Origin of the sequence: Streptomyces sp. M41 (genome assembly GCF_043673425.1) — a bacterium.
In the GTDB taxonomy this organism is placed as follows: domain Bacteria; phylum Actinomycetota; class Actinomycetes; order Streptomycetales; family Streptomycetaceae; genus Streptomyces.
Window position 1 is genome coordinate 225843 of the sequence record NZ_JBIMKE010000004.1, and the last position, 114349, is coordinate 340191.

A 114349-nucleotide genomic window follows, 5' to 3' on the forward strand; every position below is an offset into this window, starting at 1 on the left:
CGCCCTCGTCGGCCCAGTAGATGTGGTGCCGGGCGTCGGTGAGCCCGTTGGAGGGCTCCACGCTCATGAGGTGGTGCAGGGGCCCCGGCCGCCAGCCGGTCTCCTCCTCCAGCTCCCTGGCCGCCGCGTGGACGATGTCCTCGCCGTCCTCGACGACGCCCGCCGCGAGTTCCCACCCCCAGCTGTCGGTGATGAAACGGTGGCGCCACAGGAGGAGGACCTCATTGGCCTCGTTGACCACCGTGGCCACGGCGACCGGCCGCAGCCGTATGAGGAAGTGGTCCAGGTGCCGCCCGTCCGGCAGTTCCACGTCTGCCAGGTTGACGGTGAACCAGCGGTTTTCATATACAGTTTGTTCGTTCTGTTTCGTCCACTGCACGGTTCTGCCACCTTCCGTCGAGTAAGTGGCAATATCGCAGCAGGGACTATGAAGGTGTCGCTGTACGAGTACCAGCCTGCACCGGCCTAAAGCGGTACGCGCAGTGCTCCGTCGATGAGTTCGGCGGCCTCGGCGGTGCCGGCGCAGCCGCTGCGCACCAGGTGTTCGCGTACCGCGCGGAGTCTGTCGCGCAGGCGCTGGGACTCCATGCCGCGGGCCTGTTCGGCCATCTGCACCGCGGTGGCCACCGCCTTGTCGGCGTTGCCCTGGCGCAGTTCGATGGTGCTGAGCATGGCCAGCCGGTGCACCCGTCCCCGGTCGTGGGCGGGATTGTCGACGGCGGCAGCGGCGTGCTCCCCCGCGGCGGCCAGCTCCCCGAGACTGAGCAGCGCCTCCGCCACCTGCACATTGACGAGCCCGGGCTGGACATAGCCCGTCTCGTCGGGTTCGTACCCGCGGCGGATGCGATCGGCGGCCTGTTCGGCACGCCGGATACAGGACAGCGCGCTGGTGCCGTCGCCGAGGTGGGCGTACGCCTTCGCCTGCATCGCGTACAGGTCGGAGGCGAGCGCCGGGGTGATGTGCTTGCCGGCGGCCCTGAGCGCGGCTTCCGCGAAGGCGACGGCCTGCCGGAACTCCCGCATGAACAGCGACTGGTTGACCAGCAGCGCGATCACATAGGCGCCGAGTCCCCGGTCGCCGCTCGCCTTGGCGAGCCTGAGCGCCTGGTGGAAGTAGCGCTGGGCGAGCCCGTGCGCGTCCGAGTCGTAGGCGCAGATCCCGGCGACGGCCACCAGTCCGCCCGTGGCGCGGTGCAGTTGGCGTCCGGTGGCGTCGGTGTAGCTGCCGCGCAGCAGCGGCGCGGCCTCGGCGTTGAGGAAGCCGACGATCCGGGTGCGGGTCGCTATGCCGCCGGCCTTGCGGTACATCTGCTCGTAGTGGGTGCGCGCGGCCCGCAGCATGTCGAGGTCGGCCGGGGTGACCCGGTGCCGCCCGCCGCGCGAGACGTCGACGTCCTCGGGCGGGTTCTCCCACTCCCAGACGGGCATCACGGCGGGCGTGCCGGTGACCGCGGGCGCGCCCAGGATGTGCGGACGCTGCTGCTCGTCGGAGCGCCACAGGGCGGTGGCCCGCTCCACGAACCCGGACAGCGAGGTGGTGTGCGCGGCGGCCGGATCGCCGGGGACGCCGAGGCCGATGTCGTCCAGGGTCACGGTGCGGTGCAGTCGGCAGGCGAGCACCTCGCAGATCAGGTCGGGCACCTGGCCGCGCGGGCGCTGGCCCTTCAACCACCGTGCGACGGCGGTGTGTTCGTATCTCAGCGCGAGCCCGCGTGCCCGCCCTGCCTGGTTCACGTGTGCGGCCAGCCCCGCGTGCGAGATCCCGGCCTCGTCCAGGATCGCGTCGAGCAAGGTGTTGGGCTGCATGGATGCCCCCCGGGTGGCTCGGTGCCGTCAGAGTAGTGCGAACCGCTTCACACGGGGTGTGAACGGAGTGCCCGAATCCGCAGTGTGCGCGCACTGTTGCGGAGAGTTTCGAACCGGTTGACTGAAATGCCTCGCAAGAGGCCGGCCGGGCCGCCGGCTCCCCCTCGTACAGTGCGGCGGCCCGCACCCGCGCCGTCCGCCCAGCTGCCTGCCCGACACTCCGTGGCTGGGCGGACGGCCGCCGGCGCCCCGGAGTGACCAGGGCCTGTTGCGCTAAAGGAGGTTGGTCGGCTGCGGGTCGGACGGAGTGGCTGCTCGCGCGGTTCCCCGCGCCCCGGGGGAACCGCAGTCCACCTTCGTTCGGCCGTTTTGCAGGACCAGGAGCGCCATGTCGTCCGACGGTCTGCCCTTCGTGTGGCGCAGGACGGCCATGAAGAGGGTGCGCAGGATCGTCTGCGGGGTGACCGGGTGATGGCGTACGGCTTCGGCGAGGGCCGACTGGAGCGAAAAGAACCGGCCGCGCGCGTCCCTCCCGTCCTCGACACCGTCCGTGTACAGGACGAGGGAGTCGCCGGGGAGCAGGGAGCCGCAGGGCAGCGGAGTCAGCTCGGGCGGGAGGGGGAACGGGCCGAGGGGCGGGAGGGGGTCGGTGCGGGCGAGGGGTTCGACGGTCGTGCCGCTCAGCAGATACGGCCAGGGGTGACCGCAGTTGAGGGCGGAGATCTCGCCGTCCCGGCCGATTTCCAGCAGCAGGACGGTCACGAACTCCTCCGAGGCAGGGGAGTCGCGCGACCGCTCACGCAGATGCCGGGCCAGAGCACGGTCCAGTCTGCGCAGCACCCCGTCCAGGCCGGGTTCGTCATGGACGGCCTCGCGGAAGCTGCCGAGGACCGCGGCGACCGTGCCGATGGCGGCGATGCCATGGCCGCGGACGTCGCCCATCACCGCCCGTACGCCGTGTTCGGTGGCGATGACCTCGTACAGATCACCACCGACACGGGCGCTGCGATCCGCGGAGAGCTGGGCGGCGGCGACATGCAGCCCGTCGACGCGCGTGGGCAGCGGCCGCAGCAGCGCGCTCTGCGCGGCACCGGCGACCTCGCGGACCTGCCGGAGCTCACGCAGCAGGGCCTGACGGACATGCACGATGAGCCCCGTGCCCACCGCGAAGAAGACGGCACTGGTGACGACCCGGGCGCCGAGGCCGTCCTCCTGGGCGAGCGGGCAGGCCAGCTTGTAGGTGATCGCCATCGCGCCCCAGGCGGTGGGCAACCCCCACGCGAGCAGCTTGCGGGGAACCCGACCCTTGATGCGGAACATGCCGATGGCCCCCCAATAGGCCCTGACAACGCAGACGGACCGGCCCCGAAAGGCCGGTCCGATTCTGTCGGCAGTTGGTCCGGAAGTACCGGATCACCCTGAGAAGTCACTCTATCGAGTGAGGTGACCCGGTCCGCCCGCCCGGGAGCGAACTACCCCCTCAGCACCGCTCCCGTACGCTCGCCGGCCAGGGCGACCGCGGCATCCCGGGCGGCCGAGGCCTCCTCGACGGTCAGCGTGCGGTCACCCGCGCGGAACCGCAGCGCATAGGCGAGCGACTTCTTCCCGTCGCCGAGCTGCTCCTCGTTCTCGTACACGTCGAACAGCCGGATGCCCTCCAGCAGTTCACCCGCCCCGTCCCGCAGCGCGGCCTCGACATCGGCGGCGGGTACCGGCTTGTCGACGACGAGGGCGACGTCCTGCGTGGCCACCGGGAACGTGGAGATGCTCGGCGCCTGCGGCGCACCGTCCCCGACCTGCTCCAGGGCGTCCAGGTCCAGCTCCATCGCACAGGTGCGCGCGGGCAGGCCGAGCGCCTTGAGCACCCGCGGGTGCAGCTCACCGGCGTGACCGATGACCTGCTCGGCGCCGTCGACGGTGATCGCCAGCGCGGCGCACCGGCCGGGGTGCCACGGGCCGTACTGCCCGGCCCGCACAATCAGCGCGGCTCCCGCCTCACCGGCGACGACCCGTGCCGCCTCGACCGCGTCGGCCCATCCGGCCGGACGGCCACCGCCCCACCAGCCGGCCTGCTCACGCGCACCGGCGAGCACGACGGCGACGTGCCGCGGCTGCTGCGGCAGCACGGCGTCCAGCGCGGTCAGCTCCTCGTCGGTCGGACGCCGGTCGACGGGCAGGTGCCCGGCGGCGCCCCGCTCCTCGCGCGGCTGGAAGACCAGGCCGGTCTCGAACAGCGCCAGGTCGTGCGAGCCGCGCCCGTCGTTGCGCCGCAGCGCGCCGAGCAGACCGGGCAGCAGCGAGGTGCGCAGCGCGGGCTCCTCGTCGTTGAGCGGGTTGACCAGCTTGACGACGCGGCGGGCCGGGTCGTCGGCCGCCAGCCCGAGCTGGTCGAAGACCTGCTCGCTCACGAAGGGGTAGTTCGGAGCCTCGACGTAACCGGCTCCGGCCAGCGCACGGCCGACCCGGCGGTGCAGGCGCTGACGGTGGGTCAGGCCACGGCCGGACGGCGGCTTGGGCAGCGTGGAGGGCAGGTTCTCGTAGCCCTCGAGGCGAATGACCTCTTCGGCCAGGTCGTTCGGCTCGAGGAGGTCCGGGCGCCAGGACGGCACGGTGACGATCAGCTCGTCCTGCCCGTACACGTCGCAGCCGATCTCCTGAAGACGGCGTACGACGGTCTCGCGGCCGTACTCGACGCCCGCGACCTTGTCCGGGTGGTCGGCCGGCGCGGTGATGGTGTGCGGCGCGGACGGCGCGACGACCTCGGTGACACCGGCCTCGGCGGTGCCGCCCGCGAGCAGCACCAGCAGGTCGACTGTGCGCTGGGCCGCCGCGGCGGCTGCCGCCGGGTCGACGCCGCGCTCGAAGCGACGGGACGCCTCGGAGGACAGCTTGTGCCGGCGGGCGGTGCGGGCGATGGCGACCTGGTCGAAGTGGGCGGCCTCGATGACGACCTCGGTGGAGGCGTTCTCCAGGTCGATGGGGGTCCCCCCGGCCGAGTCCATTCGAGGCTGGGGGAGGTCCGCGATCTCCGTGTTGGCGCCGCCCATGACGCCGGCGAGGCCGATGGGGCCGCGCTCGTCGGTGATGACGAGATCCTCGGCGTGCAGCTTGCGTTCGACTCCGTCGAGGGTGACGAGCTTCTCGCCCTCCTCGGCCCGGCGCACACCGATGGTGCCCTGGACCAGGTTCCGGTCGTAGGCGTGCAGCGGCTGGCCGAGCTCCATCATCACGTAGTTGGTGATGTCGACGGCGAGCGAGATCGGACGCATGCCGACCTTCTGGAGGCGGCGCTGGAGCCAGATCGGGGAGCGGGCCTCGGGGCTGAGCCCGGTCACGGTCCGGGCGGTGAAGCGGTCGCAGCCGATCGGGTCGGAGACCTGCACGGGGTAGCCGTAGGCGTTCGGCCCGGGCACGTCGATGAGGGCCGGGTCGCGCAGCGGCAGGCCGTAGGCGATGGCGGTCTCGCGGGCGACGCCGCGGATGGACAGACAGTCGCCGCGGTTGGCGGTGACGGCGATGTCCAGGACCTCGTCGACCAGCTCCAGGAGCTCGATGGCGTCCTTGCCGACCTCGGTCTCCGGCGGCAGCACGATGATGCCGTGGGTGCCGTCGTCGCCCATGCCCAGCTCGCCGCTGGAGCAGATCATGCCGTGGGACGTCCTGCCGTAGGTCTTGCGGGCGCTGATCGCGAAGCCGCCGGGCAGCACGGCGCCCGGGAGTACGACCACGACCTTGTCGCCGACCTGGAAGTTACGGGCGCCGCAGATGAGCTCCTGGGGCTCGCCGGTACCGTTGGCCTGGCCGACGTCGACGGTGCAGAAGCGGATCGGCTTCTTGAACTCCGTCAGCTCCTCGATGGTCAGCACCTGGCCGACGACGAGCGGGCCCTTGAGGCCGTCGCCGAGCTGCTCGACGGTCTCGACCTCCAGACCGGCGGAAATGAGCTTGGCCTGGACGTCGCGGCCGGTCTCCGTCGCCGGCAGGTCGACGTACTCCCGCAGCCAAGAAAGCGGGACCCGCATCAGATCTCCATCCCGAACGGCCGGGTGAACCGGACGTCACCCTCGACCATGTCTCGCATGTCTTCGACGTTGTGGCGGAACATCAGCATCCGCTCGATGCCGAACCCGAAGGCGAAGCCGCTGTACTTCTCCGGGTCGACGCCGCAGGCGGTCAGCACCCGCGGGTTGACCATGCCGCAGCCGCCGAGCTCGATCCAGCCCTCGGAGGAGCAGGTACGGCAGGGCCGGTCGGGATTGCCCACGGACTCGCCCTTGCAGACGTAGCAGAGCATGTCCATCTCGGCGCTGGGCTCGGTGAAGGGGAAGAAGTTCGGCCGCAGCCGCGTCTTCATGCCCTCGCCGAACAGCGACTGGACCATGTGGTCCAGGGTGCCCTTGAGGTCGGACATGGTGAGGCCCTCGTCCACCGCGAGCAGCTCGACCTGGTGGAAGACCGGGGTGTGCGTGGCGTCCAGCTCGTCCGTGCGGTACACACGGCCGGGGCAGATCACGTACACGGGCAGCTCACGGTCGAGCAGGGAGCGGATCTGCACGGGCGAGGTGTGCGTGCGCAGCACGACCCCGGACTCGGTGCCGCCGTCCGGGCCCTGGACGAAGAAGGTGTCCGCCTCGCCGCGGGCCGGGTGGTCCGGGCCGATGTTGAGGGCGTCGAAGTTGAACCACTCGGCCTCGACCTGGGGGCCCTCGGCGACCTCGTAGCCCATGGCCACGAAGATGTCCTCGATGCGCTCCGAGAGCGTGGTGAGCGGATGGCGGGCGCCGGCGGGCACGCGGTCGAAGGGCAGCGTGACGTCCACGGCCTCCTCGACCAGCACCCGCTGGTCCCGCTCGGCCTCGAGCTCGGCCTGGCGGGCGGCGAGGCCCTTGTTCACGGCGCCACGTGCCTGGCCGACGCGCTTGCCGGCCTCGGCCTTGGCGTGCGGGGGCAGGGCGCCGATCTCGCGGTTGGCGAGGGCCAGCGGGGAGGTGCCGCCGGTGTGGGCGACCTTGGCCTCCTGGAGCGCGTCGAGGGAGTCCGCGGCGGCGAAGGCGGCGAGCGCCTCGTCCCGCATGCGCTCGATCTCTTCCGGTTTCAGTGCCTCGACCTCGACAGGGTCGTACGACTTATTGGGTGCCGACATCTCTTCCCGTGCTTCCGATTGGCTGGCTGAGTGCCCCGTCTCGACCTGAAGACGCCTTGTCTCTGGTGGTGGACGCAAAGGTGCCAATGGCCGAGTCTAACGGGGTCGGGGTATGCGAATGCGCCCGTGGTGTCCTAGGCCATGAAGGCCGGTGCCGCCACGGGCAGCGTAAATCGGAACCGCGCGCCGTCGCCGGGGGCGCGGTCGACCGTGATGGTGCCGCCGTGGGCTTCGACGATGCCCTTGACGATGTAGAGCCCGAGGCCGGTGCCGCCGCGCTTGCTGCCCCGCCAGAAGCGGGTGAAGACGCGGTTCATGGACTCCTCCGGGATGCCGGGCCCCTCGTCGCTCACCGTGACCGACGTGCCGGTGTCCTCCCCTTCGCGTGGGGACGCCGTGGCCGTGATGTCAATGGTGACCGTTCCCTCGCCGTGCCGCACGGCATTTTCGATGAGGTTGCTCAGCACCTGGTCGACCTTGTCCGGGTCGGCCCACAGCGCGGGCAGCGGCTGCTCGACGCGCAGCAGGAACCGGTCGGCGGGCAGCCCCGCGGCGACGTAGGCCTGGATGTGCCGCCCGACGGCCGCGCCCATGTCGACGGGCTGGCGCCGCACCTCCAGCCGCCCGCTGTCGATCCGCGAGATGTCCAGCAGCTCGGCGATGAGCCGGGTGACGCGGTCGGCGTCGGCGTCGACGGTCTCCAGCATCAGCCGCTTCTGGTCGTCGGTGAAGCGCGCCCATTTGGCGAGCAGCGTGGCCGTGAAGCCCTTCACCGAGGTGAGCGGGGAGCGCAGCTCGTGGGCGACGGTGGCGATCAGCTCGGCGTGGCTGCGCTCGGTGCGGCGGCGGGCCTCGGTGTCGCGCAGCGAGACGACCACCCGGCGCACCGGCCCGGTCGGTTCACCGCGGACGTACCGCACCGAGACCAGGACCTCCCGGCCGCCGGGCAGCAGGAGGTTGCGCTCGGGCTGGCGGCGGCGGATGGCGAGGCCGCCGTACGGGTCGGTCAGCTGCCACCAGCGCCGGCCGTCCAGGTCCTCTAACGGCAGGGCCTTCTCCAGGCGCTGCCCGAGGGCGTCGGCGGCGGGCACGGCGGTGATGCGCTCGGCGGCGGAGTTGAAGCAGATGACGTGCCCGTGCTCGTCGGCCACGACCAGGCCGTCGGGCAGGTCGTCGGGATCGATGCCGAGCTCGGCGAGATCACCGGGACGGGACACGGACGGCGGCGGCACGTCCCGTGCTCCCGGTGCGCTGCTCGTGCCGACACTCATCCCCGTACCCCACCTCTCACTACGGCTGAGGGGCCCCCGAGCTGGTCACCCTACTAGGTCCGGCACCCTCCCACGGCGCGCTGTGCACGGGCGGACGCATAGAGACATACGGCGGCGGCGGTGGCGAGGTTCAGGCTCTCGGCCTTCCCGTGGATCGGGACGCGTACGACGGCGTCAGCGAGCGCGCGGGTCTCCTCCGGGAGCCCCCAGGCCTCGTTGCCGAACACCCAGGCGGTGGGCCCGCCCATGCTGCCCTTGTCGAGCTCGTCGTCGAGGTCGTCCGTACCCGCGCCGTCGGCGGCGAGGATCCGCACTCCGGCGTCCTTCAGTCCCGCCACGGCACGTTCGACGGGCACACCGACGGCGACGGGCAGATGGAAGAGGGAGCCGACGGAGGCCCGTACGGCCTTGGGGTTGTACAGGTCGACGGAGGCGTCGGTGAGCACCACGGCCTCGGCGCCTGCGGCATCGGCGCACCGCAGGACGGTCCCGGCGTTCCCGGGGTCGCGCACATGCGCGAGGACGGCGACCAGCCTGGGCCGGGCGACGAGGATCTCCTCGAACGGGGTGTCGATGAACCGGCAGACCCCGACGAGCCCCTGGGGCGTGACGGTGGTGGAGATGTCGGCGATCACCTGCTCGTCGGCGAGGTGCACCCGCGCACCCGCGGTCCGGGCCTCCCCGACGATGTCGGCGTACCGCTCGGCGGCGTCGACGGTCGTGAACAGCTCGACGAGCGTCGACCCGTACGCCGCCGCCTCCCGCACGGCCTGCGGCCCCTCCGCGAGAAACAGCCGCTCCTTGCCCCGGAAGTTCCGCTTACCGAGCCGCCGGGCGGCCAGGACGCGGGGGGAACGGGGGGAGATCAGCTCGGGGGCGCCGGACGGCATGGGGCTCACTTTCAGAGGATCTTTCCGCCAACACGGCCGGTGGGGCCGGCACAGGCGATGAGGTCGGCGCGGCCGGCACGGCCAACACAACGGACCCGCAGGTGAAACCCGCGGGTCCGTTCAGTCACGTCGGTTCGAGCCGAGCGCGGCGGTCACGCAGCCTTCGGCGCGTTGACGTCGCTCGGGAGCGCCTTCTGGGCGACCTCGACGAGCGCGGCGAACGCGTTGGCGTCGTTGACGGCCAGCTCGGCCAGGATCTTGCGGTCGACCTCGACGTTCGCGGCCTTCAGACCCTGGATGAAGCGGTTGTACGTGATGCCGTTGGCGCGGGCAGCGGCGTTGATGCGCTGGATCCACAGCTGGCGGAAGTCACCCTTGCGCTTCTTGCGGTCGTTGTAGTTGTAGACCAGCGAGTGGGTGACCTGCTCCTTGGCCTTGCGGTACAGGCGCGAACGCTGACCGCGGTAGCCGGAGGCCTGCTCGAGGATCGCCCGGCGCTTCTTGTGGGCGTTGACTGCCCGCTTGACGCGTGCCACTTGTTAACTCCTTGTAGCGGGGCCGTGGTTGGACTCACACGACCCGGTATCGATTGGGTCCCGGTCAGAGATCAGGCGCGAGGAACGAGGCGAGTCGATCCGCGCCCGACGTCACTTGCCGAGAAGCTTCTTGATCTTCGCGGCGTCGCCCGGGGCCATCTCGGCGTTGCCGGTCAGGCGGCGCGTCACACGGGACGACTTGTGCTCGAGCAGGTGGCGCTTGCCGGCGCGCTCACGGAGCACCTTGCCGGAGCCGGTGATCTTGAAGCGCTTGCTGGCACCGCTGTGCGACTTGTTCTTCGGCATAGCGCCGTTCTCTCCTCGTGGGTGGCGCTCCGGTGCCCGGTCGTGAAACCGGGCACGGTGGAGCGTCGCTCTGTATCGATTACGTCCTGGGGACTCGCGTCCCCCGGGATCACGCCTCGGCGGAAGCCTCGGCAGGGGCCTCGGCGTTCTCGGCGTCCGCGGCGTTCTGCGAGCGGCCTGGGTTGGCCTTCGCTTCGGCCTTGCGGGCCTCCTGCGCCTGGCGGGCCTCGGCCATCGCCTCGGTCTTCTTCTTGTGCGGACCGAGAACCATGATCATGTTCCGGCCGTCCTGCTTCGGGTTCGACTCCACGAAACCGAGGTCCTGGACGTCCTCCGCGAGCCGCTGGAGCAGTCGGTAGCCCAGCTCGGGCCGGGACTGCTCGCGACCACGGAACATGATCGTGATCTTGACCTTGTCGCCCTGCTTGAGGAACCGGACGACGTGACCCTTCTTGGTGTCATAGTCGTGCGGGTCGATCTTCGGCCGGAGCTTCATCTCCTTGATGACCGTGTGCGCCTGGTTCTTGCGCGCCTCACGGGCCTTCATGGCCGACTCGTACTTGAACTTCCCGTAGTCCATGAGCTTGCACACGGGCGGACGGGCGTTCGCCGCGACCTCGACCAGGTCCAGGTCGTACTCCTGCGCAAGCTCCAGTGCCTTGGCCAGGGGGACGATGCCCACCTGCTCGCCACTGGGACCGACAAGTCGCACCTCGGGAACGCGAATCCGGTCGTTGATGCGGGGCTCGGCGCTGATGGATCCTCCTCGGTTAGCACCACGCGACGGTCTGGCGGACAGCCGCGTATGTCTGTTTTCGTAAGACCTAACCGCGCCGAAGCACAAAAAATGCCCCGGACGATCACAGGCGGGGCTCCAAGCAATACCGGAGCACCGCCGCGATGACCGCGGGGCGCGATTTCGGGCGACTCCATCGTCCGTACGGAACGATGGTGGCCGCCTGACCGGGCTGACCCGCCGTCCCGAGGGACGGTCAGGTGGGAGATCGGAGCCTCCACTTGTGGGCCGGGCCCCTGGTGATGCACATGGGACGTCCGGCCGGTCGTCACACCAGGTTAGCAGCTACCCGGGGGTGGTGCTAATCCACGTAGGCCGGGGCCTATCGTGTGGGACATGAGTGACACCCCTGCCGAATCTGCCGAGTCTCCCGACTTCGACGAGATGACCCGCGACATCGCCGAGGTCCCCGCCGTCGAGGTGATCGTGACGGTCGCCGTCAACCTGATGAGCGCCGCCGCGGTGAAGCTCGGTCTGACCGAGGAGGGCGACAAGTACAAGGACCTGGACGAGGCCCGCAAGCTGGTGCACGCCCTCGCCGGTCTGCTGGACGCGAGCGCGACCGAGATCAGCTCGTTCCACGCGGCACCGCTGCGTGACGGCCTGAAGTCCCTCCAGCTGGCGTTCCGCGAGGCGTCGGTGGTCCCGGACGAGCCGGGCCAGGGGCCGGGCGAGAAGTACACGGGCGCGATCTACGGCTAGGGCCTGTCGTTCGGATCAGGTCGGCTGGAGGTACTGCGCCAGTCCTGGGCCGTACCGTCGGCCGGGGGCCGCGTCGCCGGCATGATCCGGACGACCGGCCCCGGCTCACCCTCGTACGTACAGGGGCTCGCCCGGTGGCGTCGCCTCGGCCGGCAGCAGTGCCAGGTCGAGGCCGCGCACCAGGCGGGCCCTCAGTGTTTCGTCGGCGGCGAGACGCTCGGCCACGGCCCGCGCGGCCTGGGCCGGGGGCGCGGCCGGGTCCAGTACGAGGGCGAGGGTGCCGTCGGCCCGACCGGGTCCGAGGTGGGCGCGCCGGACGGCGGGCTCGGCGGCGACGGCGGCGCGTACGGCCTCGACGACGGCCGGGTCGGCGAGCGGGTCGGTGGTGGTCCGGCCCTCGGCGAGCGCGAGCAGCGCGCGCCCCGTCAGCTCGTACGGCACCGGACCGGCCAGGTCCAGCACGATCGTGTCCGCCTTCTCGTGGGCCGCGGCCTGGAGGGCCTGGTGGAGGGGCACGGCCACGGGGCGGGCCGCCGGGTCCCAGCGGGTGAGGGCGTCGGTGGAGGTGAACGCGGGCAGGGCCGTGCGATCGCCGGCCTTCAGGGTCGGTACGGCCATGTCGCTGGTCTTCTCGCGGCGCAGCCCGTTCTCGTCCTCCTCGACCTCGCCGAGCACGGCCACGACGGGGACGAGCAGCCGGGCCTCCTTGAGCGCCGCAAGGACGGGCCCCTCAGCGGTGCGGTCCTCGGCCCACGCGGCGAGCGCGGCGCTCAGCCGGGGGTCGGCGGAGCCGTCGTCCTCGGGGAAGGGAGAGTCGGGAATGTTCTTGTTCGCCACGGTCCCCGACCCTATCCGGGGGAGGCCGACGCGCTCGTGCGGCCCCAGGGACGTGAAGGAGGCTGGTTCCATGGACGGTGCGGCGCGGCCGGACGTGGCCCACGACGAGCCGTCGGCGGCGGCCCTGGCGGCGGTGGCGGTCCCGGACGGTGTCGAGCTCGCGGTGGCCGTGCTGGACATGGGCTCCGGTGCGTGCGCCTCGTACGGTGACGGCTGGTTCGAGACGGCGAGCGTCGTGAAGGTCGACATCCTGGCCACGCTGCTGCTCCGGGCGCAGGACGAGGGCCGATGGCTGACGGCGGCGGAGGAATCTCACGCGACCGCGATGATCGTGCACAGTGACAACACCTCCGCGTCGGCCCTGTGGCGGGCGATCGGGCAGGCGGAGGGGCTCGACGCCGCGAACGAGCGCTTCGGGCTCACCGGCACCGAGGGCGGCGACGGGACACTGTGGGGGCTGACCCGGACCACGGCCGTCGATCAACTCAGGCTGCTGCTCCAGGTGTTCGGGGAGGACTCGGCGCTGAGCGGAGCCTCGCGGGCGTATCTGCGCGGCCTGATGGGCCGGGTGGCCGAGGGGCAGCGGTGGGGGGTGTCGGCGGCGGCCGACGACGCGTGCTGCGCCCTGAAGAACGGTTGGCTGCCGCGTACGGCGACCGGGCTGTGGGTCGTCAACAGCATCGGGCGGGTGACGGCCGGGGGCCGGGACTGCCTGGTCGCCGCGCTGTCGAAGGGAAACCGGACGCGGGAGGCGGGGGCGCGGGGTCCGGCGTCGGGGACGCCGGAGGGACGGGTCTGGCGGCGCTGGGTGCGGCCCCCGGCGTAGCAGTCGCGCCGAAGGGCGTGTCCGGGGCCGGCAGGTGCCGGTGGGGGTTGCTAGAAGCCGGGACGTTCGCGGCGGTCCCGTACCAGGGCGACGAAGGCGGCGGCCTCAGTCGGCGGCGTGGGTGCCAAATCCGCGGCGGGCATGAAGGGCCCGACGGCCGGGTCGGGTGTGGACCCGGCGTAGCGGTCGCGCCGGGTGTGTCCGAGGGGTGGGGGCGCTAGAAGTCAGGGCGTTCGCGGCGGCCTCGGATCAGGGTGACTGCCGCGATCAGCAGGATGCCGCCGACGGTGCCGGCCAGTACTGCGGTCCAACTCGTCGCGTCGTCGCCGGACTCGGCGGCGTCGGGGCCGGCGCCGAAGTACTCCTCGCCGTACGCCGCCGGCTCGAGTTCGCCGGGTTTGATGCGGGCGGCCTTCTCGATGGCGGCTGCCGGGTCGATGAAGCCGTAGCCGCGGGAGTCGTCGCGGCCGTCGGCGGGGGCGTCGCGGGCCGTGTCCTCCAGGAGCTTCTTGATCTGGGCCGGGGTCAGGCCGGGGTGGGCGGCCTTGATCAGGGCCACCGCTCCGGAGACGAAGGCGGCGGCGGCGCTGGTGCCCCAGCCCTCGTAGTACTTGTGGTCGGGGTCGGCGATGACGACGTCGACGCCGGGGGCGCTGACCGTGGCGTACCAGCGGCGGGTGGAGAAGGAGGCGCGGGTGCCGTAGCGGTCGACGGCGGTCGCGGCGATGACCCCCGGGTAGGCGGCCGGGTAGGAGATGTGGTCGCCCTTCTCGCCGCCGTTGCCGGCCGAGGCGACGACGACGGCGCCCTTCCGCAGGGCGTACTGGACGGCCTCGTCCTCGCCCGACTCGGGGTGGGCGGACTTGGAGTCGTCGCCGAGGGAGAGGTTGATGACGTCGGCACCGTGATCGGCGGCCCAGCGGATGCCTTCGGCGAGGGCGTTGCCCCGGGTGCTGCGGGCCTTGGCACGGGAGGGGTCGCCGTCCTCCAGGATGACGCGGACCGGGAGGATCTTGGCCTCGGGGGCGATGCCCATGACCCCATCGCCGTTGCCGTCGCCGTGTCCGTGGCCGGCGATGATGCCGGCCATCGCGGTGCCGTGCCGGGCCCAGGCCCGGTCGCCGCGCTCGGCGCCGAAGCCGACCATGTCCTTGCCCTCGAGGACGTTGCCGGCCAGGTCGGGGTGGTCGTCCTCGACGCCGGTGTCGAGGACGGCGACGGTGACGCCGGCGCCCTTGGTCGTCTGCCAGGCCTCCTGGGTGTGCATGGCGCTCAGGGACCACTGCCGGGCGCGGATCGAGTCGGCGTGCGCGACGGTGGGCGGCAGGAGGGCGAGCGCGGCGCCGAGGAGGAGGGCGAGGGGGCCGGTCCGGCGGGTCAGGAGGGTCATCGCGGACGGGGTCCTACGGCCGGCGGTTTCCGTGGGTCCTGTGGTGTCGGTGCCGGTGGGTCCTGTGGTTCGCTCGGTGGGCGGTCCGCTGCTCTTACCGGTGTTCATGACGACTGCTCCGTGGACGGGCCGACGTTCTTGCGCAGGGTGCGTTCGACGCGGTCGGCGAGGCCCTGTGCCTCGTGGCCGAGGCCGGCCTGCGCGACGGCCGTGGGCTCGCCGGACCGCATGGCCGCCTCGGCGGGCTCGGGCTCGTCGACGGTGCGGTCGTCGGCCCAGCCGGAGACGGCGTAGACGACCACGGGGGCGTCGGTGAGGACGGAGACGGTCCAGGAGGCGCGCTGCTCGTCGCCGAATCCGGCGGCCGGGGTGCCCTTGGGGGCGTACGGGCGGGGCATGAGGTCGGCGCGACGGTCCAGGCCCTCTTTGGTGAACCGGGCGTCGAGCGAGCGCATGGCCGCCGCGTCGGCCTTGGTGAACAGCAGGCCGACGGTGGTGACATGGCTCTGCGTGGCGTCGGTGTAGGTGGCGCGCAGCAGGCGCCCGCAGCCGACGGGTGCGAGGGCCTTGCGCAGCAGCGGGTCGAAGGCGTCGGCACAGCCGGTGTCGGGGGCGACGGCGATCCGCGTCCAGGTCCGGTCGGCGCCGCCGGGGCCGGCTCCCTTGCCGCTCACCGTGGGCGGGAAGAGCTGGTCGACGGGGACGCTGTGCCACAGGTCGCCGGCGGTGGCGAAGGTGTCCTGCGCGTCGCCGCCGCCCGGTTCGCCGACCAGCCAACTGCCGGTCACGGCACCGCCGATGAGCCCGACGCCGAGCACCACGCAGATGGCGGCCGCGGCGATGCGGGGCCGGAACCGCAGCCCCAGGGTGCGCGGTCGGGCCGGGACGTCGAACCCCTCGGGCTCCCCGAAGGACACGATGGGCCGTCCGGCCCCCGGAGCCCCGCCCGGGGCCATGGGGGCGCTCCAGGAGAGGGACGGGTCGGGCGTGAACGGGGCCGGGCCCTGGCCGTTCGGCGCCTGGGCGGGTCGGGGCGGGGCGGCCTCGCGCGGGACGGCGCCGGGGCGACGGCCGGTCGGCTCGGCCGGTGCGGGGCCGGGGCGGGTCGTCGGTCTCGTCGGCGGCGTAGGCATCGCCGGCGTCGTAGGCATCGTGGCGGAACCCTGGGCGGGGACGGTGCCGGAGCGGGGAGGCATGCCGGAAGGGCCCCGCCCGGGGGACGGGCGGACGGTGGACGCCGGTGACGACTCCCTCGGGACGGGGCGGAGCCGGAACGTGGTCTCCGCGGCCGTCTCGGTGGGGGCGCTGGTACGACGAGGTGGCGCGGGACGCTCGGCCGGGCGGGGCGGTATGCCTCCGGCGAGGTGCGCGTCGGAGGGCCTGGGCGCGACTGGGCCGTCGCCGTCCTGGCGCAACGATCCGCCGCTTTCCCCGCGCCCGGCACCATGCTCGGGACGCACGGCCGCGCTCTCCGGCGCGGCCGAGGTGTCCGTCCCGGCGGTACCGGCGTCCCGCGATGCTCCGCCGGCCACCCGCCCTGCCGACGGCGGTGCGTCCGGGAAGCGGGCGGAGGCCCGGGGCGGGGGCGGAGGTGCGGAGGCGGGGACGGATGAGGCGTTCTGCTCGCCCTGGGCGTCGGGCGCCGGCGGCGGGTCCGTGGGGCGGGGCGGGGTGGCCGGTGGCGGGGGTGTGGTCGGCGGGGGTGTGGTGGGGCGCGGGGGGATGGGGGCGCGGCGCGCTTCCGTGCTCATGCACCCCCCGTTTCCTCATGTCCGGGCCGCTGCTCGTACGCGGGCCGTCGCTCTGTGGTCCGTCTCCCCGGGCCCGGCGCGGACTCGTCCGACCAGGCACGCATACCCGCACGGGTGGAGCGTCATCCGGCGCGGCAAGCGGCCGGGGGCGTTCCACACATGCGTGCGCGTCACTCTACGGGTTGATCCCGGGCGAACGGGAACCAGTCCGCGACCCCGTGTGCATCTGCCCGGAACATCCCCCTACCCTGCGGTAATCCTGCATGGGAGGCTTCGTTCATGACTGCGCGCGCCGCCGACCGGGCCCGTTACGACCGGGCCACCGCCCATCTCGACGCCCCTCTCGCGATCGTGGATCTGGACGCCTTCGACGCCAACGCGGAGGACCTGGTCCGCCGCGCCGGCGGCAAGCCGATCCGCCTGGCCAGCAAGTCCGTACGCTGCCGCGCCCTGCTGGAGCGGGTCCTCGCCAGGGACGGGTTCGCGGGTCTGATGTCCTTCACCCTCGCCGAGTCCCTGTGGCTGGCGCGGTCCGGGTTCGACGACGTCCTGCTCGCCTATCCGTCCGCCGACCGCGCCGGTTTCGCCGAGCTGGCCGGCAACCCGAAGCTCGCCGCCGCCGTGACCGTGATGATCGACGACCCGGCGCAGCTCCGGTTCATCGACGACGCCCGGGACGGTGGCCGCGAAGTGGTGCGGGTCTGCCTGGAGTTGGACACCTCGCTGAGGCTGCTCGGCGGGCGGGTGCGGGTCGGTGCCCGGCGTTCCCCGCTGCACTCCCCCGCCCAGGTCGCCGACCTGGCCCGGTCGGTCGCCCGGCGGCCGGGGTTCGAGGTGGTCGGGATCATGGCGTACGAGGGGCACATCGCCGGCGTCGGGGACTCGCTGCCCGGCCGGCCGGTGCGCTCGCGTGCGGTGCGGCTGATGCAGGCCGCCGCGCGCCGGGAGCTCGCGGCGCGGCGGGCCGAGGTGGTGCGGGCGGTGCGGGCCGTCGTGCCGGGGCTGGAGTTCGTCAACGGCGGCGGCACCGGCAGTGTGCAGCACACGGCCGCCGAGGACTGCGTCACCGAGATCGGCGCCGGGTCGGGGCTGTACGTACCGCGTCTCTTCGACAACTACACGTCGTTCAGCGGGCGTCCGGCCGCGCTGTTCGCGGTGCCGGTGGTGCGCAGGCCGGGGGTCGGGGTGGTGACCGTCCTCGGCGGCGGCTATCCGGCGTCCGGTGCGGCCGGGCCCGACCGGCTGCCGGTTCCGTATCTGCCGGAGGGATTGCGGTACGACCCTCAGGAGGGGCCCGGCGAGGTGCAGACGCCGCTGCTGGGCTCGCCCGCCGACGATCTGCTGCTCGGCGACAAGGTGTGGTTCCGGCACGCCAAGGCCGGTGAGCTGTGCGAGCGGTTCGAGGCACTGCACCTGGTCGAGGGCGACTCGGTGACGGCGACCGTGCCGACGTACCGGGGCGAGGGGCATACGTTCCTGTAGTCCGGCGCGTTCCTGTAGACCGGCGCGTGTCCCGCGCCCCCTCGGCTCCGTCCTGCCTCGGTCCGGCGCCGGTCCTGTTTCAGTCCACCGTCCGGATCCCCCGGGTGAAGCGGTCCATGTCGGCTGTCGGCGGCCCGTCCTCGCCCGCGTCGAGGACGTAGCGGACGATGACCGGCGCCCCGGTGCCGACGCGGGACGGGAAGGCGAGGGACTGGACGTGACCGCCCGGGCCCTGGGCCGTTTTGACCCGCCAGCGCACGAAGTAGCCGGCGCCGCCCGCCACGGTGACCGGGCCGGATCCGACGACCTGATGGGACTCGATGCCGCCGTAGGGGCTCCGGCCGACGAAGTCACGGTCGTACGCCTCGTGGGCGGCGTCCTTGATGTCGGCCTTGGCGAGCGCCTCGGGCGATGTCTCGTCGTTCTGGGTCACCGTGCGGGAGTAGACCCTGCCGCGTCGGCAGAAGCCGCCGTCGCCGGGGCAGTCGTAGGTGCCCGACGTGGTCATGAGGATGTCGGTCTCGGCGATGTTGCGCGGTCTGATCCAGCCGTCGAGCAACGGCAGGCTGATGCCGTTGAGCTGGTCCACCACGACCGCCGGGTCGTCGGCGGAGGGCTCGGAGGTGGACTGCGACGGGGTGGGGGTGGGGGTGCCGGTGGCCGGCTCGCGGGGTGCGGGCTCGTCGGTCGCGAGGGTCGGCGCGGTGTCCACGTCCGTGCCGCCGTCGTCCCGGTTCAGGACGATCACGCCGGTGACGACGGAGGCGACGAGGACGGCTCCGGCGACGGTGAGGGCGACGAATTTGGCCCGCTGCCCGGAGCCCCCGCCGGCGGGCGCCGGACCCGGTGGGCCCGGCGCGGCCACCGGCGGTCCCGGGGTCTCGGGGGCGCGCCGGTGGTCGGTCCAGGCCGTCCCGTCCCACCAGCGCTCCACGTGCGGGGCGGAGGGGTCGCGGTACCAGCCGGGCGGGGGTGTCATGCTCACCCGGCAACTGTAGGGCGGCCTACAGCGGTGTGACGTACGCCCCCGAGATCCCGCCGTCGACCAGGAAGTCGGTGGCGTTCACGAAGGAGGAGTCGTCGCTGGCCAGGAAGGCGACGGCGGCGGCGATCTCCTCGGCCTCGGCGAAACGGCCGACCGGGATGTGTACGAGCCGGCGGGCGGCCCGCTCCGGGTCCTTGGCGAACAGCTCCTGGAGAAGCGGGGTGTTGACGGGCCCCGGGCACAGGGCGTTGACCCGGATGCCGTCGCGGGCGAACTGCACGCCCAGTTCGCGGGACATGGCGAGGACGCCGCCCTTGGAGGCCGTGTACGAGATCTGGGAGGTCGCCGCGCCCATCCGGGCCACGAAGGACGCCGTGTTGATGATGGAGCCCTTGCCCTGCTGCCGCATGTAGGGGATGGCGGCCTTGCAGCACAGGTAGACGGAGGTGAGGTTGACCTCCTGGACGCGCTTCCACGCCTCCAGGCCGGTCTCCAGGATGGAGTCGTCGTCGGGCGGCGAGATGCCGGCGTTGTTGAAGGCGATGTCGACGCTGCCGTAGGTGTCGTACGCCGTCCTGAACAGCGTCTCGACCTGCTCGGCGTCGGTGACGTCGACGTTCACGAAGATCCCGCCGACCTCCTCGGCGGCGGCCTTGCCGCGCTGTTCGTCGAGGTCGCCGCAGACGACGTGGGCGCCCTCGGAGGCGAGTCGTCGGGCGGTGGCGAGACCGATGCCGCTGCCGGCGCCGGTGATGACGGCGGTGCGGCCGACGAGGCGGCGGCACATGTTGTCTGCGGTCACTGTGCGGGGCCCTCCGTGCTGATGAAGACGTTCTTGGTTTCGGTGAAGGCGGTCAGGGCGTCCGGTCCCAGCTCACGGCCGATGCCGGACTGTTTGAAGCCCCCGAAGGGGGTCCAGTAGCGGACGCTGGAGTGGGAGTTGACGGACAGGTTGCCGGCCCTGACCGCCTGTGAGACGCGCAGGGCGCGGCCGACGTCACGGGTCCAGATGGAACCGGACAGGCCGTAGTCGGTGGCGTTGGCGAGAGCCACGGCCTCCGCCTCGTCCTCGAAGGGGAGGACGACGGCGACAGGCCCGAAGACCTCCTCGACGGCCACGCGCGCGCGGGGGTCGACGCCGGTGAGGACGGTGGGCGGGAACCAGAAACCGGGACCCTCGGGGGCCTTGCCGCGGATGCCCCGGGCGTCCTCGTCGACGTACGAACGCACCCGGTCCAGCTGGGCCTTGGAGATCAGCGGGCCCATCTGTGTGTTCTCGTCGGCTGGGTCGCCGACGGTCACGGCCTCGATCGCGGGTGTCAGCAGTTCCAGGAAGCGGTCGTAGGCGGAGCGCTGGACGAGGATGCGGGTGCGGGCGCAGCAGTCCTGCCCGGAGTTGTCGAGGAAGGACATGGGGGCGGCGGCTGCGGCGGCTTCGAGGTCGGCGTCGGCGAAGACGATGTTGGGGCTCTTGCCGCCGAGTTCGAGGGTGACGCGTTTGAGCAGTGCCGAGCCCTTGGCGAGGACCTGCTTGCCCACGACCGTCGACCCGGTGAAGACGATCTTCGCGACGCCCGGGTGCTCGACGAGGGCGTTGCCGGCGACGGGTCCATGGCCGGGCAGGACCTGGAACAGGCCCTCGGGGAGCCCGGCCGCCAGCGCCAGTTCGGCCAGCCGTAGTGCCGTCAGGGGGGTCGTCTCGGCGGGCTTGAGGAGGACGGCGTTGCCGGCCGCGAGCGCGGGGGCGGTGCCCCAGGCGGCGATCGGCATCGGGAAGTTCCAGGGGGCGATGACGCCGACGACGCCGAGCGGTTCGGGGATCGTGACGTTCAGGCCCTCGGCGACCGGGATCTGATGGCCGGTCAGCCGCTCCACTCCCCCGGCGGCGTAGTCGAGCAGATCGCGCACGTTGCCCGCCTCCCAGCGGGCGTTGCCGATGGTGTGGCCGGCCTCGCGGACCTCCAGGCGGGCGAGTTCTTCGAGGTGTTCGTCGACGGCGACGGCGAACCGGCGCAGCAGCCGGGCGCGTTCGCCGGGCGCGAGCGCGGCCCATCGGGACTGCGCCTGCGTGGCCCGTGCGACGGCCGCGTCCACGTCGGCCGCCGTGGCGGCCGGGACGGTGGCGACGACCTCTTCGGTGGCCGGATTGAGTACCTGCAGCTGGTCGGACACGGAAGGCCTCACATGCGTTCGAAGGAGCGGCGCAGCTCCCAGTCGGTCACCGCGGCGTCGAAGGCGTCCAGCTCGACGCGCGCCATGTTGCGGTAGTGGGCGACCACCTCGTCACCGAAGGCGGCCTTGGCGATCGGGCTGTTCTCCCAGAGTTCGGCGGCCTCGCGCAGGGTGGTGGGGACGTGCTCGAAGTCAGCCGTGTAGGCGTTGCCGGGGCAGGGATCGGGCAGTTCCAGCTTCTGCTCGATGCCGTACAGACCCGCGGCGACCAGTCCGGCCACGGCCAGGTGCGGATTGACGTCGCCGCCGGGGAGCCGGTTCTCGAAGCGCAGGGAGCGGCCGTGGCCGACGACGCGCAGGGCGCATGTGCGGTTGTCGTGGCCCCAGGCGACTGCGGTCGGGGCGAAGGAGCCCGGCTGGAACCGCTTGTAGGAGTTGATGTTGGGGGCGTAGAGGAGCGAGAAGTCACGCAGGGCGGCCAGCTGCCCGGCGAGGAAGTGGCGCATGACGTCCGACATGCCGCCTTCGCCGTCGCCGGCCATGGCGTTGTCGCCGGGGGCGTCCGCGAGGGAGAGGTGGATGTGGCAGGAGTTGCCCTCGCGCTCGTTGTACTTGGCCATGAAGGTGATCGAGACGCCCTCCTGGGCGGCGATCTCCTTGGCGCCGGTCTTGTAGATGGCGTGCTGGTCGCAGGTGACCAGGGCGTCGTCGTACTTGAAGGCGATCTCGTGCTGCCCGGGGTTGCACTCGCCCTTGGCGGACTCGACGGTGAGGCCGGCGCCCGCCATCTCGTTGCGGATGCGGCGCAGCAGGGGCTCGATCCGGCCGGTGCCGAGCACGGAGTAGTCGATGTTGTACTGGTTGGCGGGCGTGAGCCCTCGGTAGCCGGCGTCCCAGGCCTGTTCGTAGGTGTCCTTGAAGACGATGAACTCCAGCTCGGTGCCGACGTTGGCCGTGTAGCCGTGCTCGGCGAGGCGCTCGAGCTGGCGGCGCAGGATCTGGCGGGGTGCGGCGGCCACGGGTGAGCCGTCGCTCCAGGCGAGGTCGGCGATGAGCATGGCCGTGCCGGCGTTCCAGGGGACGCGGCGGAGCGTGGCCAGGTCCGGGTGCATGGCGAAGTCGCCGTAGCCGCGGTCCCAGGAGGACATGGCGTAGCCGTCGACCGTGTTCATCTCGGTGTCGACGGCGAGGAGGTAGTTGCAGCCCTCGGTGCCGTGGTGCAAAACCTCGTCGAGGAAGAAGCGGGCGGCGAACCGCTTGCCCTGCAGCCGCCCTTGCATATCGGGGAAGGCCAGGACGACAGTGTCGATCTCACCACCGGCGACGAGGGCGTGCAGCTCCTCGACGCTCAGCGGGGGTGTGCGGTCTGCCACGGGAGAGCCTCCATTCGGCTACTTCGGTCAGCCGGGAGCCATAAGGTATTGCGCAGGACCATTGATTGGGAAGGGGGTCCGACGAGATGTCGCAGACGGGCACGGAGCACGGGGCGCCGGAGGCCGACGACCGGCTGACGTCGGTCCTGCGCCCGGTGCGGGCCGGCAACGGCTTCGAGGAGGCCCTGGAGCAGATCCTCCAGGTCGTGCGGCTCGGCCTGGTACCGGGCGGTGAGCGGCTGCCGGCCGAGCGCGAGCTGGCCGACCGGCTGGGGATCAGCCGGGTCACCCTGCGCGAGGTGCTGAAGGTGCTCCAGGACCAGGGGCTGGTGGAGTCGCGGCGCGGGCGCTACGGCGGCACGTTCGTACTGCCCCGCACCGAGACCCCCGGCGAGGAGGAGCTGCGCCGCCGTCTGAAGGACGTCGACGTCGAGGACACGCTGCGCTTCCGCGAGGTGCTGGAGGTGGGCGCGGCCGGGCTGTGCGCGGCGCACGGGCTGGACGGGGAGCAGGCGAACCGGCTGCGCGAGGCGCTGGCCCGCACGCACGACGCCCCGCTCGCCGAGTACCGCCGGCTGGACACGCTGCTGCACCTCACGCTGGCCGGGCTGTCGGGCTCCCCCACGCTCACCGCGCAGTACGCGGCGGTCCGGGCGACCGTCAACGACCTGCTCGACTGCATCCCGCTGCTCGTGCGCAACCTGGAGCACTCGCAGCGCCAGCACACCGCGCTGGTCGACGCGGTGATCGAGGGGGACGCCGATCAGGCGCGGGAGATCATGCGCGAGCACTGCGGGGGCACGGCGGCACTGCTGCGGGGCTTCCTCGGCTGAGCGGCGCGAGCGCCCCCGGTGCGGGCGGATTTGGTGGGGATCGGCGCAAGGGTCTTGCCAACTCGCCCGGACACGGCAAAGGTATGCATCCATTCCATTGAGCCGGAGCCCGGTCGACCCCACCGTGCCCGGAGATGCCCGGTGTCCACCGCACGTGGGGAGTTGGCCCATGTCCACCAAATCCACGAACACACAGTCCGCCGCGGAGGCGGACGACTATCTGGAGCGCAGAGCACTGCGCCGCGGCAGCGCCGGCTGGGTGCTGCTCACCGGCCTCGGTGTCGCCTACGTCGTCTCCGGCGACTACTCAGGCTGGAACTTCGGCCTCGCCGAAGGCGGCTTCGGGGGCCTCGCGATCGCCATGGTCCTCATGGGCGCGATGTACGCCTGCATGGTCTTCGCGCTCGCCGAGCTGTCCTCGATCCTGCCGACGGCCGGCGGCGGCTACGGCTTCGCCCGCCGGGCGCTCGGCCCCTGGGGCGGCTTCCTCACCGGTACGGCGATCCTCATCGAGTACGTCCTCGCACCCGCCGCCATCGTCATCTTCATCGGCGACTACGTCGAGTCGCTCGGCCTGTTCGGCCTGGAGTCGGGCTGGCCGATGTATCTGGTCTGCTTCGCGATCTTCCTCGGCATCCATCTGTGGGGCGTCGGCGAGGCCCTGCGCTTCAGCTTCGTCGTCACCGGCATCGCGGTCGTCGCCCTGGTCGTGTTCGCGCTGGCGGCGCTGCCGGACTTCTCCTTCGGATCGCTGGACGACATCCCGGTCGACCCCTCGGCGGCGGGGTCGAGCTCCTGGCTGCCGTTCGGTCTGCTCGGCATCTGGGCGGCGTTCCCCTTCGGCATGTGGTTCTTCCTCGGCGTCGAGGGCGTGCCGCTGGCCGCCGAGGAGACCAAGGACCCCGCCCGTACGCTGCCGAAGGCGATCCGCTGGTCGATGGGGATCCTGGTGGTGCTGGCGGTGGTCACGTTCTTCGCCGCGGCGGGGGCGCGCGGCTCCGCGGCCGTCCAGGAGGCGGGCAACCCGCTGGTGGAGGCACTCCAGCCGGACGGCGAGGCGACGACACTGAGCCGGATCGTGAACTACGCGGGTCTGGCGGGCCTGGTGGCATCGTTCTTCTCCCTGATCTACGCGGGCTCGCGCCAGCTGTTCGCCCTGTCCCGCGCCGGCTATCTCCCCCGCTTCCTGTCCCTCACCAGCCGCCGCAAGGCGCCCTACCTGGGCCTGCTGGTGCCCGGCACGATCGGCTTCCTGCTGGCGGCAGCCTCGGGCAACGGCGCCCGCATGCTGAACATCGCGGTCTTCGGCGCGACCATCTCCTACGCCCTGATGTCCCTCTCCCACATCGTGCTGCGCCGCCGCGAGCCGGAGCTGCCACGGCCGTACCGCACTCCGGGCGGGGTGCTGACCTCCTCCGTCGCCCTGGTGCTGGCGTGTGCGGCGCTGGTGGCGACGTTCCTGGTGGATGTGACGGCGGCGCTCATCGCGCTCGTGGTGTACGCCGTGGCCGTCGCCTACTTCGGCCTGTACAGCCGTAAGCGGCTGGTGGCCAAGGCGCCGGAGGAGGAGTTCGCGGCGCTGGCCGCGGCCGAGGCAGAGTTGGCACGGGACTGACACGTCGACTGTGAAGGAGTTGCTGTGAGCAGGCCGCTGATCGGGGTCAGCACCTATCTGGAGCCCGGTGCGCGCTGGGGTGTGTGGGAGCTGGACGCGGCGCTGCTGCCGGCCGGCTATCCCCGGCTGGTGCAGCGGGCGGGCGGGCTGGCCGCGATGCTGCCGCCGGACGACCCCGCCCACGCGGCGCAGGCCGTGGCCCGGGTGGACGGGGTGGTCCTCGCGGGCGGCCCGGACGTCGAGCCGGCCCGCTACGGCGCGGAACGCGAGCCGCGCACCGGGCCGCCGGCGCGGGAGCGGGACGCCTGGGAGCTGGCCCTGATCGACGCGGCGCTCGCGGCGGGTGTGCCGCTGCTCGGCGTCTGCCGCGGCATGCAGCTGCTGAACGTCGCCCTCGGCGGCACGCTCGTCCAGCACATCGACGGGCACGCGGAGGCCGTGGGCGCCTTCGGGGGCCACACCGTCAAGCCGGTACCGGGGAGTCTGTACGCCGGTCTGGTGCCGGAGGAGACGTTCGTACCGACCTACCACCACCAGGCCGTGGACCGCCTCGGCGAGGGCCTCGTCCCCACGGCATACGCGGCGGACGGCACCGTGGAGGCACTGGAACTCCCGTCGTCCACAGGCTGGGTGCTGGGGGTCCAGTGGCATCCGGAGATGGGAGAGGACCTGCGGGTGATGCGTGGGTTGGTCGAGGCGGCAGCCGGCTGACCCCCCGAGACCCCGCTCCTCAAACGCCGGAGAGGCTGATCTTTCAGCCCGTCCGGCGTTTGAGGACAAGGCCCGCTCAGGGCCGAAGCGGGGGTCTGGGGGCGGCACCCCCCAGGAATGGGACGGGTAGGGGCGGCGGGGGCGAGAACTAGCCTCGGGTCAGCGACAGCAGCTCGCGCGCCGGACCCACCGGCCGGTGCCCCGTCGGCCACACCGCCCGCAGATCCCGCGCCAGCGACACCCCCGCCACCGGCACACTCACCAACCGCCGCGTCGACAGCTCCTCCCCCACGGCGAGTTCGCTCAGCACCGCCGGCCCCGCCCCGCTCACCGCCGCCGCCTTCACCGCCGTCGTCGAGGACAGCTCGATCAGCGGCCGGGCCAGCCCGCCCAGCGCCGCGTCGAGGACCTGCCGGGTCCCGGAGCCCTTCTCGCGCAGGATCAGCGGCGTGACCGCCAGCTCCCCCGCCTCGAGGGGACCGCGGCGGCGTGCCCAGGCGTGCCCCGGCGCCGTCACCACGATCAGGTTGTCGTGGGCGATGACGACCGAGTCCAGCCCCGTGGGGACCGACACCCCCTCCACGAACCCCAGGTCCGCCTCGTCCGCCAGTAGCCGCTCCGCCACGGCCGCGGAGTTCCCGGCGAGCAGCGACACCGCGGTGTCGGGGCGCTGGGCGCGCAGCGCGAGCAGCCAGCCCGGCAGCAGATACTCCGCGATCGTCATGCTCGCCGCGACCCGCAGCCGGGAGTCCCGCCGGTCCCGCAACGCCTGCGCGCCCGCGTCGAACGCCTCCGCCGCCTCCACGATGCGCCGCGCCCAGTCCGTCACCAGGGCCCCCGCGTCCGTGAGCCGGGAACCCCGCGGCGACCGGTCCACTAGCGCCACCCCGAGCTGGCGTTCCATCGACCGGATCCGGCTGCTCGCCGCCGGCTGGGTGATCCCCAGCTCCCGCGCCGCCCCGCCGAGACTGCCGAGCCGCGCCACCGCGAGCAGCAGCTCCAGCGCGCCGAGATCCGGGACCCGATGTGCCAGCGCTCCCACCCGAAACTGCCCCTCCGCCGACTCCGTCATAAGTCCAGTTTATGTGGCCATAGAGACAAACTCCCTGGTGGGACCAGGACAGCGGCGAGAGGCTGCGGACATGGTCACCGCCGTCCGCCATCTCGGACCCAACTGGTACGCCGCCGTCATGGGCACCGCCGCCGTAGCCACCGCCGGAGCCGTACTGCCGGTCCACGTCCCCGGTCTGCGCACCGCCTGCGCGGCCGTCTGGGCGCTCTCCCTCGCCCTTCTGCTCACCCTGCTCGGGGCCCGCGCCCTGCACTGGAGCCACCACCGTGACCAGGCCCGCGCCCATCTGCTCGACCCGGCGACGGCGCCCTTCTACGGCTGTCTGTCCATGGCCCTGACAGCCGTCGGCGGCGGCGCCGTGACCGTCGGCCGGGACTGGCTCGGAACCGGGGCGGCGGTCGCGCTGGACGCCGTGCTGTTCGGCGCCGGTACGGTCGTCGGGCTGACGGCGGCCGTCGCCGTCCCGTACCTCATGGCCGTACGCCATCGGATCGAGCCGGCGCAGGCCACGCCGGTGTGGCTGCTGCCGCTCGTGGCGCCCATGGTGTCCGCCGCGCTCGGACCGCTCCTGGTGCCGCATCTGCCGCCCGGGCAAGCCCGGGAGACGCTGCTGCTCGCCTGCGTGACGATGTTCGGGCTCAGCCTGCTCGCCACTCTGCTGATGCTGCCGCTGGTCTTCGCCCGTCTGATCACCGGCGGGCCGCTGCCCCTCGTGCTCACTCCGAGTCTCTTCCTGGTGCTGGGTCCGCTCGGGCAGTCCACCACCGCTGTCGGCGTCTTCGCGGACGTCGCGCCGGGCATGGTGCCGACGCCGTACAGCGCGGGCTTCGGCGTGCTCGCGGTGCTCTACGGCGTGCCCGTCATGGGGTTCGCGCTGCTCTGGTTCGGGCTCGCCACCGCCCATGTGCTGCGGGCCCGGCGGCACGGCATGGGGTTCGCGATGACGTGGTGGGCGTTCACCTTCCCGGTCGGCACATGTGTCACCGGCGCCGCGGCCCTGGCCCGGCACACCGGGCTGGTGGTGTACGACTGGCTCACGCTGGTGCTGTACGGCGTACTCGTCGGCGCCTGGGCCGTGGCAGCCGTGTGCACCGCGCGCGGGCTGCTCAGCGGTGCGCTGCTCGCAGGGCCTCGGCCAGCACCCGTGGCGCCTCGGCCAGTGACGGGCCGTACCAGGTCAGATGCCGTCCGCTGACCAGCGCGCAGGGCAGGCCGGGGAACGCCTCGGGGCCGTCCTCGGCCGTGAAGCGGTACGGCTCGTCGGGCAGGACGACGACCTCGGGCGAGGCTGCCCGCAGCTCGTCCAGCGGGAGGCGCGGGTAGCGGTCCTGGTGCCCGGCGTACAGATGGTCCACGCCCAGACGGGCCAGGACGTCGCCGGCGAAGGTGTCGCGGCCGAGCACCATCCAGGGCCGCCGCCAGATCGGCACCACGGCGGTCGTACGGCGCTCGGGGGCCGGCGGCGACGACCAGGCGCGCTCCGCCCGGTCCAGCCAGCGCGGGCGGGCCGTCACGCCGCAGGCGTCCAGGACGCGCGTGAGCTCACTCAGGGCCTGGGGCACGTCGCGCACCTCGGTCAGCAGGACCTCGACGCCCGCCGCGCGCAGAGCGGCTAGGTCGGGTTCGCGGTTCTCCTCCTCGTTGGCGATCACCAGGTCGGGGGTGAGGGCGAGGATCTTCTCGATCCGGGGGTTCTTGGTGCCGCCGACCCGGGCGACGGCCAGATCCGCGGGGTGACTGCACCAGTCGGTAGCGCCCACGAGGATTCCGGGGGCCGAGACGGCGACGGCCTCCGTCAGGGACGGCACCAGGGAGACGACGCGCATCAGCGGCCCGGCCGGTCCCGGACCGCCTCGATGTGCTCGGCCACCGCGACCACGACCACCCGCGTGTCCGGCACGGTCGCCCGCCAGCGGTGGCGCACCCCGCCGGTGAGATACAGGGTGTCGCCGCGGCCCAGTCGATAGGCGCGGCCCTCCGCCTCGATCTCCACGGCGCCGTCGGCGACGTACATCAACTGGTCGTTGCGGTGCTGGAATTCACGGCCCGCGTCATGGTCGCCGGTGAACTCCGAGGCATGCATCTGGTGGTGACCGCGCACCAGGGAACGGGTCCGGGCCTGCGGCTCCAGTTCGGTGATGTCGGCGCGTACGACGTCGACACTGCACGCCGGGTCGGCGGCGGCGAGGAGTTCCACGGCGGTCGTACGCAGTGCGTCGGCGACCTTCTCGAGGGAGCTGCGGCTGGGGCGGGCCCGGTCGTTCTCGACCTGGCTCAGGAAGGGCACGGACAGGCCGCTGCGCTCGGCGACGACGGCCAGGGTGAGGTCCAGCGCCCGGCGCCGCCGCCGCACGGCCGCGCCCACGCGGAGGTGCTGTTCCTTGTGGTCACCCATGGCTCCGGCTCCCTCCTTCGCTCGTCGGTCCGCTGTCCTCGCGCCGCCGCCGGGCGCGCACCTTCTGTTGAGTTCTCTGCACCCTACGCATGTTCGGCAAACCGTTTCATGCGCCCGTCACATCGACGACACGTCGGGGGGAGTACGACCCATCGGTTCGCGCCAGCGGATCGACGCCCCGCGCCCCCCGGGTTCCCCCGCGGCGCCTCTGACTCCCGCTCAGCACCGCGGAGCCGTTGTTCTGTTCAATGCCCCGGGAGCCGTCCGTGTTCCCGCTCCGGCCCGGGGCACATCCCCTGGTCACGGGCTGCGTGCCGGGGCATCAAGGCGGAGTCCGCGGCGGGCAGTTGATACGACGGGGTTCTGCGGGTGGGGTAGCGCTGCGTGGTTGGCCGGATCCTTTTCGTAGCATGCCGGGTGACTATGCGTGCACACCGCGAAGGCGGGCGTACCTACCACGAAGGGTGGGCCGCGTCCGTACGTGAGGGGAAGACGTACGGCGTGACCCACCCTTCGGGCGGCGGTCCGGGCCCGTCAGGTCACCCGGCCGCCTGGTCCTTGTGCGCCGATCCGGCGACCGGGGCCCACTTGTCCACCAGGCCCGGGTTCTTCTCGAGCCAGGCGCGGACGGCGTCCTGCTCCTTGCCCTTGCCGGCCTTGGTGATCCGCGACTCCAGGTCGGTGAGCTGCTTCTCGGTCATGGAGAAGTCCTTCAGCCACTTGGCGACCTCGGGGTTGTCGTCGGCGAAGCCCTTGCGGGAAAGGGTGTGCACGCCGTCGCCCTTGCCCCAGGCACCCTTGGGGTCCTTGAGCTTCTTGAGGTCGTAGTCGCTGTACGCCCAGTGCGGCGACCAGAGCGTGACGGCGATGGGCTCCTTCTTGGCGTACGCCCGCTTGAGCTCGGCCAGCATCGCGGGCGTCGAGCCGTCCACGACGTCGTACGAGCCCTCCAGGCCGTACTCCTTGAGCACCTTGTCCTTGAGCAGGCCCATCATGCCCGCGCTCGGCTCGATGCCCACGATCTTGCCCTTGAAGTCGGAGGACTTGCTCTTGAGGTCCTCCAGGGAGTTCACGTCCTTCATGTACGAGGGGACGGTGAGCTCCAGCGAGGTGGGGCCGTACCAGGAACCGAGGTCGTCGAGCTGCTTGCCGTACTTCTTCCAGTACTCGGCGTGCGTGACGGGCAGCCAGGAGTCCGTCTGGAAGTCGATCTGACCGGTGGCGAGGCCCGTGTAGAGCGGGCCCGCGGCGTACTGGGTGGTGCTGACCTCGAAGCCGCGGCGCTCCAGCAGCTCCTTCCACAGGTAGGTGGAGGCGATGCCCTCGTCCCACGGGATGTAGCCGAGCTTGATCTCCTTGCCCTTGCCGATGTCCGTGGCGGAGGCCTCGGCGGTGCCGGCGGAGGGGCCGAAGACGCCCATGCCGCCGGCGACCAGGGCCAGGGCGGCCACACCGGCCACCGCGACGACCGGGCGGGGCCGGTGGTTCCAGACCTTGACGGTGCCGGCGGCGCGGGCCTTGGCGGCGGCACGGCGGCCGAGCGGGGAGATCTGGGCGCCGAGCGCGCCGGTGATGCGGTCCAGGTAGATGGCGAGGACGACGATGCCGACGCCCGCCTCGAAGCCGAAGCCGATGTCGAGCTGGCCGATGGCCTCGTTGACCGCGCCGCCGAGGCCGCCGGTGCCGACCATGCCGGCGATGACGACCATCGACAGGCTCAGCATGATGACCTGGTTGATGCCGGCCATGATCGTCGGCAGGGCGAGCGGCAGCTGGACGCGCAGCAGGGTGTCGCGCGGCGTGGTGCCGAATGCCTCGGCGGCCTCCACCAGCTCGGCGTCGACCTGGCGGATGCCGAGCTCGGTCATGCGCACACCGGGGGCGAGCGCGAAGATCAGGGTGGCGATGACACCGGCGGCGGTGCCCAGCCCGAAGAACAGGATGGCCGGGATGAGCAGCACCATCGACGGCATCGTCTGAAGCAGGTCCAGGACGGGCCGCACGGCCGCGCTGACGGTCTTGGAGCGGGCCGCCCAGATGCCCAGCGGGACGGACATCACCAGGGCGATGAGGGTCGCGACCAGCACCAGCGCCAGGGTCGACATGGCCCGGTCCCACAGGTCGAGCGAGTCGACCAGCGCGAAACCGGCGAAGCCGAGGACGCCCGCGACGAGGCCGCGCAGCCACCAGGCGAGCACGGCGAGGATGCCGGCGAGGACCAGGGGCGCGGGGGCGGTGAGGACGGCGACGACGACGTCGTACATGCCCTCCACGACCGCCTTGACGGCGTCGAAGAGCCAGCCCATGTGGGCGACGAGCCACTCCACACCGGAGTCGACCCAGTCGCCGAGACGCAGCCTAGGCATGGGCGATCACCTTGCCCTCCGGGGTGTCGCAGGGCGTCGGGCCGGCCGGCTCGTCGCCGAGGAAGCCGACCAGCCGCTGCCGCGGCACCACCCCGACGACCCGGTTCGCCTCGTCGACCACCGAGACGCGGTGGGACAGGCGGGCGCTCATGGCGCACAGCTCCACGAACGTCGTCTCGGGCGTCGCGGTCTCGCAGCCGCACAGGGGGGCGTCGGCGGTGACGGCGGTGTCCATGAGGGCGCCCGCGGTCAGGACGCGGGAGCGGTCGACGTCCTGGATGAAGGAGGCGACGTAGTCGTCGGCCGGGCGCAGCAGGATGTCCTCCGCCGAACCGGTCTGGACGATCCGGCCGTCCCGCATGACGGCGACGCGGTCGCCGAGCCGCATGGCCTCGTTGAGGTCGTGGGTGATGAAGACGATGGTCTTCTTCAGGGTGCGCTGGAGTTCGAGGAGCTGGTCCTGCATGTCCCGGCGGATCAGCGGGTCGAGCGCGCTGAAGGACTCGTCCATGAGCAGCAGGTCGGCGTCGGTGGCGAGGGCGCGGGCGAGGCCCACGCGCTGCTGCATGCCGCCGGACAGCTCGTCCGGCCAGGACTTCTCCCAGCCGGCCAGTCCGCACAGCTCCAGTGCCTCGGTGGCCCGCTTCTCACGTTCGGCGCGGGGCACGCCCTGGACGGCGAGGCCGTAGGCGGCGTTCTCCAGGACGCTGCGGTGCGGGAAGAGCGCGAAGTGCTGGAACACCATGCTGATCTTCTTCGCGCGGACCTCGCGCAGCTCGCGGTCGCTCAGCGTGGTGAGGTCCTGGCCGTCGAAGCGGACCTGGCCCGCGGTCGGCTCCAGCAGCCCGTTGAGCATGCGCAGCAGCGTGGACTTGCCGGACCCGGACAGGCCCATGACGACGAAGATCTGGCCGGGCTCGACGGTGAAGGAGGCGTCGATCACGGCGGCGGTGGTGCCGTCGGCGCGCAGCTCCTCGCGGTCCGCTCCCTCTCGGAGCCTCGTCACGGCCTCGTCCGGTCGTCTGCCGAACACCTTGTACAGATGCTCGGCCTCAAGCCTGGATGACACGGGTACCTCTTGTCTCGACGGCAGATGAACGGAGCGGCCTGCGCAACAGTTGCGCAGAGGGCGTCGCTCCGGGTGCGCCCCTGCCCTGCTTCGATGGACACAAACGCACAAGTGGTCCAGCCCACAGCGCCGCCACACATCGCGACGGGACGCTCACTCGGGGGCCGCTGTCAGTGCCGTACGGCATGATGCGAGGCGTGACCGGACGACTGATGCTCCTCGACACCGCCTCGCTCTACTTCCGCGCCTATTTCGGCGTCCCGGACTCCGTGAAGGCGCCCGACGGCACACCGGTGAACGCGGTGCGCGGGCTCCTCGACTTCATCGACCGCCTGGTCAAGGACCACCGCCCGGACCAGCTGGTGGCCTGCATGGACGCGGACTGGCGGCCCCAGTGGCGGGTCGACCTGATCCCGTCCTACAAGGCGCATCGTGTCGCCGAGGAGCACGAGGTGGGGCCGGACGAGGAGGAGGTGCCGGACACCCTGTCGCCGCAGGTGCCGGTCATCGAGGCCGTCCTCGACGCGCTCGGCATCGCGCGCGTGGGCGTCGAGGGGTACGAGGCGGACGACGTGATCGGCACGTTCACCGCGCGGGCGAAGGGCCCGGTCGACATCGTCACCGGCGACCGCGACCTGTACCAGCTGGTGGACGACGAGCGCGGGATCCGGGTGCTGTACCCGCTGAAGGGCGTCGGCACCCTCCAGCTCACGGACGAGGCGTGGCTGCGCGAGAAGTACGGCGTGGACGGCCGGGGGTACGCGGATCTGGCGCTGCTGCGCGGCGACCCGAGCGACGGCCTGCCGGGGGTGCCCGGGATCGGGGAGAAGACGGCCGCGAAGCTGCTGGCCGAGTTCGGTGACCTGGCCGGGATCATGGCGGCGGTCGACGACCCGAAGGCGAAGCTGACGCCCTCGCAGCGCAAGCGGCTGGACGAGTCGAGGCCGTATGTCTCCGTGGCGCCGACGGTGGTGCGGGTCGCGGCCGACGTTCCGCTGCCGGACGTCGAGATCGCCCTGCCGCACGCTCCTCGCGACTCGGCGGCGCTCGATCAACTGGCGGTGCGCTGGGGCCTGGGCGGCTCGCTCCAGCGGCTGCTCGCGACTCTGGGCACCCGCTGAGGCCGGGGCGCGAAAAGGGAGTCCCGGTGGATTGCATGGGGCTCGTGAGGCGGGGAATTCGTCTGTTGGTGCGCGACATGCACCTTTTCATGAACGATTCATAGCGGCATTCATCGAGCGGAGGTGCTAACTTAGGTAAACCTAAGCTTGGAACGAGGGAGGCCAGTGATGGCGCTACGCCCTGCCCGCAAGCCGCGGAAGCCCTACGCCGCGCAGGTCATCCGTACCGAACGGCTGACCCCCCACATGCAGCGTGTGGTGCTGGGCGGCGCGGGACTCGCCGACTTCGCGGCGGACACCTGCACGGACCATTACGTGAAGATCCTGTTCTCCCCCGCGGGCGTGAGCTACCCCGAGCCCTTCGACCTGGAGCGCATCCGCGAGGAGCTGCCGCGCGAGCAGTGGCCGGTGACGCGGACGTACACCGTGCGGGCCTGGGACCCCGAGCATCGTGAGCTGACCCTGGACTTCGTGCTGCACGGCGACGAGGGCCTGGCCGGCCCCTGGGCGATGCGCGCCCAGCCGGGCGAGACCCTGCGCTTCCTGGGCCCCGGCGGCGCCTACGCCCCCGACCCGGACGCCGACTGGCATCTTCTCGTGGGTGACGAGAGCGCCCTGCCCGCGATCGCCAGCGCCCTGGAGTCGCTGCCGGACGGTGCCAAGGTCCACGCGATCGTCGAGGTGTCCGGGCCCGAGGAGGAGCAGAAGATCGACTCCGATGTGGAGGTCCGCTGGCTTCATCGCGGCTCCCGCCCCGTCGGCGAGGCCCTGGTCGAGGCCGTGCGCTCGCTGGACTTCCCCGAGGGCCGGATGCACGTGTTCGTCCATGGCGAGGCCCACTTCGTGAAGCAGCTGCGCCATCTGCTGCGCGTCGAACGCGGCGTGCCCCGCGAGGACTTGTCGATCTCCGGCTACTGGCGGCTCGGCCACAACGAGGACGGCTGGCAGGCCTCCAAGCGGGACTGGAACGCCCGCATCGAGGCGGAGCAGGAGGGGACGGGGGCGGCGCCCGCCGCGTAGCCCTCGCTCTCCGTCGACGCTCCGAAGGGGCGGCGCCCATACCCGGGCGCCGCCCCTTCGCGCTCGCGCATCCAGCCCCGCCAACTCCCTGCTTCCCCAGCCGACTCGAACGGGCCCACACGGCGTGAGACCGCGCGAACGCCGCCACCACGACCCACCCACGCGCCCGAGCGCACGCCCTTTCCGAACGGCCGGAAACCGTCGCATGGTGCGGGGCAGGGCTATTGGGGGGAGTTGAGGGCATGCGACGTGCCGTACCCGAGTCCCCTGGGGGTGGTGTCCGCATGCCCGCTACGGCTGGCAGAGCGCCGCACAATCGTGGGCCCGCCATCCGCCCGGCACACACGTCGCGGTGCTCCGCGACGGCACCTTCCACCGGCCCCGCCCGCTTGAACAGTTGACGAAACCCATCGGGGCATCGGAAGGTGGGGTGATCCACGACCGCATCGCCGACGCCGCGGTCGTGGCGGTGGTAACCACCGAATCAGCTGCACCGTCCGGCGGTCGCTTCAAGTCAACGGCTGACGGCACCGCTCAGCACACGTTGACGAAGCCTCATGCACGGGTTCCGTCAGCCGGCCCCATTCGTGCACGAGTCAGCCACGCCGCAGCCGCGGCGTACAGAGCACAGCGCGTAGTTCATGGACCTGGTCGACGCCGTCACTCGGAGGGCATCGTGACAAGCTCTGCTCGTGCTCAATCGCCTCGGGCCGTTCCCCTGGCCGGACTCACGCTTCCCTTGAGTGCGCGTACTCGTGGCGGCCGTACTCGCCCGGCCCGCACGCACCCGGGCCATCCGACCTGAGGACACCACCTGTTGATCAACCCCGTTCCGGGCCGGTCGAGTTGCGGATGCGGCGTCGGGGGTGCCGCACCAAGACAGGACAGCGGTTTCCACTCATCCCGGTCGGAGATCGCCTGAGGCAGAAACTGGGAGAGAGTCATGCCCCAGAACGTCACTATCGCATTACCCATTGCACCCCGGATGAACCCCGGTTTGGCAGCCGCCAGGGAACGCAATCTGGAATGGATGGGCCGCCAGAAACTGGTGTCGGGACATACGGCCGTCCGTCGATACGTATTTTCGGCCGTGGCGGATCTGGCCGCCTACAGCTACCCGGACATCGAGGGTGAAGACCTCGACCTGGCCTTTGACACCATGGGCTGGTTCTTCCTGTTCGACGATCTTTTCGATGTCCCCGAGGGACGCCGAGCCGATGCGGCCGTCGACGTGTGCCAGCAACTGATAGCGCTCCTCACCCGCCCCTCGCCGCGGGGAGCCGTTCACGAAGCACCCCTGGTCAACGCATTCGCGGACATCTGGCGCCGAGCCAAAACCGGCATGTCCGAGGAATGGCGGCAACGAGCTGCTCACAACTGGGTGGACTACCTTACGGGAAACCTCACCGAGGAAATGGACCGTCGCACCTGGGTTCCGCAGGACTTCGGCACACGGATGCGGGTCGGCCACCGCACCCTGGGGCTGATTCCCTCGCTCGACCTGGCCGAACGGGTGGGGCATTTCGAGATCCCGCAGGTCATTTGGCACAGCAGCCACCTGGAATCGATGCGACGAACAGCTGTCGACGCCGTCAAACTCATCAACGAGGTGATGTCCCTCGAGAATGACGACGCGCGAGGAGATCCCAACCTGGTGCACTGCCTCATCCGGCAACGCAACTGCTCACGGCAGGAAGCCATCCGGCTGGCGATCAGCCTCGTCCAGACGGCAGTCGGTCAACTCTTCGAGCAGGTTCGACGGATACCGCTGTTCTGCTCCCGGCTCGGGCTCACGAGCACGGAGTCGGAGAAGGTCCACCGCTATGCGACCGCGATGTTCACCTGGATACGCGGTAGCTACGACTGGAGCCGCAACAACGGCCGGTACTCGCCGCGCACCGCCGGCGACCTGAGCCCGAACGTGACCGGCCAGCTGCACCCCGCGAATCTCACACCGGAACCGTTGTCTCCCATAGTGTCCCGGTAGTGTCCCGGCGCTGATGTCCCGGACCGCGTGTTACCGCGTGGTCCCTCGTAATCTGGTCCTGATGAGACGCCGCACCCCGCCCCCGCCCTCTCCCCTGCCGCAGCGCGAAGGGGTGGACCCGGTGCGCGTGCGCTTGCCGGCCGGGGACGCGTGGGCCACCGTTCGGGATCATCTCGTGGCGCGACTCGCGGCCGGGGCCGGGGTGATCGACCAGATGCTCGACGCGGGGCTGATCGTGGACGCAGCCGGGCGTCCGGTGGCACGGGACACGGCCTACGTGCCGGGGATGTACGTGTGGTTCCATCGGGACCTGCCCGATGAGGAACTGGTGCCGTTCCCGGTCGGCGTCGTCCACCGGGACGAGCACGTGGTCGTCGCCGACAAGCCGCACTTCCTGGCCACCACACCCCGCGGCAGCCATGTCGCCGAGACGGTGCTGGCACGACTGCGCCGCGAACTCGGCATCCCGACGCTGAGCGCGGCGCACCGGCTCGACCGGCTGACGGCCGGGCTGGTGCTGTTCACCGTGCGCCCTGAGGAACGCGGCGCGTACCAGTCCCTCTTCAGCGAGCGGCGGGTGGCGAAGGAGTACGAGGCGGTGGCTCCGTACGTGCCCGAACTGGACCTGCCGCGTACCGTGCACAGCCGGATCGTGAAGGAGCGGGGAGTGCTGACGGCCCGCGAGGTGGCGGGCGAGCCCAACGCCGTCAGCCGGATCGAGCTGCTGGAGCACCGCAACAGGCATGCCCGGTACCGGCTGACACCGCGTACCGGGCAGACACACCAGCTGAGGGTGCACATGAGCGCCTTGGGAGTGCCGATCCTCGGTGATCCCCTGTATCCGGTGTTGTGCGACCCCGTGGCCGCGGGTGACTTCCGGCGTCCGCTCCAACTGCTGGCGCGGAGGCTGGAGTTCACCGACCCGATCACGGGGCTCGAGCACCGGTTCGTCAGCCCGCGGGTACTGGGGGCCTGGTCGTCGTACGACGACTGGGCCGGCTAGCCCGGGTTCCCGGTCGGCTCATTCGCCACGCCACCAGCGCAGGAGTCGCCTGAACATCCCGGGGCGACCAGCCGGTGCGGGCGTGGGTGCAGGCACCGGCGCCGACGCCGGAGCGCTTGACGGAGCTGCGGGCTGCGCAGGCAGCGGCTGCGGCTCAGGCGTCCCCAGCTGCCAGTCACTGGTGCGTCGCGAGGCCAGCGGATGCGCGGGCCGCGCCATGACGTCCTGCTGGGGCTTGGGCGCGAACTTCACCGGCAGTTCCACCAGGTGCCGGTTCGAGATGGATGCCCGCCAGGACAGCTCGTGCTCCGCACAGGCGAGTTGGACATCGGGCAGGCGCGTCAACAGCGCGTCGACACCGACCTCGGCGATGGCGCGTCCGATGTCCTGGCCCGGGCATTCGTGAGGGCCGCCGCCGAAAGCGAGATGCGAGCGGTTGCCCTGCATGTTGGCCGCGAGGTCGGGCCTGACGCGCGGGTCGACGTTGCCCGGCGCGATTCCGAGGATGAGGGCGTCACTCTTGCCGATGCGCCGGCCGCCCAACTCGGTCTCCTGCTTGGCGACATAAGGAAGGACGGTGCTGAACGGCGGCTCGTCCCACAGGGACTGCTCCACCGCCTCGGGCACCGTCATCTGCCCGCCCTTGAGCTGGGCGCGGAACCTGGGATCGGTGAGCACCACCCGCAGCACGTTGGCGATCAGGTTGGCGGTGGCCTCGTACGCGGCGACCAGGATGATGCGCAGGTGCTGGCCGACCTCGTCGTCGGTGAGCCGCGCCGGGTGTTGGATCAGGTGGCTGGTGAAGTCGTCCATGGGTTCGGCCCGGCGGCGTACGGTGAGCCGCATCAGGACGTCCATGAGGTACGCGTTGCTCGCGATGGCAGTCTCGGTGCCCTTGGGCATGTCGCGAGCCGCCTGCACGATCCGGTCGTTGTACTCGTCGGGCATGCCGAGGATCTCGCACATCACCATCATCGGCAGATGCTCGGCGAACTGGCTCACCAGGTCGGCCCCACCCTGCTCGCAGAACTTGTTCACGAGGTACTGGGTCGCGCGGTTGATGTAGCGGCGGATTCCGCGGTGATCGATGGTCGACATGGCGCCGGTGACCGCGCCACGCAGCCGGAGGTGCTCGTCGCCCTCGGCGTGACTGCAGATCGGCTGCCAGGCGAAGTGCGGCATGAGTGGGTGATCGGGCTTGACGGTGCCGTCCTGCAAGGCGGACCACAGCCGGGTGTCACGGCAGAACTGGGAGGGGCTGCGCACCATGTGCATGTTCTCGCTGTGCCCCAGCACCACCCAGATCGGCACGTCCTCATGCAGCAACGCGGGGGCCACAGGCCCATGCTCGGCGCGCAGCTCCTCGTACACGGCCCCCAGGTCCTCCGCCCCGGGGCCGTACAGCCGGCGCAGTCCGCTGGGGCCGAGGCCGTGTGCGGGGCAGCCGGGGGGTGGGGTGGCCGTGGGCTCGTCCGTACCGGTCGGGAAGAGAGATTCAGGCGTCACGGTGGTCGCTCCGAAGCTGAAGTGGTTCCGGTGTACAGGAGGTGATGGGGTCCCCGGGTTCGGACCGGCCGTACGGCTCGGCCGACCGGGGCGGGTGGCTCACACGGGAGCCTTCGCCGTCGCCAGCGCATGCAGGAAGTGCATCAGGGTCATCAGGACATCGCGGCTGGACGCCCGGCGGCGGGCGTCGCACTCGATGATGGGGATCTCCTCGGGCAGGTCGAGGGCCATCCGGAGTTCGCCGATGTCGTAGCGGGGCGCGTCCGGGAAGGTGTTGACGGCCACCACGAAGGGCACGCCGCACTCCTCGAGTCGCCCTATGACGTCGAAACTGACCTCTAGACGACGGGTGTCGACCAGCACGACCGCGCCCAGCGCACCCTCGAACAACCCGTTCCACAGGAACCAGAAGCGTTCCTGGCCGGGCGTGCCGAACAGGTACAGCACGAGCTGTTCGGTGATGCTGATGCGGCCGAAGTCCATCGCGACGGTGGTGGCCGTCTTGGTGTCCGAGCCGAAGTTGTCGTCGACGCCGATGCCGGCCTGGGTCATCGTCTCTTCGGTGGTCAGCGGCCTGATCTCGCTGACGGAGCCGACCATGGTCGTCTTGCCGACACCGAAGCCGCCCACGATCACGATCTTGACCGCGGCCTGCGCCGTGTGTGGCAGCTGGTCCTCGGCCCGTGGGCCGGGAACGATGTCAGAGCCTTTGAAGTCCATGCATCACCGCTTCGAGAATTGAACGGTCGGCGACGGCCTGGCGCACGATCGGGGCGCGCGCCGTCACCAGTCCGGCCGTCAGCATGTCGGTGATCACGACCGTCATCATGCTGAACGGAAGGTTGAGATAGGCCGAGAGCTCGGCCACGGACAGAGGGGCGGTGCAGAGCCGGAGCAGCGCCGATTGTTCCGGCGTGGCGGATGGCGGCGGGTCGGCGCGCGCCACGATTAAGGTGACGAGGTCGATGTCCGCGTCACGCTCGCCACCGTCGGGGCCGGCCACCACGAAGAGCCGTTCCGGGTTCTTCTGCTTCCCCGGCTGGGCGGGCGGCGGGGGCGGTGGGGGGAGTTGTTCCTTGGGGTGTCGCCGCTGGCGTTGCGGAGGAGTCATACGGTCTGCCCGTTGCGCCGGGGCGGACTGGTGAGATGGGCACCGATGCGGGCGACGAGGTCGGACATGCGGTTGCTCATCCGGCCCGGCTCGGCGAACGTGTCGGAGAGCACCGCGAGGTAGGCGTTGGCGCCGGCGGCCATGAGGTAGAAGTAACCGCCGTTGATCTCGATCAGGACCATTTTCATCTTGCCGTCGCTCTTCGGGATCTCCTGGGCGACGGCACTCGCCAGACTCTGCAGACCGGCGCAGGCCGCGGCGACCCGGTCGGCGGTGTCCGGTTCGCCGCCGTAGCGGGCGATGCGCAGGCCGTCGGCGGAGAGCACCACGATCATCTGGATGCCGGGTACGCCGTCGTGGAGCTCCTTGAGCATCCAGTCGAAGTTGGCGCGCTGCTGGATCACTTGAGGTCCCCCTCGTCCTCGGCCTCGGGGCGGGCCGGTTGGGTTCGCGGTTGCAGTGTGAGCGGGTCTGGCTTGTCCTTGAGTCCGTTCCAGAACGCCTCGACCCAGGCCCCGGGTGCGGGCTCGTCCTCCACCGGCTCCGGGTCGGGCTCGGGCTCGGGCCTGCGCGTCGACCAGATCGTCGGCCGGCCCTCCCGTTCGGCCTGCTCGATGGCGGCCTGCTCGGCGATCCGCTTGCTGAGCGGGGTCTTGACCCGGCTGCGGCGCTGGGGCAGTCCGTTGGCCGTCCATTCCGTGACGACGGGAGCGTCGTCCTCCCTGGCCAGCGCGGCGGTGATCTTCGGGCTGGTGGGACGCCGCTTCTTGGGGGTGCGCTTGGGGCCTTCGAGTACGTCCGGGTCGTCGGCCTTGGGTGCCGAGCCGGCGCCGATGCCATGGGCGAGGCCGGGCGCGGGGTCGGTGGTCATCATGTCGCGCGGCACCACGAGGACGGCACGCACGCCGCCGTACGCCGAGGAACGCAGCGAGACCTGCATGTTGTACGCCGTGCAGAGGCGGCCGACGACGGCGAGGCCGAGGCGCGGGGACTCGCCGAGGTCCTGGAGGTCGGTGCCCTGCTTGGCGCGTTCGAGCATCCCCTCGACCCTGGCGCGGGCCTCCTCGCTGAGGCTGACACCGGCGTCCTCGATCTCGATGGCGACGCCGGTCTGCACCTCGGTGGCGGTGACGTGCACCTTGGTCTGCGGCGGCGAGTAGCGCGTGGCGTTGTCGAGGAGTTCGGCCGCGGCGTGGATGACCGGCTCGACGGAGATGCCGGCGATGTTGACCTTGGCGATGGAGTCCAGGCTGATACGGCGGTACTCGAGGATCCGGGACATGGCGCCGCGCAGCACGCTGTACAGCGGGACGGGCTCGGGCCACTGGCGGCCGGGGCGTCCGCCGCCGAGCACGGAGATGGAGTCGGCGAGACGGCCGATCAGCATGGTGCCGTGGTCGATGCGCAGCAGGTCGTCGAAGACCTCGGGGTTGCGGCCGTGGTCCTCCTCCATCTCCCGCAGTTCGACGGCCTGTTGGTGGACGATCGACTGGACGCGGCGGGCGATGTTGACGAAGGAGCGCTGGGCGGAGTCGCGGAGGGCTTCCTCGTGGTCGACGATGTCGATCATTCGCCGCACGAACTCGATCTGCATGGGCGAGAGCCGGGCACCGGACGGGTCGGGCTCGGCGAGGTCGCGCATCACCTCATAGGTTGACGCGCCGCAGCGGATCCGGTGGATCGCGGCGGGCGTGATCTCCATGGCGAGGCGGGCCGTCTCCTCGTCATGGGCGGCGACGCGCCGCTCCAGATACGCGGTGTGACGGGCGTGTTCGACCCGTGCGTCCCGCAGGGCTCGACCGCGGCGCACCGCTTCGGCCGCGGATGCCAGCACCAGCAGCAAGGCCACGGCACCGCACACTCCTACGGCCGTCCGGGCCGGTTCCGCCACCACGGCGACGGCGGCTCCGGTCGCCGCGGCCATCACTATGGCCGGCAGCAACAGCACGCGCGCGTAAGGGAGTTCACGCCGACTGGGCGGGGATTGAACGCTCACCATGTGGGCCCTCTGAAATGACTCGGGTGGGTGTAGGGGGAGCTTGCAAGGGGGTACGTCATGGGTATGTCGGAAGCTTCCGCACGTTTGGGAACAAGCGCACGAATACGCCTCAACTCGGTGCGCTGCGGGCGAGCTTAGTCCGACCGGATCATCGCCGTGTCATATTCAGCAAGCGCCTGAAATGACGGGTGTGACAGGAGTACGCTCGGCTCTTTTATACGCTTGGCTTATATTCGAACACGGTGTGTCACAGCATACGGGCGTGCGGGAATCACTCACCGTGACGAGTGAGAAGGCGGTCACGGACGGGGATTTCGGGCCGTCGGCACTTCCTCGGAGCCGCCCAGGATCGGGGGCCTGCGGGGCCCTCGGGCCTGTCGAAGCGGGCTTGGATTGGGGCTCAGGCTGCTTGAGTCAGGGCCCCGCTGCCTACTGGACGCCTACCCCGACGCGCTTCTTGACGCAGGCCCCGACGCGTTCTTGACGCGGGCCCCGCTGCCCTCCTTGACGCAGGCCCCGAGAAACAGCCCCAAGGCCCCGAGAAACAGCAAAGGCAAGGAGGTCACCCACTCCTTGCCACTATCAACATATAGCGCACCGGGGGGCTTGCGGCAAGGCCCCCGTCGTACCGCAGAATCTCCCGCCTGAGCCGGAATCCGCGGAAAGCGAGGAGCCACGAAGTGCGCGTGTAAATGGAACCGGCCCGCCCTTCCGATCGGGACCCCGGCCCGACCGGCCTTGCGCGGGCCTCCGCGGTCCACCCCGCCGAGTGACCGGTCCACGCGGTGCCGCCCACTCGCCCCTCACACCGTGAATCGGAGCCATTGCCGTGACGCTCAAGCACCTCACCAGCAGCGCGTTCGACCTCCCCGACCGACTCTCCGCCAAGGCCGACCCGGCGCTCGTCGCCGCGGACGAGCGGCATTTCGCGGCGCTCACCGAGTGTCTGGCCCGGTCCATCGCCGAGGTGTCCGACCGCCTCGACGCCGAGCGCAGGGCGCCGGGCGGCCTGGGCCGGCACGCGATGGACCGGGACGCGGAGATCCACCGGCTGACCGCGCGGCTGCGCACCCTGCGCCGCTTCGGCCTGGACCTGTGCCTCGGCCGCATCGTCGCCGCAGACGGCTCCGAGCCGGTCTACATCGGACGACTCGGCCTCACCGACCACACCGGCCGCCGGCTGCTGATCGACTGGCGCTCCCCCGCCGCCGAGCCGTTCTTCGGTGCCACCCACGCCGACCCCATGGGCCTGGCGAGCCGCCGCAGATACCGCTGGAGCGACGGCCGGATCAGCGACTACTGGGACGAGGTGTTCACCTCGGACGGCCTCGCTGGGCACGCCGCGCTCGACGACCAGTCCGCCTTCATCGCGAGCCTGGCCGGCACCAGGTCGCAGCGGATGCGGGACGTGCTGGGCACCATCCAGGCCGACCAGGACGCCATCATCCGCTCCGGATCCCAGGGTGCCCTCGTCGTCGACGGCGGTCCGGGCACGGGCAAGACCGTGGTCGCCCTGCACCGCTCCGCCTACCTCCTCCATTCCGACCCGCGCCTCGGTCACCGTCGGGGCGGCGTACTGTTCGTCGGCCCGCACCGGCCCTACCTGGCCTATGTCGCCGATGTACTGCCCAGCCTCGGCGAGGAGGGGGTGCAGACCTGCGTCCTGCGGGACCTCGTCGACGAGGGAGCCGGGGCCGGGGTGGAGGCCGATCCGGCGGTGGCCCGGCTGAAGGCGTCGGCGGCCCTGGTGAAGGGGATCGAGACGGCCGTCCGGTTCTACGAGGAGCCGCCCACCGAGGGGATGACGGTCAGCACCCCCTGGTCCGACATCCGGCTGAACGCCGGTGACTGGGCGGTGGCGTTCGAGGCGGCGGAGCCCGGCACTCCGCACAACGAGGCACGCGACCAGGTCTGGGAGGAACTGCTGACGATCCTGGCCGACAAGCACGACGAAGGAGCCTCGGCTTACGACGGCGACGTCCCGACCGACCTGCTGCGCAGGTCCCTGGCCCAGAACCGGGATCTGCGTACTGCCTTCGACCGTGCATGGCCGCTGCTCGAGGCGGCCGACCTCGTCTCCGACCTGTGGTCGGTACCGGCCTACTTGCGGATGTGCGCTCCCTGGCTGACCCCCGAGGAGGTAGGCAAGCTCCAGCGTGCGCAGCCGCAGTCCTGGACGGTGTCCGATCTGCCGCTGCTGGACGCGGCGCGGCAGCGGCTCGGCGACCCGGAGGCGGCCCGCCGCAAGCGCGGGCACGAGTCGGTCCTCGCGGCCCAGCGCGAACGAATGACGCAGGTCGTCGACGATCTGATCGAGGCCGCGGCCGTCTCCGGCGCCGACGGTGACGACGGCGAAGGGCTGGTGCGGATGCTGCGGGGCGCGGATGCCCAGGTCAGCCTGGTCGACGAGGCCGAACTCCAGTCGGCCGACCCGGACCTGCTGGCCGGCCCGTTCGCCCACATCGTCGTGGACGAGGCACAGGAACTGACCGACGCGGAGTGGCAGATGCTCCTGCTGCGCTGCCCGTCCCGCAGCTTCACCATCGTCGGCGACCGCGCCCAGGCCAGGCACGGCTTCACGGAGTCATGGCAAGAACGCCTGGAGCGGATCGGGCTCGACCGGATCCAGCTGGCCTCCCTGAGCGTCAACTACCGCACTCCGAAGGAGATCATGGCCGAGGCCGAACCCTTCATCCGATCCGCGCTGCCCGACGCCAATGTGCCGACGTCCATCCGCGCCGGAGGCATCCCCGTCCGCCATGGATCGGTCACGGAGCTCGACCCGATTCTCGACTCCTGGCTCACCGCGCATGCCGAGGGAACCGCCTGCGTCATCGGCGACCCCACGTTCCACCCCCGGACGTCCCGCGTCCGCTCGCTGACGCCGGAGCTGTCCAAGGGGCTGGAGTTCGATCTGGTGGTGCTGGTCGACCCGGCCCTGTTCGGGGAGGGCATCGAGGGAGCCGTCGACCGCTATGTCGCCATGACCCGGGCGACGCAGCAGTTGGTGGTCCTCAGCAGCACCTGTTGAGAAACGGAGGGCAAGTCCAGCGCCCCTTCAGGCGCACGGGCCGTGGGGCGGGCGCCGCGGGGACGGGGAAGCTGTGCGATCAGCCGCAACTCCCCCGCACCCGCCCGCGAAGCACCTGCCCGAAGAACGTCACCCCACCGACGAGTAGGCGACCACTCCCCGCAGCAACAAGTCCACGGCCTTGCGCGCGTTCTTGGCCACGGTGGAGCCCTCCACCGGAGATGCCGCCGCGATCTGCCCCAGCACATCGATCACCTGCTTGCACCACCGCACGAAGTCCCCGGCCGGCATCTCCGCCTCCCGCAGTACCTCGTCGAGCCCCTTGCCCTCGGCCCACATGTACGCGGCCCAGGCGAAACCGAGGTCCGGCTCACGCTGCCCGACCCCTTCGGTCTGCGTGATCCGGAAGTCCTCCTCGAGGGCGTCGAGCCGCCCCCAGATCCGGACCATCTCACCGAGCGCGGCCTTGGCCTTCCCCGACGGCAGCTTCGGTGCCATCGCGTCGTCCCCGACCCGCGCCTCGTACACCAACGCCGAGACACAAGCGGCCAGTTCGGCGGGGGCCAAGCCCTCCCAGACCCGCTCGCGCAGGCACTCGCTGGCGAGGAGGTCGAGCTCGCCGTACAGCCGGGCGAGCCGCCGGCCGTGCTCGGTGGCCTCGTCGCCGCGCAGATAGTCCAGCTCGGTCAGCAGCGCCACGATGCGGTCGAACGTACGGGCGATGGTGTTGGTGCGCCCTTCGATGCGGCGCTCCAGCTGGGAGGTGTCCCGCAGCAGCCGGTGATAGCGCTCGGCCCAGCGGGCGTGGTCCTCACGGTCGTCGCACCCATGGCAGGGGTGCGCGCGAATGTCCTTGCGCAGCCGGGCGATCTCCCGGTCGTCGGCCGCCTGGGAACGCCGCTTGCGCTGGCGCTCCGGCGGAATGTGCCCGGCCTTGGTGCGCAGCGCGGAGGCGAGGTCCCGACGGGACTGCGGGGAGCGGGGGTTGAAGGACTTCGGGATCCGCATCCGCTCCAGCGCCTCGACGGGCACCGGGAAGTCCATGGAGGCCAGCCGCTTGACCTGCCGTTCGGCGGTCAGGACCAGGGGGCGGGGGCCGTCGTGGTGCTCGAAGCCGCGGTGGCCGTTGGACCGCCCGGCCGGCAGCCCGGGGTCCAGCACCAGGGCGAGGCCGGCGTACTTGCCCGTCGGCACATGGATGACGTCGCCGGGCTTGAGCCGCTCCAGGGCGACGGCGGCCTCGGCGCGCCGCTGTGCCGCACCCTGCCGGGCCAACTCGGTCTCGCGGTCCTTGAGTTCGCGGCGCAGTCGCGCGTACTCCTCGAAGTCGCCGAGGTGGCAGGTCATCGACTCCTTGTAGCCGGACAGCCCTTCCTCGTTGCGCTGCACCTGCCGTGAGATCCCGACGACCGACTTGTCGGCCTGGAACTGTGCGAAGGACGTCTCCAGCAGCTCGCGCGAGCGGTGCCGCCCGAACTGCTCGACGAGGTTGACCGCCATGTTGTACGACGGCTTGAAGCTGGAGCGCAGCGGATAGGTGCGGGTGCCCGCGAGTCCCGCGAGGTGCTCGGGGCTCATGCCGCGCTGCCACAGCACGACGGCGTGCCCCTCGACGTCGATGCCGCGGCGTCCGGCACGGCCGGTCAACTGCGTGTACTCGCCCGGTGTGATGTCGGCGTGCTGCTCGCCGTTCCACTTGACGAGCTTCTCCAACACCACTGACCGGGCGGGCATGTTGATGCCCAGCGCCAGCGTCTCGGTGGCGAACACGGCCTTCACCAGGCCGCGGACGAACAGCTCCTCCACGACCTCCTTGAACGTCGGCAGCATCCCCGCGTGGTGGGCGGCTATACCGCGCTCCAGTCCCTCGAGCCATTCGTAGTAGCCGAGGACGTGCAGGTCCTCGGTGGGGATGGAGGCGGTGCGCTCCTCGACGAGGGCGCGGACCTTGTCCCGCGCCTCTTCGTCGTTCAGCCTGAGTCCGGCGTACAGGCATTGCTGTACAGCGGCTTCGCAAGCGGCCCGGCTGAAGATGAAGGTGATCGCGGGCAGCAGCCCCTCGGCGTCGAGGCGTTCGATGACCTCGGGACGCCCGGGGGTCCAGATGCGGGAGCGCTGTCTGCGCTCGCGCTCGCGGTCGGCCTCCCGCATCGACCGCCCACGCCTGCGGTCCTGGTACGACGGGCGGGTCGCCTCCATCCGGGCCAGCCGCGTCAGGTCGGGGTTGACGGCCTTCTTGTGGCCCTCGCCCTCCTCGAACAGGTCGTACATCCGGCGCCCGGCGAGCACATGCTGGAACAGCGGCACGGGCCGGTGCTCGGAGACGATCACCTCGGTGTCACCGCGGACGGTGTCGAGCCAGTCGCCGAACTCCTCGGCGTTCGACACGGTCGCCGACAGGGAGACCAGGGTGACCGACTCGGGAAGGTGAATGATCACTTCTTCCCATACGGCGCCGCGGAAACGGTCGGAGAGGTAGTGCACCTCGTCCATCACCACGTACCCGAGGCCGAGGAGGGTCTGCGAGCCCGCGTACAGCATGTTCCGCAGCACCTCGGTGGTCATCACGACCACGGCGGCGTCGGGGTTGACGCTGTTGTCACCGGTGAGCAGACCGACCATGCCGTTGCCGTAACGGCGGCACAGGTCGGCGTACTTCTGGTTCGACAGCGCCTTGATGGGCGTCGTGTAGAAGCACTTCTTGCCCTGCATCAGGGCGAGGTGGACGGCGAATTCGCCCACGATCGTCTTGCCGGAACCGGTGGGAGCGGCCACCAGCACGCCCTTGCCCGTCTCGAGCGCCTGGCAGGCCTCGATCTGGAAGGGGTCGAGGCCGAAGTCGTACATCTCGCGGAAGGAGGCGAGCGCGGTGGCCTGCTCGGCAGCGCGCGTACGTGCTGCCGCATACCGCTCGGCCGGAGAGAGGTCCTCTGTCATCGTGCTTTCGAGCGTACCGGGCCCCACTGACAACAGGACGATCATTATCCGGATCAGCACCGCACAAACCCGAGGTCACCGCAGCTCACGGCTCTCCCGGCGCGCGAGGCTGCGGAACGCGAGCGGCCGGGTGCGCCCCGTAGGCGCCCCGGCCGTATCGTGCCCGGTCCGGTCCCGGTCAGGTCAGGTCAGGTCACGTCGTCGTAGCCGTTGACCCGCTCGGTGGTGCTCTGCTCGGGCAGCGCGCGGCTCGCGGACACGGCCTTGACTTCGCCGATGCCCTCGGGGGTCAGGTCGAGGTCAGAGGCCTCGTCGTCGGCCAGCTCTGCGTCGGGGTTGTTACGTCTGCGCCGTCGGTCGTTCAGCAGGGAGAAGGCGACCGCCATGAAGTAAAGGACGACGATAGGCCCGGAAAGGGCGATCATTCCTACGGGGTCGGTCGTAGGAGTGGCGACCGCGCCGAAGACGAATACGCCCATGACGACACCCCGCCACCAGCCGATCATGCGGCGGCCCGAGACGATGCCGACCATGTTCAGCATGATGAGCAGCAGGGGCAGCTCGAAGGCCAGGCCGAAGATCAGCACCATTCTGATGGTGAAGTCGAGGACCTCGTCCAGCGAAAGGATGTTGGCAGATCCTCCGGGGGTGAGACTGAGCAGCACCTTCACGCTGATCGGGAGGATGACGTACGCCAGATAAGCGCCGCCGGCGAAGAGCGGAACGGCAGCCGAGACGAAGATGTACGTGTACTTCTTCTCGTGCTTGTGCAGTCCGGGCGCGACGAAGGCCCACAGCTGGTAGAGCCAGATGGGGCTGGAGACGACAAGGCCGGCCATGAGGCTCACCTTGACCGTCGTGGTGAACGGCGACGTCAAAGTGTTGAAGGAGACGATGGCGCAATTGCCGCCGTCGCTGTTCGCCAGGTTCTCGCACTTCGGTACCGGATCGGCCAAGAACTGCATGAGCTGTTCGCTGTAGAACGCAGCCACAATCATCACGAGGACGATCGCGATGACAGCTTTGGTGAGCCGGTTGCGAAGCTCACGAAGGTGTTCCACGAGAGGCATCCGCCCCTCGGGATCCTTCTCCTCTTTGCGGGCAGACTTGAGCAACCCACGTTCCCATCTCGTGCGGCGGGCCGGAGGTCACCGGCCCTGCGTCAGCGCTTGGTCGTGTCCGTCGGCTCGTTGACCGGGCGCGAGCTGGTCACGTCGCCGGGGGCGGCCTGGATGATGCGCTGGCCCTGGGGCTGCTCGTCGTTGTTGTTCGGCGGGTCGGCCGGGGCGGGGGACTTGCTGCCGTCCTCCTTCATCGCCTTGGCCTCGCTCTTCAGGATGCGGGCGGACTTGCCGAGCGAGCGCGCCATGTCCGGAAGCTTCTTCGCGCCGAACAGCAGGATGATGACGACGAGGATGAGAATGATCTCGGGGGCTCCGAGCCTTCCGAACATAAGTCTTTACCTTCTCACCGAGGCGGCTGGGGTGGGGGTGCTGTCCCATCGTCGGACATGTGTCCGAACGACCGTGTTGACAGCGATCGTAACGCTCAGGGGTGAACGTCAGGCAATCCCCGTGCGTACTCCCTGTCCGCGGGCCGGGCCTCGTCTCCGTCCCGCGACCAGCAGCGTACCTGCCGCGCACGGCAGGTTGACAGGGCGAAGTGGCCCAAAACGCATGCGGCGCCGCACGCACACCCCGTCCCTGGCGGCGCTACAGCGAGTCCGCGGCCCGGGCCGCACTCAGGCTCGCCCGCTCCAGGTCCTCGGCCGCCCGGTTGATCCGTCGCGCGGAATCCGCCACCTGCCTGCCCAGGCGCTGCGCCTCCAGGAAGACCCGCACGGCGAGCACGCCGAGCACCACAAGACCCAGAAAACCCACAGCTACCGCGAACATCGGCCAGAACATGACGCGAGCCTAGACCGTCCTACACCGTGGAGTGCAGCCGCAGGGTCCGCACGCCGCCGCCGGTCAGCAGCTCGACGATCCGCTCCCCGGCCGGCTTGCGGACGGCGGCGCCGCAGTCGGGGCAGGTGAAGGAGTAGAACGTCGTACGGCTGCTCGCGCCGATGGCGAGACGCAGCGCGCCCGCGGCCAGCTCGAAGCGGCCCCGGCAGTCCGGGCAGCCCGCCTTGAACACGACCGGGGCCACGCTTCTCATCCCGGCGAACGCGGACGCCACCGTCATCTCCCGCACCCCGGACGTCGCCGACTCGCTCAAAGCCTCTGCTCCCGCCTGTCGCCCTGCCTGCCCGACCACGCGCCCAACCCGTACGCGCCCACTGCCTGTCTACTGTCCGTCGCGCACCGGATGCGGCACGTGAGCGCCGTGCACCTCGATCCCGTCGTACGCGGCCAGCGCCTCACGGGCCGCCTGACGGGCGCTGTCCGCCAGCTCGGGCGGGGACACGATGCGGCCGTCGCGGCCCAGCCGCAGCGCCAGGCGTCTGAGCGACGCCGGGTCCGGCGTACGCAAAGTGATACGCAGCCCGCCGTCCGGAAGCTCATCGGCGCTGTCGTGCGGGTAGTACTCGGCGACCCAGCGCCCGCCCGGGCCGACCTCGACGACGACCTCCGGGTCCTCCGCGGCGGGCTGCACCAGCCCCTCCGACAGATCCCGCAGCTCGACCTCGGGCGGCGCGGACGGCTCGTCCAGGATCTTGATCTCGGCGACACGGTCGAGCCGGAAGGTGCGGCGCGCCTCGGAGCGCCGGCACCAGGCCTCGACATAGGTGTGGCCGACGCTGACCAGACGGATCGGGTCGATCTCGCGTTCGGTAACCTCGTCGCGGGCCGGTGAGTAGTAGCGGATCCACAGCCGGCGCCGCTCGGAGATCGCGCGGTCGACGTCCGCGAAGACGCCGCCCTCGGACTCGAAGGTCACCGACAGCCGGGCGCTGGCGCCGGCCGCCTCCCCGGCCGCGGCCTCCACCTTGGCGGTGGCCCGCAGCAGCGCCTGGCGGTCGCTCTCGCGCAGTCCGGGCAGCGTGGCCACGGCCCGGGCCGCCACCAGCAGCGCGGTCGCCTCGTCGGCGGCGATCCGCAGCGGCTCGGCCGCCTCCGCCCCCAGAGCGGCGGGGTTGTGCCACCAGATGCGCTCGCCGTCGGTGTCGATGTCGAGCAGATCACCGCCGCGGAAACTGGTGCCGCACATGGGCAGCACATCGAGGTCGGAGACCAGCTCGTCCTCGGAGATCCCGAACGCCCGCGCCACGTCCTCGACACGCGCACCGGGGCGCTCCCTGAGATACGTCACCAGGGAAAGCATCCGCCGGGTCTGGTCGATGGCGTTGACGGGCCTGACCGGTTTGCCTGCCACTGTTCTGCTCCGCTCCCCCTCAGCCCTTGGCCACGGCACGCAGCCGGTCCACCACGTCGGCCCGCAGCTCCGCCGGCTCCAGGACCACCACGTCCGGCCCGAACTCCACCAGCCAGGCGTCCAGCCCGTGGCCGTACGGAATCTCCAACTCGTCCCAGCCGTCCCCGAGTTCCCGAACCGCCGTGGCCTTCGCCCGAAGGGGGTAGCCCGCGTCCGTCCGCAGCCGGATCAACGCCGACCGGTCTGCCGTCTCCCCCGCCCAACTCGCAACGGTCTCACGGACGGTGACGACATCGGGGACCTCGGCGGTGAAACGCCCGCCGCGCGAGCGCACCTTGCCGGTGATCCGGGACAGCCGGAACACCCGCTCCGCACCCCGGTCACGGTCCCATCCCGCCAGATACCAGTGCCCGCGCCAGCACTCCAGGGCCCACGGCTCGACATGCCGCGGCTCGGGGCGGGCGGCGGTCGCCTTGCGGTACTCGAAAACGACGGGGCGGCGGTCGCGGCAGGCCAGCATCAGCGGCTCGAACGCGGCCTCGTGCACCGGAATGCGGGGCTCCAGGGCGCCGTGCGCCCCATACGGGTCGACGTCCTCGGGCAATCCCGCCGCGCGCAGTTTCTGCAGGGCACCGCTGGCCGCGCCCGCGAGGCGGGCCTGCTGCCACACCTTGGCGGCCAGACCGAGCGCAGCCGCCTCCTCGGCGTCCAGCGTGATGGGCGGGAGACGGTTGCTGTCACGGCGAGCGAGATAGCCGACCTCCCCGTCGAGATTCTCGACGGTCTCGATGACCAGGCCGAGCTCGCGCAGATCGTCCTTGTCCCGCTCGAACATCCGGTTGAAGGAGTCGTCGCTGCCCGCTTCGACATAGGCCTCGATGGACTCGCGCAGCTCGCGCTTGCTCAACGGCCGCCGCGTCCCGAGCAGACACAGCGCCAGATTCATGAGCCGCTCTGCCTTGGCAATGGCCATCGACGCCCTTCGCCTTCCCTATGGTGCTTACGATCGATGACCGTACCGCCCCGGCGTGGCCTGGCAAAGCCGAGGGCCCATGCCCGGACAGGCATGGGCCCCAGGTAGTCGGGTCCGGTCGCACGCCGATCAGCCGTTCACCGACCGCGGGCGACGCTCAGCCGCGACGGTCAGACACCGAGCAGATCGACCACGAAGATCAGCGTCTCGCCCGGCTTGATCGCCGGGGTCGGGCTCTGGTTGCCGTAGGCGAGGTGGGCCGGGATCGTCAGCTGACGACGGCCGCCGACCTTCATGCCCTGCACGCCCTGGTCCCAGCCCTTGATGACACGGCCGCCACCCAGCGGGAAACGGAACGGCGTGCCGCGGTTCCAGCTAGCGTCGAACTCCTCACCCGTGCTGAACGCGACACCCACATAGTGGACGGTGACGGTCTGGCCCGCCTGCGCAACCGCGCCGTCGCCCTCCCAGATGTCCTTGATCTCGAGGTCCGCCGGCGGCTCGCCGCCCGGGAAGTCGATCTCGGGCTTGTCGATGCTCACGTCTAACGCTCCATGCTTGTTGTGGAAAGGCAACGGCCCCAGTCTTTCATCACGTGGGGCGGCGTCACATCTTCGCGAGGATGTCCACGGTGAAGACCAGCGTGGCGCCCTTGGCGATACCGCTGCCCTGCGGCGGGTTGTCGCCGTAGCCCAGCTCCGGCGGGATGACGATGAGCACCCTGCTGCCGACCTTCTTGCCGGTCAGACCCTGCGACCAGCCCTTGACCACCTGCTGCAGCGAGAACGACACGAGCTGCTTGTTGGCGTACGTCGAGTCGAACTCCTTGCCGGTGTCCCACTGCACGCCCTTGTACTGCACCAGCACCGTGTTCTCCGCGGCGAGCTCGTCGCCGTCGCCCTCGATGACGTAGTTCGCCACCAGCTTCTTGGGCGGGTCCGCCTTCGGGATCTCCAGGGAGGGCGCCTTGCCGTCGGTGTTGGTGCCGACCTTGGGCAGATCGGCGTCGTCCTGGGCGACATCGGCGCCCTTGGCCGAGCTCTTGGAGTTGAACGTGTCCTGGATGTCGACCACGAAGACCAGCGTGTCGGTGCCCTTGATCCCGGCCTGCGCATTGCCCTGCTCGCCATACCCCCAGGTCGGAGGCACCGCCATCTCGACCCGGCTGCCGACCTTCCGGCCCACCAGGGCATACCGCCAGCCATCGATGATGCGCCCCTGGGCGAGCTGGAAGAACCGCGGCGTCTTGCCGTCGTAGGAATTGTCGAAGACCTTCGCCGTGGCCCAGATCTGACCGAGATAGTGCGACTGCACGAAGTCGCCCTCGGCCACCGTCCTGCCGTTGCCCGCGATGACCGTCTTCACCGCGAGGTCCTTCGACGGCTCGCCGCTGCCCTTGGCGACCGTGGGCTTCTCGTTGAACTTGGTGCCCGCGGTGATCGCCGGCAGCGGACCCTCCACGATCTTCGGCGACGGCGCGGCCGACGCCTGAGGCGTAGAGGGCGACGCGCTGTCGCTCGCCTTGTCGTCGCCGCATGCGGCGAGCGTGACCATTCCTGCGGGTACGGCAATGAGAAGTGAGCGTCGGCGCACGGTGGGGGCCTCGTAATCGTCGATCTTGTGGATGGCGTGCGCGCAACTCTACGGCGTGAGAAGGGCGCCGTACGGTTAACGTACGGCGCCCGTGTTGCGTTCCTGACGACTGGTCGGAACGCCCTGCTCACATACCGGCGATCAGTTTCTCCACCCGGTCGTCCACCGAACGGAACGGGTCCTTGCACAACACCGTGCGCTGCGCCTGATCGTTGAGCTTGAGATGCACCCAGTCGACGGTGAAGTCGCGACGCTGCTCCTGGGCCCTGCGGATGAAGTCACCGCGCAGCCGGGCCCTGGTCGTCTGCGGCGGCACGGACTTGCCCTCGAAGATCTTCAGATCGTTGCAGATCCGCGCGGCCTGCCCCTTCTTCTCCAGCAGGTAGTACAGGCCACGACGCCGGTGGATGTCGTGGTAGGCGAGGTCTATCTGCGCGACCCTCGGATGCGACATCGTCATGTTGTGCTTGGCCCGGTACCGCTCGATGAGCTTGTACTTCATCACCCAGTCGATCTCGGTGCCGATACGGTCGAGATCCTCGGACTCGATCGCGTCCAGCGTGCGGCCCCACAGCTCCAGGACCTGCTCGACGGTGCCGGTGCGGATGCCGCGACGCTCACAGAAGTCCACGGCCTTCTCGTAGTACTCGCGCTGCACCTCCAGGGCGGAGGCCTCGCGGCCACTGGCCAGCCGCACCTTGCGGCGACCCGTGATGTCATGGCTGACCTCGCGGATCGCCCGGATCGGGTTCTCCAGCGTCAGATCCCGCATCACCGTGCCCGCCTCGATCATGCGCAGCACCAGGTCGGTGGCGCCGACCTTCAGCAGCATGGTCGTCTCGGACATGTTCGAGTCGCCCACGATGACATGCAGACGCCGATAGCGCTCGGCATCGGCATGCGGCTCGTCGCGCGTGTTGATGATCGGCCGGGAACGGGTCGTCGCCGAGGAGACGCCCTCCCAGATGTGCTCGGCCCGCTGACTGACGCAGAACACGGCGCCCCGCGGGGTCTGCAGGACCTTGCCCGCGCCGCACAGCAGCTGACGCGTGACAAGGAACGGAATGAGGATGTCCGCGAGCCGGGAGAACTCCCCGTGCCGGGCCACGAGATAGTTCTCATGGCAACCGTAGGAGTTGCCCGCCGAGTCGGTGTTGTTCTTGAAGAGGTAGACGTCGCCCGCGATTCCCTCCTCGTGCAGGCGTCGTTCCGCGTCCACCAGGAGTCCTTCGAGAATGCGCTCGCCTGCTTTGTCGTGAGTGACCAGTTCGGTCACGTTGTCACATTCGGGTGTCGCGTACTCCGGATGCGATCCCACGTCGAGATAGAGGCGGGCGCCATTACGCAGAAAGACATTGCTGCTACGGCCCCATGACACGACACGGCGGAAGAGGTACCGCGCCACCTCGTCAGGCGACAGGCGGCGCTGTCCCCTGAACGTGCACGTGACGCCGTACTCGTTCTCCAGCCCGAAAATGCGGCGGTCCATGACTGAACATTACGCCCGATCCCCTGAGCTGAAACGGGGTTCGACAGCACGGTTTGGATCATTTTCCGATGAAGCCGCAACAACCGCACCCCTGGCGGGAGCTGCGAGGACCCGCCCCGTGCCCAGCAGGACCAGCAGCGACACGGCCCCCGCGACCCCCGGCAGGGCGAAGCCCCACAGGGCCCCACCCCCCTCGACGACCGGCCCCGCGAGGCCCGTTCCCACCGACGCACCCACCGTGAACGTCGTCACCAGCCACGAGAACGCCTCGGTGACCGTCCCACGCGGCGCATGCCGGTCCACCAGAACGAACGCACAGGCGATGCACGGCGCGAGGAACACCCCCGCAAGCACACTCAACAACGTCATCGCGACCGGACCCGGCAACAGCAGCAGCGGCAGATAACACACCGCCAGAAGCGCCACCAGCGCCCGCAGTCGCCGCGCCGGCTCCCCGGCCCACTGCCGCGCCCCGTACACCGTGCCCCCGACCAGAGCACCCAGCCCCAGACCCGCCATCAGCCAGCCGTACACCGCGTCACCGCCGTGGTCGTCCGCGTACGACATCGCCGCGACCGCGATGGAACCCAGAGCCATCCCGATGAACAAGAACGACGCCAGCAGCGCGAGCAGCCCCGCCGAGCGAAGCGCCCCCAGCCAGTGCGCCTCACGCGGCGCCGAGCGCCACGCACGCGAAGGCGGCGACACGACCACCGAAAGGGCACCCAGCACCCCCACGACGTTCAGGACGAGCAGGGCCGCCTGCGCCGACCACAGCGACGCACACAGCGTCAGCAGCAACGGGCCGACCGTGAACATGACCTCCTGCGCCACCGCGTCCATCGCGTACGCCGCATGCACCTGCCCCTCCTTGTGGAGGACGGACGACCACAGCGCCCGCAGCCCGCCCTCCAGAGGCGGCGTGAACAGCCCGGCAGCCGCCACCGCCGCATAGGCGAGCGGCAGCGCACCGATGCCCGCGAACGCGAACACCGCCCCCGCCGCAGCCGAGGCCAGCGCCGCCGGCAGCTGCACCCGCGGCTGCCCGTACAGATCCACCAGCCGCCCCAGCACCGGCTGCCCCACCGCATTGGCGACCCCGTACACCGCCGCCAGCGCACCGGCCAGGCTGTACGAGCCGCCCTGCTCCCGCACGAACAGCACGATCGCGATCGCGGCCACCGCGTTCGGCAGCCGCCCTATCAGCGTGCCGACGAGCAGCCGGGCGGCATGCCTCGCCCTGAGGATCTCCACGTAAGCGCCGGTCATCGGCCGCGCCGCCCTCCGCACAGGTTTTACGTATAACGTCTCCCGTCATACGTACCATGTGCGCTGTTCACGAGTCCAGACGAAGGAACGGGCGCAAGGCGCCCACAGCCCCCGGGCACCGCACGACCTGACCCGGACCACGGCCCACACCCCGGACGACCACACGAAGAGGAGCAAGCGGACGGTGGCACACGGCAGCACCCGCCCCACCAGCCGGGACGTCGCCCAAGCCGCGGGAGTCTCCCAGGCCGCGGTCTCCCTCGTCCTCGGCGACAAATGGCGCGGACGAGTCTCCGAAGCCACAGCCGAACGCGTCCGCGAAGCCGCCCGCCGCCTCGACTACCGGCCCAACCTCGCCGCCCGCAACCTCCGCCTCGGCCGCACCCGCACCGTCCTCCTCGTCGTTCCCGCCCTCACCACCGAATTCTTCGCCGGCGTCTACACCGGCGCCGCCCGCATCGCCGCCCAGCACGGCTTCGGCGTCGTCCTCTACCCCTCCCCCGAAGGAATCGGCCCCGCCCGCGACCCCTTCGCCTCCGCCCAAGCCGCCCTCGACGGCGTCATCGCCTCCTCCATGGCCGCCGACGCCCTCACCGCGATCCGCGGCGACCAACTACCCCTCGTCATGCTCGACAGCGACCCCACAGGCAGCCTCGGCGCCGCCACGGTCAACCTCGACATCACCGACGCCATCCGCCAGGTCACCGAATACCTGCTCGGCCTCGGCCACCGGCGATTCCTCCACCTGGCCGCGGACGTCGCCTCCTGGACCTTCGAAGTACGCGCCCAGGAACTCGACACCCGCCTCGCCGAAGTCCCCGGCACCTCCCTGCTCACCGCCCGCGCCCCCATCTCCATCGAAGGCGCCCTCAACGCCGCCGCCACCGCCCTCGCCGCCAAGGGCCCCCGCCCCACCGCGATCATCTGCGACGACGACAAACTCGCCGCCGGCGCCTACAAGGCCGTACGCCGCCTCGGCCTGCGCGTCCCCGACGACATCTCCGTCACCGGCCTCGACGACCTCGCCCTCGCCACCGCCATCGACCCCGAACTCACCACCGTCCGACTCGACGCCGAACTCTTCGGAGAACGCGGCATGCAAGCCCTCCTGGCCGTCCTGGAAGGCCGCGTACCACAGGAGGGCGACATTCCCGTCCAGCTCGTCGTGCGAGGCTCCACAGCACCACCCAGCACGCCCTGAAGGACCCACTGAACGCGACTGTGCCCCGGCCGAGACTCGGACCGGGGCACAGCACACGCGCGAGACGCGGTTCGGGACGGACTACTCCTCCGACCCACCCGAGCCGTCGGCGTCCTCGCCGTTGTCGGCGCTCTCCGCCTCCGTGGCGGCACCGTCCGCCTCCAACAACCGGCCCAGCTGACGGCCGACGATGCGCTTGAACTTACGCGACTGCGGGCGCGTACGATCCAGCACCGCCACCTCCAGACGCTCAGCGGGAATCTCCCGCTGCGTGCCATTGGTGTCACGAGACAGAGCCTGCACAGCAAGCTTCAGCGCCTCGGCCAGACTCATACCGTCCTGATGACGCTGATCCAGATAGCTGCTGATCTGCTCCGCATTACCACCCACCGCGACCGAGCCGTGCTCGTCCACGATCGAGCCGTCATGCGGCAACCGATAGATCTGATCGCCCTCCGGCGTCTCCCCGACCTCGGCGACAACCAACTCCACCTCGTACGGCTTCTCCGCCGCGGAAGAGAAGATCGTGCCCAGCGTCTGCGCATAGACATTCGCCAGACCACGCGCGGTCACATCGTCACGGTCATAGGTGTAACCACGAAGATCGGCATACCGCACACCACCGATCCGCAGATTCTCGTACTCGTTGTACTTACCGGCAGCCGCGAAGCCGATCCGGTCATAGATCTCGCTGAACTTGTGCAGCGCACGGGACGGGTTCTCACCGACGAACACAATGCCGTCGGCATACTGCAGCACGACCAGGCTGCGACCACGGGCGATGCCCTTACGGGCGTACTCCGCCCGGTCGGCCATGGCCTGCTGGGGTGAGACATAGAACGGCGTCGACACCGGTTATCCGTCCCTTTCTGTCGAAGTCACAGGATCACCTTGATAAGACCGGGCCGCCGCCTACAGCAGCGAAGCCCGCGGGCCGTCGGGCTGCTCCAGACGCCGCTCCAGAATCGAACGGGCGATCTCGGAGGACTCGTCGTCGCCGAGCCGACGGAAACCGTCCTCGGTGATCACAGTGACGATCGGGTAGATCCGGCGGGCGACATCGGGACCACCGGTCGCCGAGTCGTCGTCAGCCGCGTCATACAGAGCCTGCACCACCAACGTCGTGGCCTCGGCCTCACTCAGGTCATCACGGAAGAGCTTCTTCATGGCGCCACGCGCAAAGATCGAACCCGAACCGGTGGCGGCGTAACCCTGCTCCTCGGAACGACCACCCGTGACGTCGTACGAGAAGATCCGCCCCTTCTCCCGGTCCACGTCATACCCCGCGAAGAGCGGCACGACCGCCAGCCCCTGCATGGCCATGCCCAGATTCGACCGGATCATGGTCGACAGCCGGTTCGCCTTGCCCTCCAGCGACAGCTGCGCGCCCTCGACCTTCTCGAAGTGCTCCAGCTCCAGCTGGAACAGCTTCACCATCTCCACGGCCAGACCGGCGGTGCCGGCGATACCGACGGCCGAGTACTCGTCCGCCGGAAAGACCTTCTCGATGTCGCGCTGGGCGATCACATTGCCCATGGTGGCCCGCCGGTCACCGGCCAGCACGACGCCCCCCGGGAACGTCACGGCCACGATGGTCGTGCCGTGCGGCGCCTCGATCACGCCCTGCGTGGGCGGCAGTTGGCGGTTGCCGGGCAGCATCTCGGGCTGGTGCTCGGAGAGAAAGTCCATGAAGGAGGACGACCCAGGCGTCAGGAAGGCAGCTGGTAGACGCCCGGTGCTACGAGTGTTGGCTTCCACGCGATTCCTTCCAAGTAAGCGGCGGCCCGGCGGACGGCGTCAGGATCGTCTCCCAACTTGCCGATGGCCGAATTGCAGTTGAAGCACAGTACGCCACGGACCCTACCCGTCTTGTGGCAATGATCCACATGAACGGCCGGAGCCTTCAGACAGATCACGCAGAGCCCCATCTGCGAGGCGACCATCTCGTCACGCTCGGCTTCGGTGAGGCCGTAGTGGCGTTTCAGGTGACCTGCACGGCCCTTCACGGCCTTGCACGACTTACATAGGGTCGCAAGGCCGTCCGAGGCACTACGGTTCCGCGTCCACTCACTGTGCGGCTTGATCTCACCGCAGGTGCGGCAGTACTTGTGACCTGCGGGCACATCCACTCTGCGCCGGACTCTGCGCCCCTTGGCCGCCTGCCTCTGCTGGTGGTACGCGGCTGCGCATTCCCTGCAGTAGGCCTGCAAGCCCTCGCGCATCGACTTGTTCTTGGCGAACGCTGCTCGCGGCTTACTTTCCTTGCACCGCGAACAGCGCTTCACGCTCTCTTCGTTTGCCAACGAAACGGCCCCCGAAACCTTCAATTCGAAGGCTACTCGCCGCCCTTCTGAACGAAACTACGAACGAAGTCCTCTGCGTTCTCCTCCAAGACATCGTCAATCTCGTCCAGGACCGAATCCACGTCGTCGCTCAGCTTCTCCTGGCGCTCCTTGAGGTCCTCCGAGGCCTGCGTCTCTGCCGCCTGCTCCTCGACCTCCTCGGTGGAACGCGTGGCCTTCTGCTGTCCGCCGCCGGTGTCCTTGGTTGCCATATCCCTCACCCCGCTCAGTTCGCCCGACATGGTCGACAGGTCGGCTTTCCTGCCGATCGGTGATGATCAGACCCTACAAGCCGGGTCCGACATCGGCCCCGCAGTTTCTCCAACGTACGGGGGCCATTTCGATGATTCCCGGACGCCGGGTTTTCCACCCTGCCGGGCCGGCGTCCGGCCGGCCCGGCACGAGTACCCTCAGTTGCCCGACAGGACCCTGACCAGGTCTTCCGCGGTGCGGCAGCGGTCCAGGAGCTCCTTGACGTGATTTCGCGTTCCGCGAAGCGGTTCGAGGGTTGGAACGCGCTGGAGGGAGTCCCGGCCGGGCAGATCGAAGATGACCGAGTCCCAGGAGGCCGCGGCGACGTCGTCGGCGTACTGCTCCAGGCAGCGTCCGCGGAAGTAGGCGCGGGTGTCCTCCGGGGGCTTGGCCTTGGCCTGTTCGACCTCGCTGTCGTCCAGGAGGCGCTTCATGCGTCCGCGGGCCGCCAGTCGGTTGTAGAGGCCCTTCTCGGGGCGTACGTCGGCGTACTGGAGGTCGACGAGGTGGAGCCTGGCGGCGTCCCAGTCGAGGTTGTCGCGGCGCCGGTAGCCCTCCATGAGTTCGCGCTTGGCGACCCAGTCCAGTTCGCCGGCGAGGCTCATGGGGTCGCGTTCGAGGCGGTTCAGGGTGTCCTCCCAGCGGGAGAGGACGTCTTTGGTCTGGTCGTCCGCGTCCGCGCCGAAGCGCTCCTCGACGTATTTGCGTGACAGTTCGTAGTACTCCATCTGGAGCTGTACCGCGGTGAGTGTGCGTCCGCTGCGCAGTGTGATGAGGCGTTGGAGTGAGGGGTCGTGCGAGACCTGGTGGAGGGTGCGGACGGGTTGGTCGACGGCCAGGTCGACGGCGATGAAGCTGTCCTCGATCATGGAGAGGACGAGTGCGGTGGTGCCGAGTTTGAGGTAGGTCGAGATCTCGGAGAGGTTGGCGTCGCCGATGATCACGTGGAGGCGGCGGTATTTCTCGGCGTCGGCGTGGGGCTCGTCGCGGGTGTTGATGATGGGGCGTTTGAGGGTTGTCTCCAGCCCGACCTCGACTTCGAAGTAGTCGGCGCGCTGGCTGAGCTGGAAGCCGTGTTCGTGGCCGTCCTGGCCGATGCCTACGCGGCCGGCTCCGGCGAAGACCTGGCGGGAGACGAAGAAGGGGGTGAGGTGGCGCACGATGTCGGAGAAGGGGGTTTCCCGCTTCATCAGGTAGTTCTCGTGCGTGCCGTAGGAGGCGCCTTTGTTGTCGGTGTTGTTTTTGTAGAGATGGATGGGCTGGGCGCCGGGTAGCTGGGCCGCGCGTTCGGCGGCTTCGGCCATGATGCGTTCGCCGGCTTTGTCCCACAGGACGGCGTCGCGGGGGTTGGTGACCTCGGGGGCGCTGTACTCGGGGTGTGCGTGGTCGACGTAGAGCCGTGCTCCGTTGGTGAGGATGACGTTGGCGAGGCCGATGTCCTCGTCGGTGAGCTGGCTGGCGTCGGCGGCCTCGCGGGCGAGGTCGAAGCCTCGCGCGTCCCGCAGCGGGTTTTCCTCCTCGAAGTCCCAGCGGGCCCGGCGGGCCCGGTGCATCGCCGCCGCGTAGGCGTTGACGATCTGGGATGAGGTGAGCATGGCATTGGCGTTGGGGTGGCCGGGGACGGAGATCCCGTACTCCGTCTCGATGCCCATTACTCGCCGTACGGTCATGCGGCCCTCCTTGCCCGGCGGCACCCTCGGTCGTGGGCGCCGCGCAGATACCGCTGGCGCTCGGTTGCGTGTGCGGTGCCCGTCCCCGCACTGCGCGACTCGGCGGTATGGAAGAGCCTAGAACGCCTCTGCGCTGGTGGGGAGATCATTTGCGTCATTGCCTTGCCCGGAAAACAGTGGGCTGCGGGTACCCGTCGAGGGCACCCGCAGCCGCCCTGTCTTTTACAGGTACTGACCGGTGTTTGCCACCGTGTCGATGGAGCGTCCGGTGTCTGCGCCCTGCTTTCCGGTGATGAGGGTGCGGATGTAGACGATCCGCTCGCCCTTCTTTCCGGAGATTCGGGCCCAGTCGTCGGGGTTGGTGGTGTTGGGCAGGTCTTCGTTCTCCTTGAACTCGTCCACGCAGGCCTGGAGGAGGTGGGAGACGCGGAGGCCCTTCTGGTTGTGCTCGAGGAAGTCCTTGATCGCCATTTTCTTGGCGCGGCCCACGATGTTTTCGATCATGGCGCCGGAGTTGAAGTCCTTGAAGTAGAGGACTTCCTTGTCGCCGTTGGCGTAGGTGACTTCCAGGAAGCGGTTTTCCTCGGATTCGGCGTACATCTGCTCGACGGCGGTCTGGATCATGCTCTGGACCGTCGTGGCCTTGTCGCCGCTGTGCTCGCCGACGTCGTCGGGGTGGAGCGGGAGTCGCTGGGTGAGGTATTTGCCGAAGATGTCCTTGGCGGCTTCGGCGTCGGGACGCTCGATCTTGATCTTCACGTCCAGGCGGCCGGGGCGCAGGATGGCGGGGTCGATCATGTCCTCGCGGTTGGAGGCGCCGATCACGACCACGTTCTGGAGTCCTTCGACGCCGTCGATCTCGGCGAGCAGCTGGGGGACGATGGTGTTTTCCACGTCTGAGCTGACGCCGGATCCGCGGGTACGGAAGAGGGATTCCATTTCGTCGAAGAAGACGATGACGGGTGTGCCCTCGCTGGCCTTTTCCCGTGCGCGTTGGAAGACGAGGCGGATCTGCCGCTCGGTCTCTCCGACGTACTTGTTCAGGAGTTCGGGGCCCTTGATGTTGAGGAAAAAGCTCTTGCCCTGGGCTTGGCCGGTGACTTCGGCGACCTTTTTGGCCAGCGAGTTGGCGACGGCTTTGGCGATGAGTGTCTTACCGCATCCGGGGGGTCCGTAGAGGAGGACGCCCTTGGGCGGCCTCAGTTCGTGCTCCTTGAACAGGTCGGGGTAGAGGTAGGGGAGCTCGACCGCGTCGCGGATCATCTCGATCTGGTTGCCGAGGCCGCCGATGGATTCGTAGCCGATGTCCGGTACTTCTTCGAGGACGAGTTCTTCGACCTCGCTCTTGGGGACGATTTCGTAGACGTAGCCGGAGCGGGGTTCGAGCAGCAGGGCGTCGCCGGGGCGGATGGTGATGCCCAGCAGCGGCTCGGCGAGCCGTACCACCCGTTCCTCGTCGGTGTGCCCCAGTACGAGGGCGCGCTCGCCGTCCTCGAGGATTTCCTTGAGGGTGACGATGTCGCCGACGCTCTCGAATTCCATGGCCTCGACCACGTTGAGCGCTTCGTTGAGCATGACTTCCTGGCCGCGCCGGAGGTCGTCGAGTTCGACGCTCGGGCTGACGTTCACGCGGAGTTTGCGGCCTCCGGTGAAGATGTCGGCGGTGCCGTCCTCGTTGGCTTGGAGGAAGACACCGAAGCCCGCCGGCGGCTGTGCGAGCCGGTCGACTTCTTCCTTGAGGGCCACGATCTGGTCGCGTGCCTCACGGAGCGTGTTGGCGAGCCGCTCGTTCTGTGCGGACACGCCGGCCAGGTTGGTCTGCAGCTCGACGATCCGCTCTTCGAGAATCCTCGTGTGCCGCGGAGAGTCGGCGAGCTTGCGTCGCAGGACGGCGATCTCCTGCTCAAGGTAGGCGATCTGCCCGGCCGGGTCTTCGGACCCTCGTCCCGGGCGGATGCCGCGGTTCATGTCGTCGTCGTGGGCTGCCACGGTCCTCACCTCCTCCAAGGGGAGCTGGACGTTTCCAGACCCTACCTGGGTGGGTGTCGATTGAAACACCTAGATCACAAAGTCTGTCGAGGTGTGTCCGATCTTCACCCTTGCGCTCTCCCTCACGCCAGGGGAATACCCACCGCACATGATTGGAACCCAGGCGGAGGTAGGGTCGAGGCGTTCAACACCCGTCAGAGCTGGCCGGATTCCCGTGCGGCTCGGCGTAGCAGAGGGCAGGAGAGATGAGCGTGGAGCGGACGGCCGGGGTCGAGGGTGAGGCGCTGGAGGTCTGGATCGACCAGGATCTCTGTACCGGTGACGGCATCTGTGCCCAGTACGCGCCTGAGGTGTTCGAGCTGGACATCGATGGTCTGGCTTATGTGAAGAGCGCCGGGGACGAGTTGCTCCAGGGCAAGGGTGCGACAACGCCTGTGCCGTTGCCGCTTCTCACGGATGTGGTGGACTCGGCGAAGGAGTGTCCTGGCGAGTGCATCCATGTGCGTCGGGTTTCGGACAAGGTCGAGATGTTCGGTCCGGACGCCGAGTGACCTTGCGTATACAGGGTGTTACGACTGTCTGATTTCTCACATGTGCCGGTGGCATGGGTCAGATGCTCTGGGCGCCGGCGGGTGTCGAGCGGATGAACGTGCCGTTCTTCCACTGCCACTTAGCGCTGTTCTTCGTGTCGGGGCAGCAGCGCGGTACGTCGTCCGACGAGTAGCTGAGCAGTTCGGCTCGGATGTCTCCGCCGCGGACCGCGATGTCACTGACGGTGATGCTGTCGTCGGGGTCGACGAGGGTCGCGATGACGCGGGGGCCGGCGGTCCCGGTGCCCGAGGTGAGGACGTATACGCCGTCGGGCGGGGTGCCCATGGGGGCGTCGCAGTGCACGACGGCGACGGTCTCGGGGTTGCCGTCGCCGTCGAGGTCGCCGCTGGCTTTCTTCACCACGACCGCTTTCACCGGCCCGCATTCGAGCGGGAAGTCTGCGCGCGCGGGGTCGGGGGGTGCCGCGGCATGGGTGTTCTTCGCGTCGCCGGGCGGTGTCTGGGCCGCGGTCGCCGAGTCGGGCTGGAGGACCGAGGAGAGCGCCACGACGCCGGCGAGTGCTGTGGCGGTGGCGAGCCAGTGGATCGGGCGGGTGTGCGTGTGTGCCAGTTCCGGGACGGCGGTTTGCTGCACTAGGAGCGTCTCCTGTGAGGGCTGTGCCGGTGGGGGTGGCCAGCATGGTGCCACACGTCACAGTGCGGGGGAAACGGCGGGGGGTGGGGTTCGGGTGGCGAATGTGTGTGGTCAGGGCGTGTGGCGGTCGTACGTGTATGTATGTCGTACCGCTCCGGTCGATGTGCTGGGGCGGTCGGTCAACGCAAAGGCGCTGTGGTCGAGTTCCTGGGGTTGTCCGGGAACTCGGCCACAGCGCTTGTGCGTTGTGTGCGGTACGGGGCGGCGTCAGCGGCCGGTGCCGCCGTCGGCGTTGGGGCCTTCGTAGTCCTCGCCGTAGGCGCCCTTGGCGGGGCGGCGGCGGCGCATGGGTGGTTCGACTCCGTCGGCGAGGCGTCGGGCGGTGAGGAGGAAGCCGGTGTGGCCGATCATGCGGTGATCGGGGCGGACGGCGAGGCCCTCGATGTGCCAGTTGCGGATCATCGTCTCCCAGGCGGTCGGCTCGTTGAAGGAGCCGATCTCGCGGATGGATTCGACGGTCCGGGCGAGCTGGGTGGTGGTGGCGACGTAGCAGCACAGGATGCCGCCGGGGACGAGTGCCTTGGAGACGGCTTCGAGGCATTCCCAGGGGGCGAGCATGTCGAGGATGACGCGGTCGACGTCGGTGTCGCTCAGGTTGTCCTGGAGGTCGCCTACGGTGAGCTGCCAGGCGGGGTGCGGGCCACCGAAGTAGCGCTCCACGTTCTGCTTGGCGATGTCGGCGAAGTCCTCGCGGCGCTCGTAGGAGTGCAGCATGCCCTGGTCGCCGATGGCGCGCAGCAGGAAGCTGCTGAGCGAGCCGGAGCCGACGCCGGCTTCGACGACGCGTGCGCCGGGGAAGATGTCGGCGAAGGCGAGGATCTGCCCCGCGTCCTTCGGGTAGACGACGGCTGCCCCTCGGGGCATGGACAGGACGTAGTCGGGGAGCAGGGGGCGCAGCGCGAGGTAGGCGACGTTCCCGGTGGTGCGGACAACGCTGCCCTCGGGAGCGCCGATCAGTTCGTCGTGCGGGAAGGAACCCTTGTGGGTGTGGAAGTTCTTCCCGGCTTCGAGCGTGAACGTGTAGTGGCGGCCCTTGGGGTCGGTCAGCTGAACCTGGTCCCCGACCTTGAAGGGCCCGCGCCTGCGGGCGGCACCGGTCGGTTCGGACATGTGAACAGCCTACCGGGGTTTGTGGGGGCCGCCGACCACGTGTGGGCGGCGGTGGCCGGTCAGCTGGGGCGTGCCATGGCCTTCACGAAGGCGCGCTCCACGTCGGCCGCGGAGAGCACGCCGTAGATCTCGCCGGTCTGCTCCACGACGAGGTACTCGGTGGCGGGGGTGGCTCGCAGGGCGTCGAGGAGTTCCTCGCCGGAGAGTTCCGCGGAGACCCGCATGCCGTCGGTGAGGTCCTGGGCGAGGCCGCTGACGGCGACCCAGGGGCGGCGGTGTTCCGGTACGCCGACGATGGCGGCTTCGCGGACGAGGGAGACGGGGTTGCCGTCGGCGTCGACGACGACGAGGGCGCGGGCGCCGGCGGCGTTGGCGCGGCGCAGGGCCTCGGAGAGGGGGGTGTGGGTCTCGACGGGGACGGCGCGGCGGGTGAGGGCGCGGGCGCGCAGTTCGGGGAGGTGTTCGCGCAGGCGTGCCATGCGCAGGCTGTTGCCGGCGCCGGTCCAGATGATCGCGGCGAGGATGGCCGCGAGCAGGGCGTCCATGACGGTGTCCATGCCGACGTTGTCGACGGCGTCGGAGCCGAGGACGCCGGACTGGGTGAGCCATGGGAGGCCGATGAGGACGGAGACGGCGAGGGCGCGGCCGACCCAGGCGGCGGCGATGGTGCCGGTCATGGGTTTGCCGGTGAGTTTCCAGACGATGGCGCGGAGCATGCGGCCACCGTCGAGGGGCAGGCCGGGGAGCAGGTTGAAGGCGGCCACGATGAGGTTGGAGATCATCAGGCCGGCCAGCAGGACGCCGGGGACGGTGCCGGGTTCGACGGGCTGCATGGCGGCGTAGAAGACGCCGGCGAGAACGAGGGAGAGCAGGGGTCCGACGAAGGCGAGTACGAATTCCCGGCCGGGTGTCTCGGCCTCCTTCTCGATTTCCGAGACGCCGCCGAAGAACTGGAGCTGGATGCGGCGCACGGGGAGCTTGAAGCGGAGTGCGGCGACGGTGTGCGCCAGTTCGTGGACGAGGACGGAGGCGTAGAAGGCGACCGCGAAGAAGAGCGAGACGAGATAGCGGGCCGCGCCGAGTTCGGGCAGCACGCGGTCGAGCTGTCCGCCGAACACCCAGGTGATGAGGGCGGCGACCAGGAACCAGCTGGGTGCGACGTAGACGGGTACGCCGAAGGGCCGCCCCATGAGGAGTCCGCCCCGCGGCTCCGGCGGCCGGGGGGGCTGTCCCGGCCCGGTCGCGGGTCCGCCGTGGGCGAGGGTGCGGTGGGTTTCGTCGGTGGGGGTGTGGCCGGGGCGGGTGCGAGCCGGGTCGGTGGGGTGGTGGGCGGCGGGGGTCCGGTCGTCGGCGGGGGTGGGCCGGTGGTCGGTGGGGGTGCCGGGGTTCGCTGCGGCGCCGTGGTCGGCTGCGGGCCCGTGGGCGGTGGGCCCCTGGTCGGTGGGGGTGCCGGGGTTCGCCGCGGCGCCGTCGTCGGCTGCGGGGCGGTGGGCGGGTGTGCTGGCGTCGGCGGCGGGGGGCTCGGCGTCCTGCGCGGTGGCGCGCGTGGTCGCACGGTGGGGCTGGGCGGGTGTGTCGGCGTCCTGGGCGGTGGCACGCGTCGCGTCGGGAGAGGCCGGGTCTTCGGTCTGTTGCCGGGCAGCGTGCGGGGTGCTGGTGGGAGCTGCGGCCGGGTGCGTCGCGGCGGTGGGCGTGCCGGGAGCTTCGGGCTCTCGCTGCGGGGCGTCGGCCCGGGAGCTCGCCGGGCCGTCCTCGTGGTGTGCCCGGGCGCCCCCGCTGGGGTCCTCCTGGGGGAGGTCCGGTCGCCGTACGAGCATGGTCGGTTCGTCGGCCGGGGGTGTGCGGGGCTCGTCGGTGTCCGTGGCCCGTCGGGGTGCGCCGGGACGTGTGGGGCCGGAGGCCGGGGTCGCAGGTGTTGCGTGGCGCTCGGCCGATTCCTCGTCGCCGGACCGCGGCTGCCCGCTGCCGCTCTCGTCCACGGTGTCCCCTCGTTCGAAGCGTCTTCCGCACGTGCCGGGCGGAAGGGTCTCGGGTCGATGGTATGCGGCCGTCGACATGCCTTTCTCCCCGGCACCCTTCTGTTTCCCCGGCTGTCGCGGCCGTAACGGCCGCGGTTGGGTCACTGTCAGTGGCGGGCCGTATGGTCTGTGGTCATGGAGACGAGCACGGAGGGGGCCGCGGCGGACGGCGGCGGTGATGTCGCGCCGGTGACAGCGCCGGTGGCGAACGGGGTCCCGGTGGGGGCGGACAGTTCGGCGGTGGGGGTCGAGGCGGCTGAGGGTGCCGTCACGGCTCCCGAGGCGACCGCTGCTGTGGTGATACCGCCGGCGTCGCTGTCCCCTTCCCGTGCCGGTGACTTCATGCAGTGCCCCCTGCTCTACAGGTTCCGGGTGATCGACCGGCTGCCGGAGAAGCCGAGCGCGGCGGCGACGAAGGGCACGCTGGTGCACGCAGTGCTGGAGCGCCTTTTCGACGCCCCGGCGGCCGAGCGGACCGTGCCGCGGGCCAAGTCGCTGATTCCCGGTCAGTGGGACCGGCTGCGGGAGAGCAGGCCGGAGGTCGTGGAGCTGTTCGCCGACGATCCCGAGGGCGAGCGGCTGGCGACGTGGCTGGGCGAGGCGGAGCAGCTCGTCGAGCGGTGGTTCGGTCTGGAGGATCCGACCCGGCTGGAGCCCGCCGAGCGCGAGCTGTTCGTCGAGGCCGAGCTGGACTCGGGGCTGCGGTTGCGCGGCATCATCGACCGGGTCGACGTGGCGCCCACGGGTGAGGTGCGGATCGTCGACTACAAGACGGGCAAGGCGCCTCGGCCGGAGTACGCCGAGGGCGCGTTGTTCCAGATGAAGTTCTACGCGCTCGTGGTGTGGCGGCTGAAGAACGTGATTCCGCGTCGGCTCCAGCTCGTGTACCTGGGCAGCGGTGACGTGCTGACCTACGACCCGGTCCTCGCGGACCTGGAGCGGGTCGAGCGCAAGCTGCTCGCGCTGTGGGAGGCGATCCGGCAGGCGACGGAGACGGGTGACTGGCGGCCCAGGCCGACCAAGCTGTGCGGTTGGTGCGACCACCGGGCGCACTGCCCGGAATTCGGCGGCACTCCCCCGCCCTACCCCTTGCCGGTGAGGGCGGCCGAGTCCGGTGGCGGCTCGCAGGGCAGAATGGGGCCGGACTAGCGAAGGAGACTTACGTGGCCATCCGCGTCCTACTGGTCGACGACCAGCCCCTGCTGCGTACCGGCTTCCGGATGATCCTGGAGGCGGAGCAGGACCTCGCGGTCGTGGGCGAGGCCGGAGACGGCCTTCAGGCCCTCGACCAGGTGCGGGCCCTTCAGCCCGACGTGGTTCTGATGGACATCCGCATGCCCAGGATGGACGGTGTCGAGGCGACCCGGCAGATCACCGGGCCCGGGCGGGACGGCCCGGCGAAGGTGCTGGTGCTGACCACCTTCGATCTCGACGAGTACGTGGTGGAGGCGCTGAAGGCGGGGGCCAGCGGCTTCCTGCTGAAGGACGCCCCGGCCAATGAGCTGGTGCAGGCGATCCGTGTGGTGGCCGCCGGTGAGGCGATGCTGGCGCCGAGCATCACGCGCCGGCTGCTCGACAAGTACGCCACGCATCTGCCGTCCGGCGACGAGCCCGTGCCGGACACCCTGCACACGCTGACCGACCGCGAGGTGGAGGTGCTGAAGCTGGTGGCCCGGGGCCTGTCCAACGCCGAGATCGCCGCGGATCTGTTCGTCAGCGAGACCACCGTCAAGACGCATGTGGGGCATGTCCTGACCAAGCTGGGGCTGCGTGACCGGGTGCAGGCCGCGGTGTATGCGTACGAGAGCGGACTGGTGCGGCCCGGCGCGCAGTAGGAGCGCCTCGGGCCGCCGAGGGTCTGCTGGAACGACGACGAGGGCGCCCCCTTCTGGGAAGGGGGCGCCCTCGTTTGCGTGTGCGGCCGGTGCGATCCGTCCGTCGGGGCCCGTTCGTCGGGGCTCCGTCAGGTGTCCGTCAGCCCTTGTCGAGTTCCCAGAACCGGAACACGGTGGAGGCGTCGAGGCAGTACTCCATGCCGTAGACGTCGTCGTGGACGACGGCGTACTGCTTGGCCTGCCAGACCGGCAGGATGGGCAGTTCCTTGGCCACGATGTCCTGGAGCTGGCCGAACTCGTCGTCCGTCGCGGAGCGGTCGCTCTCGGCGGCGGTGGTCGGGATGAGCGAGCCGGTGATCGCGCGGTTGCTGTAGTTGTTGCTCAGCACGTTGCCCTTGCCGAAGAAGGGGGCCGTGAAGTTGTCGGCGTCCGGGTAGTCCGGGATCCAGCCCTTCACGTACACGCCGTACTTGCCGTCGGCTATGTCCTTCTCGTACTGCTCGAACGCGACGGACTGCACGTCGGCCTCGAACAGGCCGCTGGCGTTGAGCTGCCCGGCGATGGCCTTCAGTTCCTGATCGGTGGCCGGGCCGTAGCGCGACGGGGTGGACCAGAGGGTGAGCTTGACCTTGCCGGTGATGCCCTCGTCGGACAGGGCCGCCGCGGCCTTGGCCTTGGAGGGGCGGGCGCCGTAGGTGTCGAAGAACGCCGTGTTGTGGCCGCCGATGCCGGCCGGGATGATCGAGTACAGCGGGGACGCCGTGCCCTGGTAGACGTCCTTGATGAGGGCGTCGCGGTCGATGAGGTGGGCGATGGCCTTGCGGACGCCCAGCTGTCCGGCGACCGGGTGGTCCATGTTGAAGACGAGGTGCTGGACCTCGGCGCTGCTGCCCTCGACGACCTCGACGCCGGAGTCGCCGCCGGACTTCTCGATGTCGGCGAGGTCGCCGGCGGTGAGGCCCCGGTAGGCGATGTCGACCTCGTTGGCGAGCAGCGCCTTCTTCAGGGCGTTCTGGTCGCCGTGGAAGAACTTCAGTGTCACGCCGTCGTTCTGGACCTCGGCGGTGCCCTTGTAGTTCTCGTTGACGGAGAAGACGGCTTCGTCGTCGTCGAACTTGTCGAGCTTGTAGGGGCCGGAGCCGACTGCTTCGCCGTCCTTGCGCAGGCCCTTCGCGTCGTACTGCTCCTCGTCGACGATGGAGCCGGCACCCGAGGCGATCTTGCTCGGGAAGGTGGCGTCGGGGGTGTTGAGCCGGAAGACGACCGTCTTGTCGTTCGGCGTCTGCACCTTGTCGAGCGTGGGGAACATGACCGCGGGGCCGTCGGGGTCGCTGATCTTCAGCATGCGGTCGAAGGAGAACTTGACGTCCGCGGAGGTGAGGTCGTCACCGTTGCTGAACTTCAGCCCGTCCTTCAGGGTGCACTTGTAGACCGTGGCCTTGGTGTCGGAGAAGGCGCACTGCTCGGCGGCCTCGGGCTGCGGTTCGGTGGCGCCCTTGGGGAAGCTGAGCAGCGACTGGAAGACGTTGTTGAACAACAGCCAGGAGCCGGGGTCGTAGCCGGAGGCGGGGTCGGTGGCCAGGACGTCGTCCGACATCCCCATGACCACCGAGGTGCCGGAGCCCCCGGTATCGCCCGTCTCCGTTCCGCAGCCGGTCAGCAGGCCGGAGGCCAGCCCTGCCACGACGGGCAGGACCGGCCACTGGTTGCGCATGTTCACGTACGAGTGCCTTGTCGTCGGTTGTGAGAGACCCGGGTCCCGTCCTGGGTCCCGGGCCAGGCCCGGCGCCCAGGGCCTGGGTGCCGGGCACGGAGAGACGTCAGCCGCTCACGCCACGGCCGAGCTCCCACAGCTGAAGGGTGGAGGAGGAGTTGAGCACGTACGCCGTGCCCGTGACGCCGTCTCCCGCGGCGACGTACTGCTTGCCCTGCCACAGGGGCAGCACGGGCACGTCGTTCGCGACGATGTCCTGGATGTCCGTCAGGCTGTCGGCCGCGGCCAGCCGGTCGGCCGCGCGACGGGACTCCGGGATGAGGGTGTTGCGGATGGTGCTGTTGGCGTAGGGCGAGCCGAGGAAGTTGTCCTTGTCGAGGAAGGGCGCGAGGTAGTTGTCGGCGTCCGGGAAGTCCGGGAACCAGCCCATGCCGTAGACCTCGTACTCGCCCTTCTGCTCGGCGGGGCGGAATGTGGCCCAGGGCGTGCCCTTGATGCTCACGTCGAACAGCCCACTGCCGTTGAGCTGCTTGCGCAGGAGCTCGAACTCCTTCTTCGTGGCCGGGCCGTAGTGGTCGGTGGTGTAGTGCAGGGTCAGCTTCACCGGGGTGGTGACGCCGGCCTTCTCCAGCAGCGACTTGGCCTTGGCGACGCTCGGGTCGCCGTACTTGTTGAAGAACGCGTTGGAATGCCCCGTGATGCTGGCGGGGACCAGCGAGTACAGGGGCTCGGCCTGGGAGCCGTAGACCTTGGAGATGAGTTCGCCGCGGTCGATGACCTGGGCCATCGCCTGGCGGACGGCCTTGGAGCGCACGGACGGGTCGTCGGTGTTGAAGGCGAGGTAGCGGATCTCCAGGCCGTTCATGTCGACGAGGTCGACGCTGTCGTCGGTGTCGGCGGAGAGCTTGTCGATCTGCTGGGGTGACATGGTGCGTGTCACCAGGTCGATGTCGCCGTTGTCGAGGGCGGCGCCCATGGCGTCGGCGTCGGTGAAGTTGCGCAGTTCGACCTTGTCGTTGTTCACCTTCAGACTCCCCTTGTATTCGGGGTTCTTGGTGAACACGGCGGAGGCCAGCCGGTCGCCGTCGACCTCGGCCTGCATGGTGTAGGGGCCGGAGCCTTCGACCTCGAAGCCGTCGCGCAGCTCGCCCTTGGCGTAGCTGTCCGGGTCGACGATGCCGGCGACCGGGGTGGACAGCTTGAACGGGAAGGTGGCGTCGGCGGTCTTGAGGTGGAAGATGACCTCGCGGTCGCCCTGGGTCTCGACGGTGTCGATGGTGGAGAGCAGTGCGAAGACGCCGCTTTCGGCCTTGAGGGCGCGGGCACGGTCGATGGAGTACTTCACGTCGTCCGCGGTGACGGGATCGCCGTTCGCGAAGGTGAGGTCCTCGCGCAGGGTGCAGGCGTAGCGCTCGTTGCCGCTGTCGGTGAAGCCGCAGCTCTGGGCGGCCTCGGGCACGGGGTCGCCCTCGCCGCGCGGCTGGATCATCAGGGTCTGCACGGTCTGGCGCAGGATGTTCCAGGTGCCGACGTCGTAGGCGTAGGCCGGGTCGAGGGGCGCGGGAGCGTCCTTGGAGGCAGTGAACGCGTCCGTGGTGCCGACGACGATCGCGTCGCCGCTGTCCGCGCCGCCGTCGGTTCCGCCGCAGGCGGCGAGAACCGGCGCGAGCAGGCCGATGACGGCCGGCAGCACCAAAGTCTTGCGGTTCATGCTCGGGTTCTCCAGCTGTCGACTCCGTGTACCCGGCAGGCAGGGGTGGTGCGGCCGATCACGGGGTAGGTGCGATGTTCTCGCGTCGAGGTTAGTCCGCGCGCGCAGGAGGGTTCGCAGCCACCGGAGTTGAGGTGCCATCACGGAGCGGAACCGGGCGCGGACGCAACGAAAGACTGACAGCGGAAGGATTCGTGCACCGGTCCATCAATCGGGACACATGGGCGCACAGGAAGCCCTTCCTGTGGGGCTGAGGGCGGGGGCCGGGGCACCTGTCGAGCCCGATTCGAGTGGTGAAACTCACAAACTGAACGGTCTTGGCCGTGATCCGAATTCAGCCAAACAGGCCGTTCGAATTCCCGGGCGGAATTCCCGCGCAATCGACGGTGCACGCTGCGTCAACACCGGTCGCTTTTCCGTTGTGAGGCGAGTGAGATCTGGTTCAGGTCGTCGTCATGCCGCCATCAGACCGCGCAGAAATGCCAGATCGACCTCTTCCAGCGAGGTCACGACGGTACGCCGGGCGGCCGGGGTGATCGGCGCCACCGACGGCACCGCGACCACATGGCAGCCCGCCGCCTCGGCCGCGGCGACACCGGTCGCGGTGTCCTCGACGACCGCGCATCGGGCCGGCTCGGCGCCGAGACCGGCCGCCGCGAGCAGGTACGGGTCGGGGTGCGGTTTGGTGCGGGGCACCTCGTCGCCGGCCACGGTCAGGGCGAAGTGCTGGGGGCCCAGCGAGGTGAGCACACGGTCGATGATGCGCCGGTGCGAGGCGGAGACGAGGGCCGTCGGGATCTCGAACGCGGCGAGCTCCGCCAGCAGCCGGGCGGCGCCCGGCATCAGCGGCAGGGCGCGGTCGATGCGGTCCTCGAAGCCCTGGTTGAGCAGAACCGTCAGGTCGGCGAGGTCGATGTCGGCGCCGGTCGCCTCGATGAGGAAGCCCGCGCTGCGGGTCATCGGGCCGCCGACCACGACATGCCGCCAGGAGTCGTCCAGGGTGTGCCCGAGGCCGGCGAAGACCTCGACCTCGACGTCCCACCAGAAGCCCTCGGTGTCCACCAGGGTTCCGTCCATGTCGAGCAGCACCGCTTGCAGGGCCGAGCCCTCGGCCGTACGGGTTGCTGGCGCGGGGACCGTGCTGGTCATCCACGTACCTCCTTGAAGGGACGATCAGGCCGGTTCCCCAGAGAGGAACCGGCCTGCGGTGGACCGACCAGTGTACGTCCGTCCGGAGCGAAGCGCCTTGTTTATCCGGCGTGGCCCGGGGCACACCGTCTATACCGTCGGGGCCAGGCCTGACGTGCGCCGATGTGCCGTTGGGCGGGGGCGTCGGCGGGCGCTCGTCAGCGGGCGTTGAAGTACTTCGCCTCCGGGTGGTGGATCACGATCGCGTCGGTGGACTGCTCCGGGTGCAGCTGGAACTCCTCCGACAGGTGGACGCCGATGCGCTCCGGCTGGAGCAGGTCGGCGATCTTGGACCGGTCCTCCAGGTTCGGGCAGGCGCCGTAGCCGAGGGAGAAGCGGGCACCCCGGTACTTCAGGGCGAACATGTCCTCGATCTCGGACGGGTCCTCGCCCGCGAAGCCGAGCTCGGAGCGCACACGCGCGTGCCAGTACTCGGCGAGGGCCTCGGCCAGCTGCACGGACAGGCCGTGCAGTTCGAGGTAGTCGCGGTAGGCGTTGGCCTCGAACATCCGGGCCGTCTCCTCACCGATCCGCGAGCCGACGGTGACCACCTGAAGTCCCACGACGTCCGTCTCGCCCGACTCCTGCGGACGGAAGAAGTCCGCCAGGCACAGACGGCGGCCCCGGCGCTGACGCGGGAAGGTGAAGCGGGTGCGTTCGTTGCCGTGCTCGTCCAGCAGGATCAGGTCGTCGTCCTTGGAGACGCACGGGAAGTAGCCGTAGACCACGGCCGCTTCCAGGAGGTTCTCCGTCTGGAGCTTGTCGAGCAGACCGCGCAACCGCGGGCGGCCCTCGGTCTCGACGAGTTCCTGGTACGACGGTCCGTCGCCGGTGCGGGTCTCCTTCAGGCCCCACTGGCCCTTGAAGAGGGCACCCTCGTCCAGCCAGGACGCGTACTCCTTGAGCTGGATGCCCTTGATGACGCGGGTGCCCCAGAACGGCGGCTCGGGCAGCGGGTTGTCGACGGCGACGTCGGAGCGGACGTGTCCTTCCTCGGGACGCTCGTCCAGTACGGCCGTGGCGGCGGCGCTCTTGACCCGGCGCTGCTTGAGCTCGGGCAGCTTCGCGCCGGGCACGCCCCGCTTGACGCCGATCAGGGCGTCCATCAGGCGCAGGCCCTCGAACGCGTCGCGGGCGTAGCGGACTTCGCCCTCGTAGATCTCGTGCAGGTCCTGTTCGACGTACGCGCGTGTGAGCGCGGCGCCGCCGAGGATGACGGGGTAATTCGCCGCCAGGCCGCGCTGGTTGAGCTCCTCCAGGTTCTCCTTCATGATCACCGTGGACTTCACCAGCAGCCCGGACATGCCGATGACGTCGGCGCGGTGCTCCTCGGCGGCCTCCAGGATCGCGGAGACGGGCTGCTTGATGCCCAGGTTGACCACGTTGTAGCCGTTGTTGGACAGGATGATGTCCACGAGGTTCTTGCCGATGTCGTGCACGTCGCCGCGCACGGTGGCCAGCACGATGGTGCCCTTGCCGTCGGCATCGGACTTCTCCATGTGCGGTTCGAGGTAGGCGACGGCGGACTTCATCACCTCGGCGGACTGGAGCACGAACGGCAGCTGCATCTGGCCGGAGCCGAACAGCTCGCCGACGACCTTCATGCCGTCCAGGAGCGTCTCGTTGACGATGTCGAGGGCGGAGCGCGCCTGGAGGGCCTCGTCGAGGTCGGCTTCCAGGCCGTTCTTCTCGCCGTCGATGATGCGGCGCTTGAGGCGCTCCTCCAGCGGGAGGGCGGCGAGTTCCTCGGCCTTGCCGGCCTTCAGGGACTTGGCGGTGGCGCCCTCGAACAGGGCCATCAGCTTCTGGAGGGGGTCGTAGCCCTCGGCGCGGCGGTCGTAGATCAGGTCCAGGGCCGTGGTGACCTGCTCGTCGTCGAAGCGGGCGATCGGCAGGATCTTCGAGGCGTGCACGATCGCCGAGTCCAGGCCCGCCTTGACGCACTCGTCGAGGAAGACGGAGTTCAGCAGGATGCGGGCGGCCGGGTTCAGGCCGAAGGAGATGTTCGACAGGCCGAGGGTGGTCTGGACGTCCGGGTGGCGGCGCTTGAGCTCGCGGATCGCCTCGATGGTGGCGATGCCGTCCCTCCGGGACTCCTCCTGACCGGTACAGATGGTGAAGGTCAGGGTGTCGATGAGGATGTCCGACTCGTGGATGCCCCAGTTGGTCGTCAGGTCCTCGATCAGCCGCTCGGCGATCTCGACCTTCTTCTCCGGGGTGCGGGCCTGCCCTTCTTCGTCGATGGTCAGCGCGATCAGGGCGGCGCCGTGCTCCTGCGCCAGCTTGGTGACCTTCGCGAAGCGGGACTCGGGGCCGTCGCCGTCCTCGTAGTTGACGGAGTTGATGACCGCTCGGCCGCCGAGCTTCTCCAGGCCGGCCTGGATGACGTCGACCTCGGTGGAGTCCAGGACGATCGGCAGCGTGGAGGCGGTGGCGAAGCGGCCGGCGAGTTCCTCCATGTCGGCGACGCCGTCGCGGCCGACGTAGTCCACGCACAGGTCGAGCATGTGCGCGCCCTCGCGGATCTGGTCGCGGGCCATCTCGACGCAGTCGTCCCAGCGGGCTTCGAGCATGGCCTCGCGGAACTTCTTGGAGCCGTTGGCGTTGGTGCGCTCACCGATCGCCAGGTAGGAGGTGTCCTGGCGGAACGGGACGGTCTGGTAGAGGGAGGCGGCGCCGGGCTCGGGCTGTGGCCGGCGCTCGACGGGCGTGGTGTCCCGGACCCGCTGGACGAGCTGCCTGAGGTGCTCGGGGGTGGTGCCGCAGCAGCCGCCGATGAGGTTCAGGCCGTAGTCGCGTACGAAGGTCTCCTGGGCGTCGGCCAGGCCCTCGGGGTCGAGCGGGAAGTGGGCGCCGTCCTTGGTGAGGATCGGCAGACCGGCGTTCGGCATGCACAGCAGCGGGGTGCGCGAGTGCCGGGCGAGGTAGCGCAGGTGCTCGCTCATCTCGGCGGGGCCGGTCGAGCAGTTCAGGCCGATCATGTCGATGCCGAGGGGCTCGAGCGCGGTGAGCGCGGCGCCGATCTCGGAGCCGAGCAGCATGGTGCCGGTGGTCTCGAAGGCCATGGAGACCAGCAGCGGCACGTCGGTGCCGGTCGCCTCCATGGCGCGCCGGGCCCCCAGGATCGACGACTTGGTCTGGAGGAGGTCCTGCGTGGTCTCCACGATCAGGGCGTCGGCGCCGCCTGCGAGCAGGCCCTCGGCGTTCGCCTGGAAGCCGTCGCGCAGCGTGCCGTAGCCGATGTGGCCGAGGGTCGGCAGTTTCGTGCCGGGGCCGATGGAGCCGAGGACCCAGCGCTGGCGGCCGTCGCGGGCGCCGAACGCGTCGGCGGTCTCGCGGGCGATACGGGCACCGGCCTCGGACAGCTCATGGACGCGGTCGGCGATGTCGTACTCGGCCATGGCCGAGTGGTTGGCGCCGAAGGTGTTGGTCTCGACGCAGTCGACGCCCGTCTCGAAGTACGCCTCGTGGACCGAGCGGACGATGTCGGGCCGCGTCAGGTTGAGGATCTCGTTGCAGCCCTCGAGATTCTCGAAGTCCTCGAGCGTGGGCTCCTGGGCCTGCAACATGGTGCCCATCGCTCCGTCGGCCACCACCACTCGGGTGGCGAGCGCCTCACGGAGGGCGGACACACGGGTCCGGCTGTCGGCGGAAGGGGTCGTTGGCAACGAGGCCATGAAAGGGCTCCCTGGAGTGCGACGGCTGTCGGCTTTGCACCCTTTGTGGATTCGTCCACAGTGGGCGCACGCCGCAAGCGTAGCCGGGACCGCCGAGGAATGGTCAGGGAGTCCACGGGGCGGGACGGCGACGGCGGGGAGAGGGGCGGGAGGGGGCGAGGGGAGGGCGAGGGGAGAACGGTGGGCCGGGTCGGGTGCCCGGGCACGAGGACGCGGCGCGGGTGCACGGATGCCGACGACCATTAGCGAGAGGTCGGCATCGACTAGTAGTGTTCGACATTGCCGAACGGCGGCAGCGACGTCGCGAGGTCGACGCTCGCAAGGGGACGGAGGCAGTACGGCGATGGCACGGAACATCCAGTCGCTCGAACGGGCGGCCGCGATGCTGCGGCTCCTCGCGGGCGGTGAGCGGAGGCTCGGCCTGTCCGACATCGCCTCCTCGCTGGGCCTCGCCAAAGGCACCGCGCACGGGATCCTGCGCACGCTCCAGCACGAGGGCTTCGTCGAGCAGGACGAGACCTCCGGGCGCTACCAGCTGGGCGCCGAGCTGCTGCGCCTGGGCACCACCTATCTGGACGTGCACGAGCTGCGGGCGCGTGCCCTGGTGTGGACGGACGACCTCGCCCGCGCCAGCGGCGAGAGCGTGTATCTGGGTGTCCTGCACCAGCAGGGCGTGCTGATCGTCCACCACGTCTTCAGGCCCGACGACAGCAGACAAGTGCTGGAGATCGGCGCCATGCAGCCGCTGCACTCCACGGCTTTGGGCAAAGTCCTGTCGGCGTACGACCCGGTCGCGCACAGCGAGGCCGTCGAAGCCGACCGCAAGGCCTTCACCGACCGGACCGTGTGCGATCTCGACGGCTTCGAGCACATCCTCGACATGACCCGCGCGCGTGGCTACGCCGCGGACGTCGAGGAGACCTGGGAGGGCGTCGCGTCCGTCGCCGCCGCCATCCACGACCGGCGCCGCATGCCGGTCGGTTCCGTCGGTATCACCGGGGCCGTGGAGCGGCTGTGCCGGGACGGCGAGCTGCGCCCCGAGCTGATCGCGGCGGTACGGGACTGTGCCCGCGCGGTGTCGCGGGATCTGGGCGCCGGGCGGTTCTGAGGGCCCGCGCGCGACCAGGGCGGCTGCCGGGACGTCGTACGACGTCCCGGTTTTCGTGCTGAGCCGGCACCTAGATCGCCATGTCGATAAAGCAACACAACCAACAACGATCGCGCATTCAACGACAGAGCTCTTGACGCACATGCGACGCCGGGGCAAGACTCCCGTCCATCGGTCGGCATTGTCGAACACCTACCGGCAATACGCGCTAGAGTGTGACAACGCCAGAGGCCGCTACCGCTCTCATCCCGAGGGCAATGCGAACCACCGGAGGGACCCGGGGTTCGGCATCCCCTGGACGAAGGACAAAGGAGTCGCGGGTGTCCAGCTCCGACATCTTCATCGGCGAGACCATCGGTACCGCCATACTCATCCTGCTCGGCGGTGGCGTCTGCGCCGCCGTCACGCTGAAGGCCTCCAAGGCCCGCAACGCCGGCTGGCTCGCCATCACCTTCGGGTGGGGCTTCGCAGTGCTCACGGCGGTCTACACCTCGGCGCCGCTGTCGGGCGCCCACCTGAACCCGGCCGTGACGGTCGCGCTCGCGATCAAGGACAACGCCTGGAGCGACGTTCCGACGTACCTCGCCGGACAGTTCCTCGGCGCAGCGATCGGTGCGGCTCTGGTCTGGGTCGCCTACTACGGGCAGTTCCACGCGCACCTGACCGACAAGGAGATCGTCGGCGGTCCGGGCGCGCAGGCCACGGCGACCAAGGCCGTGGAGGCGCAGGAGAAGGGCGCCGGCCCGGTCCTGGGCGTCTTCTCCACCGGTCCCGAGATCCGGAACGTGGTGCAGAACCTCCTCACGGAGATCATCGGCACCATCGTGCTGGTGCTCGCCATCCTCACGCAGGGCCTCAACAACAACGGTGACGGCCTCGGCCCGCTGGGCGCGCTGATCGTGGCGCTCGTCGTCGTCTCGATCGGTCTGTCCCTCGGCGGCCCGACCGGATACGCGATCAACCCGGCCCGTGACCTCGGTCCGAGAATCGTGCACGCCCTTCTGCCCCTGCCCAACAAGGGCGGCTCCGACTGGGGCTACGCCTGGATCCCGGTGGTCGGTCCGCTCATCGGCGCGGCGATCGCCGCAGGGATCTACAACGTGGCATTCGCCTAAGAGAACCGAGCTTCACCCGTTCGAGTGAGAAGCACCGAAACTCTCAGCGCACGCCGTACGTAAAGCCCCATAACCACGGAACTTTCCAGGAGCAGACAGTGACCGACGCGCACGCCGGCCCCTTCATCGCAGCCATCGACCAGGGCACCACCTCCAGCCGCTGCATCGTCTTCGACCGCGACGGACGTATCGTCTCCGTCGACCAGAAGGAGCACGAGCAGATCTTCCCGAAGCCGGGCTGGGTCGAGCACAACGCCACCGAGATCTGGACCAACGTCCAGGAGGTCGTCGCCGGAGCCATCGCCAAGGCCGGCATCACCCGCGACGACATCAAGGCCATCGGTATCACCAACCAGCGCGAGACCACCGTGCTGTGGGACAAGAACACCGGTGAGCCCGTCCACAACGCCATCGTCTGGCAGGACACCCGCACCGACGGGCTCTGCAAGGAGCTCGGCCGCAATGTCGGCCAGGACCGCTTCCGCCGTGAGACCGGTCTGCCGCTCGCCTCCTACTTCGCCGGTCCCAAGGCCCGCTGGCTGCTGGACAACGTCGAGGGCCTCAAGGAGCGCGCCGAGGCCGGCGACATCCTCTTCGGCACCATGGACACCTGGGTCATCTGGAACCTGACCGGCGGTGTCGACGGCGGCAAGCACGTCACCGACGTCACCAACGCGTCCCGCACCATGCTGATGAACCTCCACACCATGGAGTGGGACGAGAAGATCGCCGAGTCGATCGGTGTGCCGCTGCAGATCCTCCCGGAGATCCGCTCCTCCGCCGAGGTCTACGGCGAGGTCACCGGCGGCAAGCTGGGCGACCTGCTCGGCGGCATCCCGGTCGCCTCCGCACTCGGCGACCAGCAGGCGGCCCTGTTCGGCCAGACCTGCTTCTCCGAGGGCGAGGTCAAGTCGACGTACGGCACCGGCACCTTCATGGTGATGAACACCGGTGACAAGATCATCAACTCGTACGCGGGCCTGCTGACCACCGTCGGCTACAAGATCGGTGACCAGCCGACGGTGTTCGCCCTGGAGGGCTCGATCGCCGTCACCGGCTCGCTGGTGCAGTGGATGCGCGACCAGATGGGTCTGATCTCCACCGCGGCCGAGATCGAGACGCTCGCTCTGTCGGTCGAGGACAACGGCGGCGCCTACTTCGTGCCGGCGTTCTCCGGCCTGTTCGCCCCGCACTGGCGCTCCGACGCCCGTGGTGTGATCGCCGGCCTGACCCGGTACGTCACCAAGGCGCACCTCGCGCGTGCCGTCCTGGAGGCCACCGCCTGGCAGACCCGGGAGATCGCCGACGCCATGGTCAAGGACTCCGGCGACGAGCTGGTGGCCCTCAAGGTCGACGGCGGCATGACCTCCAACAACCTGCTGATGCAGACGCTCTCGGACTTCCTGGACGCCCCCGTGGTGCGTCCGATGGTCGCCGAGACCACCTGCCTCGGTGCCGCCTACGCCGCCGGTCTCGCCGTCGGCTTCTGGTCCAGCACGGACGAACTGCGCGCCAACTGGCGCCGGGCCGCCGAGTGGACCCCCCGCATGGACGCGGAGACCCGCGACCGTGAGTACAAGAACTGGCTCAAGGCCGTCGAGCGGACCATGGGCTGGATCGAGGACGACGAGAGCTGACGACAGCCTTCGCCACTCTCGAACTCTGATGAGGAGTAAGAACCCGAAATGACCAGTCAGACCACCCTGCAGTCCGTGCCTGCCCTCGGTACGCACCCGGCCTCCGGCTCCAACCCGAGCCGCGCCGAGACCCGGGAGCAGCTCGCCAAGGCGTCGTACGACCTTCTCGTGATCGGCGGCGGCATCCTGGGCATCTCCACCGCCTGGCACGCCGCGCAGTCCGGCCTCAGGGTGGCTCTGGTCGACGCCGGCGACTTCGCCGGCGCCACCTCCTCCGCCTCCTCCAAGCTGCTCCACGGCGGTCTGCGCTACCTGCAGACCGGTGCGGTGAAGCTGGTCGCGGAGAACCACTTCGAGCGCCGTGCGGTCTCCCGCCAGGTGGCCCCCCATCTGGCGAACCCGCTCACGTTCTACCTTCCCGTGTACAAGGGCGGGCCGCACGGCGCCGCGAAGCTCGGGGCGGGCGTCTTCGCCTACTCCGCGCTCTCCGCGTTCGGTGACGGCGTCGGCCACCTCCTGTCCCCCGCCAAGGCGGCGCAGGACGTGCCCGAGCTGCGCACCGACAACCTCAAGGCCGTGGCCGTGTACGGCGACGACCAGATGAACGACGCGCGCATGGCGCTGATGACGGTCCGCGCGGCCGTCGAGGCGGGCGCGGTCGTGCTCAACCACGCCGAGGTGTCCGGCCTGCGCTTCACCCAGGGCCGGGTGACGGGCGCGGAGCTGAAGGACCGCCTGTCCGGTGACGAGTTCGGGGTGAACGCCCGGCTCGTGCTCAACGCGACCGGCCCCTGGGTCGACCACCTGCGCCGGATGGAGGACCCCGACGCGGCGCCGTCGATCCGTCTGTCCAAGGGCGCGCATCTGGTCCTGAAGCGGACGGCACCGTGGAAGGCCGCGCTCGCGACCCCCATCGACAAGTACCGCATCACGTTCGCCCTGCCGTGGGAGGACATGCTGCTGCTGGGCACCACGGACGAGGAGTTCGAGGGCGACCCGGCGGACGTCGCGGTCACCGAGAAGGACATATCCCAGATCCTGGACGAGGCCGCGTTCTCCATCCGGGACCAGCAGCTGGACCGCGACCTCATCACCTACGCCTTCGCGGGCCTGCGGGTGCTGCCGGGCGGCCCCGGTGACACGGCGAAGGCCAAGCGCGAGACCGTGGTGACCGAGGGCACGGGCGGCATGCTGTCCGTCGCGGGCGGCAAGTGGACCACCTTCCGGCACATCGGCCGCACCGTCATGCAGAAGCTGCAGGCGCTGCCGGGCCACCCGCTCGGCGACGACTTCGAGCCGATCGCCTCGCTGCCGAAGAAGCTGCCGCTGCCCGGAATCGCCAACCCGCGCGCGGTCGCCCACCGCCTGCTGACCGACCGTCCGGCGCCGGGCCCGCGCATGGCGGCCGACACCGCCAAGCACCTGGCGACCCACTACGGCTCCCTGGCCTTCGACATCGCCCGCATCGCCAACGAGAACCCGGAGCTGGGCGAGCGCGTCCACCCGGACGCCCCGGAGATCTGGGCCCAGGTCGTCTACGCCCGGGACAACGAGTGGGCCGAGACGCAGGACGACGTGCTGCGCCGCCGGACGACGCTGACGATCCGGGGTCTTGCGACGGACGACGTCCGGGCGAAGGTCCAGGACCTGCTCGACAAGAAGTGAGCCTCGATCGGCGCCCAGGAGGTTTTCGCCGGATGAGCCTCCGCCGGCGCCGGGTCCGGCCACTCCCCTGACCGGCCGGACCACACGAGGGCGGCCCCCTCCGCACCGGGGCCGGCCACCACCGGAAGGGGCGGCTCCACGCCGATTGGAGCCGCCCCTTTCGCATGCCCCGATGTCAGTGCCGGCTGCTATCCATGAGGGCATGGACAACGATCACGCGGACGCCGGTGACCTCGAGTTCCTGCGCGCGGTCTTCGGCGGGGCCGAGGGCGGTGAGCCGGCGCTCGGCTGGGGCGGGGTGCGTGCCTTCGAGGCGGAGTACGGGGTGGTCCTTCCCGAGCCCTACCGGACGTTCGTGGCCGAGGTGACGGACGGGTCCCGCCAGGGGCCGCCGGCGTACGGGCTCGTCGGGGCGGCCGGGTTGCCCTCCGACTGGCACGACGACGGGGCGGGCCGGGACCTGTCCAAGCCGTTCCCGCTCACGGCCGGGTGGCTGTGGGAGGAGGACGACGAGTGCCATGACGACCCGGACACCGTCATCGACCAGGTGCTCGACCACGGCTCGCTCGTGCTCGGCACCGACGGCTGCGCCATGAACTGGCATCTCGTCGTCACCGGTCCCCACCGGGGTCACATATGGCACATCACCGACGTCGGTGCCATGCCCTTCGGCGCGCAATTCGGGTACACGACCGCGGAGCCCGGCTTCGCCGGCTGGGTGCGGCATTGGGCGGCCGGCAAGGAGTGGTTCGACGCGGCGTGAGTGCGCTCGCGGCCGGAGACTTGCCAGTGGGTACACATCTGACGACGGAGGTCGTCCCGGCCGTCGGGGGCTGGGCAGCGCGGGGACAGGGCGTGCGGGGACGGGGGGCGTCAGGTGCTTATCGATCTGTTGGTGCGGGGCGGGGACCTTCTGACGGTCGACGATGCCGGAACCGTCGTACGGGACGGGGCGGTTGCCGTGGACGAGGGGGAGATCGTCGCCGTCGGTGCCGCCGCGGAGCTGTGTGCGCGGTTCAGGGCGCGGGAGTCGGTCGATGCCGTGGGGTGTCTCGTCCTCCCCGGCCTGGTCAATGCCCACACCCACCTCGCGATGACCCTGCTGCGCGGCCGTGCCGACGACGTCAAACTCCAGGTCTTCCTGGAGCGGGTGCTGCGGTGGGAGGCCGAGCTGTTGTCCCCGAAGAACGTGGCGGCGGCGGTGCGGCTGGCGGTGGCCGAGAGCATCCGGGCCGGGGTGACCTCGGCACTGGACATGTACTGGTTCCACGAGGCGGCCGAGCGCGCGGCGCGCCAGGCGGGCTGGCGCCTGCTGACCGGGCCCTGCTTCATGGACGTGCCCGAGCCGCCGGACGGGCGGGCGTACGGGGACCGGATGGTGTGGGCCCGCCGGGATCTTCAGGCACGCGGCCCGGCGCACCGTGGCCGCCGTCCCGTCGTCTTCGCCCACTCCACCTACACCCTCTCCCCCGCTCAGCTCACCGAGATCGCCGCGCTGGCAAGGGAGTTCGGGGCCCTGCTGCACCTCCACGCCGCCGAGAACGCGACCGAGGTCGCCACCGTCGAGGGGCGGTACGGCAGGCGCCCGGTGGAGCTGCTCGACTCGCTCGGGCTGCTCGGGCCGGATCTGCTGCTCGCCCATGCCGTGGAGCTCACCGGGCCGGAGATCGCGGCGCTGGCCCGTACGGGCACGTCCGTCGCCCACTGCCCGGTGTCGAATCTCAAGCTGGGCTGTGGCATCGCGCCGGTGCCGAGGCTGCTGAGCGCCGGGGTGACGGTCGGGCTCGGCACCGACGGTGCCGTCAGCTCCAACTCGCTGGACGTGCTGGGGGCGGTGCGGCAGGCGGCGCTGGTGCACAAGGCGGGCGGCGACCCCACGGCGGTCGGCGCCGAGCGGGCCGTACGCATGGCGACGATCGAGGGCGCGCGGGCGCTGGGGCTCGGGGAGCAGCTGGGCTCACTGGAGGCCGGCAAGCGGGCCGATCTGATCGTGCTCGACCTGGGCGCGCCGCATCTGCGGCCGTCGCACGACCCCTGGTCCACGCTGGCGTACGCGGCGCACTCGGCGGACGTGCGGGACACGGTGGTCGACGGGCGGGTGCTGATGCGGGAGCGGGTGCTGACCACGCTGGACGAGGAGGCGGTGATCGCCGATCTGGAGGCGCTCGTCTGAACAGGCCCATAATGTGCCCGAGACATCGGATGTCTCGCCACATCGGATGTCTCGCCACATCGGATGTCTCGCACGACATCCAGGACGACAGGGGGGCGGCCGTGGCGGTCACCGACGAGGCGATCGAGAAGATCAAGGGCATGATCGTCTCCGGCGCGCTGCGCCCCGGTGACCGGCTCCCCAAGGAGAGCGAGCTCGCCGCCGAGCTCGGGCTGTCGCGCAACTCTTTGCGGGAGGCCGTGCGGGCGCTGTCGCTGATCCGGATCCTGGATGTGCGGCAGGGCGACGGCACGTATGTGACCAGCCTGGATCCGCAGTTGCTGCTGGAGGCGCTGAGCTTCGTCGTGGACTTCCACCGCGATGACACGGTGCTGGAGTTCCTCGCGGTGCGCCGCATTCTGGAGCCGGCCGCCACGGCGATGGCCGCTTCGCGCATCAGCGAGCGGCAACTGGATGCCATGACCGAGCAGTTGGACGAGCTCGGCGCCGATCCCTCGGTGGAGGAGCTGGTCGCCGCCGATCTGGAGTTCCATCGGGGCATCGTGCGGAGCTCCGGGAACTCGGTGCTGTGTTCGCTCCTCGACGGCCTGTCCGGACCGACCACGCGGGCCCGGATCTGGCGGGGGCTGACCCAGGAGGGCGCGGTGAGCCGCACCCTCCAAGAACACCGGGCGATCCTGGCCGCGCTGCGGGACCGGGACGCGGAGGCGGCCCGCTCCTGGGCGACGGTGCACATCGCGAGCGTGGAGCAGTGGCTGCGCTCGACGCTCTGACGGGCCCTGCCCCGGATCACGGCGCCGATCATCGCCCTTGATCTCCCCCCTGATCACCCCCACTGATCACCGCCCCTGGATCACCGCCCCTGATCACCGCGACTGATCACCACCGTGAGCACCGCGCTGACCGCCTGATCACCATCTGATCGTGCCTGATCACCGCCTGATCACCGCGCCCGACGACCCAGGACACAGCTCGGATGACTACGGGGTGTTCCCGGCCGGTGAACGGGGCAGTGATCCGTTCACCGGCCCTTGCAAGGGGGCTGCGGGCGCCCCCGCCGAACGCCGTAAGGTTGGGTGGTCAAGCGAGGGCACGTCGGAAGGAGGCACTGGGTGATCGAGCTCGAGGGGGTTCCCGAGCTGATCGACCCGGTCATGGTGGCCGCGTTCGAGGGCTGGAACGATGCCGGCGACGCCGCTTCGACCGCGGTCGCGCATCTGGACAGGGAGTGGAAGGGCGAGGTGTTCGCGGCGCTGGACGCCGAGGACTACTACGACTTCCAGGTGAACCGCCCCACGGTGTGGATGGACGCCGGCGTCAGGAAGATCACCTGGCCGACGACGAGGCTGTCCGTCGTGCGCGTCGGCGGTGAGAAGCCGCGTGATCTCGTCCTGGTCCGAGGCATTGAACCGTCCATGCGATGGCGCTCGTTCTGCAACGAACTCCTCGGTTTCGCGCACGAACTGGGCGTGGAGCTGGTGGTCATCCTGGGCGCCCTGCTCGGCGACACCCCGCACACGCGTCCCGTCCCGATCAGCGGCACCACGTCCGACGCGGACCTGGCCCGCCGGATGGATCTGGAGGAGACCAAGTACGAGGGCCCGACGGGCATCGTCGGCGTCCTCCAGGAGGCGTGCACGCATGCGGGCGTACCGGCGGTGTCGCTGTGGGCGGCCGTACCGCACTACGTCTCGCAGCCGCCCAACCCCAAGGCGACGCTGGCCCTGCTCAACCGCCTGGAGGACCTGATCGACGTGCGCATCCCGCTGGGCGAGCTGCCCGAGGACGCGCGCGCCTGGCAGGTCGGCGTGGACCAGTTGGCCGCCGAGGACAGTGAGGTCGCCGAGTACGTGCAGACGCTGGAGGAGGCCCGGGACACCGCGGAGCTGCCGGAGGCGTCGGGTGAGGCGATCGCCCGCGAGTTCGAGCGGTATCTGCGCAGACGGGACGGCGGCGGGCCGCCGTCCGGCGGTCACGCCACGGCGGACGGCGGGGAAGCACCCGGCCCGTTCCTCCGGGACAACCCGAGTGGCCGCACAAAGCCACCCAAGCCGCCGAAACCGGGCAACACGGACGACGACGAGTCGTCGGAGGACTGAGAGGGACTGAGGGGGACCGAGACGAATTGAGAGGAGGGGCGGTGCGCGGCCTGCGCACCGCCCCTCCTTCGTCAGGCGGAAACGGTGGTCGCGCAGACCGCCGAAACCGGCCCCAGGAGCACAGCCTCCACACCACCCCACACCGGCCGCCTCCGCAGCCGCACCGCACCCGCACCCGCACCCGCACCCGCACCCGCACCCTCGACAACGTAGGCCAGCGCCTGGACAGCAGGTGGCCCGATCGCGGCGTGAGACCTCTTTCCAGCCGGATTGCACACGTTGCCCAATTCAACTTGTTTCAAACCGACTTGGCGAAATAGGTCTGGACGGACCCGTCCCGGCGTGCTTGGTTGGAGCACCGAAGGCGCGCCGCACCACCCGCACTTGGTACCCGCAATGGACCGAAGGGAGCGGCAGACGATGACCGACCAGGCAGAGCCGGCGCAGGGCCCGGGAGCGTCCGGGCCGGGGCCCGACGGAGCGGGATTCACCTATCGAGGAGCCGAGCGGGAACTGATCGTCGTCGCCCGCCCGGAGGCCCGGCTGCGGGCCGGGGCCGAGGGCGTCCGTTCGGTGGCCGGCGCCGACGTCACGGCCCTGAACATGTTCCTCGGTGACGAACAACTCGCGTTGGAGCCGCTGTTCGGCGGCGAGGAACGCCTCCAGCAGGCCACGGGGGCACAGGACGTGCCCGATCTCGCGCTGTTCTACCGGGTGCGCGGCGGGGAGAGCCGCGCCGAGGAACTGCGGGCCCGTATGGCCGCGCTGCCGGGGATCGACACGGCGTATGTGAAGCCGGGCGCGGTACCGGCCGCGCTCGGCGGCGTCGAGGAGGACAGCGGTCGCCTGAAGGAAGGCGCGCCACTCACGCCCGACTACAGCGGGCGGCAGGGCTATCTGCGCCCGGCACCCGAGGGTGTCGACGTGTACTGGGCCTGGCAGCGGCCCGGCGGCACCGGACAGGGCGTGACCGTGATCGACGTGGAGGGTTCCTGGCAACTGGGCCACGAGAACCTGGCCGGAAAGCTGGCCGGCGTCGTCGCCGGCACCCCGCTGACCGACCTGGCCTGGCGCAATCACGGCACCGCGGTGATCGGTGTGATCGGCGGGGACCGCAACGACCACGGCATCGCCGGCATCGCGCCGGACACGGTGACCGCGGCGGCGTCCTTCCATGGCCTCGGCACGGCTGCCGCGATCCACGCGGCGGCGGAGCGGCTGGCCCCCGGAGACATCCTGCTGATCGGACTGCACCGCCCGGGGCCGCGCCTGGAGTACGCCGGGCGCGACGACCAGCGGGGTTACCTCGCGCTCGAGTGGTGGCCGGACGACTTCGCCGCCGTCCGCCACGCCACCGCCAAGGGCGTCCTAGTGGTGGCCGCCGCAGGCAACGGCGCCGAATCGCTCGACGACGCGGTCTACGAGCGCCGGCCCGACGAGTTCCCCCAGTGGTGGCGCAACCCGTTCAACCCCTCCAACCCCTCCTCCGGCGCCGTGCTGGTCGGCGCGGGCGCCCCGCCGCCGGGCACCCACGGCCGCGACCACGGCCCGGACCGCTCACGGCTCGCGTTCTCCAACTACGGCGCCCGCGTGGACGCTCAGGGCTGGGGACGCGAGGTGACGACCACCGGCGGCTTCTGGGACCGGCCCGGCGATCTCCAGGGCGGCCCTGAGGAGATCGCCTGGTACACCGACACGTTCTCGGGGACGTCGGCCGCCTCCCCGGTGGTGGCCGGCGCGTTGGCCGCCTTGCAGGGCATGCTGAAGGCGACGGGCCGGCCGCCGATGTCCCCCGAACGTGCGCGTGCCGTGCTGCGGGCGACAGGTTCCCCGCAGCAGGACGCGCCGGGCCGGCCGGCGTCGCAGCGAATCGGCAACCGGCCCGACATCAAGGCGGCGGTCACGTATCTCGTGCCGCAGTCCGTCGGCTGCGGTGCGGCCGAGCGGTACTGGGACGAGCTGCTGCCGTATCCGCGTGAACTCCCGCCCAGGCTCCGGCTGTTGGTGGCCGGCGAGTGGCGCAGCCTCAACCATCCGTCCCCCGAGATCCGCCAGGCGGTGCACACCGCATTCGCGGGGGGACGGCCCGATGTCCGAGTGTGGTTCTCGGACGACGAGATCGTCGGCCTGGTGATCACCGGCTGACGCAGCCCATCACATCAAGGGAAGGTGACACCCGAATGAGCACCACCCCGCAGATGAGTCACATGGGACAACAGCAGGGCCAGCAGTTCCCCAGCACGTCGCCGTACCAGCAGCAGCCCTTCGGGCAGCAGCAGCCGTTCGGGCAGCAGCAGGGCTACGGATCGCAGAGCTTCGGCCAGCAGAGCATGGGCCAGCAAGGGGGCGGTCTGCAGGACATCGGCCAGCAGCAGCCGTACGGCATGAGTGGCTCGCTGGAGCAACTCCAGCAGCTCGGGCAGCAGCAGCCGTTCCAGCAGTTGCTCCAGCAGATGGGGCAGCCCTTCGGCGCGCAGCAGCAGGGGCAGCAGGCAGAGCAACAGATGCAGCACCACCTTCAGCAGGTCGCGCTGGCGGCGATCCAGCAGGTCGTCCAGCAGGCGCAGCGCCTCGCCTCCGGTGTGGCGAACGGCTTCGTCGACGTCGTCCAGCCGCACCCGGGCCAGCCGCGCCAGATCCTGCTGCGCATCGACGACCAGTTGCGGATCCTCAGCGACCCGAACCCGCAGATCCATCAGCAGATCCAGCAGGCGTTCGCGTTCGGCCACCAGGTGATCGGCGTCTGGGACACCCAGTCGCCGAGCGTGCTGCGCTGCGTCCGCATCCAGCGGATCTGACGGGCTGACATCCACCGCGAGCAGGCGGGGCGCTTCCTTCCGCGGGGAGGAAGCGCCCCATTCGGTGTCGGTGCCGGTGCCGGTGCCGGTGTCGGTGTCGGTGTCGGTGTCGGTGTCGCCTAAAGCGCGACGCCCAGTAGCGCGTCGACGGCTCGCGATACGACACCGGGCGCGCCGATGTCCGTACCGCCCCGCTCGTCCTGGGTCTCGACCCACCGGTCGACCGCGGCGAGCGCGGCCGGGGCGTTCAGGTCGTCGGCGAGGGCGTCGCGGATCTCCTCGACGAGAGCCTCGGCGGGCGGCCCGTCGGGCCGGGACACCGCGGCCCGCCAGCGGCCGAGGCGGTCGAGGGCGTCCTGGAGTACCTGGTCGGTCCACTCCCAGTCGGCCCGGTAGTGGTGGGCGAGGAGGGCGAGGCGGATGGCGACGGGGTCGACGCCGTCGCGGCGCAGCTGGGAGACGAAGACGAGGTTGCCCTTGGACTTGGACATCTTCTCGCCGTGCAGCGCGACCATGCCGGCGTGGACGTACGCCTTGGCCATGGGGAACTCGCCGGTCAGCACCTGGGCGTGCGAGGCGCCCATCTCGTGGTGCGGGAAGGCCAGGTCGGAGCCGCCGCCCTGGACGTCGAAGCCCATGCCGAGGTGGTCGAGGGCGATGGCGACGCACTCGATGTGCCAGCCGGGCCGTCCGCGTCCGAGGGAGGCGCCGTCCCAGCTGGGCTCGCCCTCGCGGGCGGCCATCCACAGCATCGGGTCGAGCGGGTTCTTCTTGCCGGGCCGCTCGGGGTCGCCGCCGCGTTCGGCGGACAGCAGCCGCATGGCGGCGGCGTCGAGGTTCGAGACCTTGCCGAAGTTCGGGTCGGACTCGACGGAGAAGTAGATGTCCCCGTCGAGCTCGTAGGCGGCGCCCGCCTCCCGCAGGCGCTCGACCAGCGGGACGATCCCGGGTATCGCCTCGACGGCACCGATGTAGTGCCGCGGCGGCAGCATGCGCAGGGCGGTCATGTCCTCGCGGAAGAGGGCCGTCTCCTTCTCGGCGAGGGCGACCCAGTCGATGTCGTCGCGCGCGGCGCGCTCCAGGAGCGGATCGTCGACGTCGGTGACGTTCTGGACGTAGTGAACCTGCCGCTTGGTGTCGAGCCACACGCGCTGCACGAGGTCGAACGCGTTGTAGGTCGCCGCGTGACCCAGGTGGGTCGCGTCGTACGGCGTGATGCCGCAGACGTAGATACGGGCGACGGGACCGGGGTCGAGGCTGACCAGGCCCCCGGTCGCGGTGTCGTGGATCCTCAGGTCGCGGCCCTGACCGGGCAGGGCGGGGACCTCAGAAGCGGGCCAGGCATACATGTCATGAGCCTAACCGGACTGATGTTCCGGATACGAACCGGACCAGGTCGGATGGCCGGTTGGGCGTTCTTGTGCATCGCCGGACGGTGTGCTGCGCGATCCGGGCCGCGGGGTCGGTCGTGGTGCCTCCGGCCGTGGTGCCGACGGTCGTGGCGCTGCCCGTCGCGATGCTGCCGGCCTACTGCCGTGCCGCCCGCGATGCCGCAGGTCGTGACGCTGCCTGCTGGCCTAGTGCTGCGGGCCGTGGTGCCGCCCGTCGCGATGCTGCCGGCCGTGGTGCCGCCCGTCGTGATGCTGCCGGCCCAGTGCTGCCGCCGCCCGCGGTGCCGCGGGCCGTGACGCTGCGGGCCCGCTGCCTGCCGGCCCAGTGCTGCCGCGCGTGGTGCTGCCGGCCATGGTGCCGCCCGTCGGACGCTGCCGGCCCAGTGCTGCCGCCGCCCGCGGTGCCGCGGGCCGTGATGCTGCGGGCCGTGGTGCTGCCGGTCAAGTGCCCTTGGCCCTGGTGTCGCCGGTCGTGCAGCTATACGGGCGGCCAGGGGATGGCCGGCCACTCGCCGCTCGGCTCGGGGTGCCGGCCCGAGGCGAGCAGCGCGTCGACACGCGCGCGGGTGGCCTCCACCTCCGCGGCGGTGATCAGCCCGGCCAGGCGTACGGCCAGTGCGCCGCCCTCCTTCAGCCCGTCCCGCAGGGTGCCGAGCACCTCGGCCGCCTCCGCCGTCAGCGGCTCCCCCGCCCAGCCCCACAGCAGGGTGCGGAGTTTGTTCTCCACGTTGAAGGTGACGCCGTGGTCGATGCCGTACAGCCGCCCGTCCCCGGTGGGCAGCAGATGGCCGCCCTTGCGGTCGGCGTTGTTGATCACGGCGTCGAGGACCGCGAGCCGCCGCAGCCGCTCGTCGTCGGCGTGCACGAGAAGCGCCGTCTTCCCCTCGCCGACCTCGGCGAGACCGATCGCCTTCCAGCCGGGCTCGGGCTCCTCGCCGTCCACGAGGGCGAGCAGCTCGGCCTCGGCCGTCACGTCGATCCACAGCTGGACCATGCCCTCTCCGTACGGCCCGTCCCGCAGCACGGTCGGCGGTACGAGCCCCCATCCGGTCGCCTCGCAGACCTCGTGCGCGGCGACCTCGCGCTGCGCCAGGGTGCCGTCGGGGAAGTCCCACAGGGGCCGCTCCCCGGCGACGGGCTTGTAGACGCAGGACGCCTCCTGCCCCTCGTACGCGACCGTGCAGAACAGCGCCGCGTTGGACGCCTCGCGGATGCGTCCGCGCACGGTGAGCTCACCCTCGGTGAGCAGTTCCACCGTGGTCACGCTCCGCGGCGGTATCCGTTCTGGCGCGGACATACGTGTCCTTCCGGGTCGAGCGGGAGACTGCACAGCGGGCACGGCGGTCGCCCGGCGTTGACGACGTCCAGGGCGCGCTTGGCGAAGGCCCTGGCCTGCGCGCCGGTGAGCCGGACCCGCAGCATCGGGGGGCCGTTCTCCTCGTCCTGGAGCAGCCGCTCCTCGGCTTCAGCGAGGTCCTCCTCGGACTCGGCGTCGAGCTCCACGAGGGCCTGTGCCTCGACGATCATGCGCTGTTCCTCGCCGTCCCAGGCGAGGGCCATGGTGCCGACGCGGAACTCCTCCTCGACAGGGGTGTCCAGCGGGCCGGTGTCGTCGACCTCGGTGGGCGCCATGGCGGGGACGGCGGCGCTGCCGCCGCTACGCCGGACGACCTCGTCGAGCAGTTCGTCCATGCGTTCGGCGAGGGCGGCGACCTGCGTTTTCTCCAGGGCCACGCTGGTCACCCGGGAGCCTGCTGTGGCCTGGAGGAAGAACGTACGGCGTCCGGGCAGTCCGACCGTACCGGCCACGAAGCGGTCCGGTGGGTCGTAGAGGAACACCTGACGGGACACGTCCTGTCTCCATTGGAATCGTGGGTACGGCGGGTCGTGGGAACGACGAGTGGTGCGTGGGGCGCTGCTTCGACCGCTTCACCCTACTGCGCCGGACGATCACGGTGCGCCCGCGCCGCCGCCGACCGTCGCGTCGCCGGCCGGGGGTTCCTCGCGCGGGGCGAGGGAGGCGAAGTCACCGGTGTCCCCGAGGCGTACGAGGAACGGCCTCAGACGGGTGTAGCGGATCGCGGTGATGGAACACGGTTCGACAGAGATCCTTTGGAAGAGGTCGAGATGAAGACCGAGTGCGTCCGCGACAAGAGACTTGATGATGTCGCCGTGCGAGCACATCAGATACACGGCGTCGGCCCCGTGGTCGCGCTCCACGCGCGCGTTCCACTCACGTACGGCCTCGGCGGCCCGGGTCTGCATGGCCCGCATGGACTCACCGCCGGGGAACGCGGCGGCCGACGGATGCGCCTGGACGACCTCCATCAGCGGCTCGTCCTTGAGCTCGGCGAGCTTGCGGCCGGACCAGTCGCCGTAGTGGCACTCCCCGATGCGCTCGTCGGTGTGCGCGGTGAGGCCGGGGCGGGCGTCGAGCAGCGGCCGGATCGTCTCCTGGCAGCGCTGGAGGGGGCTCGCGACGACCTCGCAGACCGGCAGCCCGGCGAGCCGTGCGGGCAGTGCGGCGGCCTGCGCGGCCCCGCGTTCGTCGAGGGCGACCCCGGGGGTCCACCCGGCGAGCAGTCCCTCGGTGTTGGCGGTGGAGCGTCCGTGCCGGACCAGGATCAGCGTGGGCATGCCGCCCAGCGTAGGCGCACCGGGGGGTGCGCCCACGGCCGGAGGGCGGGAGAATACGCTCCGTGATCGTCGACTGCGCCATATACCGGGACGGGCGTCGCTCGGAGGGACCGGAGGACCTCTCCGACGCCTTGGATCTGTGCCGTCTTCAGCACGACGCGTTCGTGTGGATCGGGCTGTACGAGCCCACGGAGAAGGAGTTCGACCGGGTCACGGAGGAGTTCGGGCTGCACCCGCTGGCCGTGGAGGACGCCTTGAAGGCGCACCAGCGGCCCAAGCTGGAGGTGTACGACGACTCGCTGTTCATGGTGCTCAAGCCGGTCGGGTACGAGCCGAAGAGCGATGTCGTGTCCTCCGGCGAGGTCATGGTCTTCATCGGCGACTCGTTCGTGGTGACCGTACGGCACGGCGAGGAGGCGCCGCTGGGGGCGGTGCGGGACCGCCTGGAGCACGAGCCGGAGATGCTCCGGCACGGCCCCACCGCCGTGCTGTACGCCATCTCCGACGCGGTGGTCGACCATTACCTCGATGTGGCCGACGAGTTGAGCATCGACCTGGAGGAGCTGGAGGCGGAGGTGTTCTCGCCGGCCGTGGGCGGCTCACGGCACACGGCGTCCCGTATCTACAACTTCAAGCGGCAGGTGCTCGAGTTCCGCAGGGCCGTGGGTCCGCTGGCCCAGCCGCTGGCCCGGCTCGCCGGGTCGGGCATGGTCAGCGCGCGCGTGCCGTTCGTGCACGACGAGGCGCAGCCCTTCTTCCGCGATGTGAGCGACCACCTCACGCGCGTGAACGAGTCGGTGGAGGGCCTGGACCGGCTGGTGTCCGACATTCTCTCGGCGCATCTGGCGCAGATGAGCGTCCGGCAGAACGACGACATGCGGAAGATCTCCGCGTGGGCGGCCATGGCCGCGGTTCCGACGATGATCGCGGGTGTCTACGGCATGAACTTCGAGCACATGCCGGAGCTGACCTGGCGGTGGTCGTATCCGCTGCTGATCGTGGCCATGGCCGCCGCGGAGGTGCTGCTGTACCGGTTGTTCAAGAGCCGGGGCTGGTTGTAGGGCGGGCTGCCTGCGGGGCGGGCCGGTCGCGGGGCGGGCCGTGGGTCAGGCGAACTCGGGTGCCGAGGTCGCCGGTCCGCCCAGGGCGTCGCGTCGCTCCGGCGTCTTCAGGCTCACCATCCGCCGCCAGCCCGCGAACCGCTCCCAGGCGTACACGGCGTGGATGCCCGCGGCGAGCACGGCGGCCTTCGGGCGGGGCCAGCCGAGGATGCGGCCCATGTGGTCCATGACCGCGAGGCTGACGTCCCGGTAGATGCGGATCTCGGCGAGCGCGCACTCGCGCAGTGTGCGCTGGATGGCCCGGCCGTGGCCCTGGGCCGCGAAGCGCAGGAGTTCCTCGTGGCAGTAGGCGAGGTGGTTGTCCTCGTCGTCGGAGATCATCCTGACCGCGCGCCCGATGTCGGGGTGGTCGGAGAAGTACCTGCGCAGCAGCTCCATCTGCTCGGAGGCGCGCTGTTCGGTGACGCGGCTGTGCGACAGGTAGGTGACGATGTCCTGGACGGTGAGCTGTTCGTCGCTCTTGAGCTTGTCGTGGGCGAGCCCGATGCCGTGCTGCTCCAGAAGCATCGTGTAGTCGGTCTCGGCGGGGACGGGCACGGGTTCGAGGCCGCGCTTCTTCAGCAGGGCGTTGAAGATCCGCCCGTGCTTGTCCTCGTCCGCCCCGTGCCGGGTGATCTTGGGTGCGAGAGCACGCGCGCTCTCCGGGATCAGCGCGGCGATACGCGCGTTCTCCCACCCTCCCTGGGACTCGCCGCTGGCCGCGATGGAGCAGAACAGGCGGAAGGACTCGTCGTTGTCGAGGATCTCCTGGAACAGACTCTTGGCCGAAAGCATCGTGAGGCACCTCTCTGCCGGACGCCGGTTTCCGCGGGCTCCGCAGGATTCCGCAAAGAACGAGTCAAATGCGGTGAGAGAGGTGTTGCAACAGTTGTGTCGGACAACTCCGCCAAACGAATGACCTTCCGGGTCACGACGGGGGCGTAACCGGGCGGGCACGCGCGCGTTGTTCTGCGTGACGGCCGTGGCGGGGAAGACCCCCGAGCCCCCACCACGGCCGCTGAAAACTCCGCAGGCGTATGAAAACTCCGCAGGCGCACGGCGTGCCTGTGCGGTGCTGCCGGTCGGCCCAGGCGTCAGGCGAGCCCGGCGCGCTCCAGGGCCTCGGTGCCGGCGCGGAGGGAGGCGAGCCGCTCGTCGAGCGTGAAGCCGGCGGGCGCGAGGCTGAGGGTGGTGACCCCGGCCGCCGCATACTCCTTCATCCGGTCCGCGATGCGGTCCACGGAACCGAGCAGCGTCGTCTGGTCGATCAGCTCGTGCGGGACGGCGGCCGCGGCGCCCTGCTTGTCGCCGGACAGGTACTTCTCCTGGACCTCGGCGGCAGCGGCCTCGAAGCCCATGCGCTGCGCGAGCTGGTTGTAGAAGTTCTGCTTGGCGCTGCCCATGCCGCCGACGTACAGCGCGGTGTACGGACGGAAGGTGTCGGCGAGCGTGGTGACGTCCTTGTCCTCGCCGACGGCCAGGGGCAGGGTCGGGCAGACGTCGAACCCGTCGAGGGTCTTGCCCGCCTTCTCGCGCCCCGCGCGCAGATGCCGGATCGTGGTCTCCTCCAGGTGCTCGGCGGAGGGGAAGATCACGAGGGCGCCGTCGGCGATCTCGCCGGTCTGCTCGAGGTTCTTGGGGCCGATGGCCGCGATGTACAGCGGGATGTGCTCGCGCTGCGGGTGCACGGTCAGCTTGATCGGCTTGCCGGGGCCACCGGGCAGCGGCAGCGTCCAGTGCTGTCCCTCGTACGACAGACGCTCGCGCGTCATCGCCTTGCGGACGATCTCGACGTACTCACGGGTGCGGGCCAGCGGCTTGTCGAACTTGACGCCGTACCAGCCCTCGGAGACCTGCGGTCCGGAGACGCCGAGGCCGAGCCGGAAGCGTCCGCCGGACAGCGAGTCCAGGGTCGCGGCCGTCATCGCGGTCATCGCCGGCTGACGAGCCGGGATCTGGAAGATGGCGGAGCCGACGTCGATGCGCTCGGTCTGGGCGGCGACCCAGGAGAGCACGGTGGCGGCGTCCGAGCCGTACGCCTCGGCGGCCCAGCATACGGCGTATCCCAGCCGGTCGGCCTCCTGCGCGACGGCGAGATTGTCCGCGTCCATTCCGGCGCCCCAGTAGCCGAGGTTGATCCCGAGCTGCATGGCGGATTCCCCTTACCGATCAGTAACGTCCCTTGTGGGCCCGACCTTAGCGCGGGGGGCCGCCCGCGGGGAGGGCGGTGTGGCGGGCGTCGCTCGACCGGCCGTCGGCGTGCTCGGTCACCGTCCGGGAAACTGGTCATCCACAGGCCCCCACACGGCAGGTTCTGGCCAGTAATCTCGGCGTTCATGGAGCAGAGGCATCTCGGCCGCACCGGCCTGCGCGTGTCCCGTATCGGGCTGGGCACCCTCACCTGGGGCAGGGACACCGACGAGCACGACGCCGCGGACCTCTTGAAGACGTTCTGGGAGGCGGGCGGCTCGCTCGTCGACACGGCCGATGTGTACGGCGACGGGGAGGCCGAGTATCTGCTCGGCCGGCTCATAGAAGGGCTGGTCCCGCGGCGGGACCTGGTCATCTCCACGAAGGCGGGCAGCGTGCCCGACCCGGACCGCCGGTTCGACGGCTCGCGCGGCCATCTGCTCGGCGCGCTGGACGCCTCGCTGGCCCGGCTCGGCACGGACCACGTCGACGTCTGGCACATCCACGCCTGGGACCCGTACACACCCCTGGACGAGACCCTCCACGCCCTCGACCTGGCGGTCAGCAGCGGCCGTGCGCGCTATGCCGGCGTCTCCAACTTCTGCGGCTGGCAGTTGGCCAAGGCGGCGACCTGGCAGCTGGCGGGGCCCGGGACGCGGACCCGGCTGGCGAGCACGCAGCTGGAGTACTCGCTGCTCCAGCGCGGAGTGGAGCGCGAGGTGCTGCCGGCCGCGCTGGACCTGGGCATCGGCCTGCTCCCGTCGTCCCCGCTCGGGCGGGGTGTCCTGACGGGCAAGTACCGCAACTCGACGCCGCCGGACTCGCGCGGCGCCTCGGAGCATCTGGCGCCCTTCGTCGCGCCGTACCTCGACGACACGGCGAGCCGCATCGTGGACGCCGTGCAGACCGCGGCCGACGGGCTGGCGGTGACCCCGCTCCAGGTGGCCCTCGCATGGGTCCGCGACCGGCCCGGAGTGACCGCGCCCGTCATCGGACCGCGCAACGCCCAGCAGCTCACGGCGGCATTGTCAGTGGAGGACCTTAGTCTTCCTGACGAGATCTGCCGGGCGCTCGACGATGTGTCGGCGCCCGTGCACCGCTATCCCGATCACGACTGGAGCACGCTGTGAGCACGGAGCCGCCCGAGACCACGGAGAACACGGAGCCGGGGACACCGGGTGCCGTAACGGAGGACGCCGTGACGGAGGACGCCGTGACAGAGGGTGGCACGACGGAGGACGCCGAGACGGAGGGTGGCACGACGGAGGTCTCCGCCACGGGGGGTTCCGCAGCGGGCGGTTCCGCGCCGGAAGGTGGCGCGCCGGGCGGCGACGGCGGCACCGGGGCACAGGTGTCCGAGGCCGAGGCCGAGCTCGCGGCTCAGCGGCTGGAGCGGGAGCGGATCGAGCGGCGGAAGGCCGAGAAGCAGGGGCCCATCGAGAGCGGGACCAAGCTCAGCGGGAAGGCCGCCGATCTGCTCGCGGCCGTACGGGCCGTGGAGGGTGGGGCCAAGCCCGCCGCCACCGTCTTCAGCGAGCCGGAGGCACCGCGTCGCCCCGCCCCTGAGCCGCCCCGCCGCCCGCAGCCCGCGCCCGCTCAGGCGCCCGGCACGCCCGCGGCCCCCGCGCCGGAGACCGTCGAGTCCGCGCGGCGCGTGCTGGCCGACGGCGGCGCCCCGGAGGCGTTCGCCCAGCAGGTGGCCGCGGTTCTCGGCGAGGACGCGGCCGACCGGCTGCGGGCGGACCCGTGGCAGTTGTTGCGTGTCCCCGGCGTACGGCCGGAGCAGGCCGACGGGTTCGCGCGGGCGCTGCTCGGCGCGGAGTGCGGACCGGACGACGAGCGGCGTGGCCGGGCGGTCGCCGTCTGGCTGCTGGAGCAGGCCGCCATGGCCGGGCACACGGCCCTGGAACTTCCGATGCTGGCCGCGGCGCTGACCCAGCGGGGCGTGCCGGACGCGGACGCGGCCGTGCAGAACACCCTTGCCGAGGGCGAGGCGCTGGCCTTCCAGGACGCCCTGGACGAGCCCGGTGCCCCACCCCGGCAGGACGACGAGGAGGGGGAGGGCGAGGAGCGGCCGGTCCGTGTTCTCGTCGGCCTGGAGCGGTACGCCCTCGCGGAGGAGAGCCTCGCCGACGGACTGGGCCGTCTGATCAACTCGGCGCCCGTGCAGGACGGTTCGGCCGAGAGCTGGGAAGGGGCCGCGGCGGCCGGGGGCTCGGCCGGCGACCTGATCCGCGCGGTGTCGGCCCACGGCCTGGTGCTGCACACCGGTGGGGAGGCGTCCCTGGCGGAACCGGCGGCGCTGCTGCGCGCGGCGCCGGGGCTGGGGCTGCGGGCCTGGGCGGCCACGCACAGCCCGGTCGGACGCGACCGGTTCGCGGCGCTGAGCGGGCTCGACGCGACCGGCGTCCCCGCCGGGACGGGGCCCGTGCCCGGGGTCGCCACCGTGGCCGGGCTGCTCTCCGGCGCCGAGGGGCCCGGGCGGGACGTGGACGGGGCGTTCGACCTCGATCTGCTCGTCGTACTGGACGCGCCGCAGCTGGACGTCGAGACCGCGGCGCTGCTCACGGAGTCGTTGCCGGACGGGGCCCGGCTGGTGCTGGCCGGGGACCCTGCGGTGCTCTGGTCCGCGGGACCCGGGCGGGTCTTCGCCGATCTGCTGGCGGCGCGGAGCTGCCCGCAGATCGCCTCGCGGCGCCCGGATCCCGGCCCGCTGGGGGAGCTGGTGTCCGGCATCGGCATCGGCGAGCTCACCCAGGTCGAGGCGCCCGGCAAGGAGGTCGTGATCGTGCCGGTGCGGGAGCCGGGCGAGGCCGTGCACCGCACCGTGCAGCTCGTCGCGGACTCGGTGCCGCGCGCGATCGGCGTCCCGGCCGAGGACACCCAGGTGATCACGCCGGGCCATGGCGGCGCGGCCGGCACCCGCGCCCTGAACGCCGCGCTCAAGGAGCGGCTCAACCCCGGCCCCGGCCGCTTCGGCGGCTTCGACCCGGGTGACCGTGTCGCCTACTCCCCCGCGCCCGGTCGTACGGTGCCGGGTCGCGTGGTGAAGGCCGACGCGGCGGGACTGCACCTGTCCTGTGCGGGCCAGGCCGTCGTCGTACCGAAGGAACGGGTGGAGCAGGCCGTGCGGCACGGCTGGGCCCTCACCGCGCACCAGGCCGTGGGCGGCAGATGGCCGGCGGTGGTCGTGGTGCTGCCGGGCGACGCGGCTCAGGCCCTCAGCCGACCCTGGGTCTACACGGCCTTCGGCCGTGCCGACCGCCATCTCTCCGTGGTCCACGGCGTGGAGCAGGCCCTGCCCCGGGCGGTCGCCGAGGTCCCGGCCAAGCCGCGTACGACGCGCCTGCCCGTCCTGCTGCGGACGCAGGTGCCGTCGGAGGTCTGACCCGGGCAGACGGGTGCACACGACGACGGCGGCGGTCACGGAAGCCCTCCGTGACCGCCGCCGTCGCCGTCGTCGTCGAAACAGCCGCGCGGCAGCGCGGCGATCGTGCCGCGACGATCTGCGCGTCAGCGATCCGCGTCTGCGATCCCCCTCAGCGATCCGCGTCCAGTGGTTCGAGGTCGTCCTCGTCCAGCTCCGTGTCGAGCTCGTCCTCGAGATCGTCGCCGTCGGCGCCCTCCGCCTCCTCCACGTCGTCGACGTCGTCCAGATCGTCGTCGAACACCGCGCTGACGTCGAACCGGCAGACCACCTGCTGCGGGTCGACCCCCTCGAAGGGCGTCTCCAGCCACTCCCCCGGCTCGGCCGGTTCCTCCGCGGCCGTCACCCAGAGCGTGGAGTCGCCCTCCTCCAGGCCGAACTCCTTGTGCCGGGAGGCGATCTCGTCCGGTTCGAACTCGCCGAACAGGATGCCCAGCGCGCCATGCACCGTGCCGGAGACCTCCGCCCCCTCGTCGTCCGCCGCCTCGATCCGCTGGGCCTGCGCCATCAGCCGCTGTGGCTCCGCCACGGCGTAGTCACGGCGGATCAGCACGCTCAGCGCGTTCGGTTCCTCGGGGCCCGTGTACGGCGGCAGTGCGTCGTCCGCACCGGGGATCTCGAAGGGGGTGACCTCGTCGTAGCGGTCGTAGAGCAGCTCGTCGTAGGTCTCGGCGGCTGCGGCCAGCTGGTTGAACGCCTCGTAGACGGCCGGGTCGTCCTCACCCGACCGGCGTTCGACCGCGGCCAGGTGGCGGTCGAGCGCGGTCTTGACCGCCTCGGCGGCGGCGCGTACCTCGGCAGCGGTGGGCTGCACAGCATCAGACATAGTGCAGACGCTATCCGTACCGGGCCCCAGCCCGCACAATAGATGCGATGCCGGAATACGAATTTGTCGACGTGTACGTACCACGCGGGGTCTCCCGCAAGGACGCCACACGCCTGTTGACGGACCATGCCGAGTACGGACACTGGGAGTTGGACCGGCTGAGCCTGCTGCGCGACGGGAGCCGCAGGGTGCGGCTGCGCCGTCGGATCATCCGCCAGGTGCGGGCCACATGGTGAGCTGAGGCAGGCCGGCCGGAGAAGCGAGAACGGAGCGGGCCCCGCGTCGGCGGGGCGCGCTCCGTTTCGGCCGGACGGCAGCGCCTTACGCCGAGGCGCGTGCCTTGCGGTAGAGGACCGCGCCCGCCAGCAGCGCCCCCGCCCCCACCGGCAGCGTGAGGCCCAACGGCAGGTCACTGCCGGTCTGCGCGAGCTCTGCGTCGCCCTGCGGCTGCGTCACGAAGTGGGCTCCCGGCTCGTTCCCGTTCGAGGAACCGCCCGGGGTCTCACCGCCCGGGTTCTCCGGCGTGCCGGGGTTCTCGGGGTCGCCCGGGTTCCCAGGGTTCCCCGGCTCTCCGGGGTTCCCCGGCTCTCCCGGATCGCCCGGGTTTCCGGGTTCACCAGGGTTTCCCGGCTCCCCGGGCTCACCGGGATTGCCCGGGTTACCCGGATTCCCAGGGTTCCCCGGCTCCTCCGGTGACCCGGGCGGGTTGTGGCTCCCGCCTCCGTTGGCGCAGTCGTTGCCCTTGACCGGGTTGCCGATGCCGATGATGTCGACGCTGTTGCCGCACACGTTGACCGGGACGTGGACCGGCGCTTCGACGTGGTTGCCCGAGCCGACGCCGGGCGAGTCACTGGCGTGCCCGCTGGTCGAGGACCCCGAGCCGCCGTGGTGGCCGCCGGCCGAGCTGCCACCCTTGTTGGCGCAGCTGTTGCCGCTCGCCGGGTTGAGCAGCCCGACGACGTCGACCGTGTTGCCGCAGACGTTGACCGGCACGTGCACCGGTGCCTGCACCGTGTTGCCCGACAGCACACCGGGCGAGTTCGAGGTGCTGCCGTGCGCACCCGAACCGGTTGCGTGGGCGGCGCCGCCGGTGGCGGCTGCGATGACGCCGGTCGCTGCCGCCACGGTCATCAGGCCCTTGCGGGTGACCTGTCGCATTACTGATTCCTGCCTTCGACCTTGTACAGAAATGACGACGTCGGATTCGACCGACGTTCCGAAAGGCCGGTCGGCCCCGGAGCGCATGGCACGCGCTCCGGGGCCGACGGGCTCAGCCCCATTCATGGGGCGAGGCACAACGTCACTTGTTGATGCAGGTGTTGCCGAAGGCGGGGTTCAGCAGCCCGATCACGGAGACCGTGTTGCCGCAGACGTTCACGGGGACGTGAACCGGCACCTGAACCACGTTGCCGGACAGGACACCCGGGGAGTGCACGGCGGCACCCTGGGCACCGGAGTCGGCAACGGCGAGGCCCGCGCCCGCGAGAACCAGCCCACCGGTGGCAGCCGCAGCAGCGACGACCTTCTTGATCATTATTCCTCCTTGTTGGCAAAGCGATCACAAGTAGCTGATCGCATCACCTGTAACGAGGAGGAACTAATAGGGCTACGACCCTATGAGCGCGTTCACTCTCGCCAGTCACGGGCAGTACGTCTGGCCGAATAGTGGAGTGTCGTTTCAGTGGGTCATTTCAGGACGCATCGATGAACCTGTCGAGCACCCGCACCCCGAATTTCAGGCCGTCCACCGGAACGCGCTCGTCCACGCCGTGGAACATGCCCGCGAAGTCCAGCTCCGGCGGCAGCTTCAGCGGCACGAAACCGAAGCCGCGGATGCCGAGGTCGGCGAACTGCTTGCCGTCGGTCCCGCCGGAGAGCATGTAGGGGATCGCCTTGGCCGCCGGGTCCTCGGCCACCAGCGCGGACTGCATGGCCTCCACGAGCGCGCCGTCGAAGCCGGTCTCGACGGCTTTGTCGGCGTGCACGTCCTCACGTCGTACGTTCGGCCCGAGGATCCGGTCGATGTCGGCGAGGAACTCCTCCTCGAAGCCGGGCAGGAAGCGGCCGTCGACGTGCGCGGTGGCCTCGCCCGGGATGACGTTGACCTTGTAGCCGGCGCTCAGCTGGGTGGGGTTGGCCGTGTTGCTCAGGGTCGCGCCGATGAGCTTGGCGATGCCGCCGAGCTTGGCGAGGGTGCCCTCCATGTTCTCCGGGTCGAGCTCGGTGCCGAGGGCGTCGCCGAGTTCGTCCAGGAAGGCGCGGGTGGTCTTGGTGACCCGCACCGGGAACTTGTGCCGGCCGAGCCGCGCGACCGCCTCCGACAGCTCGGTGATGGCGTTGTCCCGGTGGATCATCGAGCCGTGCCCGGCCGTGCCGGCCACGGTCAGCTTCATCCAGTGCATGCCCTTCTCGGCCGTCTGGATCAGATAGAGCCGCCGCTGCTCGCTCACGGTGAACGAGAACCCGCCGACCTCGCTGATCCCCTCGGTGACGCCCTCGAAGAGATCGGGGTGCTTGTCGACGAGGAACCGGGCGCCGTACTTGCCGCCGGCCTCCTCGTCGGCGAGGAACGCGAGCACGATGTCCCGCGGCGGCTTGCGCCCGGTGCGCAGCCGGTCGCGTACGACCGCCAGGGTCATCGCGTCCATGTCCTTCATGTCGACGGCTCCGCGGCCCCACACGCATCCGTCCGCGATCTCTCCGGAGAACGGGTCGTGGGTCCAGTCGTCGGCGTTGGCCGGGACGACGTCGGTGTGGCCGTGGATCAGCAGCGCCGGCCGGGAGGGGTCCTCGCCCTCGATCCGCGCCACGGTGGAGGCACGTCCCGGGTGCGACTCGAAGATCTTCGGTTCGAGGCCCACCTCGGCGAGCTTCTCGGCGACGTACTCGGCCGCCTTGCGCTCCCCGGGGCCCGAGTGGTCGCCGTAGTTGCTGGTGTCGATCCGGATCAGCTCGCGGCAGAGGTCCACGACCTCGTCCTCGCCGGTGACGCCCCTGGCCGTGTCCGTGTCGCTCACGCTGCTTCCTCCCACACTGTCGCTGCTGGTGGTCCTCCCTCATCCTCCCTCTCCCCCGGTCCGGGCCCAAGACCGGCCGCACCCCGTCACACGCCGTTCACGCCGGGAAGGGGGTGATCGGGCACCCCTCGAAAGCTGGTAATGTTTCCTCCGTCGCCGCGAGGGAAACCCCGCACGACAGACACCTTGTCCGGGTGGCGGAATGGCAGACGCGCTAGCTTGAGGTGCTAGTGCCCTTTATCGGGCGTGGGGGTTCAAGTCCCCCCTCGGACACATGAGACGACAAGGGTCGTGACTGTGAGGTCACGGCCCTTGTCGCTGTGTGTGGGGCAAGTCTCCTCCGGTGCTGCTGCGCTCGGAGACCCCCAGGTCAGTCCGGTGGCCGCTGCTGTGCCGTACCTCCGGACGGCCGTTCCGGATGGCGTATCCAAGTGCCCGAACCTAGCGTCGTACTAAAATTTCCGGCTTGTTACGGGTCGGAGCCGGACAACCCCAGGCGCAGCTGCGGGCCCGCCGGCACCCCGGAGGCATCCGGGATCTAGACGCGAGGACCGGATGGCAGCCATACAGGAGAGTGACGCTCTCGGCCTGCTCGACGACGAGGTCGGCGCTCGGATCCAGCGGGAGTTCGCAGACGCGGCACGTTTTTCGGGGGGTCCCGCGGCTTCGCCGCGCACGCTCGTCGATGTGTTCGAGGCGTCCGTGCGGTCGTGTCCGGACGAGCCCGCGCTGGACGACGGCACCGCCTCACTGACCTACCGCGCACTGGCCGTGGAGGTGGAACGGCTGCGCAGCCGGCTGGCCCGTGCCGGGGTCGGACTCGGCGACCGGGTGGGCGTGCGGGTGCCGTCCGGCACCAATGCGCTCTATGTGGCGATCCTCGCCGTGCTGGCGGCAGGTGCCGCGTACGTCCCCGTGGACGCCGAGGACCCCGACGAGCGGGCCGAGCTGGTGTTCGCGGAGGCAGACGTACGGGCCGTGATCGGGGCCGGGCACGAGATCACCGGGCACGGTGTCGGCGGGCGCCGGGCCGGGCGGCCCGGGGTCGAGCACGACGCGTGGATCATCTTCACCTCCGGCTCCACCGGCAAGCCCAAGGGTGTCGCCGTCTCCCACCGCAGCGCCGCCGCCTTCGTGGACGCCGAGGCCGCGCTGTTCCTCACCGAGGAGCCGATCGGGCCCGGGGACCGGGTCATGGCGGGGTTGTCGGTCGCGTTCGACGCGTCCTGCGAGGAGATGTGGCTGGCCTGGCGGTACGGGGCCTGTCTGGTGCCGGTGCCGCGTTCCCAGGTCAGGAGCGGCGCCGATCTCGGGCCCTGGCTGGTCGAGCAGGAGATCACCGTGGTCTCGACGGTGCCCACGCTGGCCGCGCTGTGGGAGCCGGAGGCCCTGAACGACGTACGGCTGCTGATCTTCGGCGGGGAGGCCTGTCCACCCGAGCTGGCGCAGCGGCTGGTGACCGAGGGGCGCGAGGTCTGGAACACGTACGGGCCGACGGAGGCGACCGTCGTGGCCTGCGCCTCGCTGATGAGCGGTGCGGAGCCGGTGCGCATCGGACTGCCGCTGGACGGCTGGGAGCTGGCCGTGGTGGACGAGGCCGGGCAGCCGGTGCCGATGGGCGCCAGTGGGCAGCTGGTGATCGGCGGGGTCGGGCTGGCCCGGTATCTCGACGCCGGGAAGGACGCCGAGAAGTACGCGCCCCTGGAGTCGCTGGGGTGGGAGCGGGCGTATCGCAGCGGGGATCTCGTCCGGGCGGAGCCGCAGGGGCTGGTCTTCCTCGGGCGGGCCGACGAGCAGATCAAGCTCGGCGGGCGGCGGATCGAGCTCGGTGAGGTGGATGCCGCGTTGCAGGCGCTGCCCGGGGTCGCGGGCGCGGCGGCAGCCGTGCGGACCGCCCGCGGCGGCAATCAGCTGCTCGTCGGGTACGTCGTCACCCAGGACGGCTGGGATCACTCGGTCGCCGTCGAGAAGCTGCGGGCCGAGCTGCCCGCCGCGCTCGTGCCGTTGCTCGCGCCGGTCGAGGAGCTGCCGACCCGAACGTCGGGCAAGGTCGATCGCGATGCGCTGCCCTGGCCGCTTCAGGGCCTGGAGGCGGGCGGCCCGGCCGAGCGGCTCCACGGCACCGAGGCCTGGCTGGCCGAGCAGTGGACCGAGGTGCTCGGCGTCCCGGTCACGAGTGCCTGCGACGACTTCTTCGCGATCGGCGGTGGCAGTCTGGCCGCGGCCCAGCTGACGACCCGGCTGCGCAGCCGCTACCCGGGCGCGGCCGTCCTGGACATCTACCAGCAGCCGGTGCTGCGCAAGCAGGCCCGTCGGCTGGAGAAGTCGGCGCGGGACGACGAGGCCCGGCGCACCATCGCCCCGGTGCCCAGACGCGCCCAGGTCGCGCAGACGCTGATCCTGATCCCGCTGTTCACGCTGCTGGGACTGCGCTGGACCCTCGCCCTGGCCGCCCTCGGAGCTCTGCTGCCCGCCTACGGGTGGCTGCCCACGGCGCCCTGGTGGCTCGTGGCGGTCGGGGTCGTCGTGCTGTTCAGCCCGCCGGGGCGGATCGCGCTGGCCGCCGGTGGCGCGCGGCTGCTGCTCAGGGGCGTCGGACCCGGTCGGTACGCCCGCGGTGGCGGCGTCCATCTGCGGCTGTGGACGGCCGAGCGGCTGGCCGAGTTCAGCGGGGCGACCTCGCTGACCGGGGTGTGGCTTCAGCGGTACGCGCGGGCCCTGGGCGCGAAGGTGGGGCCGGACGTCGATCTGCACTCGCTGCCGCCGGTCACCGGGCTGCTCAAGCTGGGGCGGGGGGCGGCCGTCGAGTCCGAGGTGGATCTGTCCGGGTGGTGGCTGGACGGGGACCGGCTGGAGATCGGCGCGGTGAAGGTGGGCGCGCATGCCGTCGTCGGCACGCGCAGCATGCTCTTCCCCGGCGCCCGGGTCGGCAAGCGGGCCGAGGTGGCGCCCGGGTCGGCGGTCACCGGTCAGGTCCCGACGGGTCAGCGGTGGGCGGGCGCGCCGGCGGTCCAGCTGGGCAAGGCCAAGCGCAACTGGCCCAAGGAGCGGCCGAGCAAGGGGACGTACTGGCGGCTGATGTACGGCGTCACGGGCTTCGCGCTCACCGCGCTGCCGGTGCTCGCCGGGACGGCCGCGTTCCTCGTGGGCCTGCTTCTCTTCACGCCGGACGCGCCTGTCGCGGGTGCGGCGCGGGCCCTCGTGCCGGCGACGCTCGCGTTCGGGGTGGCGTACGCGCTGCTGATCGTGATCGGTGTGCGGCTGCTGAGTGTGGGGCTGCGCGAGGGGACGTATCCGACGCACAGCCGGATCGGTTGGCAGGCGTGGACGGTCACGCAGCTGATGGACCGCTCGCGCGAGACGCTGTTCCCGCTGTACGCGGGGCTGGTCACGCCGGTGTGGCTGCGGCTGCTGGGGATGCGGATCGGGCGGGGCGCCGAGGTGTCGACCGTGCTGGCGCTGCCCAGTCTGACCACGGTCGGTGAGGGCGCGTTCCTGGCCGACGACACGCTGACCGCGCCGTACGAGCTCGGTGGCGGGTGGATGCGGATCGGGCGGGCCGAGATCGGTCGGCGGGCCTTCCTCGGGAACTCGGGGATGACCGCGCCGGGCCGGACCGTGCCGGACGGGGGGCTGGTCGGGGTGCTGTCCGCGACGCCGAAGAAGGCCAAGAAGGGCACCTCGTATCTGGGGCTGCCGCCGGTCAAGCTGCCGCGTGCCGCGTCGGACGGCGACCGGAGCCGGACGTACGAACCGTCCCTGCGGCTGCTGTGGGCGCGGGCGTTGGTGGAGCTGTGCCGGATCGTGCCGGTGTTCTGCTCGGCGGGCCTGGCGGTGCTGACGGTGGCCGCGCTGTGCGTGCTGGGGGTGTGGGCGCCGCTGCTGTCGGGGCTGGTGCTGCTCGCGGCGGGGGCGCTGGCCGGGGTGGTGTCGGTCGTGGCGAAGTGGCTGCTCGTGGGGCGGCATCGCAGCGGGGAGCATCCGCTGTGGTCGTCGTTCGTGTGGCGCAATGAGCTGGCCGACACGTTCGTCGAGGTGCTCGCCGTGCCGTGGCTCGCGGGGTCGGTTCCGGGCACGCCGCTGATGGCGGTGTGGCTGCGGGGGCTGGGCGCGCGTATCGGCCGGGGTGTGTGGGTGGAGTCCTACTGGCTGCCGGAGACGGATCTGGTGCGGCTGGAGGACGCCGCGACGGTGAACCGGGGCTGTGTGCTCCAGACACACCTCTTCCACGACCGGATCTTGCGGACGGATACTGTGGTCCTCCGTGAGGGCGCGACGCTGGGCCCTGGCGGGATCGTGCTGCCCGGCAGTGCGATCGGGGCCCGTACGACGCTGGGTCCCGCGTCGCTCGTCATGGCCGCGGAGTCCGTCCCCGACGACACCCGTTGGCTCGGCAATCCGATCGAGGCATGGCGTCCCTGAGCGCGGGTCACCCGGATCCGGACAGCGAGGGGCCGGCAGGGAGTGGCAGCGGTACGGCGCAGGGAGCACAGACGGCGGTGGCGGTTCAGCAGGCGGCGGGCGCGGACCCGTACTTCCCGGAGCACGGCGATCCCCGGTACCGGGTGCACCGGTACGAGCTCGCGCTGGACTACCGGCCCGAACCGAACCGGTTGTCGGGGACGGCCCGGATCAACGCGATAGCGGGACGGGCGCCGCTCGGCGAGTTCGTGCTGAACCTCGCGGACTTCAAGATCGGGCGGGTCCGGGTCGACGGCCGCCAGCCGCACTACACGCACCGCGGCGGCAGGCTGCGGGTGCGCCCCGCCAAGCCGGTGCGCGCGGGGGCGGCCTTCACGGTCGAGGTGCACTGGTCGGGGAACCCCAAGCCGGTGAACAGTCCCTGGGGCGGGCTCGGTTGGGAGGAGCTGGAGGACGGGGCGCTGGTCGCGAGCCAGCCGATCGGGGCGCCGTCCTGGTACCCGTGCAACGACCGGCCCGCCGACAAGGCGTCGTACCAGATCTCGGTCACCACGCCGTCCGCGTACGCGGTGGTGGCGGGCGGGCGGCTGCTGACCCGGACGACGAAGGCGTCGACGACGACGTGGGTGTACGAGCAGTCGGCGCCGACGTCCAGCTATCTGGTCGGGCTGTCGATCGGCAAGTACCAGACGGTGCTGCTGGGCGACCCGGGGCCGGGCGGGGTGCCGCAGCACGGGCACATCCCGGCGCATCTGCTGGGTGACTTCTCGCGGGACTTCGCACGCCAGCCGCAGATGATGGAGCTGTTCCAGGACCTGTTCGGGCCGTATCCGTTCGACGAGTACGCGGTCGTGGTGACCGAGGAGGAGCTCGATGTGCCCGTCGAGGCACAGGGGTTGTCGCTGTTCGGCGCCAACCATGTGGACGGGGCGCGGGGTTCGGAACGGCTGGTCGCGCACGAGCTGGCGCACCAGTGGTTCGGCAACAGCGTGACGATCGCGGACTGGCGGCACATCTGGCTGAACGAGGGGTTCGCCAAGTACGCGGAGTGGCTGTGGTCGGAGCGCTCGGGCGGGCGTACCGCGCAGCAACTCGCCGGCGCCGCGCACCGGTTGCTGTCGACGCTGCGGCAGGATCTGCGGCTGGCGGACCCGGGGCGCAAGTCGATGTTCGACGACCGGCTCTACGAACGCGGCGGGCTGGTGCTGCACGCGGTGCGCTGCGCGATGGGTGACATCGCCTTCTTCCGCATGCTGCGCGGCTGGGGTCAGCTGCACCGGGGCTCCACGGTGACCACGGCGGCGTTCGTCTCGCACGTGGCCCGCTTCGCGACCGAGCCGGTGGACGAGCTGTTCGAGGCGTGGGTGTACGGGACGGCGCTGCCGCCGCTGCCGGGGGCGGCCTCGCCCTAGCCACGCCGAGCACAATGGGGGTCATGACGACGCGTTCCTGCCCGTGCGGGCTGCCCGACCCCTACGACCGGTGCTGCGGTCGTTTCCACCCCATGGGCGCCGCTTCCGCGCCCACCGCCGAGGCGCTGATGCGGTCGAGGTACTGCGCGTTCGTCAAGGGCGATGTGGCGTACCTGCTGCGCACCTGGCATCCGCGGACGCGGCCGGCGCGGCTGGAGCTCGATCCGGGGATGCGGTGGACCGGGCTGGAGATCCTGGAGACCACGGCCGGCTCGGCGTTCCACGCCGCGGGCACGGTGACCTTCCGGGCGTCGTTCCGGGGTGGCTCCCTGCACGAGCGAAGCCGCTTCGAGCGGGTCGACGGGGCGTGGGTGTACGTGGACGGGGAGTTCCTGAGCTAGGGCGTGTCTGACCCTTGGCGGGCGCTACGGCGCCAGGATGTCCAGCTCCTGGAGCGCTCCGACGGTGATCTCGCGGGTCAGGTGTTCCGCGCGGACCGCGTCGCCCGCGCGGACCGCCTCCGCTACCTGGACATGGAGGGTGACCGCCGCGGGGTCGGGGTCCTCGAACATGACCTCGTGGTGGGTGCGGCCGGTGAGGACCTCGGCGACGACATCGCCGAGGCGGGCGAACATCTCGTTGCCGGAGGCGTTGAGGATGACGCGGTGGAAGGCGACGTCGTGCAGCAGGTAGCCCTCCAGCTGGTGGCCGCGTGAGTGGGCGACCATGCCGAGGGCGCACTCGGTGAGTTCGGCGCACTGTTCGGCCGTGGCGTGCTTGGCGGCCAGGCCCGCCGCGACCGGCTCGATCGCCGAGCGCAGGACGGTGAGCGAGCGCAGCTGGTGGGGGCGGTCGGCGCCCGCCAGCCGCCAGCGGATGACCTGGGGGTCGTAGACGTTCCACTCGGCCTTGGGGCGGACCGTCACGCCCACGCGGCGGCGGGACTCGACCAGGTGCATGGACTCGAGGACGCGGACCGCCTCGCGCATCACCGAGCGCGATACGTCGAAACGCTGGGCGAGTTCGTCCGTGCGCAGAACGCTGCCCGGCGGGTACTCGCCCGCGGTGATCGCGGGGCCGAGGGTTTCCAGTACGTGGCCGTGCAGCCCCCGGCCCGTTGTGCTCATGCACTCAGCGTACGGTCAGGATCACCGGAACAAAAAGTCAGACTTATTAATCACAGGCTCTTGTATTTGTCGTACCTAATGGGTTTCAGTGTGCGTCGACATCACGTGTCGACGAGGACAGCAGACAGTGAGGCAGCGATGAACACCCCCCATGTCGTCGTGGTCATGGGCGTCTCGGGCACCGGGAAGACCACCATCGGTCCCCTGCTCGCGGCCCGGCTCGGCGTTCCCTACGCCGAGGGCGACGACTTCCACTCCGAGGCCAACATCGCCAAGATGTCGGCCGGCACCCCGCTCGACGACGACGACAGGTGGCCGTGGCTCGACGCCATCGGCGCCTGGGCGGACGAGCGGGCCGGGCTCGGCGGAGTGGTGAGCTGCTCGGCGCTGAAGCGCTCGTACCGCGACCGGTTGCGGGCCGCCGCGCCGGACGTCGTGTTCCTGCACCTCGCGGGTGACCGCGCGGTGATCGAGGACCGGATGTCGCACCGGCAGGGGCATTTCATGCCGACCGCGCTGCTCGACTCCCAGTTCGCCACGCTCCAGCCGCTCGCGGCGGACGAGGCGGGGGTCGCCGTGGACGTGTCCGGCAGCCCCGAGGAGATCACCGAACGGGCCGTCGCGGCCCTGACGGCGCTCCCCGAGCCGACCGTGTAACTCCCCTCCCCCGACCCCCGTACCTGCAAGGGAACCCCCGTGACCAGACTCAGCGTCGAGATGCTGGCAGCGGACACCGTCGAGCCCATCACCTCGGCCGGCCACGCTCAGCTGGGCATCGCCGTCCTGGCCGGCATCGCCGTCATCGTCCTGCTCATCACCAAGTACCGGCTCCACGCCTTTCTGTCCCTGACCCTCGGGTCGCTGGTGCTCGGCGCGATCGCCGGCGCCCCGCTCGACAAGGTCATCGCCAGCTTCACCACCGGGCTCGGCACCACGGTGGCCGGCGTGGGCGTGCTGATCGCCCTCGGCGCCATCCTCGGCAAGATGCTCGCCGACTCCGGCGGCGCCGACCAGATCGTCGACACCATCCTCGCCAGGGCGAGCGGCCGTTCGATGCCGTGGGCGATGGTCCTGATCGCGTCCGTGATCGGTCTGCCGCTGTTCTTCGAGGTCGGCGTCGTGCTGCTGATCCCGGTCGTGCTGATGGTCGCCAAGCGCGGCAACTACTCGCTGATGCGCATCGGCATCCCGGCCCTCGCCGGTCTCTCCGTGATGCACGGCCTGGTCCCGCCGCATCCCGGCCCGCTGGTCGCGATCGACGCGGTCGGCGCCAACCTCGGCGTGACGCTGGCGCTGGGCGTCCTCGTCGCCATACCGACGGTGATCATCGCCGGTCCGGTGTTCTCGAAGTTCGCTGCCCGCTGGGTGGACGTACCGGCGCCGGAGCGGATGATCCCGCAGCGCGTCTCGGAGGAGCTGGACAAGCGCCCCGGCTTCGGTGCCACGCTGACGACCATCCTGCTGCCCGTCGTCCTGATGCTGTCCAAGGCGCTGGTCGACATCGTCGTGGACGACCCCGAGAACACGGTCCAGCGCGTCTTCGACGTCGTCGGGTCGCCGCTGATCGCC

General features: G+C 70.7%; 98 protein-coding genes and 1 tRNA gene (2 of these 99 only partly in view). 36 read left to right on the top strand and 63 right to left on the bottom strand.

Annotated elements, in window-relative coordinates; genetic code table 11:
* From ACHBTE_RS07595 to infC, 10 genes are all read right to left on the bottom strand, one after another.
* Nucleotides 1-379, bottom strand: the 5' portion of a protein-coding gene (locus ACHBTE_RS07595; RefSeq protein WP_394722703.1) for an NUDIX hydrolase. Its footprint begins 176 nt before the window's first position; the window shows 379 of its 555 coding nt (coding positions 1-379); its start codon is at nt 377-379; the stop codon falls past the left edge of the window.
* Nucleotides 380-465: 86 nt separating this feature from the next.
* A complete protein-coding gene (locus tag ACHBTE_RS07600; RefSeq protein ID WP_394722705.1) occupies nt 466-1806 on the bottom strand; it encodes a transcriptional regulator in 1341 nt (446 codons plus the stop codon).
* A 273-nt stretch (nt 1807-2079) separates the two neighbouring features.
* Nucleotides 2080-3126: a PP2C family protein-serine/threonine phosphatase gene (locus tag ACHBTE_RS07605; RefSeq protein WP_394722706.1), complete on the bottom strand. Its 1047-nt coding sequence runs from the start codon at nt 3124-3126 to the stop codon at nt 2080-2082.
* Nucleotides 3127-3278: 152 nt separating this feature from the next.
* A complete protein-coding gene (gene pheT, locus ACHBTE_RS07610; RefSeq protein ID WP_394722708.1) occupies nt 3279-5828 on the bottom strand; it encodes a phenylalanine--tRNA ligase subunit beta in 2550 nt (849 codons plus the stop codon).
* The gene (gene pheS, locus ACHBTE_RS07615; protein ID WP_394722709.1) at nt 5828-6949 is read right to left on the bottom strand and encodes a phenylalanine--tRNA ligase subunit alpha; all 1122 of its coding nucleotides are present in this window, start codon (nt 6947-6949) and stop codon (nt 5828-5830) included. Before pheS ends, pheT begins: the two co-directional genes overlap by 1 nt.
* Before the next feature lie 134 nt (nt 6950-7083).
* Complete coding sequence (locus ACHBTE_RS07620) at nt 7084-8220, bottom strand: ATP-binding protein (protein WP_394722711.1); 1137 nt, start codon at nt 8218-8220, stop codon at nt 7084-7086.
* 53 nt (nt 8221-8273) lie between these two features.
* Nucleotides 8274-9110 (bottom strand): TrmH family RNA methyltransferase, encoded by an 837-nt coding sequence (locus tag ACHBTE_RS07625; protein ID WP_394722877.1) that lies wholly within the window; start codon nt 9108-9110, stop codon nt 8274-8276.
* Nucleotides 9111-9262: 152 nt separating this feature from the next.
* Entirely contained in the window at nt 9263-9646 is a 384-nt protein-coding gene (gene rplT / locus ACHBTE_RS07630) for a 50S ribosomal protein L20 (RefSeq protein WP_006141703.1), read from the bottom strand.
* A 111-nt stretch (nt 9647-9757) separates the two neighbouring features.
* Nucleotides 9758-9952, bottom strand: coding sequence for a 50S ribosomal protein L35 (rpmI, locus tag ACHBTE_RS07635; RefSeq protein ID WP_003977225.1), 195 nt, complete (start codon nt 9950-9952; stop codon nt 9758-9760).
* A gap of 109 nt (nt 9953-10061) precedes the next feature.
* A complete protein-coding gene (infC, locus tag ACHBTE_RS07640) occupies nt 10062-10709 on the bottom strand; it encodes a translation initiation factor IF-3 (protein ID WP_394722878.1) in 648 nt (215 codons plus the stop codon).
* 375 nt (nt 10710-11084) lie between these two features.
* On the opposite strand from infC, the gene ACHBTE_RS07645 reads away from it, so the two are divergent.
* On the top strand, nt 11085-11450 hold the full coding sequence (locus tag ACHBTE_RS07645; protein ID WP_394722712.1) for a DUF1844 domain-containing protein: 366 nt from the start codon (nt 11085-11087) through the stop codon (nt 11448-11450).
* A gap of 105 nt (nt 11451-11555) precedes the next feature.
* Here ACHBTE_RS07645 and ACHBTE_RS07650 read toward each other — a convergent pair whose 3' ends face one another.
* Entirely contained in the window at nt 11556-12287 is a 732-nt protein-coding gene (locus tag ACHBTE_RS07650; RefSeq protein ID WP_394722713.1) for an SseB family protein, read from the bottom strand.
* A 70-nt stretch (nt 12288-12357) separates the two neighbouring features.
* Here ACHBTE_RS07650 and ACHBTE_RS07655 point away from each other — a divergent pair, with 70 nt between their 5' ends.
* Nucleotides 12358-13113, top strand: coding sequence for a serine hydrolase (locus ACHBTE_RS07655; RefSeq protein ID WP_394722714.1), 756 nt, complete (start codon nt 12358-12360; stop codon nt 13111-13113).
* Nucleotides 13114-13330: 217 nt separating this feature from the next.
* Here ACHBTE_RS07655 and mycP read toward each other — a convergent pair whose 3' ends face one another.
* Nucleotides 13331-14503 (bottom strand): type VII secretion-associated serine protease mycosin, encoded by a 1173-nt coding sequence (gene mycP / locus ACHBTE_RS07660; RefSeq protein ID WP_394722879.1) that lies wholly within the window; start codon nt 14501-14503, stop codon nt 13331-13333.
* Nucleotides 14504-14607: 104 nt separating this feature from the next.
* Nucleotides 14608-16254 carry a hypothetical protein gene (locus ACHBTE_RS07665; RefSeq protein ID WP_394722715.1) on the bottom strand — a complete coding sequence of 549 codons (1647 nt, stop codon included), beginning with the start codon at nt 16252-16254 and terminating at the stop codon, nt 14608-14610.
* A gap of 279 nt (nt 16255-16533) precedes the next feature.
* Between ACHBTE_RS07665 and ACHBTE_RS07670 the strand changes: the two genes are divergently transcribed.
* Nucleotides 16534-17736, top strand: coding sequence for an amino acid deaminase/aldolase (locus ACHBTE_RS07670; protein WP_394722716.1), 1203 nt, complete (start codon nt 16534-16536; stop codon nt 17734-17736).
* A 79-nt stretch (nt 17737-17815) separates the two neighbouring features.
* On the opposite strand, the gene ACHBTE_RS07675 is transcribed toward ACHBTE_RS07670, so the two are convergent.
* The 4 genes from ACHBTE_RS07675 to ACHBTE_RS07690 are packed head-to-tail and all read right to left on the bottom strand — an operon-like array spanning nt 17816 to nt 22266.
* Nucleotides 17816-18715: a DUF2510 domain-containing protein gene (locus ACHBTE_RS07675; protein ID WP_394722881.1), complete on the bottom strand. Its 900-nt coding sequence runs from the start codon at nt 18713-18715 to the stop codon at nt 17816-17818.
* Nucleotides 18716-18740: 25 nt separating this feature from the next.
* A complete protein-coding gene (locus tag ACHBTE_RS07680; RefSeq protein WP_394722882.1) occupies nt 18741-19508 on the bottom strand; it encodes a 3-oxoacyl-ACP reductase in 768 nt (255 codons plus the stop codon).
* An 11-nt stretch (nt 19509-19519) separates the two neighbouring features.
* Nucleotides 19520-20893, bottom strand: a complete 1374-nt coding sequence (locus ACHBTE_RS07685) for an aldehyde dehydrogenase family protein (RefSeq protein ID WP_394722717.1) — start codon at nt 20891-20893, stop codon at nt 19520-19522.
* A gap of 8 nt (nt 20894-20901) precedes the next feature.
* Nucleotides 20902-22266, bottom strand: a complete 1365-nt coding sequence (locus tag ACHBTE_RS07690) for a glutamine synthetase family protein (RefSeq protein WP_394722718.1) — start codon at nt 22264-22266, stop codon at nt 20902-20904.
* Nucleotides 22267-22352: 86 nt separating this feature from the next.
* On the opposite strand from ACHBTE_RS07690, the gene ACHBTE_RS07695 reads away from it, so the two are divergent.
* The 3 genes from ACHBTE_RS07695 to ACHBTE_RS07705 all read left to right on the top strand — a co-directional run bounded on the left by ACHBTE_RS07695 (nt 22353) and on the right by ACHBTE_RS07705 (nt 25425).
* Nucleotides 22353-23099 carry a FadR/GntR family transcriptional regulator gene (locus tag ACHBTE_RS07695; RefSeq protein WP_394722719.1) on the top strand — a complete coding sequence of 249 codons (747 nt, stop codon included), beginning with the start codon at nt 22353-22355 and terminating at the stop codon, nt 23097-23099.
* A gap of 169 nt (nt 23100-23268) precedes the next feature.
* Nucleotides 23269-24714: an ethanolamine permease gene (gene eat, locus ACHBTE_RS07700; RefSeq protein WP_394722720.1), complete on the top strand. Its 1446-nt coding sequence runs from the start codon at nt 23269-23271 to the stop codon at nt 24712-24714.
* A gap of 36 nt (nt 24715-24750) precedes the next feature.
* Nucleotides 24751-25425, top strand: a complete 675-nt coding sequence (locus ACHBTE_RS07705) for a gamma-glutamyl-gamma-aminobutyrate hydrolase family protein (RefSeq protein ID WP_394722883.1) — start codon at nt 24751-24753, stop codon at nt 25423-25425.
* A gap of 148 nt (nt 25426-25573) precedes the next feature.
* Here the strand turns inward: ACHBTE_RS07705 and ACHBTE_RS07710 are convergent, their stop codons facing one another.
* Nucleotides 25574-26497: a LysR family transcriptional regulator gene (locus ACHBTE_RS07710; RefSeq protein WP_394722721.1), complete on the bottom strand. Its 924-nt coding sequence runs from the start codon at nt 26495-26497 to the stop codon at nt 25574-25576.
* A gap of 70 nt (nt 26498-26567) precedes the next feature.
* Here ACHBTE_RS07710 and ACHBTE_RS07715 point away from each other — a divergent pair, with 70 nt between their 5' ends.
* Complete coding sequence (locus tag ACHBTE_RS07715; protein WP_394722722.1) at nt 26568-27692, top strand: TDT family transporter; 1125 nt, start codon at nt 26568-26570, stop codon at nt 27690-27692.
* Here the strand turns inward: ACHBTE_RS07715 and ACHBTE_RS07720 are convergent.
* From ACHBTE_RS07720 to ACHBTE_RS07735, 4 genes are all read right to left on the bottom strand, one after another.
* Nucleotides 27604-28323, bottom strand: coding sequence for a helical backbone metal receptor (locus ACHBTE_RS07720; RefSeq protein ID WP_394722723.1), 720 nt, complete (start codon nt 28321-28323; stop codon nt 27604-27606). The genes ACHBTE_RS07715 and ACHBTE_RS07720 overlap by 89 nt on opposite strands.
* Complete coding sequence (locus ACHBTE_RS07725) at nt 28323-28892, bottom strand: helix-turn-helix domain-containing protein (RefSeq protein ID WP_394722724.1); 570 nt, start codon at nt 28890-28892, stop codon at nt 28323-28325. The genes ACHBTE_RS07720 and ACHBTE_RS07725 overlap by 1 nt, the downstream gene beginning before the upstream one ends.
* A gap of 539 nt (nt 28893-29431) precedes the next feature.
* Nucleotides 29432-31258, bottom strand: a complete 1827-nt coding sequence (locus ACHBTE_RS07730) for an ABC transporter permease/substrate binding protein (protein WP_394722725.1) — start codon at nt 31256-31258, stop codon at nt 29432-29434.
* Nucleotides 31251-32327: a glycine betaine/L-proline ABC transporter ATP-binding protein gene (locus tag ACHBTE_RS07735; protein WP_394722726.1), complete on the bottom strand. Its 1077-nt coding sequence runs from the start codon at nt 32325-32327 to the stop codon at nt 31251-31253. Before ACHBTE_RS07735 ends, ACHBTE_RS07730 begins: the two co-directional genes overlap by 8 nt.
* Nucleotides 32328-32515: 188 nt before the next feature.
* On the opposite strand from ACHBTE_RS07735, the gene ACHBTE_RS07740 reads away from it, so the two are divergent.
* The 4 genes from ACHBTE_RS07740 to ACHBTE_RS07755 all read left to right on the top strand — a co-directional run bounded on the left by ACHBTE_RS07740 (nt 32516) and on the right by ACHBTE_RS07755 (nt 37458).
* Nucleotides 32516-33448: a 5'-3' exonuclease H3TH domain-containing protein gene (locus ACHBTE_RS07740; RefSeq protein ID WP_394722884.1), complete on the top strand. Its 933-nt coding sequence runs from the start codon at nt 32516-32518 to the stop codon at nt 33446-33448.
* Between the two features lie 168 nt (nt 33449-33616).
* Nucleotides 33617-34468 (top strand): siderophore-interacting protein, encoded by an 852-nt coding sequence (locus tag ACHBTE_RS07745; protein WP_394722727.1) that lies wholly within the window; start codon nt 33617-33619, stop codon nt 34466-34468.
* A gap of 943 nt (nt 34469-35411) precedes the next feature.
* Complete coding sequence (locus tag ACHBTE_RS07750) at nt 35412-36455, top strand: pentalenene synthase (protein WP_394722728.1); 1044 nt, start codon at nt 35412-35414, stop codon at nt 36453-36455.
* 61 nt (nt 36456-36516) lie between these two features.
* A complete protein-coding gene (locus ACHBTE_RS07755) occupies nt 36517-37458 on the top strand; it encodes an RluA family pseudouridine synthase (RefSeq protein WP_394722729.1) in 942 nt (313 codons plus the stop codon).
* 18 nt (nt 37459-37476) lie between these two features.
* Here the strand turns inward: ACHBTE_RS07755 and ACHBTE_RS07760 are convergent, their stop codons facing one another.
* From ACHBTE_RS07760 to ACHBTE_RS07780, 5 genes are all read right to left on the bottom strand, one after another.
* Nucleotides 37477-38964 (bottom strand): cytochrome P450, encoded by a 1488-nt coding sequence (locus ACHBTE_RS07760; protein ID WP_394722730.1) that lies wholly within the window; start codon nt 38962-38964, stop codon nt 37477-37479.
* A gap of 99 nt (nt 38965-39063) precedes the next feature.
* Complete coding sequence (locus ACHBTE_RS07765) at nt 39064-39684, bottom strand: ATP/GTP-binding protein (RefSeq protein WP_394722731.1); 621 nt, start codon at nt 39682-39684, stop codon at nt 39064-39066.
* Nucleotides 39665-40075 carry a DUF742 domain-containing protein gene (locus ACHBTE_RS07770; protein WP_394722732.1) on the bottom strand — a complete coding sequence of 137 codons (411 nt, stop codon included), beginning with the start codon at nt 40073-40075 and terminating at the stop codon, nt 39665-39667. The genes ACHBTE_RS07765 and ACHBTE_RS07770 overlap by 20 nt, the downstream gene beginning before the upstream one ends.
* Nucleotides 40072-40479 carry a roadblock/LC7 domain-containing protein gene (locus ACHBTE_RS07775; protein WP_380854350.1) on the bottom strand — a complete coding sequence of 136 codons (408 nt, stop codon included), beginning with the start codon at nt 40477-40479 and terminating at the stop codon, nt 40072-40074. Before ACHBTE_RS07775 ends, ACHBTE_RS07770 begins: the two co-directional genes overlap by 4 nt.
* Entirely contained in the window at nt 40476-42074 is a 1599-nt protein-coding gene (locus tag ACHBTE_RS07780) for a sensor histidine kinase (RefSeq protein WP_394722733.1), read from the bottom strand. Before ACHBTE_RS07780 ends, ACHBTE_RS07775 begins: the two co-directional genes overlap by 4 nt.
* A gap of 829 nt (nt 42075-42903) precedes the next feature.
* Here ACHBTE_RS07780 and helR point away from each other — a divergent pair.
* Nucleotides 42904-45105, top strand: a complete 2202-nt coding sequence (gene helR / locus ACHBTE_RS07785; RefSeq protein ID WP_394722734.1) for an RNA polymerase recycling motor ATPase HelR — start codon at nt 42904-42906, stop codon at nt 45103-45105.
* A 129-nt stretch (nt 45106-45234) separates the two neighbouring features.
* On the opposite strand, the gene ACHBTE_RS07790 is transcribed toward helR, so the two are convergent.
* The 11 genes from ACHBTE_RS07790 to ACHBTE_RS07840 all read right to left on the bottom strand — a co-directional run bounded on the left by ACHBTE_RS07790 (nt 45235) and on the right by ACHBTE_RS07840 (nt 56684).
* Complete coding sequence (locus tag ACHBTE_RS07790; protein WP_394722885.1) at nt 45235-48087, bottom strand: DEAD/DEAH box helicase; 2853 nt, start codon at nt 48085-48087, stop codon at nt 45235-45237.
* A 143-nt stretch (nt 48088-48230) separates the two neighbouring features.
* Nucleotides 48231-49112 (bottom strand): twin-arginine translocase subunit TatC, encoded by an 882-nt coding sequence (gene tatC, locus ACHBTE_RS07795; RefSeq protein WP_394722735.1) that lies wholly within the window; start codon nt 49110-49112, stop codon nt 48231-48233.
* A 92-nt stretch (nt 49113-49204) separates the two neighbouring features.
* A complete protein-coding gene (gene tatA / locus ACHBTE_RS07800) occupies nt 49205-49495 on the bottom strand; it encodes a Sec-independent protein translocase subunit TatA (RefSeq protein ID WP_394722736.1) in 291 nt (96 codons plus the stop codon).
* 259 nt (nt 49496-49754) lie between these two features.
* On the bottom strand, nt 49755-49949 hold the full coding sequence (locus tag ACHBTE_RS07805) for a hypothetical protein (protein WP_394722737.1): 195 nt from the start codon (nt 49947-49949) through the stop codon (nt 49755-49757).
* Nucleotides 49950-49968: 19 nt separating this feature from the next.
* The gene (locus tag ACHBTE_RS07810; protein WP_394722738.1) at nt 49969-50262 is read right to left on the bottom strand and encodes a hypothetical protein; all 294 of its coding nucleotides are present in this window, start codon (nt 50260-50262) and stop codon (nt 49969-49971) included.
* Nucleotides 50263-50331: 69 nt separating this feature from the next.
* Nucleotides 50332-51360 (bottom strand): helix-turn-helix transcriptional regulator, encoded by a 1029-nt coding sequence (locus ACHBTE_RS07815; RefSeq protein ID WP_394722740.1) that lies wholly within the window; start codon nt 51358-51360, stop codon nt 50332-50334.
* Nucleotides 51361-51379: 19 nt separating this feature from the next.
* Entirely contained in the window at nt 51380-52333 is a 954-nt protein-coding gene (locus ACHBTE_RS07820) for a helix-turn-helix transcriptional regulator (RefSeq protein ID WP_394722741.1), read from the bottom strand.
* Between the two features lie 170 nt (nt 52334-52503).
* The gene (locus ACHBTE_RS07825) at nt 52504-52875 is read right to left on the bottom strand and encodes an FKBP-type peptidyl-prolyl cis-trans isomerase (protein ID WP_030053355.1); all 372 of its coding nucleotides are present in this window, start codon (nt 52873-52875) and stop codon (nt 52504-52506) included.
* A gap of 64 nt (nt 52876-52939) precedes the next feature.
* Nucleotides 52940-53926: an FKBP-type peptidyl-prolyl cis-trans isomerase gene (locus ACHBTE_RS07830; RefSeq protein WP_394722742.1), complete on the bottom strand. Its 987-nt coding sequence runs from the start codon at nt 53924-53926 to the stop codon at nt 52940-52942.
* A 127-nt stretch (nt 53927-54053) separates the two neighbouring features.
* Nucleotides 54054-55415 (bottom strand): Pup--protein ligase, encoded by a 1362-nt coding sequence (gene pafA / locus ACHBTE_RS07835; protein WP_394722743.1) that lies wholly within the window; start codon nt 55413-55415, stop codon nt 54054-54056.
* A gap of 9 nt (nt 55416-55424) precedes the next feature.
* Nucleotides 55425-56684, bottom strand: a complete 1260-nt coding sequence (locus ACHBTE_RS07840) for an MFS transporter (RefSeq protein WP_394722744.1) — start codon at nt 56682-56684, stop codon at nt 55425-55427.
* 184 nt (nt 56685-56868) lie between these two features.
* On the opposite strand from ACHBTE_RS07840, the gene ACHBTE_RS07845 reads away from it, so the two are divergent.
* Entirely contained in the window at nt 56869-57885 is a 1017-nt protein-coding gene (locus tag ACHBTE_RS07845) for a LacI family DNA-binding transcriptional regulator (RefSeq protein WP_394722745.1), read from the top strand.
* A gap of 81 nt (nt 57886-57966) precedes the next feature.
* On the opposite strand, the gene prcA is transcribed toward ACHBTE_RS07845, so the two are convergent.
* From prcA to arc, 6 genes are all read right to left on the bottom strand, one after another.
* A complete protein-coding gene (gene prcA / locus ACHBTE_RS07850; protein ID WP_394722746.1) occupies nt 57967-58737 on the bottom strand; it encodes a proteasome subunit alpha in 771 nt (256 codons plus the stop codon).
* A 60-nt stretch (nt 58738-58797) separates the two neighbouring features.
* Nucleotides 58798-59643 (bottom strand): proteasome subunit beta, encoded by an 846-nt coding sequence (prcB, locus tag ACHBTE_RS07855; protein ID WP_394722747.1) that lies wholly within the window; start codon nt 59641-59643, stop codon nt 58798-58800.
* Nucleotides 59595-60188 carry an endonuclease VII domain-containing protein gene (locus tag ACHBTE_RS07860; protein ID WP_394722748.1) on the bottom strand — a complete coding sequence of 198 codons (594 nt, stop codon included), beginning with the start codon at nt 60186-60188 and terminating at the stop codon, nt 59595-59597. The genes prcB and ACHBTE_RS07860 overlap by 49 nt, the downstream gene beginning before the upstream one ends.
* Before the next feature lie 32 nt (nt 60189-60220).
* Entirely contained in the window at nt 60221-60439 is a 219-nt protein-coding gene (locus ACHBTE_RS07865) for a ubiquitin-like protein Pup (RefSeq protein ID WP_030955201.1), read from the bottom strand.
* A gap of 198 nt (nt 60440-60637) precedes the next feature.
* A complete protein-coding gene (gene dop / locus ACHBTE_RS07870) occupies nt 60638-62149 on the bottom strand; it encodes a depupylase/deamidase Dop (RefSeq protein WP_394722749.1) in 1512 nt (503 codons plus the stop codon).
* Nucleotides 62150-62371: 222 nt separating this feature from the next.
* A complete protein-coding gene (gene arc / locus ACHBTE_RS07875) occupies nt 62372-64138 on the bottom strand; it encodes a proteasome ATPase (protein WP_394722750.1) in 1767 nt (588 codons plus the stop codon).
* A gap of 245 nt (nt 64139-64383) precedes the next feature.
* Between arc and ACHBTE_RS07880 the strand changes: the two genes are divergently transcribed.
* Nucleotides 64384-64689 carry a ferredoxin gene (locus tag ACHBTE_RS07880; protein WP_394722751.1) on the top strand — a complete coding sequence of 102 codons (306 nt, stop codon included), beginning with the start codon at nt 64384-64386 and terminating at the stop codon, nt 64687-64689.
* A gap of 58 nt (nt 64690-64747) precedes the next feature.
* Here ACHBTE_RS07880 and ACHBTE_RS07885 read toward each other — a convergent pair whose 3' ends face one another.
* The 3 genes from ACHBTE_RS07885 to ACHBTE_RS07895 all read right to left on the bottom strand — a co-directional run bounded on the left by ACHBTE_RS07885 (nt 64748) and on the right by ACHBTE_RS07895 (nt 68472).
* The gene (locus ACHBTE_RS07885) at nt 64748-65323 is read right to left on the bottom strand and encodes a hypothetical protein (RefSeq protein WP_394722752.1); all 576 of its coding nucleotides are present in this window, start codon (nt 65321-65323) and stop codon (nt 64748-64750) included.
* 267 nt (nt 65324-65590) lie between these two features.
* Nucleotides 65591-66493, bottom strand: a complete 903-nt coding sequence (locus ACHBTE_RS07890; protein WP_394722753.1) for a tRNA (adenine-N1)-methyltransferase — start codon at nt 66491-66493, stop codon at nt 65591-65593.
* A gap of 59 nt (nt 66494-66552) precedes the next feature.
* Entirely contained in the window at nt 66553-68472 is a 1920-nt protein-coding gene (locus ACHBTE_RS07895) for a site-2 protease family protein (RefSeq protein WP_394722754.1), read from the bottom strand.
* Nucleotides 68473-68646: 174 nt separating this feature from the next.
* Here ACHBTE_RS07895 and ACHBTE_RS07900 point away from each other — a divergent pair, with 174 nt between their 5' ends.
* Nucleotides 68647-69660: a RecB family exonuclease gene (locus ACHBTE_RS07900; RefSeq protein ID WP_394722755.1), complete on the top strand. Its 1014-nt coding sequence runs from the start codon at nt 68647-68649 to the stop codon at nt 69658-69660.
* Nucleotides 69661-69674: 14 nt separating this feature from the next.
* Entirely contained in the window at nt 69675-70346 is a 672-nt protein-coding gene (locus tag ACHBTE_RS07905) for a response regulator transcription factor (RefSeq protein WP_128427961.1), read from the top strand.
* Nucleotides 70347-70485: 139 nt separating this feature from the next.
* On the opposite strand, the gene ACHBTE_RS07910 is transcribed toward ACHBTE_RS07905, so the two are convergent.
* The 4 genes from ACHBTE_RS07910 to metH form a co-directional block, all read right to left on the bottom strand.
* Entirely contained in the window at nt 70486-72066 is a 1581-nt protein-coding gene (locus tag ACHBTE_RS07910) for an ABC transporter substrate-binding protein (protein ID WP_394722756.1), read from the bottom strand.
* Nucleotides 72067-72166: 100 nt separating this feature from the next.
* Complete coding sequence (locus ACHBTE_RS07915) at nt 72167-73771, bottom strand: ABC transporter substrate-binding protein (RefSeq protein WP_394722757.1); 1605 nt, start codon at nt 73769-73771, stop codon at nt 72167-72169.
* Between the two features lie 453 nt (nt 73772-74224).
* Nucleotides 74225-74920: an HAD family hydrolase gene (locus ACHBTE_RS07920; protein ID WP_394722758.1), complete on the bottom strand. Its 696-nt coding sequence runs from the start codon at nt 74918-74920 to the stop codon at nt 74225-74227.
* A gap of 197 nt (nt 74921-75117) precedes the next feature.
* Nucleotides 75118-78636, bottom strand: a complete 3519-nt coding sequence (gene metH / locus ACHBTE_RS07925; protein ID WP_394722759.1) for a methionine synthase — start codon at nt 78634-78636, stop codon at nt 75118-75120.
* A gap of 343 nt (nt 78637-78979) precedes the next feature.
* On the opposite strand from metH, the gene ACHBTE_RS07930 reads away from it, so the two are divergent.
* The 9 genes from ACHBTE_RS07930 (at nt 78980) to ACHBTE_RS07970 (ending at nt 90578) form a co-directional block, all read left to right on the top strand.
* A complete protein-coding gene (locus tag ACHBTE_RS07930) occupies nt 78980-79744 on the top strand; it encodes an IclR family transcriptional regulator (RefSeq protein WP_394722760.1) in 765 nt (254 codons plus the stop codon).
* A 320-nt stretch (nt 79745-80064) separates the two neighbouring features.
* On the top strand, nt 80065-80859 hold the full coding sequence (locus tag ACHBTE_RS07935; protein ID WP_394722761.1) for an MIP/aquaporin family protein: 795 nt from the start codon (nt 80065-80067) through the stop codon (nt 80857-80859).
* Nucleotides 80860-80957: 98 nt separating this feature from the next.
* Nucleotides 80958-82496, top strand: a complete 1539-nt coding sequence (glpK, locus tag ACHBTE_RS07940) for a glycerol kinase GlpK (RefSeq protein ID WP_394722762.1) — start codon at nt 80958-80960, stop codon at nt 82494-82496.
* A gap of 48 nt (nt 82497-82544) precedes the next feature.
* Nucleotides 82545-84161: an FAD-dependent oxidoreductase gene (locus tag ACHBTE_RS07945; protein ID WP_394722763.1), complete on the top strand. Its 1617-nt coding sequence runs from the start codon at nt 82545-82547 to the stop codon at nt 84159-84161.
* A 202-nt stretch (nt 84162-84363) separates the two neighbouring features.
* A complete protein-coding gene (locus tag ACHBTE_RS07950) occupies nt 84364-84924 on the top strand; it encodes an SMI1/KNR4 family protein (protein WP_394722764.1) in 561 nt (186 codons plus the stop codon).
* Nucleotides 84925-85038: 114 nt separating this feature from the next.
* Nucleotides 85039-86334: an amidohydrolase gene (locus ACHBTE_RS07955; RefSeq protein ID WP_394722765.1), complete on the top strand. Its 1296-nt coding sequence runs from the start codon at nt 85039-85041 to the stop codon at nt 86332-86334.
* A 101-nt stretch (nt 86335-86435) separates the two neighbouring features.
* Entirely contained in the window at nt 86436-87107 is a 672-nt protein-coding gene (locus tag ACHBTE_RS07960) for a FadR/GntR family transcriptional regulator (protein WP_394722887.1), read from the top strand.
* Between the two features lie 339 nt (nt 87108-87446).
* On the top strand, nt 87447-88433 hold the full coding sequence (locus ACHBTE_RS07965; protein ID WP_394722766.1) for a PAC2 family protein: 987 nt from the start codon (nt 87447-87449) through the stop codon (nt 88431-88433).
* Between the two features lie 420 nt (nt 88434-88853).
* Nucleotides 88854-90578: a S8 family peptidase gene (locus ACHBTE_RS07970; RefSeq protein WP_394722767.1), complete on the top strand. Its 1725-nt coding sequence runs from the start codon at nt 88854-88856 to the stop codon at nt 90576-90578.
* 14 nt (nt 90579-90592) lie between these two features.
* Here the strand turns inward: ACHBTE_RS07970 and ACHBTE_RS07975 are convergent, their stop codons facing one another.
* Nucleotides 90593-90946 carry a hypothetical protein gene (locus ACHBTE_RS07975; protein ID WP_394722768.1) on the bottom strand — a complete coding sequence of 118 codons (354 nt, stop codon included), beginning with the start codon at nt 90944-90946 and terminating at the stop codon, nt 90593-90595.
* On the opposite strand from ACHBTE_RS07975, the gene ACHBTE_RS07980 reads away from it, so the two are divergent.
* A complete protein-coding gene (locus ACHBTE_RS07980) occupies nt 90938-91231 on the top strand; it encodes a hypothetical protein (protein WP_394722769.1) in 294 nt (97 codons plus the stop codon). The two genes, ACHBTE_RS07975 and ACHBTE_RS07980, sit on opposite strands and share 9 nt — an antisense overlap.
* A gap of 119 nt (nt 91232-91350) precedes the next feature.
* Here the strand turns inward: ACHBTE_RS07980 and mshC are convergent, their stop codons facing one another.
* The 4 genes from mshC to ACHBTE_RS08000 all read right to left on the bottom strand — a co-directional run bounded on the left by mshC (nt 91351) and on the right by ACHBTE_RS08000 (nt 95259).
* Nucleotides 91351-92580, bottom strand: a complete 1230-nt coding sequence (gene mshC / locus ACHBTE_RS07985) for a cysteine--1-D-myo-inosityl 2-amino-2-deoxy-alpha-D-glucopyranoside ligase (RefSeq protein ID WP_394722770.1) — start codon at nt 92578-92580, stop codon at nt 91351-91353.
* Nucleotides 92581-93100: 520 nt separating this feature from the next.
* Nucleotides 93101-93919, bottom strand: coding sequence for an SCO1664 family protein (locus ACHBTE_RS07990; protein ID WP_394722771.1), 819 nt, complete (start codon nt 93917-93919; stop codon nt 93101-93103).
* On the bottom strand, nt 93883-94473 hold the full coding sequence (locus ACHBTE_RS07995; RefSeq protein WP_394722772.1) for a DUF3090 domain-containing protein: 591 nt from the start codon (nt 94471-94473) through the stop codon (nt 93883-93885). Before ACHBTE_RS07995 ends, ACHBTE_RS07990 begins: the two co-directional genes overlap by 37 nt.
* A 99-nt stretch (nt 94474-94572) precedes the next feature.
* Nucleotides 94573-95259, bottom strand: a complete 687-nt coding sequence (locus tag ACHBTE_RS08000) for a histidine phosphatase family protein (RefSeq protein ID WP_394722773.1) — start codon at nt 95257-95259, stop codon at nt 94573-94575.
* Nucleotides 95260-95321: 62 nt separating this feature from the next.
* Here ACHBTE_RS08000 and corA point away from each other — a divergent pair, with 62 nt between their 5' ends.
* Nucleotides 95322-96320 (top strand): magnesium/cobalt transporter CorA, encoded by a 999-nt coding sequence (corA, locus tag ACHBTE_RS08005; protein WP_394722774.1) that lies wholly within the window; start codon nt 95322-95324, stop codon nt 96318-96320.
* Nucleotides 96321-96365: 45 nt separating this feature from the next.
* Here the strand turns inward: corA and ACHBTE_RS08010 are convergent, their stop codons facing one another.
* The gene (locus tag ACHBTE_RS08010; RefSeq protein WP_394722775.1) at nt 96366-97154 is read right to left on the bottom strand and encodes a ferritin-like domain-containing protein; all 789 of its coding nucleotides are present in this window, start codon (nt 97152-97154) and stop codon (nt 96366-96368) included.
* A 299-nt stretch (nt 97155-97453) separates the two neighbouring features.
* Nucleotides 97454-98509 (bottom strand): LLM class F420-dependent oxidoreductase, encoded by a 1056-nt coding sequence (locus ACHBTE_RS08015; RefSeq protein WP_394722776.1) that lies wholly within the window; start codon nt 98507-98509, stop codon nt 97454-97456.
* 186 nt (nt 98510-98695) lie between these two features.
* Here ACHBTE_RS08015 and ACHBTE_RS08020 point away from each other — a divergent pair, with 186 nt between their 5' ends.
* Both ACHBTE_RS08020 and ACHBTE_RS08025 read left to right on the top strand, forming a co-directional pair.
* Entirely contained in the window at nt 98696-99679 is a 984-nt protein-coding gene (locus ACHBTE_RS08020; RefSeq protein WP_394722777.1) for an aldo/keto reductase, read from the top strand.
* Complete coding sequence (locus ACHBTE_RS08025) at nt 99676-101937, top strand: helix-hairpin-helix domain-containing protein (RefSeq protein WP_394722778.1); 2262 nt, start codon at nt 99676-99678, stop codon at nt 101935-101937. The genes ACHBTE_RS08020 and ACHBTE_RS08025 overlap by 4 nt, the downstream gene beginning before the upstream one ends.
* Before the next feature lie 151 nt (nt 101938-102088).
* On the opposite strand, the gene ACHBTE_RS08030 is transcribed toward ACHBTE_RS08025, so the two are convergent.
* The gene (locus ACHBTE_RS08030) at nt 102089-102802 is read right to left on the bottom strand and encodes a hypothetical protein (protein WP_394722779.1); all 714 of its coding nucleotides are present in this window, start codon (nt 102800-102802) and stop codon (nt 102089-102091) included.
* A gap of 47 nt (nt 102803-102849) precedes the next feature.
* Here ACHBTE_RS08030 and ACHBTE_RS08035 point away from each other — a divergent pair, with 47 nt between their 5' ends.
* A complete protein-coding gene (locus ACHBTE_RS08035) occupies nt 102850-103038 on the top strand; it encodes a DUF5703 family protein (protein WP_005485166.1) in 189 nt (62 codons plus the stop codon).
* A gap of 85 nt (nt 103039-103123) precedes the next feature.
* Here the strand turns inward: ACHBTE_RS08035 and ACHBTE_RS08040 are convergent, their stop codons facing one another.
* From ACHBTE_RS08040 to ACHBTE_RS08050, 3 genes are all read right to left on the bottom strand, one after another.
* Entirely contained in the window at nt 103124-103960 is an 837-nt protein-coding gene (locus tag ACHBTE_RS08040) for a chaplin family protein (protein ID WP_394722780.1), read from the bottom strand.
* Between the two features lie 142 nt (nt 103961-104102).
* The gene (gene chpH, locus ACHBTE_RS08045) at nt 104103-104336 is read right to left on the bottom strand and encodes a chaplin ChpH (RefSeq protein ID WP_030608446.1); all 234 of its coding nucleotides are present in this window, start codon (nt 104334-104336) and stop codon (nt 104103-104105) included.
* Nucleotides 104337-104493: 157 nt separating this feature from the next.
* Complete coding sequence (locus ACHBTE_RS08050) at nt 104494-105819, bottom strand: M20/M25/M40 family metallo-hydrolase (protein ID WP_394722781.1); 1326 nt, start codon at nt 105817-105819, stop codon at nt 104494-104496.
* A gap of 188 nt (nt 105820-106007) precedes the next feature.
* Here ACHBTE_RS08050 and ACHBTE_RS08055 point away from each other — a divergent pair.
* The 4 genes from ACHBTE_RS08055 (at nt 106008) to ACHBTE_RS08070 (ending at nt 112054) form a co-directional block, all read left to right on the top strand.
* A tRNA-Leu gene (locus tag ACHBTE_RS08055) sits at nt 106008-106092 on the top strand.
* A 282-nt stretch (nt 106093-106374) separates the two neighbouring features.
* The gene (locus ACHBTE_RS08060) at nt 106375-110241 is read left to right on the top strand and encodes a Pls/PosA family non-ribosomal peptide synthetase (RefSeq protein ID WP_394722782.1); all 3867 of its coding nucleotides are present in this window, start codon (nt 106375-106377) and stop codon (nt 110239-110241) included.
* A 77-nt stretch (nt 110242-110318) separates the two neighbouring features.
* Nucleotides 110319-111653, top strand: a complete 1335-nt coding sequence (locus ACHBTE_RS08065) for a M1 family metallopeptidase (protein WP_394722888.1) — start codon at nt 110319-110321, stop codon at nt 111651-111653.
* Nucleotides 111654-111676: 23 nt separating this feature from the next.
* On the top strand, nt 111677-112054 hold the full coding sequence (locus tag ACHBTE_RS08070) for a YchJ family protein (protein ID WP_394722783.1): 378 nt from the start codon (nt 111677-111679) through the stop codon (nt 112052-112054).
* Between the two features lie 24 nt (nt 112055-112078).
* Here ACHBTE_RS08070 and ACHBTE_RS08075 read toward each other — a convergent pair whose 3' ends face one another.
* Nucleotides 112079-112780 carry a FadR/GntR family transcriptional regulator gene (locus ACHBTE_RS08075; protein WP_394722784.1) on the bottom strand — a complete coding sequence of 234 codons (702 nt, stop codon included), beginning with the start codon at nt 112778-112780 and terminating at the stop codon, nt 112079-112081.
* A gap of 138 nt (nt 112781-112918) precedes the next feature.
* Between ACHBTE_RS08075 and ACHBTE_RS08080 the strand changes: the two genes are divergently transcribed.
* Both ACHBTE_RS08080 and ACHBTE_RS08085 read left to right on the top strand, forming a co-directional pair.
* Nucleotides 112919-113437: a gluconokinase gene (locus ACHBTE_RS08080; protein ID WP_394722785.1), complete on the top strand. Its 519-nt coding sequence runs from the start codon at nt 112919-112921 to the stop codon at nt 113435-113437.
* 39 nt (nt 113438-113476) lie between these two features.
* On the top strand, nt 113477-114349 hold the 5' portion of the coding sequence (locus ACHBTE_RS08085; RefSeq protein WP_394722786.1) for a GntP family permease. Its footprint extends 525 nt past the window's final position; only the first 873 of its 1398 coding nucleotides appear in the window; its start codon is at nt 113477-113479; its stop codon lies off the right edge, out of view.

Excerpts from the sequence above, each read along its gene's own strand:
- ACHBTE_RS07600 (WP_394722705.1), bottom strand. The coding sequence starts at position 1,806 with ATGCAGCCCAACACCTTGCTCGACGCGATCCTGGACGAGGCCGGGATC.
- ACHBTE_RS07605 (WP_394722706.1), bottom strand. The coding sequence starts at position 3,126 with ATGTTCCGCATCAAGGGTCGGGTTCCCCGCAAGCTGCTCGCGTGGGGG.
- pheT (WP_394722708.1), bottom strand. The coding sequence starts at position 5,828 with ATGCGGGTCCCGCTTTCTTGGCTGCGGGAGTACGTCGACCTGCCGGCG.
- pheS (WP_394722709.1), bottom strand. The coding sequence starts at position 6,949 with ATGTCGGCACCCAATAAGTCGTACGACCCTGTCGAGGTCGAGGCACTG.
- ACHBTE_RS07620 (WP_394722711.1), bottom strand. The coding sequence starts at position 8,220 with ATGAGTGTCGGCACGAGCAGCGCACCGGGAGCACGGGACGTGCCGCCG.
- ACHBTE_RS07625 (WP_394722877.1), bottom strand. The coding sequence starts at position 9,110 with ATGCCGTCCGGCGCCCCCGAGCTGATCTCCCCCCGTTCCCCCCGCGTC.
- rpmI (WP_003977225.1), bottom strand. The coding sequence starts at position 9,952 with ATGCCGAAGAACAAGTCGCACAGCGGTGCCAGCAAGCGCTTCAAGATC.
- ACHBTE_RS07645 (WP_394722712.1), top strand. The coding sequence starts at position 11,085 with ATGAGTGACACCCCTGCCGAATCTGCCGAGTCTCCCGACTTCGACGAG.
- ACHBTE_RS07655 (WP_394722714.1), top strand. The coding sequence starts at position 12,358 with ATGGACGGTGCGGCGCGGCCGGACGTGGCCCACGACGAGCCGTCGGCG.
- mycP (WP_394722879.1), bottom strand. The coding sequence starts at position 14,503 with ATGACCCTCCTGACCCGCCGGACCGGCCCCCTCGCCCTCCTCCTCGGC.
- ACHBTE_RS07665 (WP_394722715.1), bottom strand. The coding sequence starts at position 16,254 with ATGAGCACGGAAGCGCGCCGCGCCCCCATCCCCCCGCGCCCCACCACA.
- ACHBTE_RS07670 (WP_394722716.1), top strand. The coding sequence starts at position 16,534 with ATGACTGCGCGCGCCGCCGACCGGGCCCGTTACGACCGGGCCACCGCC.
- ACHBTE_RS07675 (WP_394722881.1), bottom strand. The coding sequence starts at position 18,715 with ATGACACCCCCGCCCGGCTGGTACCGCGACCCCTCCGCCCCGCACGTG.
- ACHBTE_RS07680 (WP_394722882.1), bottom strand. The coding sequence starts at position 19,508 with ATGTGCCGCCGCCTCGTCGGCCGCACCGCCGTCATCACCGGCGCCGGC.
- ACHBTE_RS07695 (WP_394722719.1), top strand. The coding sequence starts at position 22,353 with ATGTCGCAGACGGGCACGGAGCACGGGGCGCCGGAGGCCGACGACCGG.
- eat (WP_394722720.1), top strand. The coding sequence starts at position 23,269 with ATGTCCACCAAATCCACGAACACACAGTCCGCCGCGGAGGCGGACGAC.
- ACHBTE_RS07710 (WP_394722721.1), bottom strand. The coding sequence starts at position 26,497 with ATGACGGAGTCGGCGGAGGGGCAGTTTCGGGTGGGAGCGCTGGCACAT.
- ACHBTE_RS07715 (WP_394722722.1), top strand. The coding sequence starts at position 26,568 with ATGGTCACCGCCGTCCGCCATCTCGGACCCAACTGGTACGCCGCCGTC.
- ACHBTE_RS07720 (WP_394722723.1), bottom strand. The coding sequence starts at position 28,323 with ATGCGCGTCGTCTCCCTGGTGCCGTCCCTGACGGAGGCCGTCGCCGTC.
- ACHBTE_RS07725 (WP_394722724.1), bottom strand. The coding sequence starts at position 28,892 with ATGGGTGACCACAAGGAACAGCACCTCCGCGTGGGCGCGGCCGTGCGG.
- ACHBTE_RS07730 (WP_394722725.1), bottom strand. The coding sequence starts at position 31,258 with ATGCCTAGGCTGCGTCTCGGCGACTGGGTCGACTCCGGTGTGGAGTGG.
- ACHBTE_RS07740 (WP_394722884.1), top strand. The coding sequence starts at position 32,516 with ATGCGAGGCGTGACCGGACGACTGATGCTCCTCGACACCGCCTCGCTC.
- ACHBTE_RS07745 (WP_394722727.1), top strand. The coding sequence starts at position 33,617 with ATGGCGCTACGCCCTGCCCGCAAGCCGCGGAAGCCCTACGCCGCGCAG.
- ACHBTE_RS07750 (WP_394722728.1), top strand. The coding sequence starts at position 35,412 with ATGCCCCAGAACGTCACTATCGCATTACCCATTGCACCCCGGATGAAC.
- ACHBTE_RS07755 (WP_394722729.1), top strand. The coding sequence starts at position 36,517 with ATGAGACGCCGCACCCCGCCCCCGCCCTCTCCCCTGCCGCAGCGCGAA.
- ACHBTE_RS07765 (WP_394722731.1), bottom strand. The coding sequence starts at position 39,684 with ATGGACTTCAAAGGCTCTGACATCGTTCCCGGCCCACGGGCCGAGGAC.
- ACHBTE_RS07770 (WP_394722732.1), bottom strand. The coding sequence starts at position 40,075 with ATGACTCCTCCGCAACGCCAGCGGCGACACCCCAAGGAACAACTCCCC.
- ACHBTE_RS07780 (WP_394722733.1), bottom strand. The coding sequence starts at position 42,074 with ATGGTGAGCGTTCAATCCCCGCCCAGTCGGCGTGAACTCCCTTACGCG.
- ACHBTE_RS07790 (WP_394722885.1), bottom strand. The coding sequence starts at position 48,087 with ATGATCGTCCTGTTGTCAGTGGGGCCCGGTACGCTCGAAAGCACGATG.
- tatC (WP_394722735.1), bottom strand. The coding sequence starts at position 49,112 with ATGCCTCTCGTGGAACACCTTCGTGAGCTTCGCAACCGGCTCACCAAA.
- tatA (WP_394722736.1), bottom strand. The coding sequence starts at position 49,495 with ATGTTCGGAAGGCTCGGAGCCCCCGAGATCATTCTCATCCTCGTCGTC.
- ACHBTE_RS07805 (WP_394722737.1), bottom strand. The coding sequence starts at position 49,949 with ATGTTCTGGCCGATGTTCGCGGTAGCTGTGGGTTTTCTGGGTCTTGTG.
- ACHBTE_RS07820 (WP_394722741.1), bottom strand. The coding sequence starts at position 52,333 with ATGGCCATTGCCAAGGCAGAGCGGCTCATGAATCTGGCGCTGTGTCTG.
- pafA (WP_394722743.1), bottom strand. The coding sequence starts at position 55,415 with ATGGACCGCCGCATTTTCGGGCTGGAGAACGAGTACGGCGTCACGTGC.
- ACHBTE_RS07840 (WP_394722744.1), bottom strand. The coding sequence starts at position 56,684 with ATGACCGGCGCTTACGTGGAGATCCTCAGGGCGAGGCATGCCGCCCGG.
- ACHBTE_RS07865 (WP_030955201.1), bottom strand. The coding sequence starts at position 60,439 with ATGGCAACCAAGGACACCGGCGGCGGACAGCAGAAGGCCACGCGTTCC.
- dop (WP_394722749.1), bottom strand. The coding sequence starts at position 62,149 with ATGACCGTACGGCGAGTAATGGGCATCGAGACGGAGTACGGGATCTCC.
- ACHBTE_RS07880 (WP_394722751.1), top strand. The coding sequence starts at position 64,384 with ATGAGCGTGGAGCGGACGGCCGGGGTCGAGGGTGAGGCGCTGGAGGTC.
- ACHBTE_RS07890 (WP_394722753.1), bottom strand. The coding sequence starts at position 66,493 with ATGTCCGAACCGACCGGTGCCGCCCGCAGGCGCGGGCCCTTCAAGGTC.
- ACHBTE_RS07900 (WP_394722755.1), top strand. The coding sequence starts at position 68,647 with ATGGAGACGAGCACGGAGGGGGCCGCGGCGGACGGCGGCGGTGATGTC.
- ACHBTE_RS07915 (WP_394722757.1), bottom strand. The coding sequence starts at position 73,771 with ATGAACCGCAAGACTTTGGTGCTGCCGGCCGTCATCGGCCTGCTCGCG.
- ACHBTE_RS07920 (WP_394722758.1), bottom strand. The coding sequence starts at position 74,920 with ATGACCAGCACGGTCCCCGCGCCAGCAACCCGTACGGCCGAGGGCTCG.
- metH (WP_394722759.1), bottom strand. The coding sequence starts at position 78,636 with ATGGCCTCGTTGCCAACGACCCCTTCCGCCGACAGCCGGACCCGTGTG.
- ACHBTE_RS07930 (WP_394722760.1), top strand. The coding sequence starts at position 78,980 with ATGGCACGGAACATCCAGTCGCTCGAACGGGCGGCCGCGATGCTGCGG.
- ACHBTE_RS07945 (WP_394722763.1), top strand. The coding sequence starts at position 82,545 with ATGACCAGTCAGACCACCCTGCAGTCCGTGCCTGCCCTCGGTACGCAC.
- ACHBTE_RS07950 (WP_394722764.1), top strand. The coding sequence starts at position 84,364 with ATGGACAACGATCACGCGGACGCCGGTGACCTCGAGTTCCTGCGCGCG.
- ACHBTE_RS07970 (WP_394722767.1), top strand. The coding sequence starts at position 88,854 with ATGACCGACCAGGCAGAGCCGGCGCAGGGCCCGGGAGCGTCCGGGCCG.
- ACHBTE_RS07980 (WP_394722769.1), top strand. The coding sequence starts at position 90,938 with ATGCAGCACCACCTTCAGCAGGTCGCGCTGGCGGCGATCCAGCAGGTC.
- mshC (WP_394722770.1), bottom strand. The coding sequence starts at position 92,580 with ATGTATGCCTGGCCCGCTTCTGAGGTCCCCGCCCTGCCCGGTCAGGGC.
- ACHBTE_RS07990 (WP_394722771.1), bottom strand. The coding sequence starts at position 93,919 with ATGTCCGCGCCAGAACGGATACCGCCGCGGAGCGTGACCACGGTGGAA.
- ACHBTE_RS08000 (WP_394722773.1), bottom strand. The coding sequence starts at position 95,259 with ATGCCCACGCTGATCCTGGTCCGGCACGGACGCTCCACCGCCAACACC.
- ACHBTE_RS08010 (WP_394722775.1), bottom strand. The coding sequence starts at position 97,154 with ATGCTTTCGGCCAAGAGTCTGTTCCAGGAGATCCTCGACAACGACGAG.
- ACHBTE_RS08015 (WP_394722776.1), bottom strand. The coding sequence starts at position 98,509 with ATGCAGCTCGGGATCAACCTCGGCTACTGGGGCGCCGGAATGGACGCG.
- ACHBTE_RS08020 (WP_394722777.1), top strand. The coding sequence starts at position 98,696 with ATGGAGCAGAGGCATCTCGGCCGCACCGGCCTGCGCGTGTCCCGTATC.
- ACHBTE_RS08030 (WP_394722779.1), bottom strand. The coding sequence starts at position 102,802 with ATGTCTGATGCTGTGCAGCCCACCGCTGCCGAGGTACGCGCCGCCGCC.
- ACHBTE_RS08035 (WP_005485166.1), top strand. The coding sequence starts at position 102,850 with ATGCCGGAATACGAATTTGTCGACGTGTACGTACCACGCGGGGTCTCC.
- ACHBTE_RS08040 (WP_394722780.1), bottom strand. The coding sequence starts at position 103,960 with ATGCGACAGGTCACCCGCAAGGGCCTGATGACCGTGGCGGCAGCGACC.
- chpH (WP_030608446.1), bottom strand. The coding sequence starts at position 104,336 with ATGATCAAGAAGGTCGTCGCTGCTGCGGCTGCCACCGGTGGGCTGGTT.
- ACHBTE_RS08060 (WP_394722782.1), top strand. The coding sequence starts at position 106,375 with ATGGCAGCCATACAGGAGAGTGACGCTCTCGGCCTGCTCGACGACGAG.
- ACHBTE_RS08070 (WP_394722783.1), top strand. The coding sequence starts at position 111,677 with ATGACGACGCGTTCCTGCCCGTGCGGGCTGCCCGACCCCTACGACCGG.
- ACHBTE_RS08075 (WP_394722784.1), bottom strand. The coding sequence starts at position 112,780 with ATGAGCACAACGGGCCGGGGGCTGCACGGCCACGTACTGGAAACCCTC.
- ACHBTE_RS08080 (WP_394722785.1), top strand. The coding sequence starts at position 112,919 with ATGAACACCCCCCATGTCGTCGTGGTCATGGGCGTCTCGGGCACCGGG.